General features: G+C 38.4%; 96 protein-coding genes, 2 pseudogenes, 1 riboswitch and 1 other annotated feature. Of the genes and pseudogenes, 52 read left to right on the forward strand and 46 right to left on the reverse strand.

The features are described 5' to 3' along the window. The 8 genes from HMPREF2686_RS10720 to rplL form a co-directional block, all read left to right on the forward strand. Nucleotides 1–2,595: LPXTG cell wall anchor domain-containing protein (locus HMPREF2686_RS10720; RefSeq protein ID WP_261673680.1), on the forward strand; the 2,595-nt coding region annotated here is incomplete at its 5' end. A 146-nt stretch (nucleotides 2,596–2,741) separates the two neighbouring features. After that, nucleotides 2,742–3,251, forward strand: coding sequence for a dihydrofolate reductase (locus HMPREF2686_RS07185; protein ID WP_049507821.1), 510 nt, complete (start codon nucleotides 2,742–2,744; stop codon nucleotides 3,249–3,251). Nucleotides 3,252–3,459: 208 nt separating this feature from the next. After that, on the forward strand, nucleotides 3,460–4,692 hold the full coding sequence (gene clpX, locus HMPREF2686_RS07190) for an ATP-dependent Clp protease ATP-binding subunit ClpX (protein WP_045759487.1): 1,233 nt from the start codon (nucleotides 3,460–3,462) through the stop codon (nucleotides 4,690–4,692). An 11-nt stretch (nucleotides 4,693–4,703) separates the two neighbouring features. Next, entirely contained in the window at nucleotides 4,704–5,306 is a 603-nt protein-coding gene (gene yihA, locus HMPREF2686_RS07195) for a ribosome biogenesis GTP-binding protein YihA/YsxC (RefSeq protein ID WP_003007440.1), read from the forward strand. A 149-nt stretch (nucleotides 5,307–5,455) separates the two neighbouring features. Continuing rightward, nucleotides 5,456–6,160 carry a glucosaminidase domain-containing protein gene (locus HMPREF2686_RS07200; RefSeq protein WP_070449961.1) on the forward strand — a complete coding sequence of 235 codons (705 nt, stop codon included), beginning with the start codon at nucleotides 5,456–5,458 and terminating at the stop codon, nucleotides 6,158–6,160. Nucleotides 6,161–6,319: 159 nt separating this feature from the next. Next, nucleotides 6,320–7,117 (forward strand): formate/nitrite transporter family protein, encoded by a 798-nt coding sequence (locus HMPREF2686_RS07205; RefSeq protein WP_049507819.1) that lies wholly within the window; start codon nucleotides 6,320–6,322, stop codon nucleotides 7,115–7,117. 61 nt (nucleotides 7,118–7,178) lie between these two features. Next, nucleotides 7,179–7,313: a sequence feature (ribosomal protein L10 leader region), on the forward strand. Between the two features lie 38 nt (nucleotides 7,314–7,351). Next, nucleotides 7,352–7,852 carry a 50S ribosomal protein L10 gene (rplJ, locus tag HMPREF2686_RS07210; RefSeq protein ID WP_003001722.1) on the forward strand — a complete coding sequence of 167 codons (501 nt, stop codon included), beginning with the start codon at nucleotides 7,352–7,354 and terminating at the stop codon, nucleotides 7,850–7,852. Nucleotides 7,853–7,927: 75 nt separating this feature from the next. Then, nucleotides 7,928–8,296 (forward strand): 50S ribosomal protein L7/L12, encoded by a 369-nt coding sequence (gene rplL, locus HMPREF2686_RS07215; RefSeq protein WP_003001622.1) that lies wholly within the window; start codon nucleotides 7,928–7,930, stop codon nucleotides 8,294–8,296. 204 nt (nucleotides 8,297–8,500) lie between these two features. Here the strand turns inward: rplL and HMPREF2686_RS07220 are convergent, their stop codons facing one another. Both HMPREF2686_RS07220 and HMPREF2686_RS07225 read right to left on the reverse strand, forming a co-directional pair. Next, entirely contained in the window at nucleotides 8,501–8,800 is a 300-nt protein-coding gene (locus HMPREF2686_RS07220) for a tryptophanyl-tRNA synthetase (RefSeq protein WP_070449964.1), read from the reverse strand. Nucleotides 8,801–8,940: 140 nt separating this feature from the next. Next, nucleotides 8,941–9,906, reverse strand: a complete 966-nt coding sequence (locus tag HMPREF2686_RS07225; protein ID WP_049496913.1) for a phage integrase N-terminal SAM-like domain-containing protein — start codon at nucleotides 9,904–9,906, stop codon at nucleotides 8,941–8,943. 788 nt (nucleotides 9,907–10,694) lie between these two features. On the opposite strand from HMPREF2686_RS07225, the gene HMPREF2686_RS07230 reads away from it, so the two are divergent. Beyond that, complete coding sequence (locus HMPREF2686_RS07230; protein ID WP_070449966.1) at nucleotides 10,695–11,114, forward strand: hypothetical protein; 420 nt, start codon at nucleotides 10,695–10,697, stop codon at nucleotides 11,112–11,114. A 69-nt stretch (nucleotides 11,115–11,183) separates the two neighbouring features. Here the strand turns inward: HMPREF2686_RS07230 and HMPREF2686_RS07235 are convergent, their stop codons facing one another. Next, a complete protein-coding gene (locus tag HMPREF2686_RS07235; RefSeq protein ID WP_013903620.1) occupies nucleotides 11,184–11,510 on the reverse strand; it encodes a helix-turn-helix domain-containing protein in 327 nt (108 codons plus the stop codon). A gap of 160 nt (nucleotides 11,511–11,670) precedes the next feature. Between HMPREF2686_RS07235 and HMPREF2686_RS07240 the strand changes: the two genes are divergently transcribed. Beyond that, nucleotides 11,671–15,510: an SEC10/PgrA surface exclusion domain-containing protein gene (locus HMPREF2686_RS07240; protein ID WP_070449969.1), complete on the forward strand. Its 3,840-nt coding sequence runs from the start codon at nucleotides 11,671–11,673 to the stop codon at nucleotides 15,508–15,510. A 141-nt stretch (nucleotides 15,511–15,651) separates the two neighbouring features. After that, the gene (locus HMPREF2686_RS07245) at nucleotides 15,652–16,023 is read left to right on the forward strand and encodes a hypothetical protein (RefSeq protein WP_003004846.1); all 372 of its coding nucleotides are present in this window, start codon (nucleotides 15,652–15,654) and stop codon (nucleotides 16,021–16,023) included. A gap of 426 nt (nucleotides 16,024–16,449) precedes the next feature. Here HMPREF2686_RS07245 and HMPREF2686_RS07250 read toward each other — a convergent pair whose 3' ends face one another. The 4 genes and pseudogenes from HMPREF2686_RS07250 to HMPREF2686_RS10220 form a co-directional block, all read right to left on the reverse strand. Continuing rightward, a complete protein-coding gene (locus HMPREF2686_RS07250) occupies nucleotides 16,450–16,680 on the reverse strand; it encodes a hypothetical protein (protein WP_049499762.1) in 231 nt (76 codons plus the stop codon). Nucleotides 16,681–17,497: 817 nt separating this feature from the next. Further along, a complete protein-coding gene (locus HMPREF2686_RS07255) occupies nucleotides 17,498–18,133 on the reverse strand; it encodes an ABC transporter ATP-binding protein (RefSeq protein ID WP_003003180.1) in 636 nt (211 codons plus the stop codon). Nucleotides 18,134–18,135: 2 nt separating this feature from the next. Then, a complete protein-coding gene (locus HMPREF2686_RS07260) occupies nucleotides 18,136–20,145 on the reverse strand; it encodes a DUF1430 domain-containing protein (protein ID WP_070449972.1) in 2,010 nt (669 codons plus the stop codon). 47 nt (nucleotides 20,146–20,192) lie between these two features. Next, nucleotides 20,193–20,360, reverse strand: a pseudogene (locus HMPREF2686_RS10220) (lactococcin 972 family bacteriocin); the annotation flags it as partial. Between the two features lie 170 nt (nucleotides 20,361–20,530). Between HMPREF2686_RS10220 and HMPREF2686_RS07265 the strand changes: the two are divergent. The 39 genes and pseudogenes from HMPREF2686_RS07265 to HMPREF2686_RS07455 all read left to right on the forward strand — a co-directional run bounded on the left by HMPREF2686_RS07265 (nucleotide 20,531) and on the right by HMPREF2686_RS07455 (nucleotide 64,190). Beyond that, the gene (locus HMPREF2686_RS07265) at nucleotides 20,531–21,379 is read left to right on the forward strand and encodes a helix-turn-helix domain-containing protein (RefSeq protein WP_049498804.1); all 849 of its coding nucleotides are present in this window, start codon (nucleotides 20,531–20,533) and stop codon (nucleotides 21,377–21,379) included. A 499-nt stretch (nucleotides 21,380–21,878) separates the two neighbouring features. Next, nucleotides 21,879–23,012 (forward strand): hypothetical protein, encoded by a 1,134-nt coding sequence (locus tag HMPREF2686_RS07270; protein ID WP_049485547.1) that lies wholly within the window; start codon nucleotides 21,879–21,881, stop codon nucleotides 23,010–23,012. 14 nt (nucleotides 23,013–23,026) lie between these two features. Next, a complete protein-coding gene (locus HMPREF2686_RS07275) occupies nucleotides 23,027–23,917 on the forward strand; it encodes a C39 family peptidase (RefSeq protein WP_049498805.1) in 891 nt (296 codons plus the stop codon). A gap of 36 nt (nucleotides 23,918–23,953) precedes the next feature. After that, nucleotides 23,954–25,084 carry a hypothetical protein gene (locus HMPREF2686_RS07280; RefSeq protein WP_049498806.1) on the forward strand — a complete coding sequence of 377 codons (1,131 nt, stop codon included), beginning with the start codon at nucleotides 23,954–23,956 and terminating at the stop codon, nucleotides 25,082–25,084. A 187-nt stretch (nucleotides 25,085–25,271) separates the two neighbouring features. Next, nucleotides 25,272–25,541, forward strand: a complete 270-nt coding sequence (locus tag HMPREF2686_RS07285) for a hypothetical protein (RefSeq protein ID WP_070449975.1) — start codon at nucleotides 25,272–25,274, stop codon at nucleotides 25,539–25,541. Nucleotides 25,542–26,140: 599 nt separating this feature from the next. Beyond that, the gene (locus tag HMPREF2686_RS07290) at nucleotides 26,141–27,064 is read left to right on the forward strand and encodes a hypothetical protein (protein WP_049473200.1); all 924 of its coding nucleotides are present in this window, start codon (nucleotides 26,141–26,143) and stop codon (nucleotides 27,062–27,064) included. 285 nt (nucleotides 27,065–27,349) lie between these two features. Then, the gene (locus HMPREF2686_RS07295; protein WP_070449977.1) at nucleotides 27,350–29,281 is read left to right on the forward strand and encodes a DnaB-like helicase C-terminal domain-containing protein; all 1,932 of its coding nucleotides are present in this window, start codon (nucleotides 27,350–27,352) and stop codon (nucleotides 29,279–29,281) included. Between the two features lie 96 nt (nucleotides 29,282–29,377). Continuing rightward, nucleotides 29,378–29,626 (forward strand): DUF3173 family protein, encoded by a 249-nt coding sequence (locus HMPREF2686_RS07300; RefSeq protein WP_013903600.1) that lies wholly within the window; start codon nucleotides 29,378–29,380, stop codon nucleotides 29,624–29,626. After that, a complete protein-coding gene (locus HMPREF2686_RS07305) occupies nucleotides 29,619–30,830 on the forward strand; it encodes a tyrosine-type recombinase/integrase (RefSeq protein WP_070449979.1) in 1,212 nt (403 codons plus the stop codon). Before HMPREF2686_RS07300 ends, HMPREF2686_RS07305 begins: the two co-directional genes overlap by 8 nt. A gap of 214 nt (nucleotides 30,831–31,044) precedes the next feature. Then, nucleotides 31,045–31,488 carry an LptM family lipoprotein gene (locus HMPREF2686_RS07310; protein WP_049507818.1) on the forward strand — a complete coding sequence of 148 codons (444 nt, stop codon included), beginning with the start codon at nucleotides 31,045–31,047 and terminating at the stop codon, nucleotides 31,486–31,488. Between the two features lie 149 nt (nucleotides 31,489–31,637). After that, entirely contained in the window at nucleotides 31,638–32,090 is a 453-nt protein-coding gene (locus HMPREF2686_RS07315) for a hypothetical protein (RefSeq protein WP_049507816.1), read from the forward strand. Between the two features lie 108 nt (nucleotides 32,091–32,198). Next, entirely contained in the window at nucleotides 32,199–32,648 is a 450-nt protein-coding gene (locus HMPREF2686_RS07320) for a hypothetical protein (RefSeq protein ID WP_070449982.1), read from the forward strand. A gap of 177 nt (nucleotides 32,649–32,825) precedes the next feature. After that, the gene (locus HMPREF2686_RS07325) at nucleotides 32,826–34,562 is read left to right on the forward strand and encodes an ABC transporter ATP-binding protein (RefSeq protein WP_070449985.1); all 1,737 of its coding nucleotides are present in this window, start codon (nucleotides 32,826–32,828) and stop codon (nucleotides 34,560–34,562) included. A 13-nt stretch (nucleotides 34,563–34,575) separates the two neighbouring features. Continuing rightward, on the forward strand, nucleotides 34,576–36,354 hold the full coding sequence (locus tag HMPREF2686_RS07330; RefSeq protein WP_070449988.1) for an ABC transporter ATP-binding protein: 1,779 nt from the start codon (nucleotides 34,576–34,578) through the stop codon (nucleotides 36,352–36,354). A 190-nt stretch (nucleotides 36,355–36,544) separates the two neighbouring features. After that, complete coding sequence (locus HMPREF2686_RS07335; RefSeq protein WP_070449991.1) at nucleotides 36,545–38,572, forward strand: right-handed parallel beta-helix repeat-containing protein; 2,028 nt, start codon at nucleotides 36,545–36,547, stop codon at nucleotides 38,570–38,572. Nucleotides 38,573–38,685: 113 nt separating this feature from the next. Further along, nucleotides 38,686–39,195: a GNAT family N-acetyltransferase gene (locus tag HMPREF2686_RS07340; protein ID WP_070449994.1), complete on the forward strand. Its 510-nt coding sequence runs from the start codon at nucleotides 38,686–38,688 to the stop codon at nucleotides 39,193–39,195. A gap of 129 nt (nucleotides 39,196–39,324) precedes the next feature. Beyond that, entirely contained in the window at nucleotides 39,325–40,899 is a 1,575-nt protein-coding gene (cls, locus tag HMPREF2686_RS07345; RefSeq protein ID WP_070449997.1) for a cardiolipin synthase, read from the forward strand. Between the two features lie 15 nt (nucleotides 40,900–40,914). Continuing rightward, nucleotides 40,915–41,573, forward strand: a pseudogene (locus HMPREF2686_RS10225) (DNA alkylation repair protein). 270 nt (nucleotides 41,574–41,843) lie between these two features. Beyond that, entirely contained in the window at nucleotides 41,844–42,920 is a 1,077-nt protein-coding gene (locus HMPREF2686_RS07355; RefSeq protein ID WP_003001372.1) for an aspartate-semialdehyde dehydrogenase, read from the forward strand. A 139-nt stretch (nucleotides 42,921–43,059) separates the two neighbouring features. After that, nucleotides 43,060–43,995: a 4-hydroxy-tetrahydrodipicolinate synthase gene (gene dapA / locus HMPREF2686_RS07360; RefSeq protein ID WP_049507804.1), complete on the forward strand. Its 936-nt coding sequence runs from the start codon at nucleotides 43,060–43,062 to the stop codon at nucleotides 43,993–43,995. 71 nt (nucleotides 43,996–44,066) lie between these two features. After that, a complete protein-coding gene (locus tag HMPREF2686_RS07365) occupies nucleotides 44,067–44,405 on the forward strand; it encodes an ATP cone domain-containing protein (protein WP_006597242.1) in 339 nt (112 codons plus the stop codon). 113 nt (nucleotides 44,406–44,518) lie between these two features. Continuing rightward, nucleotides 44,519–45,370 (forward strand): ribosome biogenesis GTPase YlqF, encoded by an 852-nt coding sequence (ylqF, locus tag HMPREF2686_RS07370; RefSeq protein ID WP_021153236.1) that lies wholly within the window; start codon nucleotides 44,519–44,521, stop codon nucleotides 45,368–45,370. After that, the gene (locus HMPREF2686_RS07375) at nucleotides 45,357–46,124 is read left to right on the forward strand and encodes a ribonuclease HII (protein WP_024055646.1); all 768 of its coding nucleotides are present in this window, start codon (nucleotides 45,357–45,359) and stop codon (nucleotides 46,122–46,124) included. The genes ylqF and HMPREF2686_RS07375 overlap by 14 nt, the downstream gene beginning before the upstream one ends. A gap of 3 nt (nucleotides 46,125–46,127) precedes the next feature. Next, nucleotides 46,128–47,057 carry an ROK family protein gene (locus HMPREF2686_RS07380; RefSeq protein WP_024055645.1) on the forward strand — a complete coding sequence of 310 codons (930 nt, stop codon included), beginning with the start codon at nucleotides 46,128–46,130 and terminating at the stop codon, nucleotides 47,055–47,057. A 60-nt stretch (nucleotides 47,058–47,117) separates the two neighbouring features. Continuing rightward, nucleotides 47,118–47,966, forward strand: coding sequence for a DNA-processing protein DprA (dprA, locus tag HMPREF2686_RS07385; protein WP_070450001.1), 849 nt, complete (start codon nucleotides 47,118–47,120; stop codon nucleotides 47,964–47,966). Between the two features lie 86 nt (nucleotides 47,967–48,052). Further along, the gene (gene topA / locus HMPREF2686_RS07390) at nucleotides 48,053–50,140 is read left to right on the forward strand and encodes a type I DNA topoisomerase (RefSeq protein WP_049507798.1); all 2,088 of its coding nucleotides are present in this window, start codon (nucleotides 48,053–48,055) and stop codon (nucleotides 50,138–50,140) included. Between the two features lie 106 nt (nucleotides 50,141–50,246). Continuing rightward, nucleotides 50,247–50,924 carry a SatD family protein gene (locus tag HMPREF2686_RS07395; RefSeq protein ID WP_070450004.1) on the forward strand — a complete coding sequence of 226 codons (678 nt, stop codon included), beginning with the start codon at nucleotides 50,247–50,249 and terminating at the stop codon, nucleotides 50,922–50,924. Next, nucleotides 50,908–51,612 carry a DUF3307 domain-containing protein gene (locus HMPREF2686_RS07400; protein WP_049507795.1) on the forward strand — a complete coding sequence of 235 codons (705 nt, stop codon included), beginning with the start codon at nucleotides 50,908–50,910 and terminating at the stop codon, nucleotides 51,610–51,612. Before HMPREF2686_RS07395 ends, HMPREF2686_RS07400 begins: the two co-directional genes overlap by 17 nt. Before the next feature lie 133 nt (nucleotides 51,613–51,745). Next, complete coding sequence (locus HMPREF2686_RS07405; protein WP_049507794.1) at nucleotides 51,746–52,702, forward strand: hypothetical protein; 957 nt, start codon at nucleotides 51,746–51,748, stop codon at nucleotides 52,700–52,702. A gap of 142 nt (nucleotides 52,703–52,844) precedes the next feature. Continuing rightward, on the forward strand, nucleotides 52,845–54,179 hold the full coding sequence (gene trmFO / locus HMPREF2686_RS07410; protein WP_070450007.1) for a methylenetetrahydrofolate--tRNA-(uracil(54)-C(5))-methyltransferase (FADH(2)-oxidizing) TrmFO: 1,335 nt from the start codon (nucleotides 52,845–52,847) through the stop codon (nucleotides 54,177–54,179). 93 nt (nucleotides 54,180–54,272) lie between these two features. Continuing rightward, nucleotides 54,273–55,100, forward strand: coding sequence for an alpha/beta hydrolase (locus HMPREF2686_RS07415; RefSeq protein ID WP_070450010.1), 828 nt, complete (start codon nucleotides 54,273–54,275; stop codon nucleotides 55,098–55,100). A 37-nt stretch (nucleotides 55,101–55,137) separates the two neighbouring features. Then, entirely contained in the window at nucleotides 55,138–55,878 is a 741-nt protein-coding gene (locus HMPREF2686_RS07420) for an esterase family protein (RefSeq protein WP_031573207.1), read from the forward strand. 21 nt (nucleotides 55,879–55,899) lie between these two features. After that, the gene (locus tag HMPREF2686_RS07425) at nucleotides 55,900–57,066 is read left to right on the forward strand and encodes an ATP-grasp domain-containing protein (protein ID WP_049522995.1); all 1,167 of its coding nucleotides are present in this window, start codon (nucleotides 55,900–55,902) and stop codon (nucleotides 57,064–57,066) included. A 218-nt stretch (nucleotides 57,067–57,284) separates the two neighbouring features. Next, the gene (locus HMPREF2686_RS07430) at nucleotides 57,285–58,253 is read left to right on the forward strand and encodes a thiamine pyrophosphate-dependent dehydrogenase E1 component subunit alpha (RefSeq protein ID WP_049475000.1); all 969 of its coding nucleotides are present in this window, start codon (nucleotides 57,285–57,287) and stop codon (nucleotides 58,251–58,253) included. A 16-nt stretch (nucleotides 58,254–58,269) separates the two neighbouring features. Next, entirely contained in the window at nucleotides 58,270–59,262 is a 993-nt protein-coding gene (locus tag HMPREF2686_RS07435; RefSeq protein WP_049474953.1) for an alpha-ketoacid dehydrogenase subunit beta, read from the forward strand. A 327-nt stretch (nucleotides 59,263–59,589) separates the two neighbouring features. Then, nucleotides 59,590–60,633 carry a dihydrolipoamide acetyltransferase gene (locus HMPREF2686_RS07440; RefSeq protein WP_049474952.1) on the forward strand — a complete coding sequence of 348 codons (1,044 nt, stop codon included), beginning with the start codon at nucleotides 59,590–59,592 and terminating at the stop codon, nucleotides 60,631–60,633. 41 nt (nucleotides 60,634–60,674) lie between these two features. After that, nucleotides 60,675–62,381 carry a dihydrolipoyl dehydrogenase gene (gene lpdA, locus HMPREF2686_RS07445; RefSeq protein WP_049474951.1) on the forward strand — a complete coding sequence of 569 codons (1,707 nt, stop codon included), beginning with the start codon at nucleotides 60,675–60,677 and terminating at the stop codon, nucleotides 62,379–62,381. Nucleotides 62,382–62,449: 68 nt separating this feature from the next. After that, on the forward strand, nucleotides 62,450–63,439 hold the full coding sequence (locus HMPREF2686_RS07450) for a lipoate--protein ligase (RefSeq protein ID WP_014713327.1): 990 nt from the start codon (nucleotides 62,450–62,452) through the stop codon (nucleotides 63,437–63,439). A gap of 109 nt (nucleotides 63,440–63,548) precedes the next feature. Beyond that, nucleotides 63,549–64,190: a hypothetical protein gene (locus HMPREF2686_RS07455; protein WP_049474950.1), complete on the forward strand. Its 642-nt coding sequence runs from the start codon at nucleotides 63,549–63,551 to the stop codon at nucleotides 64,188–64,190. 82 nt (nucleotides 64,191–64,272) lie between these two features. Here HMPREF2686_RS07455 and xerS read toward each other — a convergent pair whose 3' ends face one another. The 21 genes from xerS to HMPREF2686_RS07560 form a co-directional block, all read right to left on the reverse strand. Continuing rightward, nucleotides 64,273–65,343 carry a tyrosine recombinase XerS gene (gene xerS / locus HMPREF2686_RS07460; protein WP_049474949.1) on the reverse strand — a complete coding sequence of 357 codons (1,071 nt, stop codon included), beginning with the start codon at nucleotides 65,341–65,343 and terminating at the stop codon, nucleotides 64,273–64,275. Nucleotides 65,344–65,692: 349 nt separating this feature from the next. Continuing rightward, on the reverse strand, nucleotides 65,693–68,173 hold the full coding sequence (locus tag HMPREF2686_RS07465; protein ID WP_070450014.1) for a zinc-ribbon domain-containing protein: 2,481 nt from the start codon (nucleotides 68,171–68,173) through the stop codon (nucleotides 65,693–65,695). Nucleotides 68,174–68,182: 9 nt separating this feature from the next. Continuing rightward, nucleotides 68,183–68,917: a hypothetical protein gene (locus HMPREF2686_RS07470; RefSeq protein WP_070450017.1), complete on the reverse strand. Its 735-nt coding sequence runs from the start codon at nucleotides 68,915–68,917 to the stop codon at nucleotides 68,183–68,185. Beyond that, nucleotides 68,892–70,571 carry a hypothetical protein gene (locus tag HMPREF2686_RS07475; RefSeq protein ID WP_070450020.1) on the reverse strand — a complete coding sequence of 560 codons (1,680 nt, stop codon included), beginning with the start codon at nucleotides 70,569–70,571 and terminating at the stop codon, nucleotides 68,892–68,894. Before HMPREF2686_RS07475 ends, HMPREF2686_RS07470 begins: the two co-directional genes overlap by 26 nt. Beyond that, nucleotides 70,568–72,427: a hypothetical protein gene (locus HMPREF2686_RS07480; protein WP_070450024.1), complete on the reverse strand. Its 1,860-nt coding sequence runs from the start codon at nucleotides 72,425–72,427 to the stop codon at nucleotides 70,568–70,570. Before HMPREF2686_RS07480 ends, HMPREF2686_RS07475 begins: the two co-directional genes overlap by 4 nt. A gap of 12 nt (nucleotides 72,428–72,439) precedes the next feature. After that, the gene (locus tag HMPREF2686_RS07485) at nucleotides 72,440–73,699 is read right to left on the reverse strand and encodes a site-specific integrase (protein ID WP_070450028.1); all 1,260 of its coding nucleotides are present in this window, start codon (nucleotides 73,697–73,699) and stop codon (nucleotides 72,440–72,442) included. Nucleotides 73,700–74,423: 724 nt separating this feature from the next. After that, complete coding sequence (locus HMPREF2686_RS07490; RefSeq protein ID WP_070450220.1) at nucleotides 74,424–75,584, reverse strand: HNH endonuclease family protein; 1,161 nt, start codon at nucleotides 75,582–75,584, stop codon at nucleotides 74,424–74,426. Nucleotides 75,585–75,598: 14 nt separating this feature from the next. Beyond that, nucleotides 75,599–76,336 (reverse strand): hypothetical protein, encoded by a 738-nt coding sequence (locus HMPREF2686_RS07495; RefSeq protein ID WP_070450031.1) that lies wholly within the window; start codon nucleotides 76,334–76,336, stop codon nucleotides 75,599–75,601. Nucleotide 76,337: 1 nt separating this feature from the next. After that, nucleotides 76,338–77,423: an adenine-specific methyltransferase EcoRI family protein gene (locus HMPREF2686_RS07500; RefSeq protein WP_070450034.1), complete on the reverse strand. Its 1,086-nt coding sequence runs from the start codon at nucleotides 77,421–77,423 to the stop codon at nucleotides 76,338–76,340. A gap of 302 nt (nucleotides 77,424–77,725) precedes the next feature. Beyond that, complete coding sequence (locus tag HMPREF2686_RS07505) at nucleotides 77,726–79,498, reverse strand: DUF4365 domain-containing protein (RefSeq protein ID WP_070450037.1); 1,773 nt, start codon at nucleotides 79,496–79,498, stop codon at nucleotides 77,726–77,728. A 431-nt stretch (nucleotides 79,499–79,929) separates the two neighbouring features. Continuing rightward, nucleotides 79,930–80,913 carry an acetylxylan esterase gene (locus HMPREF2686_RS07510; protein ID WP_070450040.1) on the reverse strand — a complete coding sequence of 328 codons (984 nt, stop codon included), beginning with the start codon at nucleotides 80,911–80,913 and terminating at the stop codon, nucleotides 79,930–79,932. Nucleotides 80,914–81,018: 105 nt separating this feature from the next. After that, nucleotides 81,019–81,786, reverse strand: a complete 768-nt coding sequence (locus HMPREF2686_RS07515) for an alpha/beta hydrolase (protein WP_070450043.1) — start codon at nucleotides 81,784–81,786, stop codon at nucleotides 81,019–81,021. Nucleotides 81,787–81,852: 66 nt separating this feature from the next. Then, complete coding sequence (ffh, locus tag HMPREF2686_RS07520) at nucleotides 81,853–83,424, reverse strand: signal recognition particle protein (RefSeq protein ID WP_070450046.1); 1,572 nt, start codon at nucleotides 83,422–83,424, stop codon at nucleotides 81,853–81,855. Nucleotides 83,425–83,441: 17 nt separating this feature from the next. Then, complete coding sequence (locus tag HMPREF2686_RS10725; RefSeq protein WP_037606554.1) at nucleotides 83,442–83,657, reverse strand: hypothetical protein; 216 nt, start codon at nucleotides 83,655–83,657, stop codon at nucleotides 83,442–83,444. A gap of 2 nt (nucleotides 83,658–83,659) precedes the next feature. After that, complete coding sequence (locus tag HMPREF2686_RS07530; RefSeq protein ID WP_003001435.1) at nucleotides 83,660–83,992, reverse strand: putative DNA-binding protein; 333 nt, start codon at nucleotides 83,990–83,992, stop codon at nucleotides 83,660–83,662. An 80-nt stretch (nucleotides 83,993–84,072) separates the two neighbouring features. Continuing rightward, the gene (locus HMPREF2686_RS07535) at nucleotides 84,073–85,017 is read right to left on the reverse strand and encodes a 3-oxoacyl-[acyl-carrier-protein] synthase III C-terminal domain-containing protein (RefSeq protein ID WP_070450048.1); all 945 of its coding nucleotides are present in this window, start codon (nucleotides 85,015–85,017) and stop codon (nucleotides 84,073–84,075) included. Nucleotides 85,018–85,029: 12 nt separating this feature from the next. Continuing rightward, on the reverse strand, nucleotides 85,030–86,295 hold the full coding sequence (locus HMPREF2686_RS07540; protein ID WP_070450051.1) for a F390 synthetase-related protein: 1,266 nt from the start codon (nucleotides 86,293–86,295) through the stop codon (nucleotides 85,030–85,032). Next, nucleotides 86,261–87,088, reverse strand: a complete 828-nt coding sequence (locus HMPREF2686_RS07545; RefSeq protein WP_070450054.1) for an MBL fold metallo-hydrolase — start codon at nucleotides 87,086–87,088, stop codon at nucleotides 86,261–86,263. The genes HMPREF2686_RS07540 and HMPREF2686_RS07545 overlap by 35 nt, the downstream gene beginning before the upstream one ends. Then, nucleotides 87,063–88,040: an NAD-dependent epimerase/dehydratase family protein gene (locus tag HMPREF2686_RS07550; RefSeq protein WP_070450056.1), complete on the reverse strand. Its 978-nt coding sequence runs from the start codon at nucleotides 88,038–88,040 to the stop codon at nucleotides 87,063–87,065. Before HMPREF2686_RS07550 ends, HMPREF2686_RS07545 begins: the two co-directional genes overlap by 26 nt. After that, nucleotides 88,037–89,314, reverse strand: a complete 1,278-nt coding sequence (locus tag HMPREF2686_RS07555; RefSeq protein WP_070450059.1) for a glycosyltransferase — start codon at nucleotides 89,312–89,314, stop codon at nucleotides 88,037–88,039. The genes HMPREF2686_RS07550 and HMPREF2686_RS07555 overlap by 4 nt, the downstream gene beginning before the upstream one ends. Before the next feature lie 240 nt (nucleotides 89,315–89,554). Further along, on the reverse strand, nucleotides 89,555–90,253 hold the full coding sequence (locus tag HMPREF2686_RS07560; protein WP_003016564.1) for a GntR family transcriptional regulator: 699 nt from the start codon (nucleotides 90,251–90,253) through the stop codon (nucleotides 89,555–89,557). Nucleotides 90,254–90,381: 128 nt separating this feature from the next. On the opposite strand from HMPREF2686_RS07560, the gene guaA reads away from it, so the two are divergent. Continuing rightward, complete coding sequence (gene guaA, locus HMPREF2686_RS07565; protein ID WP_070450062.1) at nucleotides 90,382–91,947, forward strand: glutamine-hydrolyzing GMP synthase; 1,566 nt, start codon at nucleotides 90,382–90,384, stop codon at nucleotides 91,945–91,947. Nucleotides 91,948–92,172: 225 nt separating this feature from the next. Here the strand turns inward: guaA and HMPREF2686_RS07570 are convergent, their stop codons facing one another. The 9 genes from HMPREF2686_RS07570 to HMPREF2686_RS07610 all read right to left on the reverse strand — a co-directional run bounded on the left by HMPREF2686_RS07570 (nucleotide 92,173) and on the right by HMPREF2686_RS07610 (nucleotide 99,909). Continuing rightward, on the reverse strand, nucleotides 92,173–93,183 hold the full coding sequence (locus HMPREF2686_RS07570; protein WP_049507771.1) for a DUF1002 domain-containing protein: 1,011 nt from the start codon (nucleotides 93,181–93,183) through the stop codon (nucleotides 92,173–92,175). A gap of 237 nt (nucleotides 93,184–93,420) precedes the next feature. Beyond that, nucleotides 93,421–94,023 (reverse strand): lysozyme family protein, encoded by a 603-nt coding sequence (locus HMPREF2686_RS07575; RefSeq protein WP_023918108.1) that lies wholly within the window; start codon nucleotides 94,021–94,023, stop codon nucleotides 93,421–93,423. Next, complete coding sequence (locus HMPREF2686_RS07580) at nucleotides 94,023–94,997, reverse strand: nucleoid-associated protein (RefSeq protein ID WP_070450065.1); 975 nt, start codon at nucleotides 94,995–94,997, stop codon at nucleotides 94,023–94,025. Before HMPREF2686_RS07580 ends, HMPREF2686_RS07575 begins: the two co-directional genes overlap by 1 nt. An 8-nt stretch (nucleotides 94,998–95,005) precedes the next feature. Then, nucleotides 95,006–96,262: a serine hydroxymethyltransferase gene (gene glyA, locus HMPREF2686_RS07585; protein ID WP_013903560.1), complete on the reverse strand. Its 1,257-nt coding sequence runs from the start codon at nucleotides 96,260–96,262 to the stop codon at nucleotides 95,006–95,008. Between the two features lie 38 nt (nucleotides 96,263–96,300). Beyond that, a complete protein-coding gene (locus HMPREF2686_RS07590; RefSeq protein ID WP_070450068.1) occupies nucleotides 96,301–96,912 on the reverse strand; it encodes an L-threonylcarbamoyladenylate synthase in 612 nt (203 codons plus the stop codon). After that, entirely contained in the window at nucleotides 96,899–97,735 is an 837-nt protein-coding gene (gene prmC, locus HMPREF2686_RS07595) for a peptide chain release factor N(5)-glutamine methyltransferase (protein WP_070450071.1), read from the reverse strand. The genes HMPREF2686_RS07590 and prmC overlap by 14 nt, the downstream gene beginning before the upstream one ends. Further along, on the reverse strand, nucleotides 97,735–98,814 hold the full coding sequence (gene prfA, locus HMPREF2686_RS07600; RefSeq protein ID WP_070450074.1) for a peptide chain release factor 1: 1,080 nt from the start codon (nucleotides 98,812–98,814) through the stop codon (nucleotides 97,735–97,737). The genes prmC and prfA overlap by 1 nt, the downstream gene beginning before the upstream one ends. Before the next feature lie 9 nt (nucleotides 98,815–98,823). Next, nucleotides 98,824–99,303, reverse strand: coding sequence for a GNAT family N-acetyltransferase (locus tag HMPREF2686_RS07605; protein ID WP_070450077.1), 480 nt, complete (start codon nucleotides 99,301–99,303; stop codon nucleotides 98,824–98,826). Between the two features lie 21 nt (nucleotides 99,304–99,324). Further along, a complete protein-coding gene (locus tag HMPREF2686_RS07610; protein ID WP_003001444.1) occupies nucleotides 99,325–99,909 on the reverse strand; it encodes a thymidine kinase in 585 nt (194 codons plus the stop codon). 114 nt (nucleotides 99,910–100,023) lie between these two features. Between HMPREF2686_RS07610 and HMPREF2686_RS07615 the strand changes: the two genes are divergently transcribed. Then, the gene (locus HMPREF2686_RS07615; protein ID WP_001117401.1) at nucleotides 100,024–100,206 is read left to right on the forward strand and encodes a 4-oxalocrotonate tautomerase; all 183 of its coding nucleotides are present in this window, start codon (nucleotides 100,024–100,026) and stop codon (nucleotides 100,204–100,206) included. Nucleotides 100,207–100,264: 58 nt separating this feature from the next. On the opposite strand, the gene ilvD is transcribed toward HMPREF2686_RS07615, so the two are convergent. The 9 genes from ilvD to HMPREF2686_RS07660 form a co-directional block, all read right to left on the reverse strand. Further along, the gene (ilvD, locus tag HMPREF2686_RS07620; protein ID WP_014713305.1) at nucleotides 100,265–101,983 is read right to left on the reverse strand and encodes a dihydroxy-acid dehydratase; all 1,719 of its coding nucleotides are present in this window, start codon (nucleotides 101,981–101,983) and stop codon (nucleotides 100,265–100,267) included. A 126-nt stretch (nucleotides 101,984–102,109) separates the two neighbouring features. Beyond that, complete coding sequence (locus HMPREF2686_RS07625; protein WP_070450081.1) at nucleotides 102,110–103,453, reverse strand: MATE family efflux transporter; 1,344 nt, start codon at nucleotides 103,451–103,453, stop codon at nucleotides 102,110–102,112. Nucleotides 103,454–103,563: 110 nt separating this feature from the next. Next, nucleotides 103,564–104,826 carry a nucleobase:cation symporter-2 family protein gene (locus HMPREF2686_RS07630; RefSeq protein WP_070450084.1) on the reverse strand — a complete coding sequence of 421 codons (1,263 nt, stop codon included), beginning with the start codon at nucleotides 104,824–104,826 and terminating at the stop codon, nucleotides 103,564–103,566. Continuing rightward, nucleotides 104,826–105,407, reverse strand: coding sequence for a xanthine phosphoribosyltransferase (locus HMPREF2686_RS07635; protein ID WP_003001484.1), 582 nt, complete (start codon nucleotides 105,405–105,407; stop codon nucleotides 104,826–104,828). The genes HMPREF2686_RS07630 and HMPREF2686_RS07635 overlap by 1 nt, the downstream gene beginning before the upstream one ends. Before the next feature lie 91 nt (nucleotides 105,408–105,498). Next, nucleotides 105,499–105,594: riboswitch (purine riboswitch) on the reverse strand. Continuing rightward, the gene (guaC, locus tag HMPREF2686_RS07640) at nucleotides 105,584–106,567 is read right to left on the reverse strand and encodes a GMP reductase (RefSeq protein WP_045759434.1); all 984 of its coding nucleotides are present in this window, start codon (nucleotides 106,565–106,567) and stop codon (nucleotides 105,584–105,586) included. It overlaps the preceding riboswitch by 11 nt. Before the next feature lie 182 nt (nucleotides 106,568–106,749). Next, nucleotides 106,750–107,475 carry an alpha/beta fold hydrolase gene (locus HMPREF2686_RS07645; protein ID WP_070450087.1) on the reverse strand — a complete coding sequence of 242 codons (726 nt, stop codon included), beginning with the start codon at nucleotides 107,473–107,475 and terminating at the stop codon, nucleotides 106,750–106,752. A gap of 42 nt (nucleotides 107,476–107,517) precedes the next feature. After that, a complete protein-coding gene (locus HMPREF2686_RS07650; RefSeq protein WP_023918094.1) occupies nucleotides 107,518–108,114 on the reverse strand; it encodes a hypothetical protein in 597 nt (198 codons plus the stop codon). 150 nt (nucleotides 108,115–108,264) lie between these two features. Next, on the reverse strand, nucleotides 108,265–108,801 hold the full coding sequence (locus tag HMPREF2686_RS07655; protein WP_023918092.1) for a hypothetical protein: 537 nt from the start codon (nucleotides 108,799–108,801) through the stop codon (nucleotides 108,265–108,267). 314 nt (nucleotides 108,802–109,115) lie between these two features. Continuing rightward, nucleotides 109,116–109,733 (reverse strand): SAP domain-containing protein, encoded by a 618-nt coding sequence (locus tag HMPREF2686_RS07660; RefSeq protein ID WP_070450088.1) that lies wholly within the window; start codon nucleotides 109,731–109,733, stop codon nucleotides 109,116–109,118. Nucleotides 109,734–110,128 lie beyond the last annotated feature (395 nt).

Below are 110,128 nucleotides of genomic sequence, written 5' to 3' on the forward strand. Positions count from 1 at the left end.
GGTACTTACACAGTAGCAGCAGACGGTACAGTGACCTTCGTACCAGAAAAATCATTCGTTGGAACTGCTCCAGCTGTAACAGTGGTTCGTGAAGATAAGAACGGAACAAAAGCTTCTGCGACGTATACACCAACCGTAACACCAGTTACACCAACTGCAGAAGATACAACATCTACTGACAAACAAGGTCAAACGCAAACAGGTACACCAACCTTCACACCAGGTAATCCAAATGTTCCAATGGATGATGATACACCTGCAACATTTGAAGATGGCTCAACAACCAAGACTATTCCTGGTGAAGGAACTTACACTGTTGCTCCAGACGGAACCGTAACATTTGTTCCAGAAAAATCATTCACTGGAGAAGGTACAGGCGTAACGGTTAAACGTGTCGATAAGAACGGTACTCCAGTTACTGCTAAGTACACACCAACTGTGACTCCAGTAACCCCAACAGCAACTCCAGCTGAATCAGAAGCACCTCAAGGTGTGGTTCAAACTGGAACTGTGACCTTCACCGAAGGTGACCCAGTTGCACCAATTGACAAAGATACCATTACTCTTCTTGATGAAAATGGTCAACCAGCAGAATCTGTAGTTGCTAAATCACCAGAAGGTAAAGAAATTGGTACTTTCACAGTTGATAAAGAAACTGGTGTTGTGACCTTCACACCAAAGGATAAATCATACTCAGGTGATGTGGTGCCAGTTAAGGTTCAAGCTAAAGATACAAACGGAACTGTCGCTGAGACAACTTACACACCGAAGATCACTCCAGTTGTACCAACTGCTGATCCTGCAACATCTACAGACATCCAAGGCCAAACACAAACAGGCACACCAAGCTTCACACCTGGTAACCCTGCAATCCCAATGGATGATAATGTACCAGCAACCTTTGAAGATGGCTCAACAACTAAGGTTATTCCAGGAGAAGGAACTTACACTGTAGCTCCAAACGGAACTGTAACCTTTGTACCAGAAAAATCATTCACAGGAACAGGTACAGGCGTGACTGTTAAACGTGTTGATAAGAACGGTACTCCAGTTACTGCAACCTACACACCAACAGTTACACCAGTAACTCCAACAGCTAAGCCAACAACATCTACTGATATCCAAGGTGCAACACAAACTGGTAAACCTGAATTCACTGAAGGTGACAGTCGTGTACCAATGAACGATGATGTTCCAGCAACATTTGACGATGGTTCAACTACGAAGACAGTAGATGGCGTTGGTACTTATACTGTAGCCCCAGACGGAACAGTGACATTTGTACCAGAGAAATCATTTGTTGGAACTGCACCAGCAGTGACAGTGGTTCGTGAAGATAAGAACGGAACAAAAGCTTCTGCGACTTATACACCAACTGTAACGCCTGTTACACCAACTGCAACTCCAGCAGTATCTACTGACATCCAAGGTGCAACACAAACTGGTAAACCTGTATTTACTGAAGGTGACAGCCGTGTACCAATGAACGATGATGTTCCAGCAACATTTGACGATGGTTCAACTACGAAGACAGTTAAAGGTGTTGGTACTTACACAGTTGCTCCAGACGGAACCGTAACCTTCGTACCAGAAAAATCATTCACAGGAACCGGTACAGGCGTAACAGTGAAACGTGTTGATAAGAACGGTACACCAATTACCGCAACTTACACACCAACTGTAACACCAGTTACACCAACTGCAGAACCAGCTACTTCAATTGGTAAGAAGGGTGCCACTCAAACAGGCAAACCAACCTTCACAGAAGGCGATAGCCGTGTACCAATGAATGACGGAGTTCCAGCAACCTTTGAAGATGGTTCAACTACGAAGACAATTCCAGGTGTTGGTACATACACAGTAGCAGCAGATGGAACTGTAACCTTCACTCCAGAACCAGAATTCACTGGAACTGCACCAGCAGTAACAGTAGTTCGTGAAGATGTAAATGGAACCAAAGCTTCTGCAACTTACACACCAACTGTCCTTCCAATCACTAAGTTTGTTGATAAAGATGGTAAGGAAATCCCAGGATATCCTACAGTTGATGGAGAAGAACCAAAAGCTGAAATTCCAGGTTACCGCTTTGTGGAAACGAAGAAATTGCCTAATGGTGATACTGAACACGTCTATGAAAAAGTTACGACTTCGTATGTAGACGAAAATGGGGACCCAATCCCAGGTAACCCAACAGAAGATGGGGAACAACCGAAGAAAGATATCCCAGGTTATGACTTCGTGAAGACTGTTGTAGATAAAGATGGAAACACTCAACATATCTACAAGAAGACTGTGACACCAACTCCAATGCCGGATCCAACTCCGACACCAGAGCCACAGCCACAGCCTACTCCACAACCACAACCGCAACCAACACCACAACCACAACCTAATCCACAACCAAAACCAGAAGAACCAACGATTCCTGTCGTTCCAGAAACGAAAGAAGAAGTGAAGTATATTGATCCACAAAATCCTACTGCACAACTTCCAAACACAGGAACAAAAGAATCTTCTACTGCTGGTCTTGCAATCTTTAGCGCTTTAGCAGGTCTCTCATTATTCGGATTTGCAAAACGCAAAAAAGAAGACTAAGCTAACTTGTGGCTAAGAAAAACCGCGAAATTCTCGCGGTTTTTTCTGTTTGTATTTAAAAAAATATCCTCCAAACTAGATAGTTGAAATCAGTCTTTTATAAGAAAATTTGATAAAATAGAAGTATCAGTGTAAAGGATGAGAGAATGAAAAAGATAATTGGTATCTGGGCTCAAACTGAAAATGGCATTATTGGGAAGGACCAAGTCATGCCTTGGCATTTGCCAGCTGAGCTTCAGCATTTCAAAGAAACGACCATGGGGCAAGCGATTCTTATGGGAAGAGTGACCTTTGATGGTATGAAAAAACGGGTTCTACCAGGTCGGACTAGCATTATCTTAACGCAAGATCAGGCTTATGATTCTGAAAATGATGCTGTACTCGTCATGCATAGCAAAGAAGAAGTCTTAGAGTGGTATCAGAACCAAGAGAAGAATCTTTACATTATTGGAGGCAGTCAGATTTTAAGGCTTTTCTCTGATCAGTTAGAAGAGTTGATCCAGACCATGATTCATGCAACGCTTGATGGCGATACATTGGCACCAAAATTTGATGAGAAACGTTATGAAAAGGTCCGTCAAGTTCCCCATCTGAAAGATGAGAAAAATCCATATGATTTTACGGTCAACTATTATAAGAGAAAGGATTTAGACTAATGGAGCGAAGTGTCTTTGGTTTTTTTACAGCTGTCCTATGTGTCATCTGTTTGATTTGCGCCTTACAAACCTTTCGTAAAAAACGGTTTGGCCTCGCTATTTTATTCTTACTAAATGCTTTTACCAATCTTGTGAATTCCATTCACGCCTTTTACATGACCTTATTTTAAACTAAATAGAAACAGAAAATGACAGAAAGAGGAAATACATGCCAACGAATCAAAACAATGATATGATGGTTTATTGCTCATTTTGCGGAAAGAGTCAAGATGAAGTCCAAAAAATCATTGCAGGAAACAATGCGTTTATCTGTAATGAATGTGTAGAGTTAGCTCAAGAAATCATCCGGGAGGAGCTTGCTGAAGAAGTCCTTGCTGACCTTAGTGAAGTTCCAAAACCAATCGAATTGCTCAATATCTTGAACCACTATGTCATCGGTCAAGATCGTGCTAAACGTGCCCTTGCTGTAGCGGTATACAACCACTACAAACGCATTAACTTCCACGATACGCGCGAAGACGAGACAGATGTTGAATTGCAAAAATCAAACATCCTCATGATTGGACCTACTGGTTCAGGTAAGACTTTCTTGGCCCAAACCTTAGCACGTAGCTTGAATGTCCCATTTGCTATTGCTGATGCAACAGCCTTGACAGAAGCCGGTTATGTGGGTGAAGATGTTGAAAATATTCTCTTAAAACTTCTTCAAGCAGCTGATTTCAACATCGAGCGTGCAGAACGAGGCATCATCTACGTCGATGAAATTGATAAGATCGCTAAGAAAAGTGAAAATGTCTCTATCACACGTGACGTCTCTGGTGAAGGAGTGCAACAAGCTCTCTTGAAGATCATCGAAGGGACCGTCGCTAGTGTTCCACCACAAGGGGGACGCAAACACCCTCAACAAGAGATGATCCAAGTGGATACCAAGAATATTCTCTTCATCGTAGGAGGAGCTTTTGACGGGATCGAAGAAATTGTCAAACAACGTCTCGGTGAAAAAGTCATCGGTTTCGGTAAGAACAATAAAGCCATCGATGAATCCAGCTCTTACATGCAAGAAATTGTAGCAGAAGATATTCAAAAATTTGGAATTATCCCAGAATTGATTGGACGTCTTCCAGTCTTTGCGGCTCTTGAGCAATTGACTGTTGACGACCTTGTCCGTATTCTAAAAGAGCCACGCAATGCCTTGGTAAAACAATACCAAACCTTGCTCTCTTATGATAATGTTGAATTGGAATTTGACGATGAAGCCCTTCAAGAGATTGCGAATAAAGCTATTGAAAGAAAGACTGGAGCTCGTGGTCTTCGTTCGATTATCGAAGAAACTATGATGGATGTCATGTTTGAAATTCCAAGTCAAGAAGATGTAAAACTTGTCCGAATCACAAAAGAAGCTGTTGACGGAACAGAAAAACCAGTTCTTGAAACAGCCTAGAAAGATAAAATATGGAAATTAACACACATAATGCGGATATCCTCTTAAGCGCTGCAAATAAGAGTCATTATCCTCAAGATGAGATTCCAGAAGTTGCACTTGCCGGTCGATCAAATGTCGGCAAGTCTTCTTTTATTAATACTCTCTTAAATCGAAAGAACCTGGCCAGAACATCTGGTAAACCAGGAAAAACCCAATTGCTAAATTTCTTCAATATCGATGATAAACTCCGTTTGGTAGATGTACCTGGTTATGGCTATGCACGTGTCTCTAAAAAAGAGCGCGAGAAGTGGGGACGGATGATTGAAGAATACCTCACCAGTCGTGAGAACTTAAAAGCAGTCGTTAGCCTAGTCGATTTTCGTCATGAACCTTCTGCTGATGATGTTCAGATGTATGAATTCTTAAAATATTATGAGATCCCTGTGATCTTAGTAGCGACCAAGGCAGATAAGATTCCACGTGGAAAATGGAATAAACATGAATCCATCATTAAGAAAAAACTAGATTTTGATCCATCAGACACTTTCATTGTCTTTTCTTCGGTAACCAAGGAAGGACTAGAGAAGTCATGGGATGCTATTTTGGAAAATGCGTTTTACGAAATAAATTGAAATGACATGAAAATGTCATTTTTGTTTTGGATTTATCTCGCAATTGTAATAGAAGTGTAATATAAGTGGCTTTGTTTTCTTCTATTTATATGGTATAATCTCTATAAAGATAAAAGATGATAAAAAATTAATTGGAGATAAATTGTATTATGAAAAAGAAAATACGGAATAAAACGAAATTATTTGGTTTGTTCGTTTCTGTATTAGCAGTGGGGACATTTGCTGCTGCTATGAGCGAGCACGTAACATCAGTTGGTGCTAATGATGGAACTTACCAAGCATACTCAAACCCAACTGAAGCTTTCATCTCACAAATTGGTGAGTCAGCTCGTCAGCTTGGTCAAGAGAATGATCTTTATGCTTCAGTTATGATTGCACAAGCGATCTTGGAAAGTGGATCAGGGCAGTCTGGTTTGTCTTCCTATCCACACTACAACCTTTTTGGGATTAAAGGAAGTTATGCTGGGCAATCTGCAGTGATGCAAACTTGGGAAGATGATGGTGCTGGAAATGCGTATACGATTAATGATGCTTTCCGTTCATACCCATCTTACTATGAATCATTGCAAGACTATGTAGCAGTTTTGAAACAAGGACATTTTGCAGGTGCTTGGAAGAGTAACACATCAAGTTATCAAGACGCAACAGCAGCTTTGACAGGTGTTTATGCGACAGATACTAGCTACTACGCAAAGCTCAATCATATCATTGAAACCTATAATTTGACTCAATATGATTCACCAAATGTTCAGGGTGGTATCACTGGTTCGGTATACAATCCATATCGTCAACAGTTCACTTCACAAGAAATCTTGAATTTGGATATCGCTTGGGCGAACCGTTTAAACTATTAAAAAAGAAAAGCAGGCAAATGCCTGTTTTTTTATTATTTCTCAGTATATGATTTAAAACGTATATATTATAAATTCAAGAATTCTTCCTGAAAACCTTTTCAAACTTTTCTCTCTATGATATAATGATTTTATTCACAAACATTATATAAGGAGAATATTATGTCTGAATCTAATTTCATTCAAAAAGTAGGAGCGGCGTGTAATAAGAAAGAGGATCTCTATCAGAAATCTAAAACGCGCTATGCAGTCCGTTCTATTTTTGCTGGAGGATTTCTTACTTTAAGTACGGCGGTCGGAGCAGTTGCCGCAGACTTATTAAATACCTTTGTACCTGGATCTGGTCGTTTTCTATTTCCATTCATCTTTGCCTGGGGCTTGGTTTATCTCCTATTCTTAAATGCGGAATTAACCACCTCAAATATGATGTATTTGACGGCGGGTACCTATCTAAAGAAAATTCATTGGAAGAAAGCGCTGGAAATTCTTCTTTATTGTACCTTCTTTAATTTAATTGGTGCTTTAATCGTCGCTTTTCTTTTCAATCAAACAACTGCCTTTGCACATATCGATCCAAAAGGTTTCCTAGCCACGGTAGCAGAAAATAAACTCCAACGAGGCAATCAAGTGGTTTTCTTTGAAGGAGTTATTGCCAATATCTTCGTAAATATTGCTATTCTTTCTTATCTATATTTCAAAGATGAAACAGCCAAGGTTCTCTTAGCCCTCTCAGCTATCTATATGTTTGTCTTTATGACCAATGAACACTTGGCTGCAAACTTTGCTTCCTTCTCATTATTAAGCTTTAATCCAGTTTCTAGCCAATTGCCGCATTTTGAATTTTTAAATATTTTACGTCACTATGGTGTCACCTTCTTTGCCAACTGGGTAGGAGGAGGAGTCCTAATGGGACTGGCCTATGCTTGGTTGAATAATATCAAGAGTCTCTACAACGATTAAAAAATATAAAAAAAGTTTGCAAAAGTACTTGCATTCTTTTTTTATATATGATAAACTAATCTACGGTTTGAAAAAACTGCCTAAGACAGTAGGGGAGCTCGACTCATAAAAATCCTACCGAGGACAAAACGTATCAATTAAAAGAAGCGTATTGTACTTTCGTGTCTAGGTTTGGGCGCGTTTTTCTTTTGGAAAAATTCCCCAAGCAAAATAATTACGGAGGTGAACACACTAATGAGTGAAGCAATTATTGCTAAAAAAGCGGAACTTGTTGACGTGGTAGCTGAAAAAATGAAAGCTGCTGCATCAATCGTCGTTGTAGATTCTCGCGGTTTGACAGTTGAGCAAGATACAGTTCTCCGTCGCAACCTTCGCGGAAGCGAAGTTGAGTTTAAAGTTATCAAAAACTCAATCTTGCGTCGTGCAGCTGAAAAAGCTGGTCTTGAAGATCTTGCATCTGTATTCGTTGGACCTTCTGCAGTAGCATTTTCTAACGAAGATGTTATCGCACCTGCGAAAATCTTGAACGATTTTGCAAAAGACGCTGAAGCACTTGAAATCAAAGGTGGTGCAATCGAAGGCGCTGTCGCATCTAAAGAAGAGATTCTTGCACTTGCAACTCTTCCAAACCGCGAAGGACTTCTTTCTATGCTCCTTTCTGTACTTCAAGCGCCAGTGCGCAACGTTGCTCTTGCAGTCAAAGCGGTTGCAGACAACAAAGAAGACGCAGCTTAATCTTAAGCTACGCAGCGTAGCCTAGCTACAAAAAATAAAAATATAAAATTTAAAACTTATTTGGAGGAAATAACAATGGCATTGAACATTGAAAACATTATTGCTGAAATTAAAGAAGCTTCAATCCTTGAATTGAACGACCTTGTAAAAGCTATCGAAGAAGAATTTGGTGTAACTGCAGCTGCTCCTGTAGCTGTTGCTGCAGCTGGTGCTGCTGACGCAGGTGCTGCTAAAGATTCATTCGATATCGAATTGACATCTGCAGGCGACAAGAAAGTCGGCGTTATCAAAGTTGTACGTGAAATCACTGGTCTTGGTCTTAAAGAAGCTAAAGAACTTGTTGATGGTGCACCTGGTGTCATCAAAGAAGGTGTTGCTGCAGCTGAAGCTGAAGAAATCAAAGGTAAATTGGAAGAAGCTGGAGCTTCAGTTACTCTTAAATAATAGAGTAACGCAAATTGAATGCGAAAGCCTAGTATATTAAGGTTAAGAATTGCTTAAGGTGATTTAAATCTTAAATAGGGGAGTTATTCCCCACCAAATCCCCGCCAAGTTAGATCTTGGCGGGGATTTTTTTCTACAACAAAATAGACACTATAATTCTTTTGTTAGTTTTATGATATGCAGAAATTATAGTGCTATTTTAACCTAAATCCAATCATTGCCTTCAACTGGTGCATATGCCCACCAGACCCAAGCTAAACCAAGATCGGTAGCTTGAATCATATTATTTTGCTTAGTAATTAAATTATGATGAAGTGCAAAATCAATGTATTCATCTAACTGATTTCTTTTATCAGCATAGCCTTCTTCAATTAATTTTGAGATTGATTCAGGTGAACTAACGTATTCTAAAAAGCTAGTGAAGTAGGTATCTGTTATTAATTTTTCACGAATTTCAAAATTTGAACCTTTGAATTCTCTTTGTAACTGATCTTTAATTGACATCTTTTTCTCCTTTAAATTTATACTATGTCTGTAAAATGTGTTAAAACTATTAGCCATACAATTTAAGTATGCCATAAAAACGTCGAAAAACTGTTTTTTTCCGTTTTTTTTCTTCATTTTTTAGTCGAAAATGAAATACTTTAAAGAATATAGTTGGTCACTGTAACGGATAGACGCCAGTGGGAAAGATGGAAGACCGAGACAGCCATCAAGGCTAAACGATTATATTTTGTAGGCAGGGCTGAATTTAAGGCTTTTTTATAGTTTGATCCACGAATTTTATAAGGTTCATCTCTTAGTTCATTAATGAAGTTTTTCTTTTGTTTCTCAAATTTCTTTAATGATTTATCCCTTAAATTTTGGTGACCAACCTCCCAACGTTCTATTAAAAAATTTTTTAAATTCACCTTGAAATTTGGATTATCTTGTAGTTTCTTCAAGTAGAAGTAATAACACTCTCTTGCATGTTGAGCTCGCATCCCATGTAGATTGATTAGATTATTCATTTCCACATCTGTAAAGATATAATCATCCTCTTGTTTATTTTTAAAAGTATCGAGGACTACTGGAACATCTTGAGGAAGAATAAGTTGAGGTTGAAATTTTCCTCCCTTCCCACGCTGAACTAAAACATAGTAATTTCCATTATTATCTTTTCGAATATCCTTTCCTTTTAATTTTTTTAATTCGGATCTACGAATCCCAACTGCCCTCTGAAAATTAACCAGCCGAGAGAAGCGAGAGTCTGTTTCTTGATGTTTACCTTGTGAGTTTTTTGATTTTACACGACCTCGGATAATTTTGTCGCTGGAACGCTTGTCTTTTCTAACTCTATTCATGTTGATATCAACTGCTTTACAAACAGGTGCTAGATAAGTATGAATGGTAGCAACAGAGTATTGTTTTGGATCATCATTTAGATCTAGTTGGTATAGTTGAATTACTTCTTCAGTAATATCTGATTTTTTCTTAATATTGTGTTCTTTAGCCCACTTTGTGAAGCGAGTAATTGCTCTTTTATAACTTGTTCTCGTTCGATTGTTTGTGATATTTTTTGAAGCTGCGATAAATAAATCGTGCTTGAGGGAATTTCTTTTTCTTGGCATTATACATTCCTTTCTATTTAAAATAATTACATAGTATTGTTAAACTGCCTCCCACCCTTTTTTTAAAAGCTGGGTATGCTTTTGATTCTTCCCATCGAGGCTAACTCTTGAAGTTTAATGTTTGCGATAGATTTTCAGTACTCACCGTGATCTATGTTTGGAAGGATCATAAAGATGTCATTGCTTGTTCGAGCTTATAAAACTTTTCTATTTTACTTTTTTTATTACATTATTTTTTTTACTTTGTTAAACTAGTTATTTTTTTAGTTTTTACTTTCATTTTTACCTTTTTTATTTTACTTTAAACACGTTTTTCTTTACTTTTTTATCTACTAAATGGTTATTCTTTACTTCATGTTATTCAGTAGAGAATAACCATTTAGATTTTCTTTCTTTTTTTCTTAGTTTTTTCCTTTGCAATGACTAGCATATGAGAAATAAGTACGTTAACCGTGCCCAGTAACAAACTTTCTCACCATATGACTAATGGCTCTACTTGCTCAATTTAATTTACAATAATAGTATGCCATATTTTGATAAAAATAAAGATAGAAGAAAAACATCGTTATTTTAGGAAAGGAAATGTTGTTTTTATTTTTACAGAAAAATGGCATACTAATAGTATAGATAAAAAAAGGCAGTGGTGAACTGTCTTTTTTTGTTCCTTAAAAAAGGGGGTAACAGATGCTCAAGAACAATCGTTTAATAATAATATTAAAGAGAGTAAGGCCACCGTGAAAATTCACGAATGAAAAATCTTTTTTTAATAATAATCGGAGGAAAACAAAATGAAAACGTATAAAAACCATGTGATTAATTTAACTCAACAATATATTTCAGAATTAATTAATCACAATGAAGAAGTTAATATTAGAATGTTTTATTCAACATTTGATGAGGATCAGTATATTTCAATCTTGAATGACCAAGATCAAGAAGTGTCATTCAATTTTGTAAATGATAGCATTGAAATTGAATTAATTGATCCGTTGTGTGAGAAAATTTTGATTACATTTGATACTGTAGAACAAACAGCTAAAATCCATCTTGTAATTAATTTTCTCTTAGATTTGTTTTTTAAATTTAATTGGCATGAATCAGTCGCAGCGTTATCAGTTGCAGATTTCTGGGAATTGATCAAGAATTACGAGGAAGACGAGCTCGATATGACGTTTGGTTACCCAAGAATCGCAGGCCGCAATAGCTAATAACCAAATTTTTACGCACAAAAAGAGTGGGAAAGGAATCGTTTTTATACTTATCCTTTTCCACTCTTTTTATTTTGTCTCGTTAATAATTGTGTTAATAGCTGAAATGACTTTATTTTGTTTGTACTCTGGTAAAGATTTGATAGTGTCGATAAGCTGTGCTAAGTCAGTACTTTCTTCTTTAAGTGTTAAATCAAAAAAAGTTTGTAGATCAACATTCAACGCATCTATAATTTTCTCCAGAGTACTAATTTTTATATTGGGCTCTAAATTTTCTAACTTATACGCGTAATTGGTACCAAGATCTGCTTTTTCTTCTAATTGTTCCTGAGTCATTCCTGACTGGGTCCGCAGAATCCGTATTCGTTTGCTTATATACTTTTGTAATTCTGACATTGCTCACCTCTTAAGACTATTTTACAGCCTTATAAGGTTAGGTTCTAGTTCTTAAAAGGTTGGTTACAACTTTACAAAGTTGCTAAAATATAGTATAATTCGGTTGTTTATAATTATATAGTGATAATTTGCTCAATACTCTATCATAAAGGTGGGAATTATGAAAAAGAAAACGATCAAAGCAACTGTATCTGCTGTATCAATAGCTACAGCTTTTGCGGGAATTTCCGTTGTACAAGCGGATGAAGTAACTGCAACTCAGCCAAATGAGTCAACATTAAGTACTGGATCGACAACTCCTTCGTCTACAAATATAAAACAAGTAGACGGAGTATTTGTACATAATGGAGTTGCAACTGTAACGAAAGCGCCAACTTCTGAAGTTGTAGAAGAAGCAAGAACGATCAAGGAAGAAACGGATCAATCGGTTTCAAATCAAGAAAGTGCATTAGAAGACGCTAAGACTTCGGAAGCAGTCGCTGGATCAAAAGTTTCCAAAGAAAGTGTTAACTTAAAGAATGCTGAAGCAAATAAAGAATCAGCTACGCCTGAAAAAATTGAAAAAACCAAGAATGAAATATCAGAAGTAAAAGCTGATATTGAGAAAAAGGAAACTTCACAAAAAGATGCAACTGATAAAGTTCTAGAAGCTGAGAAAGAACGTAATCAGCAATCAGATATTATTAAAAAAGATCAAGATAAAATTTCAGAGCAAGAAAAGAAAGTTTCGACAGCTGAGGAAGCAGTAGCAACTGCACAAAAAAATCTTGATGGTACTGGAGCATCGGAAATCATTGCTGAAAGAGACAAAGCAAAAAGTGATGTAGCTGAAAAAGAATCAGCAGAAGCAGCAGCGAAAAAGGCTTTGGACAATGCTATTAGCGAAGACAAAAATAAAGCTGAAGAACTCAGTAAAGCTTCTGCTGATGAAAAAACGCAACTTAGTGCCAGTCAAGTTTCTGCTAAACAATTAGTAGATGCTAGAAAGGTTGCAGAAGAAGCAGCAAGTGCATTAGTGAAGGCTCAAAAAGAGAAAGAAACTGCTCAGAAAGTTTTAGACGGCACTGGCGTTGAAGAAATAGTAGCAGAACGTGATGCGGCTAAGAAAAATTTAGATGCTAAAGAAGCAACTGAAAATATAGCAAAACAGGAACTTGATCGTGCCAAAGAAGCAGATGCTAAAAAAGCTACCGCACTAAAAAATGCAAAATCAATTGAAGCAGATCAAATAAAGAAAAGTCAAGAAACTGCAGCAAACTTGTCATCTGCTGAGGAAAAACTAAAACAAGCACAAGAGAATTTAAAGAAAGCTCAAGAAAATAAGGTTTCAGCTCAAAGTAATCTTGATGCTTCTGAATCACAACTTGCCCAAACAATCGTAAATCGTGATAGCAAAGCAAATGATTTAGCAAATAAAAAAAATAGTAAGATTAGTGCAGAAGCAGAGCTCAAAACAGCTAAAGAAAATGATGCTAAGAAAGCTTCGGATATTTCCACTTTAACTACTAAGAAAAAACAAGAAGAGGCAAAAGTAAATGAAACTTCAAATGAGCTAGCGAGTGCAACATCAGCAGCTCAGGAAGCAAAAGAGAATAAAGAGAAGGCTGATCAAGCGGTTGAAACGCTCAATAAACAAATATCAGCAATTAAAAATCTCACTATTCCTCAATTGCCTCAAGATGTCATTGATGCTTACAAGACTTATCTTGCCGATGACACAGATGCAAATAAAAATGCATTGAACGATGTTATCCAAAAATGGTTCGCAGGTAGTAAGTATGATTTTGGTACTCCTGTTACTGAGTATTCTCCAGAACATCAAAATGTTTTCATTAAAGATTGGTCTAATAAAGATATTGTCTTGCCTATCGACGACTCAGAAGTTGATTTAGACAACCTCACCGATAAACAAATTGAAGCTCTGAGCCAATATTATGCTCTTCTTTCAAATAATCTTCAAGACCAAGTTTGGGGTAGCCATCATTATATCGTCACTGAAGAATCAGTTCAGGGTGTCAAAAACATTGCAAAAGCCTATGCTGAAGAAAATAAACCATATAGTACAAGTCATAGTGATACTGCTCTAGCGAAAGATGGATTAGATTCCATTGCATGGGCTGGCGAAAATTTGAATTTTAACAACACCTTGCTTGGATACGGAGCATACTACTCAGAAGCGAAAGAAACTCGTAGAACTACAATGTCTCAATTGTATCGTGAAGTATATGATTCAGTGATTAGCTTCATCACAAATGATGTTCATGCTTACTTTGGTCACATGAAGCTCATGATTGGGGAAAAAGCTCCTACAAAAACTCGTGCTGTAGGCGCTGCAAACAGCTTTACCGCTAGTGGTGTTGGCCGTATGCACTTTATTGAATTTAAAGGTCAGGATGCTCATCTTGAATATGTTAAAGATGAACAAACTGGAGAATATCATTTAGTAAGCGTTGATGACTACTATGATAAAGGAATTGCTAAACCTTTAGCTACTCCATTTGATACTTCAAAAATGGAAGATGAATTAACAGCTGCTAAAGCTAAACAGACTGCAGCAAATACAGCAAATAATTCTGCACAGAATCGTTTGGAAAAAGCTAAATCAGAAAATGATTCAAGTACAAAAGCTCTCAAAGAAACGACAGCAAAATTAGATGCTCTGAAAGCTACTCCTGATCAAACACCTGCAGCTACTACTAAATTGGAAATCGCTACACAAAATTATAATGAAGCACAAACCCAATTTAATAAGGCTCAAGATGCACTCGATCAATTAAATGCTGATATTCAAAGCAAGCGTCAAGCTTTAGCAAATGCAAAAGATGATTTAGACCAGGCCACAACAGCAGAAGTAAAAGCTAAATCTGATCTTGAAAAAGCAAAAGTAGAAATTCAAAATGCAAATCAAAATCTGAAACAAACTCAAAAACTAGTAGCAGAATTGATGTCAGTTCCTGATCAAACTCCAGGTGCACAGAAGAAATACGACAATGCGAAACAACTAAAAGAAGAAGCTGAAACAAGATATATCAAAGCTCAAACAGCTCTGGATAACTTAAATGCAGACCTTCAAGTTAAGCAAAAAGCATTAGAAACTGCAAAAGAGGAGCTTGAAAAAGCAATAGCAGCAGACAAGACTGCAAGAAACAATTTAGATGAAGCAACAAAAATTCATGAAAAACATTTGGCAGCCTTAAATGCTACACGTCAAATGATTGCAAGATTAAACTCAATCTCTGATAAGACACCTCTTGCACAAAAGAATTTAGATGAAGCTTCTAAACAATTGTTTGTTGCAAAGACTCGTTATGCAAAAGCACAATCAGCGGTTGAAAATCTAAATGCAGATATTCAAACAAAACAAAAAGTTTTAGCAGATGCGCGTGCAGATTTGGATAAAGAATTTAAAGTACTTTCAGATCTTAAAGCTGAAAAAGCTACGGATGAAGCAGAACTCAGAAACCGTCAGAATAAAGTTGAAGAGTTAAAAGTTAAAGAAAGTCAAATTAAGTATGAAATTTCTAAATTAAAGACTCACTTAGTTGCTTTAGAAACACTTTTAGATCATCTTGAAAATGCTGATGCATATTTGATGAAAGCAAAAGGAGCATATGACAATGCAGTTGAAGAGCACCGTTTAGCACTTGAGAATGTAGCAAGAGAGGAAGCTAAACTTAAAACACTTCTACAAGATCAATTGGATGCAACTGCGCAATATGAAGCAGTTAGGGAAGCCTATTTAAATACTCGTACAAGACAAAGCGAAGTCTTTAACGATAAAGTAGATCACAAGATGATTTCTCTGAATCCTGCGTTAGAAAAGAGTATACCAGAAAGTACTTCTAATGAACGAGTATATAGCTATGCTGGAAATCAAGCTAAATATGCTGCAAATAGAGCCTTGCCTAATACAAGTTCAATTGAGAATTGGTTAGTGTTTGCAATGGGAATTGTTCTTTGTAGTTTTGGTATTTCAGTATCACGGAAACATCGTGATTAATAAAAGCTGGTAAGTATTTCTTATTGTAGTAATGAATAAAAGTTTATCATTCAAAATTTGATTTTTTACTAATGATTTTAGTGAAACTAGGTATATGAAAATAATAATAAATATCTTTAGATATTTATAGGAGGAAAAATAATGAAAAAAATTATTGCTTTAGTTGTTTTAGTACTTGCGGTTGCCGGTGGAGTATTCTTTTTCTTGAATCAAAATTCAGGACCAGAGAAGCAAATTATTGGTACTTGGTATGATAGTAAACACGATTCAACTATCGTTTTCAATAGCGATAAAACACTAGAAGTAACAAATAATAAAGACGAATCTAGAGATGGAACTTGGAAAATCGCTGGGAAATACGTCAAATTAAAGGTTTCTAGTGCAGCGAGTGCTAAAGCTGAATTACCTGGAAAAGATGAAAAAGAAGTAAAATATTTAAAGATTCAATTTAATTCAATTGAAACTGTTAACAGTGATTTTCGTGTAGCAGACGGAACTTTTGAAAAACAGTAATATAATTTAAGTATCTATCTTAAATATAGTTAGAAGATAAATAATAAAAGGATTTAGAATTAAGGTTATTGTTAACATGATTCTAAGTCTTTTTTATTGTTTTTAATAAGCTTAATGGATCGAAAAATAGCAATAGTGTTAAAAGGGTAAATGTAGTAGTAAACAAAATCTTTCACTATTAAGTTTGTAAGCCATACTTGAATTTTGAAATTTTTAGTGGAAAAATAATAATAATAAGACAATTTCCTTCGTTTGACAAATGGAACTCAAACTATTTTTCATCAAATACCTTGATATATTTAACAAATAGTAGAAAAGGACTCAGTCCTGTGTAATACAGAACTAAATCCTTTGGATAGTCTATTTGTCTAACTTTTTTGGGGTAAGTACAATCTGAGTGCTAGGGTTTTATTATGTTATATTTTATTAATGATGATGATCTTTTTCAGGATTGCTCATAATATGTGTAAATATTTCTTTATATTTATATTTCAGATATTTTTCGTGTAGAATGAACAAAGCTACGTAAACAATCATAAAAACAATAGATAAATACAGCATATCAAATGTACTATGTCCAAAATAAGTTGCGGACTCATAAGATCCAATAGCTCCTAAGACCAACCAAGGAATATACTTGTAATACTTAGTTACCATAACACAGTCCCTCCTTTAATTAAACTAATGAGAATATCTAAAACTAAAAGTCATACCTGTACTTGTAGGATTATAATGATCTAAGGTCATCAAAGTGCTAAATTCTCAAACAAACTTCTACGGCCAATAAACGTGGAAGTTAATTTGTCAAAACAATGCTATTAAAAAATATAAGGGAAAACTTTTTTGTTAAATAAGGTTATCGTTACTATTAACCAAATATAGTTTTTAGCCAATCAACTATAAGTGGTCTAAGTAATGGGATTAAGAATAGGCCTACAATGATACCTAAAATAAATATTAGAAACATTTTTTTGAAGTTTCTTTTGTTCATCTATGGACACATCCTTTCAATGAATGGAATCCTCCCATCGCCAAATATCTAACAAATTGAAGAGTGGGAGCGATGATACACAGAATAAATAGTGATTTTTTTCACGTTTTCTACATCTTTCTTTAATATATATGATATACTAAACATATATCGAAATGTAAAAATGTCACATATATACACATAATTAGAGGTGGAACTGTTATGCGTTGGGATTACGGTACGATCTATAAAAAAATACGGAAATCAAAACATATTAGTCAAGAGGAAGTTTGCGCTGTAGTTTTACTAAATCTCTACGACTATAGATTAAAAATGTATACACTTCTATACAAATAGTAGAAAAGGACTCAGTCCTGTGCAATACAGAACTAAATCCTTTGGATAAATTATTAATCTAACTATTTGGGTGCACTTAACTTTCGGGATGTTTTGTTAGGAAATGAATATGTAACGTAATGAAAATCTGTGCTATTACCCTATTCTTCATTGACTAATTTTTAGGCTTACCACTTGATCAGCTTGTTTCCAAATGGTTGGATTATGTGTTGCAATAATGATCAGACGTTCCTTATTTTTTAATGTTAGGAGTAAGTCCATAATCTCCTGTGAGGTTTCAGGATCAAGAGCGGCAGTTAATTCATCTGCCAAAATTAGAGGAGGATCTTTTAAAATGATCTTTGCCAAGGCTACACGTTGTGCTTCTCCTCCAGAAAGCTCATATACTTTTTGATCTAGTTGAATATAAGATAGTCCTACTCTATCTAATACTTCTTCTTTAGTCTCTCTCTTTTTTTGTTTGTCTAATTTATGACCAATTAATCCCAAATCTAAATTTTCTGAAACAGTTTTATTATCGATTAGTCCAAAATTCTGGAAGAGATAACCGAGTTCATTTCTGAAATAGTTTGTTGGTTTAATCTTTCGTAAATCTTTTCCTTTATATTGAATACTTCCCTGATCATAAGGTTCTAGCTTGGCTACCATATTTAGTAAGGTTGTTTTGCCACAACCACTATTTCCGATAAGAGCATAGACTTTACCTGCATCAAAATTTAAGTTCAAATCACTAAATACCGTCCGGTCCCCAAAGGTTTTTGTTAGTTGATGGATTTTAATCATTTCTATGCTCCTTTCAATATAATACTAGCCATCCTATCTTCCTTACGAGAACGATGCATTAGTATTAAAATAGAATTCAAACCAAAGACGCAAGAGGTTAGAAAGACTACCCAAAGTTTATTTGTTAGCAAAAGACCAATAGCCCCTCCCAAAATGAAGATAACTATTTGCCAGATAAAAAATTTCTGGTGTAACTCAAAAAAATTTAATCCTGATATTTTCTTAATAAGAATAGTTTTACGAAATTCTTCAAAGTAGAGGATTGTCATTGTATTAAAGAGTAGAATTGAGGTAGCAATACCTAGAAAACCACCAGCAATGATTGTCAATATTTCAACTTGAATGTTGTGACTCATACCACGATAAACATAATAGGCAAGATCATACTGACTGATATATTTCTTTATTCCACCTTGTTCAACTAGTTTTTTAGTGGCATCCAAACCTTTAAAATACAGATAATCAGATGGATAAGTGAAGAAATCATTTCGATTTTTTCCAAAAGAGCTTGGTTTAAGGACAATAAGTATAGGATCACTTAGAAATTGTTGATATGAGATTGGTGTAGAATTATATACGAAACGCTTCTTATTGTTTGAAATATAGAAAACACGAGCTTTCATAGCCTGTTGAATTTTATTTCCCTTATCGTTTCGAATCGCTAGGAAATCTTCATAAATTTGACGCAATTTATCTTCTTGATCTTTTAATTTTTCAGGCAATAGTAGTCCAAATTCTCCTTCTCCAAGGCTATTAATGCTCTTCTTATCTTCTTCATTTAATTCTACATTCTGAACATCTAGATAATTAGGAGTCACATATAAGCTATTAGCATACGGATTGTAGTCATTTATCGACATTTTTCCCATTAAGGGATGTGAAGACAGACCTTTTAGATCGAATGATGCAAGTGGATGCTGAACAAGCATTCCTCCATTCTGAATGCCAGTTTCTATGAAGCTTTTCCATTGTTCTTCCAACATTTTTCTACTATCCTGATTTCTAGCCTCTGCCCCAAACTCCCTATTTGTTGAAAGCAATACCCAATCTTTTTGATTTGACCATGCTGTATCTCCAGCCTGATGCAATTGCCAAATAGTTGAATAGATACTTGTTCTATGAATGGTAAGTACTATTAAAAGAAAAGCAACCAATTGCCCCAAGTAAAGAATACCCATAATCTGTTTCAAAGGTAACTTTCCTTTGAGTAAAGAAACCAAATGTACCGCTTTAATACTTAAAACATAAAGAAAGCTAAAGAGTATAGAAAGGAACAAAAGTAACAAATTATAAGTTATGCTAGCTGAAAAAATAACTGGAATAGAAAATGGTGTGATATGGAATAGACTTACACCACAGATTCCAAGAAAAACCCCTGTAATTATCCCTAAAAGTAAATCTCCACAATCACTAATCATTGAGTTTCCAAAAATCTGAGTTAGGTGCAATCCAGAAATATATCGAATCCCAACTGTTCGCATTTCCTTGGTTTTTTGAATAATCATTAAGGCTATAAAAGTTAGTAGAAAAATGACCAAAACGAGTAATTGACTACCATTTCCCATATACGTAAATAAGCTAAGAAAAATATTTGGATATGAAACAAATGTTTGTGTGAAACCCAATGATTGAAGTTCATGATTTAATCTATCTAGAGTGAGATTTCCAGATAAAATATAATAATTGGACAATAAGCCACTATTGTAAAAATCTTCTTCACTAGCTTTAACAAGGCCGTTTGGGATATGGCCAGATCCAAATATTGCATAGGAAAAATGAACCTTACCTTTATCGTCTATTGTTTCAATTTGTTCACCAATCACACTGTCTGTTTCATTTGCTAATTGATCTAAACTGTATTTTACCTGATCTTTTGATACCTCTTTGTTCTGGGAAAAAATACTAATAGCTGGAAAACTATTGTGAATAACCACATATGAGGTTGAAAAACAAATCCAAAGTAGAAAACTTGTTATAAAGATATTTGAAAGGATGACAAATAAGCGCTTCATACTTTACTCACTTTCTAAAATTTTCATGAATAGTAATATAATCTTTTCTATGAGCTATGAATTTTTTTAAATCCGTAGTTAAAATATACTGTTTCACCAAAATTTCTATTTATAAAAGCTCTTGAGGTCTGATGAGAAGGAGCGTAAGCATATGATGATTTACTATCTCTTGCACGAGTTACGCTTGACCAGTGATATTTGTAATCATGGTAATAATTTGAAAATGCACCCCAGTTATTTGGATTGTGAAAGCATTAATACAAAAAATAAATAGTGATTTTCTTTTGCATATCTGAACCTCCTTCTTCTATATATATGATATACTAAATACATAACGAAGTGTAAAAATGTAACATTTATACACATAATTAGAGGTGAAGTTGTTATGCGTTGGGATTACGGTACGATCTATAAAAAAATACGGAAATCAAAACATATTAGTCAAGAGGAAGTTTGCCAGGATTACACTTCAAGAGCGCACTTGTCGCGTATTGAATCGAACCAAGTAGTGCCTAGTTTTGAGTTGATGGAGCATCTTCTAAAGCAAGTTGGCCTAGATTTCGAAGAATTTCGATATATATGTCATTCTTACCACCATTCCGATAGAGAAGAAATTATCTTATTGGCAGAAGATAACAATGCCTACCAATCAAATGATAAATTATTGGAACTGAAGAATAAGAGTGTAGCTTATTTAAGAAAACATCCTAATGATATTCCTGTGTCAAATATACTAAAGAGAGTAGAGGTCATTCTTTGTTTACGAGAATCTGGTCCAAATGAAAAGGTAAGAATAATGGCAACGGAAGCTTGGAACGAAATTAAAAATCAGGATGTCTGGTATCATAGTGACCTCAAATTAATTGTCGTTATTTTATTTACACTTCCACTAGAAACAGTGATTTCTATCTGTGATGAAGTGATAGATAGGCTCAATGATTACTCTGATTATACAGAGATTCTTCCCACCAAATATAAATTACTCTCAAATTTAGCCAGTATTTTTCTGTGGAATGGTTTGATGGAGAAATGTACGAGGATCAGTTATCTATTGTTAGATACGGCAAAAAAAAGTAAGCGATATGATTTTCTAGGAAATGCCAAAGTGACACTTGGAATTTGTTTAAGTGATAAAAAGCTAGTTGATGAAGGATTGCAACTACTCGAATTAACGGATGAACAAACACTATTGGAAGCATGTCAGTCAGATGTGAATCGTTTTTTCAAGGAATGAGTTTCTAAATGGATTTAGTCATAAAACGGTTTGAAGATATAATCGACATATTGTTGTATCCATGCTCAATGGTTATTGGGTAAGGGATGGCAACCTACACATTATCCCGTTAGATCAGCTAGTTAAGCAATATTTGAAAAAATGATCATTTAATTTAACAAATAATAATTTTGAATTGCACCTCAAATGTTAGAGTTCATCTAATATTTGAGGTGATTTTAATATGAAATACAATTATTTTCAATTATCAAATAAAGAGATTTCCGTTCAGAAGACTTTGATAGCATAGTTTGAACCAATAAATACTGAGGAAAATATTTTGAGTTCATTTATCTAAGTATAAAATGTGTATATAAGAGACAATTTGACATTTGCTTTTTTATTTTGTGTATTATTATTCTAGAAAGAAAAAAAGATTTCAATTTTAAAATCGTTCGTTATCTTTTTATTGTAGATAAATAGGTAATGAAGTAATGCTTAAGTCAGGAGGTATAGGCTGATGAAGAAAAAAGATCTTGTCAAACAAAAATTTTTAACTTTTATCATCCTTGGTATTATCATTCTCTTATCAGCCTGCACTCTTGTAGGACCACAAAAAAAATCTCCTTCCGGTAGTACCAATGTGTCTAGGAAAATAGGATTCGAGGAAAGAAAGGCAGAAGATTTATTAAAAAATTCTATTTCTATCCCTTATCCAGATGCGAAAATCTTTACACCTACCGCGCTGTCAAATGATGGGATTGCTTATGGCGAGGCTGTTGACCAAGGACACGAAGATCAGAATTATCTTGCCAGTATGAATTTACATACCAAGGAATTTCAAAAGATAAAAGATGTTGAAAGGACATCCAATCTGACTCATGTAGCTGTTAGCTATGTAGATCATGATATTGTTGTTTTTGAAGAGTATGATCAACTCAATCAGACAGGGATCTACTATCTTTGGAAGATAAAAGACAAATCTTTAACGACACTGATCGATAGGAGACCTATTGGAACGGTTCCAGTTACTCAAGTAGCTCGATCCAACCAGAAACTCTTTATAAATTATGAAGTAGGCGATAGCCTATATCAAATTGAAGAATTTGACCTTGAAACAGGGACTCATCAGACGATTGAATCAGAAAATAGCGGTTTTCCGACTGTCTTTAAAGATCACTTGTATTATGTACAAATTGATAACACAGCTTTAACTACAAAAATTGTAGCCTACTCCTTAAATGATGGGCAGAAAAAAGTTATAGATCAAACAAAGGATGATCAACGCTATTATGTCGATTTATTGACGAACGGGCACAATCTCCTTTACTTGGTTGCAAATAATAAAGATGCTTCGTTTACCTTCGAAAATAAAAACCATAAAAAGATATTTTCTACTTCACAGGCAGAAACCTCCATATATCGCAATATTTATCTCACATATATGGGAGAAAGAAGAAATGAGGAGCGTGTTAAATCTCAATATTATTTGTGGGATTTGAGGCATCGGATTCATTATTTATATGATCATGGCCCCATTTTACTATCGGATAAAGGGATTCTATGGATTCAATTCAAAAAGAAAGATAGTGAGATTCCAAAAGGTGAAATCTATCGAAATGAAAACTCCGTAATGCGCTATCAAGAATGGTAGAAAGGAGAAAAATCATGAGAAAAGTTCATTTATTCCTTGTACTTCTGACTTTGCTTGGTTTATCTGGCTGTACAGAGACACCAAAAGAAAGCCAAACAAGTCCTTCCAGCTCTCGTAAGGTTACATCCTCCTCATCAACAACAGTTAGTGTAAAAACAAAGGAGCGTACAGAACCTAATCCTCCAATGCCAGCAGAGGTAGCAGAGCGATTAAAAATTAAGGAAGGCAATACGGAAGCCGGTGGTCAGGAAACATTGCCATCTTCAAAACAGGAACAAGCTTCATTGAAAGAGAATACGCAACCTTCTCAGTCGGTCAAAAAAGAAACATCGTCAAAAGAGAATCAAGGAATCCGAAAACTATTGCCTATTTCTTTAAAACTTCAAGAAGAATGGTATTTCTGTGCTCCTGCGACAGTCCATATGATGCTGGCTAGTCGAGGAGTTAGCGTCTCTCAACATCAATTAGCTAAGGAAATGGGGACTTATAATCCCTATGGGACGCATAATCGAGATGCCATTCGCGTCTTGAATCAGAATCTATTTGGCTATCCAGAACCAAGTGGAAACCAAGCAGGTTATCGACTGGTTACTGTAACAGATGCTCGTCCAGGTTCTGAAGATATCCGGCTCTTTAAAGAACGTGTTCGCAAAGATATTGATGATGGGTATCCTCTCTATTACACCTTCAATGTAGCACAAATCTATCCTGGAAAAAGTGGGGAACATAATGTGATTGGAGTAGGCTATGAATTGACAGCAGATGGTAAGGACATCTCAGCAATCTATTATCTAGACCCCGATACACATGTACAGGATCCAAACTATGGAGGCTTGAAGAAACTGACACCAGAGGAGTTATTAGCAGCCATGGTCACATGCGGTGAGAAAAATTATGCTTGGTGAGAAAGTGAGTCGTGAAATGGATAGGAGGGATAACCTATGAAACGCTCTTATCTTTTTGGGATTTTATTTCTATTCTTCCTTTTGCTTTCTTGTTCTAAGGTCCAAACACCAATGTTTCAAGTTGATCCAGAATCGAATCTTTACTTGGTCACCTCAAAAAGTATTCAATCATATACTAAGAAAGAGAATAAGCTTGAGTTACATCGAGTAGAAAAAATTGATGTAGCAACGTATGTTAATCTCTGGTTTTCGTGTTTAAACAGTGGTGATAAGATGATCGTAACGGAAGGTGATGATTTTGCACCAATAGATCATCAAAATATCATTTCAATTGATTTTTCTAAAGGTGAGATGAGGAAAAATCATACTAAGAATTATGCAATGATGGGATCAGGTATCTCTTCTAATTACTTTTATACTGCTCAAACAGATGCAAACTCAGGAATATTAACAGTCTTTTCTCTTAATGGAAAGCAAGTTTTTCAGAAAAAATTTAACCAAATGACAGCAATTTCGAGTCAGATTGTTGCAAATAATTCTAACGTATATGCTGAGATTGCTTATCAAGATCCAAAACGAAATCGTCCAGAAGGCGTGTTGGATTCAGACTTAATAGTTCTAAATGAAAAAGAGCATTGGAAAGAAAAAGATAGAATTCGATTAACTTCAGATGGTAAAAAGGTTGAAATGTTAGAAGGCTTGGCAATTGTCAAAGATAGGGCATTCGTAAGTATCTCTGCAATTCGTGATACAGATACTTTTGAGAAGGTGGCAGGAAACCAATTGTTGTCAATCGATTTGCACACTGGAGAAAGGAAATTATTTACCTTACCCAATCCTTATCCTAATATGCTTTATCCAAGTCCAGATAATCATTACCTTGTCGTCAAGCACGAGGTAGAAGGAAAGAATATTTTATCTGTTCTTGATTTACAAAATGAAACTATAAAAGCCATTGTGTTGGATGACGATTCAGGTGAAACACCAAAAGAAATAAATTCTCTTACAATTTCAAATGAAAATATGTTGTATCTAACTACTGGTCGACATTTATTACAATATAGTCTCAAGGATGCTAAGTTGATTGAGAAACAGAAATTAAAATTGGGAAAAGATGATTTTCCAATCGGATTAAGAATCGTAGAAAAAGACTTAGGGTCAAATTAATAATAAAGGCTCATTGTCAACTGTAGTGGCTTGATAAAAAGTTACAATCTGGAGAGGACTAAATTAGTTCTCTCCTTCATATAAGAAGTAAGTTAGCATACGTTAGTCAGGATCCCTATGTATTTGAAGGGACACTGAGAGATAATTTAACTTTGGGAAATTCAAGAATGTAGATGATAGAGTAGAGATGTTTGCTCAATTAAAAGAAGAATTTATTGATATCATAATTATTGTTGCATTGTCAGAAGATGAATTAGAAAAAGTTCAGAAAGCTATTTTTAACGATAAGTTAGACAACTTACTTAAAAATATGTTTCAGAAGAAAAAGGAAAGTAGAAAGTACGCGAGAGATTTTATTGAAAAACATGTGGAATCTGTCATAAAAGATAGAGAAAGAATTACTGAGAAAGAAATATTGGAGGCGGTTGAGATAAGTAAAAATGTGTTTGTAGTATAATTAAATTCTGTTTAGCTACCAAAATGTGTTTGGTATCATTTTGGTAGCTAAACAGACAAAATGTTTTATTTTTTCACCGTGAACATAAATAGAATGTTAATTTATCAGCTTTCTTTTTCAGGTAAAATCAAATCTTGGAATTAGAAGAAAAATAGGCTTTGGATTGAAATAAATCATAAATAACTATACAAATTGTCTCTCCGTATAGGAATGATTTAGTGTTCTTCAGTTGAAACTATAATCCTAGGTATGAAATTAAAAAATTTTTTTAATTTGGTCATTAAAAATTTTTTCAAAAAAATTTTAATCCTATATGGAAGATCTTATAATGTGTATTATCATCCTTAAAATATCGCTATTTAGGCTATTTTAAAGGGCACTTTGTAAAGTGTCCTTTTTAAATTTTAGAAAAAATGGAGCAATTTTTGGTAGAAAAGGGTGACTTTTTTTGATTTTTCTTTTTTTTAGTTTTATCAAAAAATGGCAGACTATTAGTATGGAAAGAAAAATTTATTGAGTGCAAGAGAGTTGTAGCATCAGCTACAACTCTTTTTTTTGCTCTCAAACTCTTTTCAAATAAATATAAAAGAGGTTATATAATGCCTATAGATAAAAAAGAGAAAATCGAGAAGATTTTAAATGCGCCGACTTTGAATTTGCTAACTTCTGTTAATTTGAAAACAGTTGACAAAGTAAGGGATCCGATCACTAATCGAACTTCTATTCATTTAGGGACTGGTACGATTCATATTGAAAACTTTGATGCTAACAAAGATTATTTCAAACTCCGAGTTTTGAAGATGTTGGATTTATTGATTTTTCTTGTCGGGAAGAAGAACCAATATAAACTAAGTGAAGAAGAGGCTGTTAATTGCGTGGTTGAATTTTCAATTAAACAGTATGCAGAACTGTTGGGGAAATCTAACCCAGCAAGCATTTCAACGAAGAAGAATGTACGTCGTATCATTGAAGAAGCATTAAGCTTGCTAAACGATCTTTCTATTAGTACTGCAGAAAAGAGAAAATCGGAAATTAAAGAATTCAAAGATATGAAACTGATTGAGGAATTCAAATGCAAAAAAGAAGTTTATACAGTTCAATTGACTGAAAAATTCGTTAGATATTTAATTACTTCTTATGTTACTAATTTCCCCATCAGACTTTTTAAAATTGATGAGCGTAGTAAAAATGTTTATTCTCTTGCAAAGAAACTAATCTACCATCAAAGTAACCATAATAATCGAAGAAAAAAGACTAATGAAGTCATATCAGTTGAAGTTCTATTGAATGTATGTCCTGAAATTCCTGCAATCGAAGAAGTTAGATTGAAAAAAGGTGGTTGGAATTCAAGAATTGAGGAGAGCCTTGATAATTCACTTACTAAACTAGTCAATGATAAAATCCTGATAAGTTGGGAATACTGTGATTCTAATAACAATCCTTTATCGGATAAACAGTTAGAAATGGAATCATTTTTTGAATTTAAAAATTTTAGAATTCGTTTTAAAGTTTTAGGGATTTAAATTTACTGATTTATCGATTTACTTCGATTAAATCAGGATTTATGGGGTATGTTGAATTAGAATTTGGGGTATGTTGAATTAGAATTTGGGGTATGTTGATTTTGTAAAAAAATTTTTCACCCTTGGTATAACTGATATTTTAGCATCTCTGATTTTCAATACTAATAATATTAATAAGCAGCATATGCCTTCAATTTTCGTATTGAAGGCAATGCTATAATTTTGCCTGTAAGAAAAAAAGTCCGGATTTTATTTTTTTACTGGAAACTACAAGAGGAGAAAAAAATGTTTGAAGAAGAAAAATCTTATTTGAAAGCATACATTGAACAAATCTCTGAATCAAGTCGTAAAGGTGGTAAAGGAGCATATATTTGCCCCCTCTGCCACAGTGGTGAAGGAAGAAACAGAACTGGTGCTTTTCATATTTACGCTGAAACCCAATGGAAGTGTTTCTCTTGCGATAGAGGTGGAGATATCTTTGATCTTATCGGCTATGTAGAAGGAATTGATAAATTTAAGGATCAATTGAAGCGTGTCAGAGAGTTGTTTAATCTATCAACTGAATGTGATGAATTCAAGGACCAGAGGACTGAATGTTTGAATTCCAATGTTATCTTTCCTTTAAAGGAAGAAGAGAAAAAAGATAATTATTTAAGCTTTTATAATGAGGCCACAAAGCATCTCTGTGAAACTGACTATTTTCTTAAACGAGGGTTGAGTTTTTCAACAGTCCACCGATTTAAAGTTGGCTACGTAAAAAAATGGAAACATCCTCATGTGACTAATCCTAATGTTCCTGAAACACCTCGGTTAATTATTCCTTTAAGTGAAAGTTGTTATTTTGCTCGTGATACAAGAGAAATTGTACCAGAATATCAATTGAACTATACTAAACAGAAAGTGGGAGGAAGCGATCTTTTTAATAAAAGTGAACTCTTCAAAAATTCAACGGATCCAATTTTTATTGTAGAAGGCGAAATAGATGCCATGAGCATCGTTGAAGTTGGTGGAAAGGCAGTAGGACTTGGGAGCATTGGAAATATAAATAAATTAATTAATCTTATTTCTGATCTAAAAGTTTATCGTACATTCATTCTCTCATTGGACCAAGATGAAAAGGGGAGAGAGGCTGAACTAAAATTAGCAGAGCAATTTAGAAGTAAGAAGATAAAATTTATTTCTTACAAATTAACTATTGATGATGTAAAAGATCCTAACGAAATGTTAGTGAAAAATAAAGGAGTATTTAACAAAATGGTGGAAAATGCAATCAATCAAACAAAAAGTGAAAAAGAACGGTATCTTGAATATTCAACAGCTAATCATCTTTCGAAGTTTTTTAATGGCATTACGAATGGTTCTAATAATACATGTATTAAAACAAATTTTGAAGGTCTAGATGATCTGTTAGAAGGTGGTCTTTACGAAGGCTTGTATTGTGTTGGTGCAATTTCCTCCCTTGGAAAGACAACATTTGTAACTCAGATTGCTGATCAAATTGCAGCACAGGGAACAGATGTTTTGATTTTTAGTATTGAAATGTCTAGGTGGGAAATAATTAGTAAAAGTATTAGTCGTCACACTGTTATCGAATCTATTGCCTCTAATAGTGATATCAGGAATGCAAAAACAGCACGAGGAATTACTGAGGGGAGTAGATATGCAGGTTACAGCACCCCAGAGATTGATTTGATTAAAAAAGCTAGAGAAAATTACGCTCAATACTGCAAAAATATTTACATTGTAGAAGGTACTGGACTTATTGGTGTGGGACTAATTCGGGAAACTGTTGAAAAGCATATCAAATATACTGGAAAAGTACCCGTGGTTATTATTGATTACTTACAAATTCTATATCCGGTGGATGTACGATTAACTGAAAAACAAAATACAGATAGATCGGTAATAGAATTGAAAAGGATCAGCCGAGACTTTAAAACACCAGTGATCGCTATCTCTTCTTTTAATAGAGAAAACTACAAATCTATTGTAAGTATGCAGTCTTTCAAGGAAAGTGGAGCCATCGAATACTCTAGTGATGTTTTAATTGGACTTCAACTTAAAGGTACTGGACGAGAACACTTTGATGTTAATGAAGCTAAATCGAGAAATCCACGAGAGATTGAGTTAGTGGTTTTAAAAAATCGTAATGGAAGAACTGGCATTAAGATGGAATTTGACTATTATGCGATGTACAATTATTTTAAAGAAAAGTAGTTTAAGGCTTTTGGTTAATGATCTAATTTGTTGAACTATTATAAGCCTTATCAAAAGATGGAAATCTCTGTAATTAAGAATTAGAAGGAAGAGATAATGCAAACAATAAATCATACAGAATTAATGAAATTAGGTTTTCCTGAACATACGGCACGGGATATTATAAGACAAGCAAAGTTAATTGCTGTTCGACAATTTGAAGAATCTAGAGCTTTATCGAATAATGTGGTAGAATTAAGTAAATCACCATTTGATAATTCTCGTCTTAATTTAGCTCCTACGTATATTGTAGAAGAATTACTCGGCTTTAAGTTGCTTTCTGAAAGAAAGGAACAAAATGAGTAAAAAATATAAATGCGTAAGTCGAAATAAGAAAGGAAAAATTTACTATGAAGTTGAATTCAGTGTAGATCCTTCTACGGGTGACCGAAAGAGGTTTAGGGTTAAATCTTATAAAGATCAATTTGGAATTGATTTTAAAACAGAAAAGCAAGCCTTTGACGAAGTCTGTAGGATAAGAACTGAATACAATGCTAAAATAGCTAGTGCCAGTGCAAATAGGCCACAATTAGATATTCCATTTTCAAAATTTATGGAAGATGTTTATTTGCCTTATTATAAGAAAACTGTTCAGTCCGTAACCTATCAAACTGCTTATCCTCAGTATAAGACTTTTATTGAGGTTTTTGCTGACAAGAAATTGTCTGAAATCAATGTTCGGGAATGCGAAGATTTTAGATTATCTTTAATGGAAGACTACTCTCCAAACTACGCAAAAGGACTTTGGTGTAAACTGAAGAAGTGCTTAAATTATGCAGAACGCTTGGAATACATCGAGAATAATCCTTGTCGCAAGTTAGACAATCCTAAAGGAGAAAAACCGAAAACTGAATTTTGGACTGTAGAGGAACTTGATAAGGTATTAAAAACTTTTGATCAGACAGTTTATGAAGAGAGGCAGTTTTATACGGCTATCTGGCTTTATTTTATGACGGGGATGCGAGTCTCTGAGGGTCTTAGTTTAAAGTGGTCAGACATAGATCTTAAAAATAAGGTTATTCATATTCAATCTACCCTCGAATATCAAGGGAATGGGAAATACGTTCGAAAAGAGCAGACAAAAACTAGGGCAGGAATGCGTTTCTTAGAAATAGATGACGAAACTGTTAAAGTGTTGCAAAATTGGAGAACTGTACAAGTGTATAATAGAGAAGATAATTTCGTATTAGCACGGTTTAACTCTCCAATGAACAAATCTACCTTAAGTCGAATGTTAAAAAGGCATGCACTAGTGGCTAAGGTTCCGGTTATTACTGGGAAAGGTCTACGTCATAGTCATGATTCATTTATGATAAACGTTCTAAAAAAAGATGTTTTGTATGTCTCGGCTCGTTCAGGAAGAACGGACAAGGCTACAACACTAAACACCTATTCTCATTTCTATGATAGACAAGTTGTTACTGGTGGTGCTGAGATAACAGAGGCATTAGGAGAGCTGGGATTAACTGCAAATCCCGCCACAATCCCGCCAAGTAAAGAAACCAAGTAAAAAATAGCTGTGTGAGAACAACTAAAGCAACGACGCTTCAGTTACTCTTAAATAATAGAGTTTCCAATCAAAATGAAAACCGAGGTTTAGGCCTCGGTTTTTTTGTGCATTCTTTCTTTTATGATTTTTACAAGCCATGTATTATCTAATCTTTCATTGAGATACGAAAAAATTATTGCTATAATAGGGATATTCGTTGAAACAAGGAGATGGTATGAAAAATTTTAAACAGATTTTTTTGGCTTTAGTTGCAGTTTTTGCAGCAGTCCTCTTAGTAGCCTGTGGTCTAAAAAGTGATAATGGGACTTATGTATTCGAACCCTCAACAGAAGAAGTGAGGCAGATGCTACCAAGTCAACTTGCTTATATCATTACAGATGATTATAAATTTAGGGTTTCGATTATCATTAAGGACAAAGAAGGCGTTATGAAGGTTCAAATAAAATCAAATGTTCAAAATACCAATCAATCCTATGATTTTAAGGTTGACCAAAAACACAAAATATTTGTAATGAAGAATGATGACAGTGGGACAAAGATGTCGTATAAAATTTCTAATCATATGCTAACCTTTATGGATGTGAAAGAATCAAACTCGAGTGGTTCTGATATTTTTATAAACTTTATAAAAATGGCTAAGTTTAAAAAAGTTAAATAATTTAGCGAAGGTAGGTACGGATCCTGCCTATTTAATCGCTACATATTAGTTGATAAATATATTACAAGAGTATTACATTTGGAATATTTCATTGCCGTGTGTCTGAATTGTTGATATAATAGGGTGAATCTAACTAAAAAGGAGAAGTTATGAAAAACTTTAAACGTATTCTTTTAGCTTTCGTTGCAGTTTTTGCAGCAGTCCTCTTGGTGGCATGTGGTGCCAAAAGTGATAACGGGACTTATGTCTACAAACCATCAAAAACTGAAGTGAAGGAAATCCTTGAAGAACAAGGTGCTCCAAGTTCAAGTGTAGATGCATTGATCGACAATGTTAAATTGGAAGTTTCAGTGACCATTAAAGATAAAACAGGTAGCCTTAAAATTAAAGGTGAAATGATGGGACAAAAAACAGACCAATCATTTGATATGAAAGTTGACCAACAAAAGAAAACTCTTCAATCAAAAACAGGTGAAGGTGAAAAGGTTAAATACAAAGTTTCTGGCGATGTATTCACTTTTGATTTATCTGGAGAGAAAAGTTCTGATCACGCAGCCGCTTTGGAAATGTTTAAAAACGCTAAATTCAAGCGTACAAAATAATACAAGAGAAGGGCAGAGGTTATCTGCTCTTTTTCTTCTTTATAATATCTTGAATCAGAATTAGAATAATGGTAAAATCTGATTATAAAGTACATTAGGAGATTGATTATGAAAATATTTAAACGTATTCTTTTAGCTTTCGTTACAGTTTTTGCAGCAGTCCTCTTGGTGGCATGTGGTGCCAAAAGTGATAACGGGACTTATGTCTACAAACCAACAAAAACTGAACTCAAGAAGATTCTTGAAGAGCAGGGCTTATCAGGTAGTCAATTAGAGTCTATTGGAGACGTTATTAATTTTGAAGTTTCTATTAAGATCAAAGATTCTAAAGGAACCCTCAGCATCGCGGGTGAAGTCGCTGGTCAAAAGAATGAGCGATCTTATGATGTTAAAATCAATCAAAAAGAGAAAACAATCTCGTCAAATGATGGTAGAGGAGAAAAGATTACATATAAGGTCGATGGTGACTATTTGACATTTGATCTTTCTAAGTTAAGTAATAGCAACCAAGGGGATCTTATGATTCTTAAAAATGCTAAACTCAAACGCACGAAATAATGCAAGTGAAGAGCGGGGAAACCTGCTCTTTTGCTTTACTTTTATGACTAGTTTGGTATAATGAATGAGACTACAGATGGGACTGGGGCAGGAATGATTTTCTTTGAAAATGATTTCGTCTCGCTCCCTCTTTTCTGTGTGATCAAGGTTATTATTTATGGAAAAGGAGAATCATCTATGCTTTATATTTGGTCTTACTTGAAAAAGTATCCCAAGTGGCTAGCCCTGAATCTATTTTCAGCGGTCCTGTTTGTTATTGTCAATTTGGGCTTGCCAACGATTCTAGCTCGCATGATTGATGAAGGAATTAACCCGCGTGATGTGGATCGGCTGTATTTCTGGGGCTGGGTCATGTTTGCGATCATTTTGCTCGGGATTGTGGGACGGATTATCTTGTCTTACGCGGTTGGCCAGCTAACGACCACCATGGTTCGCGATATGCGCAATGACCTCTATGCTAAGTTACAGGAGTACTCGCATCACGAGTATGAGCAAATCGGGGTATCGTCATTGGTCACTCGCTTGACTTCTGATGCCTTTGTTTTGATGCAGTTTGCGGATTCTATGTTGAAGATGGGGGTCATCACACCCTTGATGATGGTTTCTAGTGTTCTCTTGATTCTGACGACCAGTCCTTCTTTAGCGTGGATTGTAGCGGTATCTGTACCATTTCTTGCTGTCGTCGTCTGGTATGTAGCAGTTAAGACACGTCCACTTTCCGAGAAGCAACAAAAGACACTCGACCATCTCAATCAATTTGCGCGTGAAAATTTGACAGGACTTCGTGTGATTCGTGCCTTTGCCCGTGAGGAATTCCAAGAGGATAAATTTGCGGCTGAAAATGAAGTCTACGCGGAAAACTCGAATAAATTGTTCAAACTTACTGGTTTGACAGAACCCCTATTTGTGCAGATCATCATTGCTATGATTGTGGCGATTGTCTGGTTTGCTTTGGATCCTCTTCATGACGGTAGTTTGAAAATTGGGGACTTGGTTGCCTTTATTGAGTATAGCTTCCACGCGCTTTTATCTTTCCTCTTTTTAGCCAATCTATTTACCATGTATCCTCGGACTGCGGTTTCTAGCCGTCGGCTCAAGGAAATCATGGACATGCCCATTTCGATTGATCCAAATGAGAATGGTGTAACAGAGACAGCATCTCGTGGCTATTTGGAATTTGACAATGTCACCTTTGCTTATCCAGGTGAGACGGAGAGTCCAGTTCTCCATAATATTTCCTTTCAAGCCAAACCTGGCGAAACCATTGCCTTTATCGGCTCGACCGGTTCTGGGAAATCTTCACTTGTGCAGTTGATTCCTCGATTCTATGATGTCACTTTAGGAAAAATTTTGGTGGATGGTGTAGATGTCCGTGACTACAATCTGAAAGCCCTTCGCCAAAAGATTGGTTTTATTCCGCAAAAGGCCTTGCTCTTTACAGGAACCATTGCTGAGAACCTTCGTTATGGGAAAGAAGATGCCTCTGTACAAGAGCTAGAACAAGCGGCTGAAATTTCCCAAGCCAAGGAATTTATCGACAGTCGTGAGGAGCGCTTTGATACGCATTTGGCAGAAGGTGGTAGCAACCTTTCAGGTGGTCAAAAACAACGCTTGTCCATCGCTCGTGCCGTTGTCAAAGATCCAGATGTCTTTATTTTTGATGATTCCTTCTCTGCCTTAGACTACAAGACGGATGCCACTTTGCGCAAGCGTCTCAAAGAAGTTACAGGAGATGCGACCGTTTTGATCGTAGCGCAACGCGTGGGAACCATTATGGATGCGGATCAAATTATTGTCTTGGACCAAGGGGAGATCGTCGGTCGAGGAACCCACGATGAATTGATGGAAAGCAATGAGATCTATCGTGAAATTGCCAATTCGCAGCTCGATAGTCCATCATTGACAGAAGAATAGAAAGGAGAAGCAGATGAAACAAGAACAAAACAGTTTTAGTAGACTATGGACCTATTTGAGAGCCTATCGCTTGGAAGTTTGCTTGTCCATTTTCTTAAAAATTCTAAGTGTCGTCATGAGTGTTGTCGAACCCTTTGTTTTGGGGCTTGCCATTACTGAGTTGACAAAAAATCTCATGGATATGGCAAAAGGCCTTGCGGGAGCTGGTCTTAACACCTCCTATATCGCGATCATTATGACGCTCTATCTATTCCGTGGGGTTCTCTATGAGTTGGGATCTTATTATTCCAACTATTTCATGACCAATGCTGTTCAAAAGACCGTTCAGGACATGCGAAATGATTTGTCTCATAAAATCAACCACATTCCCGTTTCTTATTTTGACCGGCATCAGTTTGGAGATTTACTAGGACGTTTTACTAGCGATGTCGAAACCGTCTCGAACGCCTTGCAACAGTCCTTTTTACAAATCGTTAATGCCATCTTTACCTTGCTCTTTGTTATCAGCATGGTCTTATACTTAAACATCCAGCTGGGGCTAGTAGTCATCTTGTCCATTCCGATCACTTATTTCAGTGCTCGATTTATCATGAAAAAATCTCAGCCTTACTTTAAAGAGCAGGCAGATGTTTTGGGAGCCATGAACGGCTTTGTGCAAGAAAATTTAACAGGCTTTAATGTCCTTAAGCTGTACGTTCGGGAAAAATCTTCCCAGGAAGAGTTTCATGATATTACCCATCACCTTCAAAAGGTAGGTTTCAAGGCTAATTTCATTTCTGGCTTAATGATGCCGATTTTAAATGGGATTTCAGATTTGACTTATCTCGTTATCGCTTTGTTTGGTGGCTTGCAAGTGTTAGCAGGTCGTTTGACTGTCGGGAATATGCAGGCCTTCGTTCAATATGTTTGGCAGATCAACCAACCGATTCAAAACTTGACCCAATTGGCAGGACAGCTACAAAGTGCTAAGTCGTCTCTAGATCGGATTTTCCAAGTCATGGATGAACCAGATGAAGTAGCAGATGTGACAGAAACCCTCTCTGGAGATTTGACAGGGCAAGTCAGCTTTAAAAACGTGGATTTCCAATATGTAGCGGACAAACCCTTGATTCGTGATTTCAACCTAGAAGTCAAGCCAGGTGAAATGGTGGCCATTGTCGGACCAACCGGAGCAGGGAAAACAACCCTGATTAATTTGCTCATGCGCTTTTACGATGTGACTGCAGGATCGATTACAGTCGATGGTCATGATATTCGCCATCTGTCTCGCCAAGATTACCGCAAACAATTCGGAATGGTGCTTCAGGATGCTTGGTTATATGAAGGAACCATCAAAGAAAACCTTCGCTTTGGCAATCTCGAGGCAACGGATGAAGAAATTGTTGAAGCCGCAAAGGCAGCCAATGTCGATCACTTTATCCGGACACTCCCTGGTGGTTACAATATGGAAATGAACCAGGAGTCTAGCAATATTTCTCTTGGGCAAAAGCAACTTCTAACTATTGCGCGTGCGCTCCTTGCTGATCCTAAGATTTTGATTTTGGATGAAGCGACGTCTTCTGTCGATACGCGTTTAGAGCTCTTGATTCAAAAAGCCATGAAGAATTTGATGAAAGGGCGGACTAGCTTTGTTATTGCTCACCGCTTGTCTACCATTCAAGAAGCAGATAAAATCCTTGTCCTCAAAGATGGCCAAATCATCGAGCAAGGAAATCACCAATCCTTATTAGCAGATAAAGGATTCTACTATGAGCTCTACAATAGCCAATTTTCAAATAAAAAAGCGGAATAAGCTCGTGTCATCAAAAGAGGTTTGAGAAAGCATTCTCAGCCTCTTTTTTCTTACTCACTTTTATTACTACATAAAAAGGTTAACATATCTGCAACAAATTGATACAGAATATTCACACAATTCACCTTGTTTGTCATGATATTTTTTATTAGGATAGAATCATTGTAAAAAATAAAAGGAGAAATGTGTGATGAATCATTTAAACAAAGATATCGTTTTTGGCATTCGCAAGTCTAAACTTGGAGTCTTTTCTGTCGTGATTGCGATCATGGGGGCTTGTTTTTTGACTGGAAAATCTGTGGCAGCTGATCAAGCTGGAGAGCAGGAACAAGTTCAAATACAAGGGCAAGAAGCGATAACCTCTGATCCTGCAAGCTCTCAAGTAGATACCAGCCAATATGGAGCATCTATGCCTTACACCCGTTATGAGGCAGACAAAGGAAACCTCCTTGGAAAGGCAGAGGTAGAGCAGTCTCAAGACAGTCACTCAACAGCTATTGAAGCTTCTGATCAGACTTATGTTGCTTTAAAAGAAAAGGGAGATGGTGTTTCTTTTAAGGTCAATGAGCCAGCCAATGCCTTAACTGTACGCTACACGGTACCAGATGGCGCAAGTGGACAACTCGATGTACAGGTGAATGGTCACAGTGTTCAACAATTGGACCTTTCATCTACGTCTAACTGGCAGTACTTGAATGACAAAGGTGTACACGATAGTGCCCAGGCGGATACACGCGCTCGGTTCCAATTTGATGAAGTACACAGCCTCCTTCCAGGACTTCAGCTTCAAAAAGGAGATGTGGTTTCACTGGTGAAAAACAGGTCAGATGACGTCCATTATGGTCTTGACTTTGTGGAATTCGAGCAAGCTCCAGACCCGATTGCTCAAGGGGATAATGCTATCAATATTGTTTCTAAAGGAGCTACGCCAAACGACGATACTGATGACAGCCAGGCTCTCTATGATGCGATTTATGAAGCTAAACAAACCGGAAAGAATGTCTATATCCCAGCTGGGCGATTTAATCTCAATCGAAAAGTCGGTATCGATGCTTCTGATATGAAGATTTCAGGGGCTGGTATCTGGCATACCCAACTGCATTTTACTAGTGACCAAGCTGGTGGTGGTGGATTTGACTTCCTTCACCAAGACAACCATGTTGAATTTAGCGATGTCTATCTGTCCTCCAACCTTCGTTCACGCTATGGTGAAAATGCTCAGTACAAGGCCATTTCTGGAACGCCAGGGAAGAATTCTCATATTCACGATATTTGGGCCGAACATTTTGAAGTCGGCATGTGGATTGGCGATTATGCTGGAAAAAATGATATGAAGTACACAGATGGTCTAGTGGTAGAAAATGTCCGTTTGCGCAATAACCTGGCTGACGGGGTCAACTTTGCCCAAGGGACTAAGAATTCGATTGTCCGCAATTCGAGTATTCGTGGAAATGGAGATGACGGACTTGCCAGCTGGTCAAGTATTGCGGATGGGACAGAATCGGCAGTAGCAGAAAATAATAAATTCTTGCACAATACGATTGAACTCGGTTGGCGAGCTGGTGGTGTTGGGATCTTTGGTGGAAAAGGCCATGAGATTGCCTACAATCGGATTAAAGAGAATATCGGTGATGCTGGAATTCGCTTGACGACTGTCTTTAAGGGCCATAACTTTGATTTGAATGAAGAAGGGATTCGGGTTCACCACAATCTCTTGGAGCGCACAGGAACGAAGAGCGATATCTACAACAAGGATCGTGGATCGATTGATGTTGAAACGCGCTATGGAGATATTAAAAATGTCACAATTGAGGACAATGTATTTGTAGCGCCATTTGATACAGGTGTGACCGATCACCTCAATCCAAATGGAGGTATCCTAAACCATGTCGAAGTCAGAAACAATCAAACCATGAGTCAACTCTCTCATTCAGCACAAGCAGGACTATCTGCTCCTGCTTCAAAACCAGTTGGACAAGCCTTGAAGGTGAAAGAAAAACCCCTTCAAGCAGGCGCAGTGAAAGCTTCCCTTCAACCATCGAAAGTTCAACCGTCTAAAAAACAAACCGGCCTGAATCTAAAACAAGCAAAGACAGTCACTGAAACAGTCAAACCGAACTATGTGCTAAAATCAACAAATTCCAAGCAAAAGAGCTTTTTGAAAGCTCCGAGCGCTTTATTCCTTTACCGGATGATGGGGTTACGTCAAACGGTTTAAGAAGGATGGAAATCCTGGATACAATTCCAGGATTATTTTGCTTGCTGCTAGTCCTTCATTGACAGTGAGGAGGCATATCGGTATACTAGGTATAATCTAATTAGGAGGCCACCATGATGATTCGACCCGTTCTGCTCAGCGATGCAGCAGCTATCCGAGCGATTTACCAACCTTATGTAACAGAGACAGCCATTACCTTTGAGGTTGATGTACCGACTGTCCAGGAATTTGAAAGTCGCATCATAAAAACGCTGACCCAATTTCCTTATTTGGTCGCAGAAGTGGATGGGAAAGTTGTGGGGTATGCCTATGCTTCGACCTATTATGCACGCGCTGCCTATGATTGGACCACTGAATTGTCTATTTATGTAGCAAAAGAAGCGCGTGGACAAGGGATCGGATCGGCCCTTTATACTGCCTTAGAAGAGGAGTTGCAAGCACGAGGCTACTTACGCTTTCTGGCTTGTATCGCAGTTCCGAACGAAGCGAGCATTTCCATGCATGAAAAGCGAGGGTATGTCCAAGTGGCTCATTTCCCAAAGATTGGCTATAAGTTTAACAAATGGCATGATATCGTCTGGATGCAAAAGACGATCGAAGGGCCGGTGAGAAAAATACAGTAGAAATCACGACATTTGTAAATCGCAATAGTTAATTATCCCTGACTTTTTCATAGGCTAAAATGATACTAATAAAATTACTGAAAGAGACCGGAAAGTTGTGATGGTCTCCCCTACATGAAAGGAGCCTTTATGACTGAAGAACAAAGTGCTAGGCTGTTACCTCAAAAGCCCTCCAGATGGGCCAAAATTCTACTTAACCGAAAGGTTCCCATTCTTCTGTTCTTCTTACTGGAATTGGCCTTTCTTGTCTTTTCATATCTCAGTCTACAAGAGCATTTCCCATCCATTATCTTATGGGAACACTTGTTGAGTGTCTTTACCTTCTTTTACTTGCTCAATCGTTCCATGGATTCTCGTTCCAAACTGTCCTGGGTGATTATCATTGCCCTCTTTCCAATTTTTGGGACAGCTCTGCTTTACTTTTCGTTAGCTGATTTGGGTGTGAGACGCTTGAAGAAGCGGCTTGAGGATGCTACAGTGCAGGCATCTGACTATCTAAGCACCGATCCAGAAGTTGCTGATTATTTATCCCAAAGTGATCGCCAATTACAGAAATTAGCTAATTTTTTGGAGCATAGTCCAGCACAGTTTCCTATCTACAGAGACACAGAGGTTACCTATTTTCCACTTGGAGATGACATGCTACCAGCCTTGTTGGAGGATTTGAAAAAGGCCGAGCGCTATATCTTCATGGAATATTTCATTATTGATGAAGGGATCATGTGGGGCGAGATTTTAGCCATTTTGGAGGAGAAGGCCAAGGCAGGTCTGGATGTTCGTGTCATGTTTGATGGGATGAATGAGATGACTACCTTGTCCTACGATTATATCGAGCGATTGCACAAGGTTGGCATTAAAGCTCAGGCCTTCTCACCAGTCAAGCCTATTCTATCAACCTATTACAATTACCGAGACCATCGAAAGATTACAGTGATTGATGGTCAAGTTGCTTACACTGGTGGCGTTAATATCGCTGATGAGTATGTCAATAAACTAGAACGCTTTGGTCATTGGAAGGATACGGCCCTTCGATTAGATGGTTCAGCAGTTCAAACGCTAAAAGCTCTCTTTTTGACCATGTGGACAGTGACCGGAATAGAAGACAAAGCGGATATGGAGCGCTATCTACAAGAAAAACCTCAACAAAGAAAGAGCCAGGGCTTGGTTCTTCCTTATGGCAATTCACCGTTGACCTACCACAAGGTTGCAGAAAATGTTTATTTACATCTTCTGAATACATCTACTAATTATGTCTATATCATGACGCCGTATCTGATCTTGGATGATGAATTGGTTCGAGCCATGACATTTGCGGCCAGACGAGGTGTGGATGTTCGTATCATTATGCCAGGGATTCCAGATAAACAGTATGCCTTTGATATTGCGACGACCTATTTTAAAGCCCTCTTGGATGCTGGCGTCCGTATTTTCCGTTATACCCCAGGCTTTGTCCATGCTAAGGTTTATGTTTCTGATAGCCAACAAGCGGTGGTAGGAACCATTAATACAGACTACCGAAGTCTCTATCAAAATTTTGAAGATGGGGTTTATCTCTACAAAAATCTGGAAGTGCTTAAGATTGAAGAAGATTTTGAGAAAACCCAGGCTCTCTCAGAGGAAGTTACTCTGGATAGCTTGTCTAAAATGCCTATAACTCATCGTCTGGGTGGCTATCTCTTTTCTTTGATTGGACCTTTGATGTAAAAAAGGAGGCATCATATGGATACAAAAATTCTTTTGAAATTGTTAGAAGACCAAGTTGATCCAGCGAAAGTCCCAGCAATGGAAGCTTATATGAAAAATAAATTCAGCTTTCTTGGCGTTCAAAAACCAATTCTCAAAAAGATTGAAAGAGATTTTTTAAGCTTTTCATAAAGAATCCAATTGATTGGGCTTTTGTGGAAGAGTGTTGGCAGCAACCCTACCGTGAGTTCCAATATATTGCTATGGATTATCTGGATAAAAAGAAGAAGGAGCTTATACCTGAAGATTTTCCAAAGCTAAAGGAATTGGCTCAAACCAAATCATGGTGGGACAGTATAGATCAATTGGACCTTATCATCGGAGAGATTACTTTTCACTATCCAGAAACCAAGCAGGTTATGCTGGATTGGAGTAAGGATCAGGACTTTTGGTTGAGGCGGATTGCCATTGATCACCAGCTTATGAGGAAAGAAAAAACAGATACGGATTTGTTAGAAAAAGTGATCCTCAATAATCTAGGTCAAAGCGAGTTCTTTATAAATAAGGCAATCGGCTGGAGTTTACGCAATTATTCCAAGGTTAATCCGGATTGGGTAGGGGCCTTTATCGACCGCTATCGAGAGCAGTTATCTCCTTTGAGTATTCGAGAAGGAAGCAAGTACCTACCTTCTTGACAGTTTGTGGATGTTCATGGTAAACTAGAATTATGCGATGAGTCGATTGGCTCTTAGGAGCCTTTTGCGCTGAGGAGGTCTACATTCAATTGTAACGCAGGAGCGGACCTTGAACAGTTGTGTGAACCTGCTGTTCTCACCGAAAGGTGCCTCGAATCCTGGTCTTCGGATCAGGATTTTTTTGTGCCTTCAGGACTTTTCATTTATGTCAAAAAATTGTATAATAGTACAAATACTCAATTTTTAGAAAATTTTGAAAGAGGATTTACTATGGGATACACAGTTGCTGTTGTCGGTGCTACAGGTGCCGTTGGTGCTCAAATGATCAAAATGTTGGAAGAATCAACTCTTCCAATCGATAAGATTCGTTACCTTGCGTCTGCACGTTCTGCAGGAAAGGTCTTGCAATTCAAAGGTCAAGATGTGACGATTGAAGAAACAACAGAAGATGCTTTTGAAGGGGTTGACATTGCTCTCTTCTCAGCTGGTGGATCAACTTCTGCAAAATATGCACCTTATGCTGTTAAAGCAGGGGCAGTTGTTGTAGATAACACTTCTTACTTCCGTCAAAATCCTGATGTACCTTTGGTAGTGCCTGAAGTGAACGCCCACGCTCTTGATGCTCACAACGGAATCATCTCTTGTCCAAACTGTTCAACGATTCAAATGATGGTTGCTCTTGAGCCTGTTCGTCAAAAATGGGGCTTAGATCGTATCATCGTTTCAACTTATCAAGCTGTTTCAGGTGCAGGTATGGGAGCTATTCTTGAAACCCAACGTGAGTTGAAGGAAGTTTTGAATGATGGTGTCAACCCACGTGATGTACAAGCGGAAATCTTGCCATGCGGTGGTGATAAAAAACATTACCCAATTGCTTTCAACGCTCTTCCACAAATCGATGTCTTCACAGAAAATGACTATACTTACGAAGAAATGAAGATGACGAATGAAACCAAGAAAATCATGGAAGATGATAGCATTGCCGTTTCAGCAACTTGTGTGCGGATTCCAGTCTTGTCAGCTCACTCAGAGTCAGTCTACATTGAAACAAAAGAAGTGGCACCAATTGACGAAGTGAAAGCTGCTATTGCTGCCTTCCCAGGTGCAGTCCTTGAAGACGATGTTGCTCACCAAATCTACCCACAAGCCGTTAATGCGGTCGGTTCACGCGATACTTTCGTTGGACGGATTCGTAAAGACTTGGATGCTGAAAAAGGGATCCACATGTGGGTTGTTTCAGATAACCTCCTTAAAGGAGCTGCTTGGAACTCAGTCCAAATCGCAGAAACTCTTCATGAACGTGGACTCGTACGTCCAACAGCTGAATTGAAATTTGAGTTGAAGTAGGCAACGGAACAGAAATCAGTAACTCGAAGAGTTTGATTTCTTCCGTAGCTAACTAACAAATCAACTTGTTTTATGAACAGATCATGAGGCAAAGGCAAGCAAGCCCCAGCCTCTTTCTTATATAGAGAAAGGTTTTTCTATGTCTTATCAAGATTTAAAAGATTGTAAAATCATCACTGCATTTATCACCCCCTTCCATGAAGATGGGAGCATTAATTTTGACGCTCTTCCTGCCTTGATCGAGCACCTCTTGGCTCATCATACAGATGGGATACTCTTAGCTGGAACGACTGCAGAAAGTCCAACTCTGACCCACGATGAGGAATTGCAACTCTTTGAGGCCGTTCAAAAGATTGTCAATGGTCGAGTGCCTTTGATCGCTGGTGTCGGAACCAATGAAACCCGCGACTCAATTGAGTTCGTTAAAGAAGTGGATGCTTTTGGTGGCTTTGCAGCAGGATTGGCTATCGTTCCTTACTATAACAAACCATCCCAAGAAGGTATGTATCAACACTTTAAAGCCATTGCGGATGCATCCAATCTTCCGATTATTATCTACAATATTCCAGGGCGTGTGGTAGTGGAAATGACCCCTGAAACCATGCTTCGTTTGGCAGAACATCCAAACATTATCGGGGTTAAAGAGTGTACAACTCTTGCCAATATGGCCTACTTGATTGAACACAAGCCCGAAGAATTTCTCGTCTATACAGGGGAAGATGGAGATGCTTTCCATGCTATGAACCTTGGAGCTGATGGGGTGATCTCAGTAGCCTCTCATACAAATGGAGATGAGATGTATGAGATGTTCCAAGCCATTGAGCACAACGATATAAAAAAAGCTGCAGCCATCCAACGTCAATTTATCCCTAAAGTTAATGCTCTCTTTTCTTATCCGAGTCCAGCTCCTGTCAAAGCTGTTTTAAACTATATGGGCTTTGAAGCGGGGCCAACTCGTTTACCATTAGTGCCAGCTCCTGCTGAGGAAGCGAAGCGCATTATCAAGGTTGTAGTGGATGGGGATTACCACGCGACCAAAGAAATCATTACGGGAGTTCTTCGTCCGGATTATTGATGTCTTAGATTCTTGACAAATCCCCTATTTATTAAGATAATAGAAGTATATTGATGATCAAGGAGAATAAGATGGAAGTCATTAAACGTAGTGGTGAAGTTGTAGAATTTGACCCAGATAAAATCTATCAAGCTGTTTTGAAGGCAGCACAAACAGTTTATGTCTTGACGGATGATCTTCGCCAAAACTTGGCGCAAGTGACCAAGAAAGTTGTGATGGATTTGGAAGAAGCTAAAGTGGAACGTGCGACGATCAGCATGATCCAGTCAATGGTTGAGCACCGTTTACTTGGTGCTGGTTATATTACCATTGCTGAACACTATATTTCTTATCGCTTGCAACGTGATTTGGAACGGAGCGGCTATGGTGATCATATCGCCGTGCATTTGCATTTTGAGCAAATTCGCTAGAATATAAAATAGAAGTTACTTAGGTAGCTTCTTTTTTAGTATTTTTCTTAATCACAGTGATTTCAGAAAACATGGTATAATAGAAGAGATTGAACTGGAAAGGAATGGAGAACATGGCAACTATACAATGGTTTCCTGGACACATGTCCAAAGCTAGAAGACAAGTACAAGAAAATTTAAAATTTGTGGATTTTGTGACGGTTCTGGTAGATGCTCGTTTGCCCCTATCAAGCCAAAATCCTATGTTAACGAAAATTGTTGGTGATAAGCCTAAATTAATGATTTTGAACAAGGTAGACTTGGCAGATCCTGTGGCAACAAAAGAATGGCAGGACTATTTTGAGTCTCAAGGCATCAAAACCTTGGCTATCAACTCCAAAGAGCAATCTACGGTTAAGAAGGTCACAGATGCTGCTAAGAGCTTGATGGCCGATAAAATTGCTCGTCAGAAGGAACGGGGGATTCAAATTGAAACCCTTCGGACCATGATTATTGGGATTCCAAATGCTGGGAAATCAACTCTTATGAACCGCTTAGCGGGGAAAAAGATTGCTGTTGTTGGAAATAAACCAGGGGTGACCAAGGGGCAACAATGGTTGAAAACCAATAAAGACCTTGAAATCTTGGATACTCCAGGGATTCTCTGGCCCAAGTTTGAAGATGAAGAAGTGGCCTTAAAGCTTGCTTTAACAGGCGCCATCAAGGACCAGTTGCTTCCAATGGATGAAGTGACCATTTTTGGCCTTAACTATTTTAAAGAGCACTACCCAACTGTTTTGCAGGAACGTTTTAAACAAATGGATCTGGAACAAGAAGCTCCTGAAATCATTATGGAAATGACCCAGAAATTAGGATTTCGTGAGGATTACGACCGTTTTTACCAACTCTTTGTTAAAGATGTTCGCGATGGAAAATTGGGACGGTATACGCTGGATCGTGTAGGTGAAATAGATGCCAACAATTAAAGAAGTTAAAGAGCGTTTGGCAATGATTGACGAGCTAGATCATCCCTTCTTTGAAGAGTTGATCCTTGATGGTCGAGCAGGCGTTCAAGCGGCTATCAGCAAACGAAAACGCGAACTCCAAAAACAAGTGGACGAAGATTTGCGTTTGGAAAAAATGCTAGCCTATGAAAAAGAACTTTATACTCAAGAGATTCAGCTCATTGCAGGAGTGGATGAAGTGGGACGTGGTCCATTAGCGGGACCAGTTGTTGCAGCTGCCGTGATCTTGCCGAAAGCTTGTAAAATTCCAGGACTCAACGATAGTAAAAAGATTCCAAAATCAAAACACAAGGAAATCTATGAGGCTGTGCTCCAAAACGCCATTGCGATCGGAATCGGCATCAAGGATAATCAAGTGATTGACCAGGTTAATATCTATGAAGCTACGAAGCTAGCCATGATGGAGGCCATTGGTCAGCTAGAGCCTCAACCCCAGCATCTTTTGATTGATGCCATGAGGTTGGATCTTCCTATTCCCCAAACTAGTATCATCAAAGGGGATGCTAACTCCTTATCCATTGCTGCAGCATCCATCGTAGCCAAGGTGACTCGGGATCAGATGATGGAAGAGTTTGATAAAGAATATCCGGGTTATGATTTTGCGAAGAACGCTGGCTATGGGACGGCTAAGCATCTGGCTGGCCTCGTCCAACTGGGAGTGACTCCTATCCATCGGCGTTCATTTGAACCCGTCAAATCAATGTGTGAGGATTAGGATATGCTATTTACCGTCGATATCGGAGGAACCTTTATAAAGTATGGTCTGATGGATGCGGACTATCAATTGGTTCATACAGACAAAATTTCAACACCATCTACGATTGAAGAGTTTTGGCAAGGATTAGAAGAAATCATTACACCCGTAAGGGAAGAAATCGAGGGGATCGCCATTTCATGCCCTGGTGAGATCCAAAAGAGCCTTGGCTTTGTCTTTCGAGGTGGTCTCATTCCATATTTACGAGGCATTCCTCTAGCAAGTAGACTCGAACAAACATTTCAAGTTCCCGTCACTGTTCTCAATGATGGAGAAGCCGCAGGTTTAGCGGAAGCAAGGCTTGGCAATCTAAAAGATTGTTCTTGCGGTGCGACCTTGGTCTTAGGGACAGGAGTCGGCCTTGCTCTTCTTTCTAACGGTGACCTGTTGAGAGGATGGCAACTGACAGAATACATTCGGTCTATTGATAAGGCAGAAAGAACACCAGAAAATCGCCGCTTTCATCGCGGACTCTTTTTGCAAGGCATTTCCAATCTTTTGGAAAACACAGGTTCAGCTGTTCAATTTGTTGAGAAAGCTAGTCACATCTTGAACTTAGAAAAGGCAGATGGTATAGCTGTTTTCAAAGCTCTTGATCAAGAGGGCAACGAGGAGCTGACATCCTTGTTTCAGGAGTATTGTCATGATATTGCTATTCTGATTTTTAATCTTCAATCTTTGCTCTTGCTTGAAAAGGTGACGATTGGAGGGGGCATTAGTGGTCAACCACTACTGATCGATGAGATCAGTCGACAATACCATGACCTGCTCTCTCAAAAAGGGTATAAACAATTTGAGGCCTTGCCCATTCAAGCGGCTCGCTTCCACAATGAAAGCAACTTGATTGGTGCTGCATCTTACTTTTATTCTTCGACACATCAAAAAAAGTTCTAGAAATAGAGCTTTTTTCTTTTCTTTTTCGAATAAATAAGTGAGAGGAAGTAGAAGGTGACCATGGAGAAATTTGAAATCTTTAAATTAAAAGAAGCCGGTTTATCAAATGAGCAAGTCTTGAGAGTTTTGGTCTACTGTAGAAAAGACCAAGCCTTACCAAGCTTAGAAGAGATAGCAAAAATCGCTCGCTGTCGCAGTATCCTTCATTTTGTAGACAAATACCGGCAACTGGATGAAGAGCATTTACACAAGGAGTTTGAACGGTTCCCATCTCTATCCATTTTTGATCCTGAATACCCTGAGGAATTGCTACAGATCTACAATCCTCCTGTACTCCTTTTTTACCAAGGGGATTTGCAACTGTTAAGCAAACCGAAGATTGCAGTTGTTGGAGCTCGCGAGACCACGCGAGAAGGGGTTCGTTCTGTAGAGAAAATTATTAAGGAACTTGGGAATGAACTGGTCATTGTTAGTGGACTTGCAAAGGGGATTGATGCGACGGCGCATTATGCCAGCATTCGCAATGGTGGCAAGACCATCGGAGTGATTGGAACAGGACTGGATGTCTCTTATCCTAAGAGCAATCAAAGACTGCAGGCACATATGGGGGAACACCATCTGATCTTGAGCGAGTACGGTCCAGGGCAGGCACCACTTAAATTTCATTTTCCTGAGCGAAACCGCATCATTGCAGGCATCTGTCAGGCTGTGATTGTGGCAGAAGCTCGACTCCGTTCAGGGAGTTTGATTACTTGTGAGCGTGCTATGGAAGAAGGCCGAGACGTTTTTGCTATTCCAGGAAACATTTTAGATGGAAAATCTGCAGGCTGCCATCACCTGATTCAAGAAGGTGCAAAGCTTGTCACATCAGGACAGGATATTCTTGATGAATTGAAATACGAATTGTGATTTTCCTATAGGAGAAGTTCCTAGTTGACATCTTTCTTAAAATGTATTAAACTCAATGAGATTTATACAATACAGAGGGATAAAACGTGGTAACAAAAACAAAAAGGAAAAGTAGTACAACCAAGAAAAATTTGGTGATTGTGGAGTCTCCTGCTAAGGCCAAAACAATCGAAAAATACCTTGGTCGTAATTACAAAGTCATGGCTAGTGTTGGTCATATTCGGGACCTGAAAAAATCAACCATGTCGATCGACTTCGACAATAACTATGAACCGGAGTATATCAATATTCGCGGGAAAGGTCCCTTGATCAATGATTTGAAAAAAGAAGCTAAAAAAGCTAAGCAAGTCTTTCTCGCAAGTGACCCGGACCGTGAGGGAGAAGCTATTTCTTGGCATTTAGCACATATTTTGAACTTGGATGCCAAAGAAAAGAACCGTGTGGTCTTTAACGAAATCACCAAGGATGCAGTAAAAAATGCCTTTAAAGAACCGCGCCAAATCAATATGGACTTGGTCGATGCCCAACAAGCACGTCGGGTCTTGGACCGGATTGTAGGGTATTCTATCTCGCCTATTCTTTGGAAAAAGGTTAAAAAAGGACTTTCTGCAGGGCGGGTGCAATCAGTTGCCCTCAAATTAATCATTGATCGTGAAAATGAAATTAATGATTTCAAGCCGGAAGAATACTGGACCATTGATGGTGTCTTCAAAAAAGGGACCAAGCAATTCCAAGCCAGCTTCTATGGGATTGATGGCAAGAAGATGAAGCTCAACACCAATGAAGAGGTGAAAGCTGTTCTTGAACGCTTAGATGGCAAAGATTTTACCGTTGAAAAGGTGGAAAAGAAAGAACGTCGTCGGAATGCGCCACTTCCCTACACCACCTCTTCCATGCAGATGGATGCTGCCAATAAGATCAACTTCCGTACGCGTAAGACCATGATGGTCGCCCAGCAGTTGTATGAAGGAATTAATATTGGCTCTGGTGTTCAAGGTTTGATTACCTATATGCGTACCGATTCTACACGGATCAGTCCAGTTGCGCAAAATGAGGCAGCGAACTTTATCGTGGATCGCTTCGGTGAGAAATATTCCAAGCATGGAAGCCGCGTGAAAAATGCTTCTGGTGCCCAAGATGCCCACGAAGCGATTCGTCCATCCAGCGTCTTCAATACTCCTGAGAGCATTGCCAAGTACCTCGACAAGGACCAGCTCAAGCTCTACACCTTGATTTGGAACCGCTTTGTAGCTAGTCAAATGACTGCAGCTGTCTTTGATACCATGAATGTCCGTTTAGGTCAAAATGGGGTTCAGTATACGGCAAATGGAAGCCAGGTGAAATTTGATGGTTATTTGGCTATTTATAACGACTCAGATAAGAACAAGATGTTGCCGGATATGGTAGAAGGCGATATCGTTAAGCAAGTCAATAGCAAGCCTGAGCAACACTTTACTCAACCACCAGCTCGTTATTCTGAAGCAACCTTGATTAAGACCTTAGAAGAAAATGGGGTTGGTCGTCCTTCAACCTATGCTCCGACGATTGAGACCATTCAAAAACGCTATTATGTGAAGCTGGTAGCCAAACGCTTTGAACCAACAGAGTTAGGGGAAATCGTTAATAAACTGATCGTTGAATTCTTCCCAGATATTGTCAACGTGACCTTCACAGCAGAGATGGAAGGTAAACTCGATGATGTCGAACTTGGAAAAGAAGAGTGGCAAAAAGTCATCGATGCTTTCTACAAACCATTTTCTAAAGAGGTCGCAAAGGCTGAAGAAGAGATGGAAAAAATCCAAATTAAAGACGAACCAGCTGGTTTTGATTGTGAAGTCTGTGGTAGCCCGATGGTGATTAAATTAGGACGTTTTGGAAAGTTCTATGCTTGTAGCAATTTCCCAGATTGTCGTCATACCCAGGCCATTGTCAAAGAAATCGGCGTGGAGTGTCCTGAGTGTCATCAGGGACAAATCATCGAACGCAAAACCAAGCGGAACCGTATCTTCTATGGATGCAATCGCTACCCAGAGTGTGAATTTACCTCTTGGGATAAGCCGATCGGTCGGGATTGTCCAAAATGTGGCCACTACTTAGTTGAGAAAAAAGTTCGTGGTGGCGGCAAACAAGTCGTATGTAGCAATGGCGACTACGAAGAAGAAAAAGTGAAATAAGCTTTCAAACGATTCAATGTCTATTATAACGGAAATTTTTATAAATGTCTGTTATAATAGACATTTTTTATTTTTTTCGTTATAATAGACATAAGGAGGTGGGCTTATGTATCTTGCTTTGATTGCAGATGTGATTGATTCCAAAATCGTACAAGAACGTTTTGACCTGCAAAAACAGTTAGAAAAAACGCTTCAAAAGATCAATGAGCTTTTTAAAGACTGCCTAGCATCGGCTTTTACCTTAACTTTGGGCGATGAGTTTCAGGCGCTTTTAAAAGTGGATGCTCCGATTTTTCAAATCATTGATACCCTGCGTTCAGAACTAAAACCGACTCAACTTCGTTTCGGTATTGGCCTTGGGGAGATTGTAACAGCTATTGATCCCTTGCAAAGTGTTGGAGCAGACGGTCCAGCTTATTGGAATGCACGCGCAGCCATCAATTTTGTTCATCAGAAAAATGACTATGGCAATACCCAGATTTATTTTTCAAGCGGGAAGGAAAACCAAGACTATTTTGTGAACGCCCTCATCGCTTCCGGAGAGGCCATACGTTCGGGCTGGAGAGAGAGTCAGGAAGAGATCCTGCTCAATCTGCTAAAGAGATCTGTCTATAGTGAAACCTTTAGCCAGCAGGATTTGGCCCAATCACTAGCTATCAACCCAAGTGCCCTCTCTAAACGGTTGAAGAGTAGCAGTGTCCGTGTTTATTTACGTGGGAGAGCAGCTGCCCTGGCCAGTATACAAAGCACAGTGAAAGGAGAGGAAGATGAGCGGATTGTCTAGTATCGTAGTGAATCCATACTTGATTCTCTTGTTGATTTGTCATTTGTTATCAGATTATTATTTTCAAAGCCAAAAGATGGCGGATCGCAAGGATCAGGATAAGAAGGTGCTAGGGCTTCACATTTTATATGTAGCTCTGCCTCTGATTGTGGTTTCCCTCTGTCATCTGGACTTGTGGTGGATTTGCTTGGTCATTTTACTAACTCATGCTGGAATAGATTTCTTAAAACCGATCGTGCAGAAGCAATTGAAATTACCAAAAGCATGGACTTTTGCCTTGGATCAAGTCTTGCATATCGCCATCATTAGCTGTCTAGTCCTTATGGGAGCGAAGAATGGCACGACCTATCTACCCTTGGACATTTTAAATCTAATCTTTTATGTCCTCCTAGTTGGGAAACCAAGCAATATTGCTTTTAAAATTCTGTTTACTAAATATCAACCCACCAGCAAGAAGAAAATGGATACGATCACTGGGGCTGGTTCTATGATTGGTTTTTTAGAGCGTTTGGTGATTGGGGCCTGTCTCGTCTATGGGCAATTTGCTTCGATCGGCCTAGTATTTACGGCCAAATCTATCGCCCGCTACAATAAAATTTCGGAGGATCCAGCCTTTGCGGAGTATTACTTGATTGGATCCTTATTCAGTATCCTCTCTGCCCTCTTAGCAGCTTGGTTGTGTCTATGAATCTGGAAGGATGCTATGTCAAAAAAATATAGATAATTTTATAAGATCACCAATCAACTGGAAATTGATCCCTTTAAGATTCTAACTGTAACGAAAATAAGGATTTTGTTTAAATTGCATGCTAGGAGGAGAAATGAAAAGAAAAGCGATTAAGAAAGTAATTAGTGTACTCTTACCTATGCTGACATTATTAATATTGTCATCATGTAACAACGGAGTAGATAATGATTTAGCGAATACGGCTATATCAAATATTCGTTCCGTAGTAGAAGCTGCAGGGCTAAAAGCGGAAGGATACTCGACAGCTGATACGTTCGGCTATCAGGGATCTCCAATTTACATTGAAGGAACTGAAAAATTTGTTGATGTCTATGTAGATTTTGAAAAAGATTATGTTGAGAAAACTCCAGTCCTCAGATATAATCCGAAACTTAAAGAAGTCGAGAAGAAAATTTTCCTAGGTTTTTCGAAGAAAAAAGTCTATCGCCTAGAAATGGAGTATGTTTCTGGTGATGACAATTATGATAGGCTAGACGAAGCATACAATAAGCTAGTTCAAAGTGGTAGCTTGATTTCGACATTTTTAAGCGATGATGCGATTAGGAAACTTTATATTAAAAAATCTGTTGAATTGGACTCATTTGACTCCTATTATTCTTTGGTGCCAAAAAAAGAATATAGTGGCAACCCGGAAACTTATCTTGAGGAGCAAGAAAAAAGAGAGTCTATTTTAAAAACAGATGTCAAAGAACTCACTCCGTTAATTGAGGACCTAGACCCAAGTAGAGTCAACAATCTTGATGAAGAAACGCTTGTTCGTGATCGAGATCTACTCTTAAAAAGAGTTGCTGATAATCGTTCGACCTTTAGAATTGATATAGACATTGATATAAAAGAAGTACGAAAACAAAACCTACAAGTAACTAATGAAGATATTGAAAATTGGACGGATTCTGATTTTCAATACTTACTTGCTCAAATACTTCAAGTTGATAAACTATCTAGGAATACAGAAGTGGGTTTTAGCATTAGTTACGAAGACAAAAATCAGCTGAATGCTTATAGATCATTCAACTTCAAGAAACAATGATTTTCGAAGACAGTCAGGGCTTTTCCTGTTTGTCTTTTTATTTGGCTTTTTGGTATAATGGAGCAAGTAGAAAATTAGAAAGATTTGTGGGTGTCAAAACAGTCCAGCAGGGTGTTTTGATACCCAAAGAGGTATTAGTGTCATGTCTCAATCTTATATCAATGTGATCGGTGCGGGTCTTGCTGGCTCGGAAGCAGCTTACCAGATTGCCCAACAGGGTATTCCGGTCAAGCTTTACGAAATGCGTGGGGTCAAATCCACTCCGCAACATAAAACAGACAACTTTGCTGAGTTAGTGTGTTCCAACTCTCTTCGTGGGGATTCTCTCACCAATGCTGTCGGGCTCCTCAAAGAAGAAATGCGCCGTCTGGGTTCTGTCATCCTTGAAGCAGCGGAAGCGACTCGCGTGCCGGCTGGTGGAGCGCTGGCAGTGGACCGGGAAGGGTTTGCTAGCCGGGTGACGGAGAAGGTGTCCCAACATCCGCTCATTGAAGTGATTCGCGATGAAATTACGGAATTGCCGACAGATGCCATCACAGTGGTCGCAACAGGCCCTCTAACCAGTGATGCCTTGGCAGAAAAGATCCATGCTCTCAATGGTGGCGACGGTTTCTATTTCTATGATGCAGCAGCTCCGATTATCGATGTCAATACCGTTGATATGAACAAGGTCTATCTCAAGTCACGCTATGACAAGGGAGAAGCAGCTTATCTCAACTGCCCCATGACCAAACAAGAATTTATGGATTTCCACGAGGCCTTGGTCAATGCAGAAGAAGCCCCGCTCAACTCTTTTGAAAAAGAAAAGTATTTTGAAGGTTGTATGCCCATTGAAATCATGGCCAAACGAGGCATCAAAACCATGCTCTATGGCCCTATGAAGCCAGTTGGGCTCGAGTATCCAGATGATTACAAAGGGCCACGTGATGGGGAGTTTAAGACACCTTACGCAGTCGTTCAGTTGCGCCAAGACAATGCGGCTGCCAGCCTCTACAATATTGTTGGTTTCCAAACTCACCTTAAATGGGGCGAACAAAAACGGGTCTTCCAAATGATTCCAGGTTTGGAACATGCGGAGTTTGTCAGATACGGCGTCATGCACCGCAATTCCTACATGGATTCTCCAAATCTGCTGGAACAAACCTACCGCTCGAAGAAACAACCAAATCTCTTCTTTGCAGGTCAAATGACAGGTGTAGAAGGCTATGTTGAGTCAGCGGCCTCAGGTTTGGTAGCTGGAATCAATGCCGCTCGCCTTTTCAAAGGAGAAGAAGCAGCGATTTTCCCTGAAACGACAGCTATCGGAAGCCTGGCTCACTATATCACCCATGCAGATAGCAAGCATTTCCAACCCATGAATGTCAACTTCGGGATTATCAAAGAGCTAGAAGGACCACGCATTCGGGATAAAAAGGAACGTTATGAGAAAATTGCCGAACGTTCTTTACAAGATTTGGCTCAGTTTATGGAAAAATAACCCAAGAAAGGAAAAAGTTTGGAGAAAATCCAGACTTTTTCTTCTAAAAATGGTATAATGAATAAAATTTAGAATATAGAGAGTTTTCTGACAATGAACAAATCCTATTTTTATTTAGATATGAAGACACACGAGTTGAAAGTGCCTTATACCGGAAAACTCCGTCGTGTGCGAGTCTTATTACCTAAGAATTATGAAACGGATATAGATAGACGTTACCCTGTGGTTTATTTCCACGATGGGCAAAACGTTTTGTACAGCAAGGAAGCTTATGCGGGTCATTCCTGGAAGGTGATTCCAGCCATTAAGCGGAATCCCGATATTAGTCGCATGATTGTTGTTGCGATCGATAATGATGGTTTCCAACGCATGAATGAATACTCTGCCTGGAAGTACAAGGAATCCAATATTCCTGGCATGCAATTTGGTGGCAAGGGAGTTGAGTACGGCGAATTTGTCATGGAGGTGGTGAAACCTTTTATCGACCAAGAATACCGGACTCTTGCTGATCGAGAACATACGGCCATGATTGGATCTTCCTTGGGTGGGAATATTACCCAATTCTTGGGCTTAGAGTACCAAGATCAAATTGGTTGTTTAGGGGTCTTTTCATCTGCTAACTGGCTACACCAAGATGCCTTCAATCATTATATCGAACGCAAAAAATTATATGCAGATCAACGGATCTACATCTATGTAGGGACTGAAGAGGCGGATGATACAGATAAAACGCTGATGGCGGGAAATATCAAGCAAGCCTATATTGATTCATCCCTTCGTTATTATCACGACGTTATCCAACAAGGAGTTGCTTTAGAAAATATTGCCATTCGGATTCAATCTGGGGCTATCCACCATGAAGAAGCCTGGGCAGAGCATTTACCGGAATGTCTTCGTTTCTTAGCAGAGAAGTGGGACTAGAAGATTTTAAATTTTTATAATAAAGAAAGAGGAACCTATGAATATTGAACATCTAAGCCACTGGAGTGGCCAACTTAACCGCGAAATGTATCTAAACCGTTATGGGCATGCAGGTATTCCTGTTGTGGTCTTTGCTTCATCAGGTGGAAGCCATAACGAATACTATGACTTTGGTATGATTGATGCTTGTGCTCGGTTTATCGAAGAAGGACGGGTTCAATTCTTTACCCTTTCTAGTGTGGATAGTGATAGCTGGCTTTGTAATTGGAAGAATCCTCACGATCGTGCCGAAATGCACCGAGCGTATGAACGTTATGTGATTGAAGAAGCCATTCCTTTTATCAAACACAAAACAGGCTGGTTTGATCCGATGATGACAACTGGTTGCTCAATGGGAGCTTACCACGCGCTTAATTTCTTCTTGCAACATCCAGATGTCTTCAACAAAGTGATTGCCTTGAGTGGTGTCTATGACGCTCGTTTCTTTGTTGGTGATTTTGGAGGCGATGAAGCCATTTACCAAAATTCTCCATCTGATTATATTTGGAACCAAAATGATGGCTGGTTTATCGATCGTTACCGTCAGGCCGAAATCGTTATTTGTACTGGTTTAGGAGCTTGGGAACAAGATGGACTTCCATCTTTCTATAAACTGAAAGAAGCCTTTGATCACAAAAATATTCCTGCATGGTTCGCTGAATGGGGCCATGATGTAGCCCACGATTGGGAATGGTGGCGCAAGCAAATGCCCTATTTCCTAGGACAAATGTATCTATAAGTCAAAAGGGAGGAGACCTCTATGAATTATCTTGTTATTTCACCTTATTATCCACAAAATTTCCAACAATTCACCATTGAACTAGCTAACAAGGGAATCACCGTCTTGGGGATTGGTCAAGAGCCGTACGAACAGTTAGATGAGCCTTTGCGCAATAGTTTGACAGAGTATTTCCGTGTAGAAAATATGGAAGACTTAGATGAAGTGAAGCGTGCAGCAGCCTTCCTCTTCTATAAACACGGCCCAATCGATCGCATCGAGTCCCATAACGAGTACTGGTTGGAATTAGATGCGGCGCTTCGGGAGCAATTCAATGTCTTCGGAGCTAAGCCAAAAGATCTGAAGAAAACTAAGTTCAAATCCGAAATGAAGAAACTCTTCAAGAAGGCTGGAGTCCCAGTCGTTCCGGGTGCCGTGGTTAAAACAGAAAAAGATATCGACAAGGCTGTGAAGAAGATCGGGTTGCCATTGATTGCCAAACCTGACAATGGAGTAGGTGCAGCAGCGACCTTTAAACTTGAAACACCAGAAGATGTAGATCATTTCAAGGCAAAATGGGATGGACATACGGAGTACTTCTTTGAGAAATTCGTCACTTCTAGCGAGATTTGTACCTTTGATGGTCTGGTTGATCGCGATGGTAACATTGTCTTCTCAACGACTTTTGACTATGCCTATACGCCATTAGATTTGATGCTCTACAAGATGGATAACTCTTATTATGTCCTTAAAGAGATGGATCCAAAATTGCGTCAATACGGGGAAGCGATTGTCAAAGCCTTTGGAATGAAAGAGCGTTTCTTCCATATCGAGTTCTTCCGCGACGGGGATGACTATATTGCAATCGAGTACAATAATCGTCCAGCAGGTGGCTTTACGATCGATGTCTACAATTATGCTCACTCCATTGATTTGTACCGTGGTTATGCTGCCATCGTAGCAGGAGAACCTTTCCCAGCTTCTGAGTTTGAGCCACTTTATTGCTTGGCGACTTCTCGCCGTGCCAATGCAACTTATGTCCTTTCAGAGGAAGAAGTTTTGGCCAAATACCGTGATCAATTCCGTGTGAAGAAAGACATGCCTGCTGCCTTTGCAGAACTTCAGGGAGATTACCTCTATATGCTTACAACACCTAGTCGTGAAGAGTTAGAACAAATGATTCACGACTTTGGCCAACGCCAATCATAAGATGCCGACCGGTAGGATAGGATCCTATCGGTTTTTTATATGTATAGTAAAACTATGAGAAATAAGTTTGTGAAATATTGAATTTATATTAAAAAAAGCCTATAAAACCTTCTTCCAAGGAATAAAGTTTGTGAAATCATTTGAGCATTATTTTTGACAGTGCTTTCATTTTTGGCTAGAATAAAAGAGTATGAATAAATGTTAAGAAAGGCGAAATGATGGCAACATTAGATAAAAGTCTCTTATTGGATATGTTCCGTAAGATGGAAGAAATCCGTCGCATGGACTTAAAAATTGCTCAATTAGTAAAAAAAGGAAAAGTGCCCGGTATGACGCACTTTTCTGTTGGTGAGGAAGCTGCAAACGTTGGGGCTATGTTAGCTCTAAATGAAGATGACCTCATCACCTCAAATCACCGTGGTCACGGACAAGCTATTGCTAAAGGTATTGACCTTAACGGTATGATGGCTGAGATCCTTGGTAAATATACGGGAACTTGTAAAGGTAAGGGTGGATCTATGCATATCGCCGACCTAGATGCGGGTAACCTTGGTGCTAACGGTATCGTAGGTGGTGGTATGGGAATCGCAGTAGGTGCTGCCCTTACTCAACAAATGAAAAAGACTGGTAAGATTGTCGTCTGCTTCTTTGGGGACGGAGCAACCAACGAAGGTGTCTTCCACGAAGCGGTCAATATGGCTTCGATTTGGAATCTGCCAGTTATTTTCTACTGTATCAATAACGGTTACGGAATCTCTGCTGATATCAAGAAAATGACCAATATCCAGCATATCCACGAGCGTAGTGCTGCTTACGGCATTCCTGGAATGTTTATTCCTGATGGGAACAACGTTATTGATGTCTATGAAGGATTTAAGAAGGCAGTCGATCACGTCCGCTCTGGTAAAGGCCCTGTCTTGATCGAGAGTGTCACCTATCGTTGGCTTGGTCACTCATCTTCAGACCCTGGTAAATACCGGACCCGTGAAGAAGTCGAAGAGTGGAAGAAGAAAGATCCAATCGAAAACCTTCGCAAGTATCTCCTTGAAAATGAGATTGCGAGCGCAGAAGAATTGGATCAGATCCAAGAAGAAGTAAAAGAAGCAGTGGAAGCTTCAGTGAAATTTGCGGAAGAAAGCCCATTCCCTCCACTCGAATCAGCTTTCGAAGATATTTACGCAGACTAAGGGGGAGTAGAGAATTATGGAAACTAAATTAATGTCTTTCCGCGATACCATTATCCTTGCTATGTCTGAGGAAATGCGTCGCGATGAAAATGTATTGTTGATGGGGGAAGATGTCGGAGTTTTCGGTGGAGACTTCGGAACATCAGTAGGAATGCTTGAGGAATTCGGTCCAGAACGTGTCCGTGACTGTCCAATTTCTGAGGCTGCGATTTCAGGTGCGGCAGCAGGGGCAGCCATGACTGGACTTCGCCCAATCGTTGATATGACCTTCATGGATTTCTCAGTAATTGCCATGGATGCTATCGTCAACCAAGCTGCGAAGACGCGCTACATGTTTGGTGGAAAAGGGCAAGTACCGATGACCGTTCGCTGTGCTGCCGGTAACGGAGTTGGATCTGCAGCTCAACACTCCCAATCTTTGGAATCATGGTTCACCCATATTCCTGGTTTGAAGGTTGTTGCTCCAGGAACTCCAGCGGATATGAAAGGACTTCTCAAGTCTTCTATCCGTGATAACAACCCTGTTATCATTCTTGAATACAAATCAGAATTTAACCAAAAAGGGGAAGTACCAGTAGATCCAGACTATACTATCCCACTTGGTGTCGGAGAAATCAAACGCGAAGGAACTGATGTAACAGTAGTAACATACGGTAAAATGCTTCGTCGTGTCATCCAAGCAGCTGAAGAATTGGCTGAAGAAGGCATCTCAGTAGAAGTAGTAGACCCACGTACTTTGGTTCCACTTGATAAAGAGATCATTATTAACTCTGTCAAGAAGACAGGAAAAGTAGTCCTTGTTAATGATGCCCACAAAACAAGTGGCTATATCGGTGAAATTTCAGCTATCATTTCTGAATCAGAAGCATTTGATTACTTGGATGCACCGATCCGCCGTTGTGCGGGGGAAGATGTGCCAATGCCTTACGCACAAAATCTTGAGAATGCAATGATCCCAACAGTTGAAAGCATCAAAGAAGCCATTCGTAAAACGTATAATAAAGAATAAGACATAATATAAGTTATGTAAATTAATTGATAAGACGAGAAGCTTTGTATCTAATAGATGCAAAGTTCTCTACGTCCTTAGTATCTTAGATTAGAGCACGGGCTAAAAGCTCGGAAAAAAGATAAATCTCCTTGACTTCATCGAAGTCTGTGTTGATTTCCTATTTTTCGGTCGCTTTTAAACGCCCTTAGTATCATGTAATTGAATTCGGACGGAGGTCTGTGAAAAAAAGATAGATTTCCTTGTGTTCATCGAACACATCGTCAATCTCCTATTTTTTCATTGCCCTCTTCGTCCTTAATATCTTAGTATAGAATAGGAGAGGTCATGGCTGATGATAAGCTAAGAGCGACTCCTGCAGCTAGAAAATTAGCGGATGATTTAGGAATTAATCTCTACGATATTTCTGGCTCAGGCGCAAACGGTCGTGTCCACAAAGAAGACGTGGAAACATTTAAAGACACTAATGTGGTTCGCATTTCACCACTTGCAAAACGAATTGCCCTTGAACATAACATTGCATGGCAGGAAATCAAAGGAACTGGTCATCGTGGCAAGATTATGAAGAAGGATGTTTTAGCTTTCCTTCCGGAAAATATTGAAAACGATACGATTAAGTCACCTTCTCAGATTGAAAAAGTGGAAGAAGTTCCAGATAACGTAACTCCTTATGGGGAAATCGAGCGGATTCAAATGACACCAATGCGTAAGGTTATTGCTCAACGTATGGTTGAGTCATACTTGACTGCACCAACCTTCACGCTTAACTATGATGTCGATATGTCTGAAATGCTCGCCCTTCGTAAGAAAGTCCTTGATCCAATCATGGAAGCAACTGGCAAGAAAGTCACTGTAACAGATTTGCTTTCTCTAGCAGTGGTTAAGACCTTGATGAAGCACCCATACATCAATGCGTCATTGACAGAAGATGGCAAAACCATCATTACTCACAATTATGTCAACTTAGCGATGGCAGTTGGGATGGACAATGGCTTGATGACTCCAGTTGTCTACAATGCTGAAAAGATGACCTTGTCAGAGTTGGTGGTAGCCTTCAAGGACGTTATCGGACGTACATTGGATGGTAAGCTTGCTCCAAGTGAATTGCAAAATTCAACCTTTACCATCAGTAACTTGGGGATGTTTGGCGTTCAATCATTTGGACCGATTATCAACCAACCAAACTCTGCCATCCTTGGAGTTAGTGCAACGGTTGAAAAACCAGTTGTTGTAAATGGTGAAATTGTCATTCGTCCAATCATGAGCTTGGGCTTGACCATTGACCACCGCGTTGTCGATGGAATGGCTGGTGCCAAATTCATGAAAGACTTGAAAGCCTTGATTGAAGACCCGATTTCAATGTTGGTCTAATCAACGAGAGAGAATAGAAACAAGAAAAAGAGGGAAATAAAATGGCCTTAGAAGTAATTATGCCAAAAGCCGGCGTAGATATGACCGAAGGACAAATCGTTCAGTGGAATAAAAAAGTCGGCGAATTTGTAAAAGAAGGAGAAGTTCTCCTTGAAATCATGACAGACAAAGTCAGCATGGAGTTGGAAGCGGAAGAAGACGGCTACTTGATCGCTATCCTGAAAGGGGACGGAGAAACTGTTCCTGTAACAGAAGTAATCGGTTATCTTGGTGAAGAGGGGGAAAACATCCCAACAGCTGGAGCAGCAGCACCAGAAGCGAGTCCAGCACCAGCTGCAGTAAGTGCTTCAAACGATGACAATAAGAGTGATGACGCTTACGATATCGTAGTGATTGGTGGGGGTCCTGCTGGTTACGTATCTGCTATTAAAGCAGCTCAACTAGGTGGTAAGGTTGCTCTCGTTGAGAAATCTGAACTTGGTGGAACTTGCTTGAACCGCGGATGTATCCCAACTAAGACTTACCTCCACAACGCTGAAATCATTGAAAATATTGGTCATGCGGCAAACCGTGGTATTATCATTGAAAATCCAAGTTTCTCAGTAGATATGGATAAGGTTCTTGAAACCAAGAACAAGGTCGTAAATACCCTCGTCGGTGGTGTTGCAGGGCTTCTTCGTAGCTACGGAGTGGATGTTCATAAAGGAATCGGTACCATTACGAAAGATAAGAATGTCTTGGTTAATGGTTCTGAATTGCTTGAAACGAAGAAAATCATCCTTGCTGGTGGTTCCAAAGTCAGCAAGATTAACGTTCCAGGTATGGAATCAACCCTTGTCATGACCAGTGATGATATCCTTGAAATGAACGAAGTTCCAGAAAGCCTCGTGATTATCGGTGGCGGGGTTGTCGGGATCGAACTTGGTCAAGCCTTCATGACCTTTGGTTCAAAAGTAACAGTCATCGAAATGATGGACCGTATCGTTCCAGCTATGGATGCGGAAGTATCTAAGAACCTTCGCTTGATCCTTGAACGCAAGGGTATGACCATCTTGACGGATACGAAATTGCAAGAAATCATTGAAGAAGATGGCAAACTCCGTATCAAGGTTGAAGGCAAAGATGATATCATCGCCAGCAAAGCCCTTCTTTCAATCGGCCGTGTTCCAGACCTTGAAGGTATCGGTGAAGTCGAGTTTGAATTGGATCGTGGACGGATCAAGGTCAATGAATACATGGAAACGTCTGTTCCAGGTATCTATGCGCCAGGTGATATCAACGGTACCAAGATGTTGGCTCATGCTGCCTTCCGTATGGGTGAAGTAGCGGCTGAAAATGCTCTTAAGGGAAATCATGCTGTTGCCAAATTGAACTTGACTCCTGCAGCCATCTACACCCTTCCAGAAGTTGCGGCTGTTGGTTTGACAGAAGAACAAGCTCGTGAAAAATACGATGTTCAAATCGGTAAATTCAACTTTGCGGCGAATGGTCGTGCCATTGCATCAGATGCGGCTCAAGGCTTTGTTAAAGTTATTGCAGACAAGAAATACGGTGAAGTTCTTGGGGTTCATATCATTGGTCCAGCAGCAGCTGAATTGATCAACGAAGCTTCAACCATCATTGAGATGGAAATCACTGTGGAAGAAATGCTTAAGACCATCCACGGACACCCAACCTTCTCAGAAGTGATGTACGAAGCCTTTGCGGATGTACTTGGCTTAGCTGTTCATTCACCTAAGAAGAAATAGTATTTGAAATGATAGAATGGCTGGACAGCAAATGCTGGACCAGTCTCTATCGTATATAAAGGAATCTTATGAAATACATTATTAATTATTCAAATGATACTGCTTTTAATATTGCTTTGGAAGAATATGCTTTTAAGCATCTGTTAGATGAGGATCAAATCTTCCTTCTCTGGATTAACAAACCATCCATTATCGTCGGTCGCCACCAAAATACTATCGAAGAAATCAACCGCGACTACGTTCGGGAGCATGGGATTGAAGTGGTTCGCCGGATCAGTGGTGGTGGGGCTGTTTATCACGATTTGAACAACCTCAACTACACCATCATTTCAAAAGAAGATGAAAACAAAGCCTTTGACTTCAAGAGTTTTTCTACTCCTGTGATAAACACCTTGGCTCAACTTGGGGTTAAGGCTGAATTCACGGGTCGTAACGACTTAGAGATTGACGGCAAGAAATTCTGTGGAAATGCCCAAGCGTACATTAATGGTCGGATCATGCACCATGGTTGCCTTCTTTTTGACGTTGATTTGTCAGTCCTTGCCAATGCTCTCAAGGTATCTAAAGACAAGTTTGAGTCTAAAGGGGTTAAATCTGTTCGTGCACGTGTGACCAATATCATTGATGAATTGCCAGAAAAAATCACGGTTGAAGAGTTCCGTGACCTACTTTTGGACTACATGAAGAAAGAATACCCTGAGATGACAGAATATGTCTTCTCGGATGAAGAATTGGCGGAGATTAACCGTATCAAGGAAACCAAGTTCGGTACCTGGGATTGGAACTATGGGAAGTCCCCTGAATACAATGTCCGTCGTGGTACTAAATTCCCTAGCGGTAAAGTTGAAATCTTTGCGAATGTTATTGAATCCAAAATCCAAGACATCAAGATTTATGGAGACTTCTTTGGTATCGAAGACGTAGCAGCAGTAGAAGATGTCCTTCGTGGTGTCAAATACGAACGCGAAGACGTTCTTAAAGCCCTTCAAACCATTAACTTAGGTCGTTACTTCGCAGGAATCACTGCAGAAGAAATTGCTGAAGCAGTGGTGGAATAAAGTTAAAGATATCCATTTAACATGGATATCTTTTATCTTAAACTTGATATTCGAAAACTATGAGTGTACGATATAGAGGAAATCTGAACAAAAAAGGGGATCATATTCGATGATGAAAATTCCAGTTGAAAATCTTGGTCTATTTGAACAGTTAGATCGTATAGTCGTGGCTTTTTTTAGAAAGCAACAATCTTCAAGTCCTTACGATTTAAATGTCAGTATTACACAAGAACACCTTGACCAGAAAAAGCAGGAGTTAGAACCATTAGGTTATCAAGCTGTCCAACTACCATTAGGAATGGTTTTAGATAACGTCATCCAGCAACCTTATTATAAAAACTTAATCATTGGTGGTCTTGCTCCTGAGGAAATAATCGTTAGCAAAGAAGAATTAATGCCTTTGAAAGATATCGTGGATAGCTTTTGTATTATGTACGCTGCAGCGAATAATAGATTGGAAAATAGTAAAGCTTATGAATTAATGAAAGATAAGACGGTTTATTTTATTGATAAACTATTTACAGATTTTCCGAAGGCCGGTGATGAAATTGCTTATTTAGGAATTGATCGAATAGCGAGTGACGGAACACCATATGAAGCAGTTAAATGCTTTTTAACAGAAGAGAGTGCAGAGAAGTACAATGGTGAAAAAAGACCGGTCACTCCTGCAAACCTGGCTTATCTAAAATCATTTTGGGGAAAACCAGTCATTATTGAGCCACACCGTAATTATTGGATCGAATTTTTATAGAAAGTATAAAAGAGCGTAAGATTCTATAAGAAATCTACGCTCTTTTTAACTCTAAAAACTACATAATTTAAGTTATGTAGTTTTATAAACTATCCAAGGCATTTTTTTGCTCATCATTAACGATATGCGTATATAAGTCTGTAACTTGGGTGCTAGCATGTCCCAGCTGGTGGCTGACCAAAACCTGTGATTTGGTTGCATCATAGAGACGAGTTGCTAATGTATGGCGTAATTTATGGGGTGTCACGCGGACTTTGAAGTCTTCTGAATACTTGGCCACCATCTTTTCAACACTAGAAGCATCAATTCGGTTTGGAACACCTCGATACAAGGTCAGAAAGAGGGCAGTATCAGTCTTTTCTGTCTTGTAACGTTTGTCTCGAATAGCAAGATACTGCTCCAGATAAGGCTTAGCAAAGGCAGCAACATTAACCGAGTCACGTTTTCCACCTTTTCGTGTGACATCAATGACCATCATCTTAAGATTGAGATCACGAAGGTCTAGGTTAACGGCTTCAGAGAGACGGACACCAGAGGCAAGAAGGAGTGCGATAATGGCTAAATCTCGCTCTTTATTCTTATTAAAAGAGGATAAGGCGCGATTTGAGAGTGTTTGAGGGTACTCCTGGTCGATATAGTTAAGAAAACCTTCTGTTTCATCTCCTAAAAAGAGTTTTTGTTTGATATTTTCAGCTCGGGCAGCCAAGGTTTCTTTCTTTTTCTTGGTAGCAACCTTCTTCATGACGTTGCGGTAGAAATAAGGTTCTCCTTGCTCATTTTCAACTTCCTCGGTCAAATACTTATAAAGACTAGATAATGCAGAAAGGGTACGGTTAATAGTTGTTTGGGAAACACCGTTTTTCGTCGTATTGGCATTGAGCAGAGGACGTTCACGTAGGTAAAGAATAAAGGATTCCATATCCTTCTTGGTCATGTGCTCCAGAACGTCTAAGGGGATCTCGGCCATGGTATCAGCATTCGATATACCAGACTCTAAAACCCAGCTGAAAAATCGATCGTATTCCTTTAAGTATTCGTACAAGGTCGTAAAACTGTAGGGAACGGCCAATTTTGATTGATAATATTCCAATACATACCAGGGCATGACTTGTTTGAGTTTATCAATCCGTTCTAATAAGATCTCGCGTTTCATGTTTTTCTCCAAATCTTTCTATACTAGTAGTATAGCATAGCCAGATATATTTTTCAAGAAAATTATAGTTTTTCGGAAAGATATCATAGGGTTTATATAGGACTGTTTTGTATCTCTTTCTATAATAATTATAACCAAAAAAATTTTTTAAGCCAATTATACTCAATTATGTACTTTATTTAAGTGAACACTGGAAATTTTTAAAGCTGCTCATCATCTGTAAAATGTACTTTATTTGAGTGAAAACTAAAAATTTTTCAAATGTACATTTTGGCAATAAAAAACACTCCAATATCAATTTAATGATCTTTAGAGTTGTTTTTATCTTGTTTGATTTTAATATTTTCTATTACATCTTTAATCTAACAAAATGCTCCTGTTTTCTTCTCAAACCTTTGCAAATTGGGCAGCTTATGAATGAGCGCTTTTCATACTTAATTTTTTCATTAATTTTAAGTTTATACCGATGATTTGAGTTTTCTTTACATATCCACCATACAGTTTGACTACATTTTTCATTGATTTCAGTTGGATCTGCTAAAAGAATATTATTAAGATAGTCCCATTCGTTCATTAAATGTTTATGAGTTGTCTCTAGGTCGTTAAATCCTTTTAATACCTCATTGTTTTGACAATATGGACAAGATTCTTTCATCAGAATCTTTTTCTTAACAGTTTGTTGATATTCTCCTTTACAAACTGAGCATTTCCACCATGCTTTATAACCTGAATTACTCATTAGAGAACTAAAGTCCATATCATTTGAAGTTGACCATTCATTAATCAACCAAGGGTGTGTGGTTGCTAGATCGTTAAGCCCCTTTAACACCTTATGATTTGTGCAATAAGGGCATGGTTTTTTTATTATGACCTTACTTTGTACTTCTTGTTGATATTCTCCTTTACATACTGGACATTTCCACCATGCTCTATAATTTGAATTGCACATAACTGAGCATGATTCCCTATCATTTAAAGCTGACCATTCCTTAATCACCAATGGGTGTGTAGTCGCAAGATCGTTATATCCAACTGCTAATTCTCTCTTAGAACAATAAGGACAACAATTATCGTTTTCCTTTCTTTCAGAGATTCTTGCTTTAAAATTCCTATGGCATCTTCTGCACACCCATTCAACTGTATCACTTGAATTACAAAAGATTTTATTGATATCACCATTAAGATTTTCTAGCCATTCAGATCTCAAAAATGATTTTTGCCCTCCCAATGATTCACTAGGTTTTGGAATTTTTTCAGTACAGTAAGGACAAACTCTAATAAGTTCCTTACCTTGAATTATTGAGAATTTATCTATTATAACCTCTAGTTTTTCTTCAAATTCTAAATTACAACAACTACAAATCCATAAGAATTTATTATTTTTTGCTCCAGATATTGTCATTTGGGTTGGATCTTGTGAGTTGTTTTTACTCCAAAAATCAGAAAACTCAGGATAATCATCAAATAATGTATTAAACCCCTTTAGAGGTAGTTCATCATTACAGTATGGACACGTATTTTTTACCTCTCTCCTAATTGGGATAGAACAGAGATAATCCTGCTTACAAGAAGAACAATGCCACCAATATTTCTTCGTTTCGATGTGACTTAATGCCAAATGTACAGGTATACCGTTTTTAGAACTCCATTCCTCGCGTAATTTCGGTGAATCGTGTAGGATATCATTATTAAAAACTAATGTATCCCAATCACAATTATTGGGACACGTTTCAAAGTTACTATTTTCTATGTTAGTTCTAGAAATCATTTCAATAGGACTACATTGAAAATGAATTCCACAACAAGGGCAACTCCAATTAATAGCCTCAGTGGACTTAGACCAGTAATCAGAAAGTTTTGTGGAGTTTCCTTCATCCCAAAATTTTTCGAGATAGGAATGTGTTTCCTGCAAGGTATTAAAACCTTTTAACATTTGTTTGTTACTACAATATGGGCAACCTTCTTGGTGTCTTTTAACTACTGAACAGTCATATTTGCCACTGCATTTTGAACATTTCCAAGTTGCTACTATATTTGATAAACTATCAATCATATTCTTTTTAATATGCTTTGAAACTAATTCATCTACTAGATTGCTGTCTGTATAACCCAAGGGGGAATTTTTTGCCTGTATTGGCGTATCAAATGTTGCTTTACATTCTGTACAGTAATATCCATCTCTCTTAATTCTAGAAATTAACCTATCGAGGGACATCTTGAATGAGTGTCCGCATTTATCACATCTCCATTTTTTAGGAAGTGTTACATTTTCATCAAGTCGTAGTTTTTCAAATTCAACTTTATTTTCACCCCCTGCAAGATAAATCCTTCCGAGGTTTGGATATGCTTTAGTATAAGGGACAAAATGATTGTATTTATTACAATCTGTATGGACGATTGTATTTTTACTTTTTTTCATTAACCTAGAAGAGTCTGCGACATCTATCCAACTAGTGAAACATGTTGGACATTTAAAGTGAAACAACCTCTTTGAAGAAAAAGATAAATTCAAAATTTCTTCTCGGATAGTTTCAAAATTTTCGTGATGAAAATTGATGTATTTGATAAAATTAGGAAATCTTTTATAAATTGAATTCCTCTCTTTCACAAGGACATCACCTAGATCACACACAGGGCATATTCTTGACATATTTTTGAATTGCTTATAAGCTTTTGAAACACTTGCCCGCCATTCATAAGAACAAGATGGACATTTCCAATTGATAATATTCTTACTGGTAACAGTTAAAGTTTCAATGTTTAGTTTACTGTTTTTGTTGTAATCCCAATAATTTATTAAATCGGGAAGTTCAGTGATTAGTTCAGTCATAGAATTCTCCTAGTAATTCGTTTTACTATCGAGTAAGTTTTTAATATTCAATATCTTACTTTTAGAAGGTTTGTTCTCATTTTGTTCTGTTGTTTTGTTTTTGATAAATGAAATTTCAGAATCTGCAGTAATTACCTGTTCTTTTAAGTATTGTTCAGTAACTGTCTGATGGTCAAATTCCAATAATCCCTCTTCTTTTAGTAATTCATTAGCTATTTCAGGATATAAACTTGTTTTAAGAAGATTTCTTAATTTTTTATTTTCCTCTGCCAACTCTTTATTCTTTCTCGCTTGCTCATTAAATGCGTATTTGCCTTCTTTTAGCTGCGCTATTTCACTTTTTAATTCCTCCATTCTCTTTTTAAGACTTTCAACTTCATCCTTATAGGCTATTGCAGCATCAACAATTCTTTTATAATGGCCATTAAGCTCAACCAATGCTGATCTGATTGCTTTTGGGGTTCTATTGGTCATTAAGAAACGTTCCACATCTAGAGTTTTATACGTTATTACTGTTTGATAAGTATCGTCCTCAAAAAGTTCCAATTTATCATTAAGGGCTTGTCTAAATTCTTTATTTCTTCTAATTGTTGTATCTGCAACCTGCGGAAATCCGTTGTTTCTTAGGTAACTCCCAAATTGTGGGATTTTGAATGTTTTAGGATCATTTGAACATTGTTCTTGTAAATATTGCTCAAATAACAACACCAATTCTTCATCATCGATGTACTTCTTTCTCGCCATTTGGAAACTCCTGTAACACTAGTTGTTTTTCAGTTAGGTATTCTTGATAAGAATGAGTAATAGTTTTAAGTTTTAAAAGTGCCTCACCAATATCTTCCATATTTCCCTTACCTGCTCGTACTCGTTTAATAGCTTCATCTACAATCAAAGCCTCTTCGTTAATTGATTTCTTAAAGGTTTTATCCATAGAAAAATAATCTTTCCCATCTTTTCTATAAAAGGGACAGCTAGTGCAAGCGCCTAATTCTGCATGAGAACTGATAACTTTTAGACAATCTGAATAATCGCCTTTAGCAAAGCGTAGTGAATAACATCTGCCTTTATTATCTAGAGAAACGTAGTCTTTGTTAACAGTGTATTTGTTCTGAGTTTTGCTGATAGCATAAGATGTTTGGGAGTTCGTTAATTTGCGATAAAGCTGATAGCTTCTACATTCAATAAACTGACTTAGATTTGAAAAATAATGTGAGGATGTTGTGACACTATCATGTCCAGCTAAAAGCATTGCTGTTACAGGGCTGGCCCCTTCTGCTATCAGATTGATCATTGCAATGTGTCTCGTATCTCCAATATGAATGAAATTAATCTCATGGTCGTCTAATTTCTCTGGAAAATTGATATGATGGACAAAATACCCATACTGTTGAGATACAATCTCATTAAAGAAATATTTTAAAATTGTATTTAAGTTACGATATGTTAAAAAACGATTTTTAGCACCAGTAACACGTTTCCATTTTCGATAATGGGAGTCTGTCACAAATAGAGTATCCAGTTGAGTAGATGACAAATCTTTTGTTAGATCTAAGTAATTTAAAATCTCACTAGCAAGCTTAAATGGTACTTCGTAAGTGGTTAAATAATAATCATCCGAAATTTTATGTGATACACTCTTATCTTTCCCTTTTAAATTATTACGTCTAAGAGTTAAGTAATATTTTCCGTCTTTTTCAGTGAGGCAATTTCTCTGAGTGAGCAAAAATTCCCTTGCCCTCAGTGGTACTACTGCTGTTATTTGCCACCATAAGTAAAGAGGGTAATAAAACAGTCTCTCTTCATCTGATAAAGACTTAGCCCAGTAATCGCTTAAAATATCATTAAAAAGAAAATAGGACTGAAATTGGGCTAACTTTCGTTGTTTTTTTGTGTTCAGTTGATAACTGGCATTCAAAAGTTCATCCATCTGCTCTATCAATTGACTTAATTCCTTATTTTCTAAACATGGTAGTGTAGAAAGAAAATCAATACACGTTGCTGGATTATTAATCTTAATATTTTCCATATTGAAATCTATGTCCCAGCTTACTTCTTTGATCAAGCGTTTTATGTCTCTTAAAAATATTTGGAGTGAAATCAAAACATGATGCTCCATAGATAACACTATAAAACTTTTTAGATAAACAATAAATTCATCATATGATAATAGAAATGCTGGTTCATAAAACCTTTTATAGCGGAATTTATTCAAGTTAAAAAAGAAGCTAACATTAGAATACTCATCAGTTGTTGCCCATTTATCTTCTTCAAATTTTTCTGTTAGAATTATTCCTTTTTCAACATAATCTTTAAAACATTCTTTTGCAGTTTCGATCATAGCTTCATCAAACAAGATAACTTCATTTACCTTGCGGAAAAGTTTAGACTGACTATTCAATTGACTAACTCCTTGATAATATCTTCATAATCTGATAAAACATCTTCACCATATTGTTCTGATAAAGCTTGCAGCATTTCAGTAAGACATGGCTTAATCTGTTTTTCTAAAATTGCTCTAACTTTACCTCTCTCAAGGTCATTTTTTAGTTTAGAGTATTGCTTGTTAAGTCGATTAAACTCACCAATTAACAAAAGTAAAGTAGATTTTGTTTGTAATTCAAACTGACAGCCAACACAGTGTTGACGGTCATCATAGGGACATAGTTTCCCTAACGCAGATAAGAGACACATACTTTCTCCTTGTTTTGAAAAAGCTTCACCGTTGCCAATTCGATGACATACAGTTAATAATTGGTCGGCTCCAACATTATTTTCAATTAATGTTTTTAATGCTTGTTGGGAACGTAAATCTGCACGAATACTCAACTCTAGTGTCTTTTCAATTTCTGCTGGCGTTAAATCTAAACTCTTAATCATCTGGGTTTGTTGGTTTGGACTTAATTCTTTATATTTCCCTCTAGTTACAATGGTCAAAAGCATAGATGGAATCATGGATAATACACCTCGTTCAAATAATTCTTTTGCTACCATCTCAGGTTTTAATTGCCCAAGTTGGGCATCTTTTAGATAAGTCGTTGTAGTTTGCGCAAATTCATTAAAATCACCTTTATGACTACGTGCTAATGCAGCTAAAAAATATCCCTTTATGTTTAGTTCTGATTTTTCTTCCAGAATATCATCTGCTAACATCGCTACCGATTGGAGATAAGATTTATTTGCGGAGCGGCTACTAAAGTTGCGTTCTAAAAAGAGATTCCCGATTTCATCTCCCATGTAATTTGAGATTTGTTCATAGGTGCTGATTCTACGGATCAATGCACTTGAAGTTTTTGAACTGTATGGTGAACTAATTTGATAATGCGCTTCACAGATAGCTAACAACGTTCCAATCAATACTTGACAGCTTTCAGGAACTTGAAATTTTAATTGAGTAACGTTTGAAGCTCTACTGGTTTTATTAGGAGTGATATTTAAATAAGTTAATCTTGTGGTAATACTTAATAGTGTTCTTCTAGCCTCACTGCTACTCCAACTCCCACTAGCTACTGCTTCTAGCACTTCTTTAGGTTTCCTATTCAATTTAGGATGACCCAATCTCATTAAATCAGTGGTTCTAAGAGCGCAAATAAAATGCAAAGCAAGATATAGCCATGCATCCGCATAGTTTTTCGAATCTGCTGCTTTGGAATACATATTGTTTCTTGTTATGTATTCTTCATTGAATAGATAATACATCAATTGCAGATACTCATCTAATTCATACGCCCCATTTGTACTCTCAATCGTGTAACGTTTTGTCATTTCAAAACTTACTCTGTAACGAGTGACCCCTTTATCAAGCAACCATTTAATAAACTGAATGAGATTATCACCTAGATATTTTGTGAGAACTTCTGTCGCTACTTCTACTAGTTTCTCCACTTCAGCATTGCTATATAGGAATAAATCTTTTGTTAAGTAATATGCTAGAAAATCAAGTAGATAAAAACGATTTGTTTTTGTTAGTTTTTGTTCTTTAGAAAACTGGATAAACAAGTCGCTTGTAGAAGGGAACTTTTTAGCAAAGATTGCTCCCATGCTCTCAACTCCTGGTGGTGTCATAAAATAGTCTTTAATGTGATTTTTAAGAACCTTTGCGTCTTCATCTGTGGTAGTATAATTTTCAAGATTTATTGAAACCCCAAACCAATCATTGTCTAGTAAAAATCCACTGACTTTCTCACGGTTCTTTAGTGTATCGACACCTAGCTCAATTAGAATTTTTTCAAGGTAACTTTTTAAATCTACTACCAACAGCTTCTCCTTCTAATGTTCTCCAAATAATTTTTCTGCTTGCCAATTCATATAATCAAAAACGCCATTGTTAACTTGACCATATTGTTTTGCAATTTCACCTTTATTTTGCAGGTAAACCCAAGCACTCTCAGGCGATTTATCACCTCTCGCAGACATGAGTTCGCTAATCTCAGAAACCCCAGATAAGACTAACTGTGTCGTGTACCAGTGTCTGAAAATATGTGGGGAAATATTATGTTCCTGTAAAAGTTGACCGAAGAAAACAACCTCTGCATCGTCAGCATTGAGATAAAGAGGAATCATCTCTTCACGAATGATTTTACGGAATCGTTGGTAGTACACGTCATAGGTTAACGCCTTGCCTTGTTTATTCAGATTGAGTGGCCCATAGTCCTTCTCATACTTCTTACCTTCCAGATAACTCATATAGTCATTGTAGGTGTCTAAAAAGACCTCTAAGAAGATATAAGGTACTGCTTGAAGTCTTTCCTTTTTAATCCGTCCAGTCGGCTTTAAATTGCTTCTTAAAGGTATTTCTTTTCGTAAGTCAATTTCAATCTTAAATACTTGACCATCACTTTGGTGGAATAAAATACCTGGTCCTAGAGGACTATCTTCACGTCTTACGTTACATACTTCTGATGGTCTTAAGCCTACAAAGGCTCCCAAAGCCACAACCATAAGTAAATCCTTGTGATATTGAGCAATGTGAGAAAACAACATCTCAAAAGCGCTATTTGGCATATCGCGAAAAATAGCTTTCTCAGTGTTGCTATCATCTACGTAGATTTCAAAATTTGGTTCTTTACGCTTTACAACTCGCCCTCTACTATTCGTAAAAGTTGTCGTATAATACAATTCTTCTGCTTTTAACTTTGCCTTTTCCTTTCGCTCATTTAAATAAAGAGTTAAGAAGTCAAGAACTGCATTTACGCATTTTTCAACAGTACTTTTCTTTCTTTTTCTGCTATCTCCTGGTAACTGAGATAATCCATAAAGCGTAAAAAACTCTCTGACCATTTCAAGTGTAAGTTGATCTACACTTTTAAGTCCAAGAGTACCAAATATGAAATTCAGAAACTTAACAACATAAGAAAAGCGTTTATTTCCATCATCTGAAATCGACTTGATTCTTGAAGTAGATTTAACATACTGATGAAAATTAGTAAATTGTAGATTGCCGTCATCGTGCTTTAGAACAATAAATTGCTTTGTCACGATGTTGTTATCACCTAAAACCAGTGAATGTTTATATACAACAAATCTCATGTTATCTCCTTGTTTAATATGACTGAAGGTTCTGACTGGGTTTTAGGATGTCAATACACAAAAAAACGATCAAATCAGTACCATTTTCCTTTGTGCTCTATACTGCATAAAGGAAATATCGATGAGTACTTTCATTGATCGTTATTATTATTTAAATTAATTCAAGAATAAAAGTAACTTCATCTAAGTAATAAGAGCAATTAATTAGCCCAGCAACAACGATAACCACAGCAACCCCTTCTAAACAATGAAAGGAATATCCGCCGTGGCTATCTATTTACTTTTTTTCTTTTACTTTTGTAAGTTACTTTTGTTATTTTTACTTTTTTGTATTATATCATATTTTGATTGAATTGTCATCTGAGATAGTGATTTTAAAGTTGTCGTCTATTCCTCAGAATTACTTGAAGAACAAGAAAAATTCGACAACAAAATTGTTGATCTTTTCAGTTATAAAACCTATGAAGGTCTTTCTGCAGGAACGGACTACTCCTAATTTGGAGATGAAGAATATACTCTTACTTATTCAACCGAAAATAATCAAACATTATCAAAACAAATCGCATAAAGAATCAACTAAATAGTTACACAGTATTTGTAACATAAATTGTACCTAGGATATTATAAAAGACAGTGGATTTAGTTCTACTGTCTTTGTATATAAAAATTCCTGTTATAAAAAAGATTGTATTCTTTTTTGATTATTGATATATAATTCTAAAAGTTATCTGTTTCCCTTTGCTCGATTGTGAGTTATACAAAGCATTTCACAATTCTCTAAAGAAGTTGCTCCTCCTTTACTCCATGCTGCAACGTGATCAGCTTCCATTTCTTTAAGTGTCCATATTTTATTTTTATTCAGGTTATTGCTAAGAGAGCATAATGGACAATTTGAACTATTTTCTTTCTTAGCTTTTTCAGTTTGAATTTTATAAACTATTTTCTTTGTAGCTTCATCAAAGATACGAATATCCAATAATTTCGTTTCAACAGAACCACCTAGAATATATTCAAATATCCCTTTTCTATTTTTTACATATGGGTCCGAGTACAGTTCTTTTACCTTATCAGATATTTCCTGGGGATTATATGCTGTATTTTTATATTTTTCGTATAAGCGTCCCCATTCTAGACCACGCATTTCTTTTTCAACATCAATAAATACTGTTGAAACCCAATCAATTACAGTATTAAAATATGTCTTTAATTCATCAATATTATCATCATTTCGATGAGTACTCATATAATCACTGATATTTCCTTTACTCACCCAATCTAAAGCTTTAGAGAGAAAATCTTGTCTATTTGCAACACCATTAATATATGCACTCCACTTTTGGATATTTATATTACGACTATTACTAAACTCCTCTTTAGCAAGAGTAACAAATTTACCAGAATAAACTGCATTTAATAATTCTTGTTCATTTAAAGGTATTCCTGCAATATTTATAGTTTTAAACCATTCTTTAATTTCTTTTTCGGTTCCTTCACAAATATAAATAAGAAGTTTTGTATTTAAAATTTTTTCTTGTTGCTCTTTTGGTAAAGAGTCAATATAAAGAGGTCGTCCATTCTCCATAATAGCAAACTTCTTTGTTAAAAATCGACCAATACTAGTAATACGTTGTTGTCCATCCAAAACTTCAAATCTATCTTCTTCAGTTTGATTAAAATAGATTAATCCCAGTGGATATCCTTTCAAAATCGATTCGATTACAGCAACATCTCTTTTACCATCGGCATAAATGTAGTTTCGTTGATACTCAGGCTGAATGGTTAATTTACCTGATAAACCAAACAAGCCTTTTCCCTCTAATTCATTATATACAAATCCATCACAAAGAGACTGAATAGTAATGTCAGTGTTCAAACTAGTTTTCATATGCATGGTACCTCTTAAGGAAGTTCTATATTTGGAGTATATCCTAAGTCAATCATATACTGATTAAAACCGTCCATATCTAAAGCATTTTTCAAATCTATAACTCTATATTTAGTCTTTGTTTCTGTTATATCATCTTCTGCAACTAAATTATCTTCATATGCGATTTGATCATTTCTCATCATTTCTTTAGTAGAACCTCCAATCAAGTAAAGTACTATATCAGAATTTGGATCTAAAATATTTGCTTTTGAGGTTTGAAATAATACACATCCAAAGAAATCTTTATCTATTTCTGACGGTTTGTATAGATTTGAATACTTACAAATATTTCTAAAATTGTAACGTTCATTACACAATGCAAATTTTACGCCATTTCTTGGAAACGATGATCTAATTTCAATGGTTTTGCCATTATTTAACATTAAATCAATTTGAGCCGAAGTATCAGTCATTTCTGTAAAACTTACAGTATTTTCCCCGAATACCAAATTGATATAGTGATACCAAGCTGATTCAGACAATACTCCCCCCATAGCATCACGAATCAAATTTTCTTTATCTCTTTGATTAGTAGAATCATTAGCTTTATGTGGATTGACTTGTTTAGCTAAATCCCAAGCTTTATTTTTAAAGTTTTCCAACATTGTTTCATTATTGTTAAGTACAGCCTTAATAACTAAATATTCCCTATTAATATTATTTGTATTTTTAGGATCTTGACAAATAATTTTTTCAAAATAAAAAGCCATTTTAATTCCTCACTTTTATAAGAATGCGTGAATAAATACGTTTATTATTTAAATACCCTCGGTCCAACTTGCCAACCCACGATTCCTTAATTAAATCATTTAATTTACCATCTTTTATATCTGTATCAATTCCTACAATTTCAAATTGTTCAGGATTGTACTTATCTAGAAAGCTAATTGGCACTCCCATAACTCCTTTAAAATCACTTGGAATTGCATTCGTATATGGTACTTCAATAGCTTCATAATTATCATATTCAACATAAGCATTTTTTCCCTCTAACTTTTTGTTAAATTTCAAATTATCAGCCATTGTCATTAACTGTAAAGCTTCATGACGTCTACCATGATCTAAATTTGTTACCCATATGGACGATACATTTTTTAAATTCACGCCATTAATTACTTTATCTACATCATTTTCATCAACTGTTTCAAACCACATCCCACCAGACCACTCTGTTCTACCAGACCATAATCTATTTTCTTTAATCAAAGGGAATACTTCTTTATAGGTAATACAATTTTTATTAGCGATAATAATAAATTTTTTTTCAGCTTCTACTATCCATGAGATAAATTCACGAAACAATGAAAAAGGAGGGTTAGTGACAATAATATCTGCCTCATCTCGCAAGGATTTAATCTCATCACTTCTAAAATCTCCATCCCCAGCTAAATATGACCATTCGAGATCGTCTAAATCAATAACTCCGTCATTATTATTATCTTTTGTTAAAGTAAAAATTTTACCTTGTTGAATAGATTTTTCTTTATCATAGATTGGGCTGTTTTCTTCAAACAATGATATTTGATATGTTTCAACTGATTTACTCTTTGGAGCAAAACTAGTACTAATTAATTTTTTTAGACCTAAACTTGTAAAATTTTGTGCAAAATATCGAGTGAAATTACTCCACTCAGGATCATCGCAAGGTAATAAAACCGTTTTATCCTTAAACACATCTGGATCAAATTCAAGATAAGCTTGAATTTCTTTTTCAATATCATAATATTGAGTATAAAACTCATCGTTTTTAGCTGATTTAGCTTTTGACAACTTTGTATTTTTTGATAATTCTGACATACATCCTCCTTGTTTATATTTAATTCTGTAATCCTACGAAATACTATTTAATACTGAATAGTATTAAATATAATGAATTATTCCACATTACCATTATAGGAATACTTAATACACATTTTTTCACGTAACTGTTTTGTAATCCCTAAATGTTTAGGACACCAAGTTATTTCTTCACAAATACTTTTCTATTTTATTTATTATATCATTTTTCTTAAAATATCACTAAAATCTATTGTGTTTATACCAGCACATACTAACATAAGAAAGCTTTAGTGCATTCTATTCAAATTATTTTTTGTAGTTTATTTTAGTTCGAACGCTTTATATAAATTATAAATAGGGTAATCCTGATATCTTTCTTGAGTTTCTTTATCTAACCTAGTCCAAAATAAATCAGCTTGTGGTTGTGGTTTTGATTTTAATAATACTGATGCGCCAAAACAAATTTCATCATTATCTTTATTATTCAATAAAATCTTAGTAAGCTTCTCTATTTCTGTATCATCTAATTCGCGATTTCTATATTTAATTTGAAGATCATTTATGATGCTTATGCAATTTTCTTTTATATGGTTTATGTTCCAGTCAGAAAGACTTTGAGCCCAAGTAAGCAGCTGTTCTCTTTTGGAAACTTCTTCTGTCATATCGGCTGCAGCAACTATTTTTATTATGGTATCGTCAGCACTCACGTTTTCTACACTATAATCAACTAATCTTTGATATGAGGCAATAACCGAATCAAAATTACAGTTATCAATTGTCAACCAATCTTCGGGTCTAAAAACCTCAAATAAAGAAATATCCTCATTCTCGCCTCTCCTGCACCAAGGAGTTTCAGTGAAAATATTTATCATAGTTCCATTATTATCTGCATGAAATGCATATAGAGTGCTAATATGTATGTTAGCAATCTTCAGATTAAGCAATTTCGATTCCTCGTAATTTAACGCTACCTTATTTTTTAGTACAAGGCCTGAATTAAGGATATTTAAATTTCTTTGAGTTTTTTCGTTAAAGAGGGATAAGTCAAGTTCTTTTTTTATACCCATTTTCTTCATGAAATTTGATATTTTCAACAATTCTTTTATATGACTATCTAAATTAAGCGAATGAATATCCGATAAAGACCGTTCATCTAGTTCCATACTAGTTCCATTGAGTTTGAAAAATCCTATATTACCTAGTTCTTTAAGTGCCTGAGTACACTTTATAGCATCTGACAGCATATTAGGTCTTGAATAATTAAATTTAGGTTGAGCTTTCCCTTTGTTAAAGGATATTTTAAAACCTTCCCCAAAATGAAGCTGTACCCCTCCGTCAGGAAAATAATGTCTCTCTACATCTTCAAAAATATAATTTCCTATCTCAATAATTAAATCTGTTGCTTCGAAAGTTTCAACAATCTCTATTGAGTTTTCAAGTGGAATTTCGATGTCAGTTTCAGGATCCCTAAGATAAAGAAAGAGGTCGTGTTCCTTCTGGTAATTAAATATTCCTTCATGCCCCTGACCATAAAAGTAAAGCTTGATCTCTTTATTATTGGGTATGTTTTCAATTGACATCCCATCGATATTTATAAAACTATGCTGTTTCTGACTATTAGTAACAAAATCAACTAACATCGGATAAATTTTTTGTTCATCTAGTTTATGAATCTGTACCGAAAGCGTTTTATTAATTGTAGACTTATTTTTTAATTTACTTCTTTTAATTATCTTCTTTATAGAAAAAGGTGGTAGTGACTTATAAAAAATATCTTTTAAATTACCGTTCTCATCTAACCAAACTACGAATAAAACTACACCACCGTTTTTTGAATACAATTCCAAATCACGCATATCTACTGGGAAAGATTTCATTGAATTGTTCTTACGTTTAGTTGCTTTAATTTGGACAGGTACTCTCCCAAATATTTCACTCTTTTTCTCACTAGCATTTTTAAGAACATGAATTTCTCCATCCCACGCTGGAGTTTTATCATTGTTATCGAAATAAGTCTGAAGCAGCTTATTTCTGTTAATAAATGTTTCTAGAAATGAAACGCCTAACGTTTCAATTTGTCTATTATTTGCCAAATTATCACCTCATAACATAACACTATGTATCATTAATTATACCATCAACAAAATAAAAATCTATATCTTGTGTTAAGTAGGAACATAAATAAGTTTCAAAAAAATGTACAATTGAACCACCACTTCTTCTGCTGTTACTTGAGTAAAAAATGTACAAATCAATTTCTTAGATTTGATTATATGATGAACTATAAAACATACAAAATGTCACTCCAGAATAATGTACAAAACAAAAATAAAGTACACTTTTTAAAGAATGTACTTTATGCTTCTAATTCAGTTGTATCAATGGTTTAGCTCTAATTTAGTCAATTGTACATAAACTTTTAGTTTTTATAGGACTGTTTTGTATCCCTTTCTATACTAGATCCCTTTTAAACACAATAAAATCAGCAAACCTCATGGATTTACTGATTGTTTTCTTCTATAATTTATTTTTCTACATATCGAAATGGAATCTTGCTACCACAGAGCCAATTAAAGACTCGATCATTGACTTGAACATTCATAGCTTCATGCGCATATTCTGGCATAATTAAATGCTCTTTTGGACATTCTAAGCGATTATAAATGGCAAACTGCGTTTCAGGATAACAAACATCATCATCTAGTCCTGTAATCATGTGAACTTGTCCTTTGATCCGATGAGCAAAATTTTTCACATCAATATAGGCTAAAGTCTGCATCAAACGATCTTCCGTTTCATGAAAAGGATCATGGAACTTGAAATAACGGAAAAGCTCGTCATAGGCCTCGCTGGTGTTCCCGATCTCTAATACACGTCTGAAATCTGATAAGAATGGATAAATGGCTACCGTTCGTTGTATACGAGGATTCAATCCAGCAGCAACCAGGGCCAAGGCACCACCTTGTGAGGCTCCGTAACTAGCAAGTTTGCTGTCGTCTACTTGAGGAAGGCTGGCTACAATTTCAATTAACTGGTAAAGATCTAAGTAGACATCCTTATAAAAGAGTTCATCCTGACCTTCTACGGCTCCACGGATAATCTGTCCTTTTACGGTATTTCCAAGTGGTGAACGATCTCCGTCTGTTGAAAAACCTGACTGACCTCTTACGTCCATAGATACAACACCATAGCCGGCTACTGTATAAGCTAACATATCAGCCCAATCCCAACATCGTCCCATATAGCCATGAAAATGGAAAATCACTGGAACCTTTTGATCCGTTTTTGGGAGGATCATTCTTGAATAAACAAGTCCATCTCGTGTTCCTTCAAAGGTTAATTCATAACAAGCAACATTTGGAATGTTGAAATTCCGTTTTTCAAGCTTGTATTCGGGCAGTTCAGTCATCTTTGCTAGGGCTTGATCCCAAAAAGCATCAAAATCTGCGGGAACCTCATCCCGTCCCTTGTAATCTTTCATTGTTTCTAATAATTTGGGATCTTTCATAAAATCCTCCTTAGGCATGTGTAATCGCTACCAAAAATGTACCATATTTACTTAAGGATTGCAAGAGACAAATAAAAATTACATAACCGAAATTATGTAATTTACTTATAGATTCAAAAATAGACTTAATTGTTTCACTAGATCTGGATTGGTGGGTAAAGCTGAATGATGAGCCTTGCGACCATTTAAATTCACTTCTGTATAGGTTTGATTGTCAAAAATAGATTTTGCTGCTTGTGCACTAGAGAGAGGAACGATGCCATCTGATTTTCCAGCAAAGCTACCAACAAAATTAAGAACTTCTACTTCTTTTTCTAAGCGGTGCTTCCATTTTTGAAAATCGTCAAACATTTCTTGATTGAATTTGTAAGGACTTCCAATAATAGCCAACTTGCTGACGGTTACCTTCTTTTTCTCTAAAAAGCCACTTTCCAATAAACCAGTCAAAACTAGTCCACCATTGGAGTGCCCAACTGCCTTGAACTCTGTAAAATAATAGTGATCAAGAAGATAGGTTAAAGCGATCTTAAGGGATTCGATTTGCTGCTTGATATTGCTGTAGCCGTCTCGATTGTTCTCGAAGCCGATCACAATCATCGGATTCGGCTCTTTCGTATTCAGTCTTCCCTCCATCTCTATAGAATCATCTTTGTTGACTTTAATTTTTAAAAGACTTTGCTTTTTTCTAGAAAATCGATGGAGCATGCGGATGGTTCCGTTGAATCGCTGGATACTGGCTGAACTCCCAGGTACAAAGATAATCGGTCTGATGGGTGGTTTCTTTGACCCTTTAGGAAATTCAAAGGGCTTTCTGTGCGAAGAAAACAATCTTGTAAAGAAACGAATGACTTGTTGAATTAGTTTTTTTAACATCTTTCCTCTAGTAGTAGTTTCTAAAAGAACCCAGAACAGTGTGTTCCAGGCCCTTATTAGAAACGATTATTTCCGTTTTTTCTTATTTTTGCGCATTTGTTTGGCCATCTTGTTCATCGCCCGTTTCATCATGAATTCACCGGCTTTTCCTTTGAGACCACCACCAAACATTTGGCTCATATCAGGCATTCCAGCGCCTCCACCAAGAGCTGACAAGTCAGGCATCCCTCCTTGTCCCATCATCCCTTCAAGAGCAGACATATCAGGCATTCCACCAGGCATATTCTTCGGCATATTATTTGGATTGAGCCCCATTTGTTTCATCATCTTGTTCATATCGCCAGAGAGGACGCCTTGCATCATCTGTTTGGCTTGGTTAAAGTCCTTGATGAATTTGTTGACTTCAACAAAGCTATTTCCTGATCCAGCAGCAATCCGACGACGACGGCTTGGATTCAAGAGATCTGGATTTTCCCGTTCAGCCGGGGTCATGGATGATACGATCGCGCGCTTGCGAGCAATTTCTCGTTCATCGACCTTGAGGTTCTTCATGGCAGGATTATTAGCCATACCTGGAAGCATCTTGAGCAGGTCTTCCATTGGTCCCATATTTTGAACTTGGTCTAATTGATCAATGAAATCGTTGAAATCGAAGGTATTTTCCCGCATCTTCTCAGCGAGTTCAAGGGAGCGTTTCTCATCGTATTCTTGAGAAGCCTTCTCAATCAGTGTCAGCATATCCCCCATACCGAGGATCCGACCAGACATACGGTCTGGGTGGAAGGTTTCGATATCAGTGATTTTTTCACCAGTACCAGTGAACTTGATTGGTTTCCCAGTAATCTGACGGACAGAAAGGGCCGCACCACCACGAGTATCCCCATCAATCTTGGTCAAGATGACCCCAGTCACTTCGAGTTGTTCGTTAAACTCACGCGCCACATTGGCTGCCTCTTGACCGATCATGGCATCGACAACCAAGAGGATTTCGTTTGGCTCGGCAAGGGCTTTGACGTCGCGCAACTCGCCCATGAGTTTTTCGTCGATTTGCAGACGACCAGCCGTATCGATCAAGACATAGTCATTGTGGTTGGCTCTCGCTTGTTCCAAACCTTGACGAACGATCTCTACTGCAGGGACTTCTGTACCAAGTGAGAAGACAGGGACATTGATCTGCTGACCAAGCGTCTTCAACTGGTCAATGGCTGCTGGACGATAGATATCGGCCGCAATCATCAAAGGACGTGCGTTCTCTTCCTTGACCAATTTGTTAGCCAATTTCCCCGCAAAGGTTGTTTTACCAGCCCCTTGAAGACCGACCATCATGATAATGGTTGGAATCTTTGGAGATTTAATAATTTCTGCTGTTTCTGAGCCCAAAATCGCTGTCAATTCTTCATCAACAATCTTCACGATTTGTTGGGCAGGGTTCAAGGTTTCGATGACTTCATGACCTACAGCCCGTTCGCGGACTCGTTTGATGAAGTCTTTTACAACAGGAAGGGCAACGTCGGCCTCTAAGAGGGCTAGACGAATCTCTTTGGTTGCCTCTTGGACATCCGGTTCAGAGATTTTCCCTTTCTTACGAAGATTTTTAAAGACGTTTTGTAAACGTTCGGTTAAACTTTCAAATGCCATTATTTTCTCCTATTTTTTCAATTCAGTGGAAATCGTCCGAAATGTTGCAAACATTCTAGTTCTTCGGGTGTGACTTCTTTCATGATTTCATTTGGATATCCCCAACAGCTAAAACCTATTTGCATAGCTTTGGAGATATCATTGGGCGAGATAATCTGTAGTCGAGTAGGAAATACTTCCTCTGCGACTAATAGTTTGCAAGGTATTCCTTGATAAATGACGAGACTGCCCATAATCACTCCCGATTGTCAATGCTTGATAAAATTTCAACCTGCTCTTGTAGAAAAGTATCTTCCGGATAGCGTTCTAAAATCTGATCAAAAATCTGGCTGCGTACAATGTAATCGGAATACATATGGAGTTTCATTTCGTAATCTTCCAAAATCTTTTCTGTACGTTTAATATTGTCATAGACCGCTTGACGGCTCACTCCAAACTCTTCTGCAATCTCAGCCAAGCTGTAGTCATCTGCGTAGTAGAGCTCGATGTAGTTCATCTGCTTGTCCGTCAAGAGCGCTGCATAAAACTCAAAGAGCGCATTCATTCGGTTGGTTTTCTCAATTTCCATACCTTTCATTATATCAAAAAAGCCCGCTAAAGACTAGCGGGACTTAATGCTTTTTGAGCTTGAAATAAGAGGATTCATCATTAAAGTTTCAGTGCCAACATATTGACTGTCATCCCTGCTGCAGTCCCCATCAAGAAGATGGTATCTCCTTCCTTCACATAGCCATGATCCAGTGCATAGGCTAGGCCGAAAGGCACGGCTACCGAAACCATATTTCCATAATCACTGACAATATTGAGGTACTTGTCTTTGCCAACGCCCAATTTGTCCATGACGAGTGGTAAGGCACGACTTGCTTGGTGAGGAATAATATAGTCTACAGCATCTTTAGAAATGCCTGATTTCTCTTGGAATTCTTGGAACATTTCTGGAATAACACGGGCAGAAAGCAAAAGAATCTTCTTCCCTTTCATATCAAACATGAAATCAGTCTTGGTTGCTTCAGAGTACAATTTCGGATGATACGCTGTCAAACCACCACGAATTTCGGTGTCATGGGCTCCCTCAGACCAGGTACGTTGCATACTGGCAATGATTCCTTTATCTTCCTTTGTTGCTTCAAAAATAAAGGCTGCAGCTCCATCGCTAAACAGTTCAAAACTTTCTTTTTGTTTAGGATTCAGCCCTAGGCTTCCTACTTCACTTGATACAATCAGAACCCGTTGGTATTCACCACCTTCAATCAGATAAGAAATGGTGCTTAAAGCAGATACAAAACTGGTACAAGTGGTGTTGATATCCATAGCAGGAATCGTCAGTCCCTTGGCCACGCGCTCATGGATAAGAGCTGCTGTACAAGGAATGGGCTGAACGCCAACCGCACTAGCCGAAACCAGGCAGTCGATGTCTGCCATTTCAAGCCCCGCATGGTTTAAAGCCGCTTCAATCGCACGCGCTGCAAGATCAATCTGTGTTTCTTCTCCTTCTTTCACGCGGTAACGAGTCTGGTCTTTGAAAGTTACGGTATGAGCTGGAAGCGCTGTTCCATAGCCCTTAATTTGCAAATGTCTTTTTACAGTAGTCATAGGATTCTCCTTTTATTGAAGTCGTTGAACACGTTTTAATTTACGTGTTGGGTCCCATTGGTAATCGATAAATTGAATACTTGGAAGAATGAATTGTTTTTGCTGAGCTAAGAGTTCAAATTGAGCAAAGATCGCTTGCTCCATAGACTCTGTCCGGTGACTCAAGGCAATGGTAATGGATCCATCTGCCAACTGAGTTACTTGATAGTCCTGAATATTTTCGACAAAGAGAATGCACCGTCGAATAAAATCCGGATAGATCATCTGGCTACTGCCATCTTCTTTATTGAAATAGAAGATATCGTCCGATCGTCCTTCGATCTTTGCGATTCGAGTAAAGACGGAGCCACAAGGGCAAGGAGACTTTTCTTCCACCAAAATATCATTGAGGCGGTAGCGATAGATAGGTTGACTGGTTCGTTTGAAATCCGTAATAATCGGATAAAAGCGGCTATCATCAAGATACTCTTTTTCGACAGACAAAATATCTTCGTTGAGATGTAGATTGCCTTCTGAACAGGTACAAGCTAAAAATCCCTCTGTCGCTTGATAGACCTGATCAACCTTGTCTAGTTGAAAAGCTTTGGCGATGGTCTGTGCATCTCGATCTTCTAGGATCTCTGCGACAGAAACAACCTTGACAGGGTGAATCGCAAGTTGCTGATTGCTGACATAGTTGGCTAACTCAATCAAGGTTGAAGCTGGTGCGACCACAATGGTTGGTTGATAGTCTTTGAGACGCTCTAAATGCTCCTTGCTATCCTTGAAAATATCAAAATATTCCAAGCGAATAAGGCCTGAATTAATGGTTTGATAAAGTTCATTGTCCGCTCGTAAGAAAAAGGCAATGCGATGACCAAACAGTTTTCCTTTCGGTAGCATCTTGGCTAAGATCGCTGCAGCCCACATGCTTCTTTCTTTTTCTGTGGTGACAAAAACTCCTCGGTGGCCTGAAGTCCCAGAAGACAAGCCTACTGCTACTTCTCCATTCATCTCAGTAAAATCTCGCGTCTGTTCTCCGCGAATCGCCATGTCTAAAGCCTGATCTCGATCCACCCCTAGGGTATTGAGTTCATTGAAATGTGTCATCATAAACGATTTATCCATCGTTCCAAAGGATTCGGGAGAATGGGTTTGAAAATAGGGAGATTGAGAAGTGATAAATGCATGGTAGCGTGCCAATTGCTTATCTTGGTATCGCTTCAAGGCCTCTTTTGAACGGAATCGGTGGCACCATCTGGTTTCAATAAAGGTTTTCAGAAAGACTGTTTTTTTCATTTAAAATCCTTTCAATCCGATCTTGCGGGTCGTGGCTGACAACAACTTGAATGCCATCTTGCAAGAGTGTTTCCAGCAAATCAGCTCCTTTAAGATAAGCCTTCTTATCATCCTGAACCAAGGAAGGAATCAGTCGCATTTGCCATGTGTAAGGCAAGAGGTCTACTCCCCAAGAAAGATCTGCTCCAATAAAGAGCTTGAGTTCATCCAGATAAAGACAGCCTTGCCCTCTCGCATGCCCATCGATGGACGAAACAAGAATGCTCCCATCCCCAAAAAGATCCGCAGTCGGGCGGTAAGGGAAAGCAGGATGCCTTTGATTTGCTTTGAGACAAGTCACCCGATCCTTGAAATCAGCTGGCAAAAACTCTTTAAAAATTAGATCTTTAAATTTCGGTTTTTGGTACACCTCATAGACTTCCTGACTGACAAAGAAATGAGCATTTGGAAAAAGGGCTGCTCCACCGAGATGATCAGGGTGCAAATGAGAAAGAATCACATAGGAAATGGATGCCGGATCAATCCCACGCTCTTGCAATAAATAATCGATCTGGTCTTCTTTTTTCATCTGCATTGGTGTGGCTAGACGGTACCAGAAATACCGTGCTTTTTTCTTAATCTCGTAGTGATAGCCGGTATCGTACAAAATATAGCCTTTTTCACGATGATGAATCAAAAAGACACCTGCTGGAAATTGCATTTTTTCATTCGGAATCCCTTTAAATAAGAGACCAGAATGACTGCTGCAATAGCCTGCTGGAAAATAATCAATGTGCTTGATCATGTTGGACATAGTTGTCAATCCCTTCTTCAATGGTCATTTTTGGATAGTAGCCAAGTTCGGTTTGGGCCTTTTGAATATCGAGAGTTTGGCTATATCGAAGGAGATAATAGGTATAGCGAGTCAAGGGGGGTTCAGCTTTCAGATGAAAGAATCGATACACCCCTTCAAGGCTATAAGCCACATCTGCTACTAGACCTGCTGGAATTTTCCGATAGCGAATCGGCTCTCCCAATCCCTTTAGTGTGGTTTCGATCAAATACTTAAAGGTCTTTGGTTCCCCATTTGTAATATTATATACTTGTCCGTGAGCTTCTTTTGCTTCCAGAGCCAAGCGAATGGCTAGGGCGACATTTTCCACACAGGTCATATCCATGAGCTGCTCTCCCCCTCGAATCAAAGGAATTCCAATTTTTCGACTGAGGCGTAAGACACGAGGCAAAATGCTGGTATCCCCCACACCAAATAATCCTCTAGGACGCAAGATGATACTTGGCACATCCGGATAGTCAGAAAAAAGTTTTTCAGACGCCAATTTACTTCGGATGTAATTGTTGAGGTGATTTTCTTTGGGAGCATCACTTTCCTTGATGTTTAATTGATCTTTTCCAGCTGCGTAAATACTAGGAGAAGATACGTAAACCAAGCGTTTTACCGCATATTCACGGCACAATTCAAGGACATTTTTAGTGCCGACTACATTCGCCTGATAGAAGGCCTTCCAAGGTCCCCAGGCAGTGGATAAAGCTCCAGCGTGAACCACAGCATCAACAGACTGAAAGGCTTGTTTTAATTCCTCAATAGAGCTCAAATCCCCTTTCACAAATTGGACGCGCTCATTTTCCAGGGCCTTCCCAATTTTTTCATTTCGGCCAAAGGCTACAATGGAATAATCGTGAGCCAACAACTCATCGATCACGTATTTTCCAAGGAAGCCAGTCGCACCTGTTACAAGAATTTTCATAGTTTCCCATCCGTTCCACGTCTTAATAATCGTTGAATCTCAAACTCCAAAGTATCCAACGGCTTGTAGGTTTTTGAAAGTTTGTTTAGTCTTTCTAACTTTTCCCAAGATTCTTTTTTTAATAGGGCATTAAAACCTGCTTGAATCTCTTCGGTGCGATTACGATGTGCTTGAAAAGCAATTCCTGCTTCTACTCCTCGAATCGCATAGTCAAATTGGTCATAATCATGTGGCAAGATCAAGGCTGGTTTTTTAAATTCGATACACTGATAAAAGATTCCAGCTCCTCCATGGTGAATGACATAGTCCATCTGCGGAATATATTCTTTGTAGGGCAGATATGAGACAACCGTCACATTTGGTGCTACTTCTTCTTCAGAAAAGTCTTTTGCCCCATCTCCTAAGGTGACGAAAAAGTGACATTCTGGATGATCTTTGGCCAAATGCTTGGTTTGTTCTAGCAAGTTCTCTTTTGCCCAAGGCAACTGGGTTCCACATGTCACGAGTACCTTCGTCTTGTTCTCGTAAGGACTGAGATCTAAAGGATAATCTTCAGCTTTTTCAAGAGAAGTTCCCAAAGGGCCAAGCCAGGCATATTGATGAGGGAAGTGTGTTTTTAACTCTAGCTCCATCATACCAATTCCAAAGATGGCATAAGGAGAGTAGATGGTCTCTACTCCATTTTGATTGTACAACTTGAAATTGTAACGTTTTAAGCGTTTGCGTAAGAGGAAAGCCCCACAGTATTTTCCAATGCGCGTGAGTTTACGGCATAGTGCTTGTATCTTCTCTTCTTTCTTTGTTCGTGCGATTCCCATACCTCCAAAGAAACAAGGAGGACCATAAGGAGTTTCGATTACAAATTGGGTTGCCATGGTGGTGATCCAAGGAATTTCTAACTCTTCTGCCACAAAGCCTGCTGATAGAGTGATAAAATCAGCAATGACAATATCTGGACGATTGACGCGCCATTCCTCTAGCAATTGATCCGATACATGATTAATCAAATCTAAACTCCTAGACAATTGCCGATAAGCTGAAAAGAGATTGTGTTTCTTATCGTTATTAGCCGCACGTTCAAATTCTTCTACCTTGTCCTCTAGAATGGGAACGACAGTGAAGCCAAGGCTTTCTGCGACGGCTTTTTTCTGAGGACCCGTGAAAACTCGGATTTCCATAGTTGGATCATCTAATAAGGGTTTAACGAGATTTAAAGTTGGGTACAGATGCCCACTCAAGGGAACAGCTACCACATCAATTTTTATTTTTTTCATTTTTTCCTGCCTTATATCTCTTATTTAAGCTTTAAAACCTGCTTCTATCTATTAATTCGTAAAAAAAATCAAAAATTGAAGAAAAAATAAAATTTTTTTAAATTTTTTTAAATCTTTTATTTTTGACCGTACTATCACTATTTAGAAAGAATGACTTCAACCTAAAAAAAGCTCCCAAATGCCAAAGAGAGTGAGCCTCTCACACATCTGAAGAGTTTTTTATTACTGTGAATTGCGAGCTTAGTTGTTTTCCAAATAAAATTCGAACCGCTCGCCGACATACTGACTTTTTACATACTCAAAGGCCGTCCCATCTTCAAAATAGGAAACCTGTGTCAGACCTAAAATAGCCTGTCCTTTTGAAATCTGTAAGTAGTCCGCAATCTTATCCTTGGCCAATCGCGCATAGATGGTCTGGTGGGACTTTCCAATCTTATAACCATGGCGCTCCAAGGTTTGGAAGAAATGGCTGGTTACCTCTTCGCGATTGAAATTCTTAATAAATTTCTCTGGAATAGAGGCCACTTCATAAACGACAGGGATCCCATCAGCATACCGGACCCGCTCCATCCGAATGATGGTCTCAGTCTTATCGATGCCCAATTTGTCCACTTCTTGGAGGCTAGGAATGGTTTTACGGTATGATATCACTTGGCTAGAAGGTTCCTTGCCTTGCGATTTCATAATTTCTGTAAAACTGGTTGTGCCTCGCATTTTTTCTTGGACGCGCGTGCTGGTGATAAAGGTGCCACTTCCTACTCGTCTTTCAAGCACTCCTTCTTCAACCAGAAGGGTAATAGCCTGCCTCAGCGTCATCCGACTCACCTGAAATTTCTCAGCCAGATCGCGTTCGCTGGGAAGACGCTCCCCGATTTTCCATATTTTTTGATCAATCTCAGACTTAATCTGATCATGAATTTGAATGTAAGCTGGAATCATAACCTTGCTCTTTCTATGTATTACCTCTATTGTAGCGTAAAATTCCTAATTCTTCAATCAGAGATTGGTAAAGACATGGCTTTTGTGTTAGAATAGAGGAAAGTAAATTTCTTTAAGAAGGGGATAAGATGACAAACCTATCAACTGATTTGCATGATGTTGAAAAAATCATCGTGCTTGACTACGGTAGCCAATACAATCAGCTTATTTCACGTCGGATTCGTGAAATTGGAGTCTTCTCAGAGTTGAAGAGCCACAAGATTTCTGCTGATGAAGTTCGTGCAATCAATCCAGTTGGGATCGTTCTTTCAGGTGGACCAAACTCTGTATACGAGGAAGGTTCTTTTGATATCGATCCTGAAATTTTTGAACTCGGTATTCCAATCCTTGGAATCTGTTACGGGATGCAATTGTTAACCCATAAATTGGGTGGGAAGGTCGTTCCTGCAGGTGATGCTGGTAACCGCGAATATGGTCAATCTGAACTGACTTTGACAGAATCTTCTGCTCTTTTTGCCGGCACACCAGACAAACAATTGGTCTTGATGAGCCACGGGGATGCTGTTACAGAAATTCCGGCTGACTTTATCCGCACTGGTACTTCTGCTGACTGTCCATTTGCATCGATTGAAAATCCAGACAAGAAAATCTACGGAATCCAATTCCACCCTGAGGTTCGTCACTCTGTTCACGGTTATGACATCTTGCGTAACTTTGCCTTGAACATCTGTGGGGCTAAAGGTGACTGGACCATGGACAACTTCATTGACATGCAGATCAAAAAAATCCGTGAAACCGTCGGAGACAAACGTGTCCTTCTTGGTCTTTCAGGTGGTGTTGACTCTTCCGTTGTTGGGGTTCTCCTTCAAAAAGCTATCGACGATCAATTGATCTGTATCTTTGTAGACCACGGTCTTCTTCGTAAAGGCGAAGCTGATCAAGTGATGGATATGCTTGGTGGTAAGTTTGGTTTGAACATCGTTAAAGCAGATGCTTCAAAACGTTTCCTTGATAAGTTAGCTGGTGTATCTGATCCTGAGAAAAAACGGAAGATCATCGGTAACGAGTTTGTTTATGTCTTTGATGACGAAGCAAGTAAGCTCAAAGATGTGAAATTCTTGGCACAAGGAACTCTCTACACTGACGTGATCGAGTCTGGTACGGATACTGCTCAAACCATCAAGTCTCACCACAACGTTGGTGGACTTCCAGAAGATATGCAGTTTGAACTGATCGAGCCACTGAACACTCTTTATAAAGATGAAGTTCGTGCGCTTGGTACTGAGCTTGGTATGCCAGACCACATCGTATGGCGCCAACCATTTCCTGGCCCAGGTCTTGCCATCCGTGTTATGGGAGAAATCACTGAAGAAAAACTCGAAACCGTTCGTGAATCAGACGCTATCCTCCGTGAAGAAATCGCCAAAGCTGGTCTTGACCGTGATATCTGGCAATACTTCACTGTCAACACAGGCGTTCGTTCCGTGGGTGTTATGGGTGACGGCCGTACCTACGACTACACAATCGCCATCCGTGCTATCACTTCTATCGATGGAATGACAGCTGACTTTGCGAAGATTCCATGGGAAGTCCTCCAAAAAATCTCAGTTCGTATCGTAAACGAAGTTGACCACGTTAACCGCATCGTCTACGATATCACAAGTAAACCACCTGCAACTGTAGAGTGGGAATAAAAAAAGGTCCAGTGGACCTTTTTTTCACGAGCTTAAAATTAGTCAAGCGAGTTTAAAAGTCTGGGGGGACCTTGATTCACAAGCCAATAATTAGCAAAGCGAGTTAAAGGTCCACTGGACCTTTTTTTATGACCTTAACATAAAAATTTCTATTTAAGTATAAAAATAGGAAACCACACACAAAAAGCACTCTGACATCTTATCAGGAGTGCTTTTCTGCTATTTTTAGCCAACTAAACCACTAAAGAATTTGACAATGGCATTCCAGATGGCTCCGAAGAAGCCGGCAATGGCATTCCACGCATTTGTAAAGAAGTTACCACTATCTTTTAAAATGGCATTGGTATCAAAATTCAGATTGATATTGTTAAAGGTATCGCCTGCCTTGTCTACGATACTATCTTTCAGATCCGACAAGGTTTTGGTAAAGCTTTTGCTGCTGATGACGCTACTCTTTGAGAGGTTGACTGCGAAATTCACGATCAAATTGATCTGGTTACCTGTCACAGTTGTATCCAGCTTATAATTTTTCAGGGTTTCTTCGACGATCTTTCGAATATCATCTTTGCTTAAATCCTGATTGTTCTGTTTGGCATTGGCTACTGCCGTTTTTATGTCGGTCAATGCTACGTTTAACTTATCCGCATCGAAGTTTTTCTTACCAGCGTTTTCTTCATTGATCCCGGATAAAGTCTTTAACTCTTCTTGGGCCAGATCTTTGCTTTCTTGAGAAACTTTGGCACCATTTTTCTCAAGCGAGTAATAGATCCCAGCCAAGGCACTTTCTCCGGTCACTTGGATAGGGGAAGCTACTGTAATTTGAGCATGCTCCAATCCAAGTGTAACGGCTGCATTACGATACATATCTGCAGTGACCTTGGTGATATTTTGAGGTGTCACGATATTCACTTCTAGTGGCTTATTTTTGCCTAATTTTTGAATTTTAACAGAGGAATAAAGTTCCAAACTATCATCGTTCGCAACGTTCATAATCGAAGAATAAACCTCTGGTGTCATGGTCTTCCACTCTTCTTTATCTTTTGAACTATCGTAGTTCAAGAGACTCAAGGTTTGTTCGATTTGACTTTGGTCCAGCGAATAACCCAAAACATAGTCTGGTTTGACATAGGTTTCGTCGATGACTTTCTGCACATTGCTATCTGCAGAAACCCGAGGGACACCTGTAAACAAAGCCAAAGTCGTTGTTACAAACAATGCAATCTTCTTTAATTTCATCTTTTTCTTCTTTCTAATTCAAATTACCTCTGGGCATCTCTTATTACCTTTCTCACCTCACTAGAGATGAAAAAAGAAGTAAATAAAAAGTTTACCCACTTCGATTTTCATTATACAGTTGATTTCTTAAAACTAGCTTACAGTTTTTTTAAGAATGCATGACATTTTTATTATCCCCCAAAATTGGAGGTAGTACTGATCAACTTAAAAAGAGCCAATTGGCTCTTTGGAAAATGATTAAAACCATGAAAATAACTTCATAATCGTCATATTGGTTTCTACTAAACGGGAATAATAAATATTGCCCCCATTAATGTAGAGTTCCATCCCGTTTAAAAGAGAGATTGGGTGGAGGTAAAGATAAGTTTCACCGGTTACATTGCCAAGACTTGGCGCTACTACATCCCGTGAATAAGCGCGGGCCAACTCTAGGGAATTTGTTCCACCGTGTTTTGCGACGTAATCGATGTAGTCTTTCCCAAAATTATAGGCTTGAACCGCAGTCCAGCTATCAACGCCTTTTTTCTTGGCTTCTTTTAACTCATCTGAAAGAGTTTGAATTCCTTGGCGAATACTGGCCTTATTATCACTAATAGTATTGGTCTCACCACTTGCACTCTCACTCGCCTGCATGACATCGTCTTCTCTGCCTTTGGTCTCCGTATAGATCATAGCCAGAATGAGGTTTTCATTGGCCGTGGTGTCCTCCTCAGCAAGGACTTCTCTAACCAGGGAGCGGTACTGCATGACTTGTTTGACATCATGGTGGATCTGAACACCCTTGTAGATTCCAAATATTAGTAAGATGAATAAGAAGATCTTCACTATACGTTTAATCATTATTTACTCTGTATATCCTCAATATTTTTGATCAGAATAGAATAGGTCCCGTTCTCGTTTAGAATAAATTCAACAGATTCTGCATCTTCATAGACATTATTCGGAACGATCAGTTCAATTCCATTTGACAATGACAATTTCTGATTTTCGAACTTCTTCAACTGGCGACTTGCATCAATCTCTTCAAAGGTGACAGGTTCTGGTACAGCTTCTTTGACTTGGTCAATAAAACTGAGGCGAGCTGTCAGATTGTCGTCGAAGAGATCATCCGCTAATTTCTCAGGAGAGAGTTTATTTTCTTCCTCAATATGGTTAAAAATAGCTGATTTAACCTTTGATTGAAATTGAAAATCATCTGTGTTAAAGCTTTCCGCAATCTTCTGGGCTGTTTTTTCCAGTGCCTTGATCGATTTTTTTGGAGAGATCTTGGGTTGCGCCTGCAACAGATTCTCAGAAAAATAATTCAAGAACGTCCCATTGTACTTGATCCGTTTTTCAATCAAGTGGTATTTGCGGCTTTGAAGATTGATGACCAAAGCTTCATCTGCACCAGTCCCAAAACCAGGTAGATTATTTTGCGTCAACTTAATCGGATTGTCCACTTCACCGCCAAGATGCGTCAAGGTTTCCCGTAAGGCGATCCGAAGAAAGGCAAAATGGTCCACCCCTTCTTTTGAGAATTGAATGAACACCAAATCATTGGTCTTTTGATTCTCAGAGACGACAAATTCTTCCTTCCAACGATTCGCTACTGCGACTGAAGTTTCTAATAGGTCATCTGAAATCAACTCAAGAAAAGGATTGTCCTCTTCGAAAATACCAGTCCTGGCTTCATCAGAATAAACCCTTTCAATCTTCTTACGCAAGTATTCCTCGATTTTAGGCGTGATATTGAGAAATTTATCTGCCAGATAGAGATCGGTATCGTCTGGGCTAAATTGATGAATGATGGCTTTTTTTACGTAAATATCCATAAGATGGTTTAGTCCTCGTAAAGTGGAAAGGCGTCTGTCAAGGCTTTGACTTGGCTACGCACTTCGTCTAATACTTCTTGCTTGTCCGCATTTTTCAGCGCTTTGATCATGAGTTCAGCAACGGTGCGACTTTCTTTTTCACCAAAACCACGAGCGGTGATAGCTGCTGCACCAATCCGAATCCCACTGGTCTTAAATGGAGACAAGGTTTCATAAGGAATAGAGTTCTTGTTGAGGGTAATATTGACTTCATCCAACAAGTTTTGCGCCACTTTTCCGTTTTCAACGACTTTAGTGACGTCAACAAGGAAAAGGTGGTTCTCTGTTCCGCCTGAGATGACGCGGAAATCAGGATCTTGCAAGAAGACATCAGCCATGGCCTGACTGTTCTTAATCACGTTAGCTGCATACTCTTTAAAGGCAGGATCCAGCGCTTCTTTGAATGCGACAGCTTTGGCTGCAATGACATGCTCCAACGGTCCTCCTTGAATACCAGGGAAAATAGCAGAGTTAATTTTCTTAGCTAATTCCTCGTCATTGGTCAAGATTAGGCCTCCACGAGGTCCACGAAGGGTCTTGTGAGTGGTCGTTGTCGTGATATGTGCATAAGGAACTGGACTTGGATGGAGACCTGCTGCTACGAGACCAGCAATATGGGCCATATCAACCATGAGCTTAGCTCCTACTGCATCTGCAATCTCACGGAATTTTGAGAAATCAATGATATGAGAGTAGGCTGAGGCACCAGCGACGATGAGTTTTGGCTTCACTTCTTGGGCTTGTTTTAAGATGGCGTCAAAATCCAAGAGCTCTGTTTCAGGATCTACACTATAGGACACAAAGTTATAGGTTTGACCAGAAAAGCTCACAGAAGCTCCGTGCGTCAAATGCCCACCGGCAGCTAGATCCATCCCCATGACAGTATCACCAGGCTCAATCAAGGCCATATAGGCAGCACAGTTTGCCTGACTTCCTGAATGCGGTTGAACGTTGGCAAATTTAGCACCAAAGATTTCTTTGGCCCGTTCGATCGCGAGACTTTCGACCACATCGACCACATCTGTCCCGCCATAGTAACGACGACCAGGGTAGCCTTCGGCATATTTATTGGTTAGAATAGACCCTTGAGCAGCCATCACTGCTTTAGAGACGACATTTTCAGAAGCAATCAACTCAATATTGTTTTGTTGACGCTCTTCTTCTTTAGCGATCGCATTCCATAGGTCTGCATCATAGGCTTTGTAATCTTCTTTATCAAAAATCATGGGTCTACTCCTTTATAAAAAATTATTTATGTACATTATCACTGAGGAAGTTCATCTTCCTCAAAAGAAAGCTCTGGCACTTGTGCAAGCAAGTCAGCTTTCGTTATAGAACCTTGCCGCAAAATCCTGGCCTTGGAACCAGAGATATCCAAAATAGTTGAATCTTGTCCAGTCAGAAATTCATCATCCTCTATTCCAGGAACCACTTGATCAAACTCGCTTACAATGGCCTTATACTTTGTTCCACTTGCATGACCTGAAAGATTGGCCGAAGGACCAACCAAAGGCCCGAATTTATGAATTAATTCCAATGTTTTTGGGTGAGCCGGAATACGGAAACCAACAGTATCCAATCCGGAATGAATCCAGTCTGGCACCTTGTCATTCGCTTGAAGAATAATAGTCAAAGGCCCTGGCAAAAATGAATCAATCAGTTTTGCTAAATAGCCAGGTTGATTTTTCGAATAAATTCGAATTGTTTTTTCATTGGCTACATTTAAATTCAGAGCCTTGTCTCTCGGTCTACGTTTTATTTCGTAAATATAATCAACTGCCTCTTGATTCAAAGCTTTGGCAAAAATACCATAGACTGTTTCAGTTGGCAGAATAACCGCACGTCCTGCTTCTAATTCTTTCTCAATGTGATCCATTGTCTACTACTACCATTCTATCTTGTCCAAATTGGTCTTTCAGAACGCGAACGCGTTTGTCGGGAAATGTCTCTTGAAAGAGCTCTTTTACCTTGCTTCCTTGCTTATAACCAATTTCTAGATAAATTTTACCATCTGCTGTTAAAACACTTGGTGCTTGCTGGGCAATCTTTTCGTAGATGGCATATCCATCACGATCCGCAAAAAGAGCTAAGTGGGGTTCAGAGGCTAAAACATTGGCTCCGACTTCTTCTACATCATCATGAGAGATATAGGGAGGGTTGGACACAATCAGGTCATAAGGACCTTCTAGTTCGTCCAGTACATCTGACGACTTGAATTCAAGGACAGCTTCTAACTGCTTGGCATTTTCTTGAGCCAGGGCTAAGGCCTCCTCTGAGACATCACTAGCTTGAACCTGCCAGGTAGGTCTAGCGAGGGCTAGGCTAATGGCAATGGCCCCACTTCCTGTCCCAATATCCAGAACTCGTAAGGTCTCCCCATCATTTTCTTCCAGAATAAGAGCAACCAATTCTTCTGTTTCAGGTCGTGGGATCAGCACGCGCTCATCCACTGTAAAAACATGGCCACAAAATTCGGCGCTCCCAATAATATACTGGGCAGGGACGTGATGTTTCAACTGCTCAAAGATGGATTCAAGCAAGGCCTGGTCCTCTGATTCTACTTCTTTTTGCAAGGCAAGGACAAAGTCTGTAAAGGTCCAGTTTTTTAAAGCACGATACGCGAAGGAGAGGCTTTCTGCTTCCTCTCCAACGGCTATTAATGCTTCTTCATACTGGGCTAATAATGGTCCCAACAACATTAGTTATTCAACTCTTCTAATTTTTGTGTTTGATCATACAAGACCAAAGCATCGACCACTTCGTCCAGTTTACCAGATAAGATGGTGTCCAGTTTTTGAAGGGTCAAGCCAATCCGGTGATCAGTCACACGGTTTTGAGGGAAGTTGTAAGTCCGGATCCGCTCTGAACGGTCACCAGTCCCGATAGTAGACTTCCGCTCAGCGTCTTGCTCGTCTTGGGCAATCTGAGAAAAGTGGTCAGCCACACGCGCACGGATGATCTTCATGGCTTTTTCACGGTTCTTCTGTTGCGTCCGTTCTTCTTGCATCTCTACCTTGATATTGGTCGGCAAGTGGACGATACGAACGGCTGTTGCGACCTTGTTGACGTTCTGTCCACCCGCACCAGATGCGTGGTAGATGTCGATCCGAAGGTCTTTTGGATCGATGTCGTACTCGACTTCTTCGATTTCTGGCATGACCAGAACTGTAGCAGTCGAAGTATGGACACGACCTTGGCTTTCGGTCACAGGAACGCGTTGTACCCGGTGGGCACCAGATTCATACTTGAGTTTTGAATAAACCGATTGACCAGAAACCATGGCTACGACTTCTTTGATCCCACCAACGCCATTGTAGGAAGCTTCCATGACTTCAAAGCGCCAGCCTTGGCTTTCCGCGTATTTTTGGTACATTTGTAAGAGGTCGCCAGCAAATAACTGGGCTTCGTCTCCTCCAGCTGCTCCACGGATTTCCAAGATAATGTTCTTGTCATCGTTTGGATCTTTTGGAAGAAGTAAGATCTTCAGTTTTTCTTCGTACTCTTCTTTTTCAGCCTTAGCATCTTTTAGCTCTTGCTTGGCCATTTCTTCCAAATCTGCATCGCCACCTGCTTCCTTGATCATTTCTTCAGCATCGACAATATTTTGAAGGACTTGTTTGTACTCTCGGTAAGCTGTCACCGTATCACGAGTAGAAGCTTCTTCTTTTGAAAGATCCATAAATCGTTTGGTATCGGAGACCACATCTGGGTCACTCAACAATTCTCCTAACTCTTCGTATCGGTCTTCTACAGCTTGTAGTTGATCATAGATATTCATGTTTGCTCCTTAATTCTTGGTTGTTAGATCATAGATTGCTACAATCTCGTCTTCTATGACTTCGCCAGTTTCTTTAAATCCATAATGGAGATAGCAAGATCTCGCTTGATTATTTTCCGGTTCATAAGATAGCCAAAGACTTGTTGCTTTTCCAGCTGGCTCTGTTCGAACAAAGTCAATGACTGCATCCATAGTCGGTTTAAAATAGCCTAAACCTTGAAATCGTTTATCGATCATAAAGCGAAATAACAAGTAATTTCCCTTGCTGATCTCAATTTTCTGGTCATAGGCAATCATAACAAAACCAACTAATACTTCCTTATCATAAACTGCTAAGGGAGCTATAAAATCACCATTTTTATCATATACATAGGCTTCAGCTAAACTAATGGAATTGGATGCAATAAAATTCCTTTGATTTGGATGAACTTCTAGATTTAAAACGTCAAAATAATTCTCTATTGTAATATCTTTTAAACAAATAGACATTATTATCCTCTCTAAAACGTTCTAGACGCTTTCGGTTGGTATGTCTGGATTAAAATAATGCTTGCGGCAAACCGAGATATAGGTCTCGTGTCCACCGATCTGGATCTGCTCTCCATCATAGACAGGTTTACCCGCTTGGGTACGCAAGACCATGGTCGCCTTGCGGGAACAGTATTGGCAGATGGTTTTGATCTCCTCGATCTTGTCGGCTAACAAGAGGAGGTGTTTGGAACCTTCAAAGAGTTCATTTCGGAAATCATTTTTGAGGCCAAAAGCCATGACCGGCACATCCAGTTCATCCACGACTCTTGCCAAGTCATAGACATGGTGGCGTTTCAAAAATTGAGCTTCATCGATTAAGACACAGTAAGGTTTGATTGCTTGGTTTTTAATAAAGCCAAAGATATCCGTATCGTCTTCAATTGCAACAGCTTCTCGTTTCATACCGATCCGGCTAGAAACTACTCCAACTCCATCTCTGGTGTCGATTGCCGAGGTCATGATGACGACGCTCTTGCCTTGCTCTTCATAATTATGGGCCACCTTCAAGATCTCAATGGTTTTCCCCGAGTTCATGGTCCCATATTTATAATATAATTGTGCCATTTTCCTTTTGTTCTCTCTAAAATGTGTTTCATTATCATTTTACCATAATTTTGCTAAGCTTTGTATCCCAAAATGTGATAAAATAGTCCTATAAAAAATTTAGGAGGTGGCCATATGCCATTTGTACGAATTGACCTATTTGAAGGACGCACCTTGGAACAAAAGAAAGCCTTGGCCAAGGAAGTAACCGAAGCTGTTGTCCGCAATACTGGTGCTCCTCAGTCAGCTGTTCACGTCATCATTAACGATATGCCTGAAGGAACCTACTTCCCTCAAGGTGAAATGCGCACCAAATAATGGTTCCACTAAAAAACCTTTCTTGCTTGTGATATCACATAGCAGGAAAGGTTTTTTCTTATTTTTCTTGGGCTTGACGTTCTGCTTTCCGTTCTTCGAATTCTTCGTCACTCATCAAGGTTCCGCCGACATTAGCTGATTTAGCAAAGGCTGTATAGCGACGCAACCAACCGCTGGAAATTTTTGATTTGAAAGGTTTCAAATGTTTGCGACGTTCTGCAAGAGTTGCATCATCGACAAGTAGATCAAGGGTACGATTTGGTAGGTCAATCACGATTTCATCCCCATCTTCAATTAAGGCGATATTCCCACCTTCTGCTGCTTCTGGAGAAACGTGACCAATAGCAATCCCACGAGTAGCTCCTGAGAAACGACCATCCGTAATCAGTGCCACATCCTTACCAAGACCGCGTCCAACAATCTTAGAGGTTGGCGCTAGCATCTCTGGCATACCAGGACCACCCTGAGGACCCTCGTAACGAATAACAACGACATGGCCCTTCTTGACTGTTCCATTGTCAATCAACTCAAGGGCTTGATCTTGTGAATCGCAACAAATAGCTTTACCACGGAAAGTAGTCACAGATGGATCGACCCCACCGACCTTGATAACAGCTCCATCCTGAGCAATATTTCCGTAAAGGATCGACAAACCACCTACAGGTGAAATCGGATGCTCGATCGGATGGATAATTTCTTCATTTTTGATTTCAGCACCAGCAACGTTTTCTTTCAAGGTTTTACCAGTAACTGTGATACGATCACCCTTAATGGCACCTTTTTTGATCAACTGATTGATAATGGCTGGTACACCACCAGCTTCATGTACATCATGCATAGTGTAAACACTTGAAGGGGCAATTTTAGAAAGATAAGGTGTCTTCTTGGCAATTTCGTTGATATCTTTGAGATCATAGTCAATCCCTGCCTCACGCGCAATTGCGAGCGTATGAAGCACAGTATTGGTTGAACCACCCATGGCCATATCGAGCGCAAAGGCATCGTCGATGGCTTCTTTGGTCACAATATCCCGTGGACGGATATCCTTTTTAATATTCTCTACCAATTGTTTGGCCGCTTGGCGAACCAATTCACGACGTTCATCCGAAACCGCTAGGATGGTACCATTTCCAGGAAGAGCAAGGCCTAATACTTCCATCAAACAGTTCATGGAATTGGCAGTAAACATACCAGAGCAAGAGCCACAGGTTGGGCAGGCATTTTTTTCCAAGAAATCCAGCTCATCCATGCTCATATCACCAGCTTGATAAGTACCTACAGCTTCAAACAAACTTGAGAGCGTCGCTTGATGCCCCGTCATGTCAACGCCACCCTTCATGGGTCCACCAGAACAAAATACGGCAGGCACATTGGTCCGCATGGCAGCTAAAATCATTCCTGGTGTAATCTTATCACAGTTGGGAATATAGAAAACACCATCAAACCAGTGGGCATTGATGACTGTTTCAGCAGCATCTGCGATCAACTCGCGAGATGGCAAACTATAACGCATCCCGATATGGCCCATCGCAATCCCATCATCGACACCGATGGTATTAAATTCAAAAGGAATCCCACCAGCCTCGCGGATAGCTTCCTTAGCAACATCCGCTAATTCACGCAGGTGAACATGGCCTGGAACGATATCAATATAGGAGTTACAAATGGCAATAAAGGGCTTTTGCATATCCTTTGCTGATTTTACTTGCCCTGTTGCATAGAGGAGACCACGTGCTGGTGCTCGGTCGATCCCCATTTTGATCATATCACTTCTCATCTTGTTCTCCTTCTAGTTCTTCATTTCTACCTCCTAATCTTACCACTTTGACATCAATTGTCAAGAACTTTCAGAAAATTTATAATATTTACGGTACATAAAAAGCCTGGTCTCCCAGACTTTATTTTAGTTTGTTTGCTTTTTTTCGATCTGCCAGAGCCGCAGTTGGTAGCAAATTCCACTCACGACAAGGCTAGAAATGAGGCCGATCCAATAGGCATAGGGACCAAGGTTGGTCACATGGTCAAGAAAAATCCCCAGTGGGATAGAGATACACCAATAACTAAAGACTCCTAATAAGAAAGGAACCGTTGTATCCTTATAGCCCCGCAAAATCCCTTGTAGGGGTGCTGCGAAGGTATCGGCTACTTGGAAAAAGAGACTATAGGTCATGAAAATAGCTGTTTGCTGCACAAAGACTGGATCCTTGCCATATAGCCCTGCTAGTTGGAAGCGGAATGTATAGAGAAAGACGAGGGTGACAATGGCAAACCCAAAGGCTGTCAGTCGTCCCAAACGACAATATTGTTTGACCACTTCTGGTCTTCCTGCTCCCAGTTCGTAAGAGACGATAATCGCCATGGTACTGGAGATACTAACCGGGAAAGCATACATCAGGGTTGAAAAATTCATGGCTGATTGGTGGCTCGCAATGGTCAGTGATGGGAATTTTGCCATTAATAGACCAACGAGCGAGAAGATGATGACTTCTGCAAAAACAATTCCACCGATTGGAAGCCCAAGGCGCAATACTTCTTTCATCCCTTGAAAATCATAAGGTTGCGGCTTCCACAATTGGAAAGGTGCTACCTTGGGATGCTTGCACAAGATCAAAACCGCAATCACCAGCAAGACCCAGTAGGCCAGAGAGGTTCCAAGACCTGCTCCTGCTCCTCCCATCTCAGGAAAACCAAATGCCCCATAGATCAGGATATAGTTAAAACAAGCATTGAGAGGAAAAAGCAAGAGCATCAAGTACATGGATAGACGCGTCATTCCCAAGGTATCGAGGAAGGTCCGCACGATACTAAAGAGCAATAAGGGTAAGATTCCCAGAGAAAGGAAATATAAATAGCGAATGGCTATTTGGGCAACAACATTTTCTAAGCCGATCTGCTTGAGAATCATGGGTGCAATCCCCCAAACAAAGCCTATTAAGAGAATAGCCATACCAAATGACATATAGAGGAATTGGTAAAAATCGCCAGCAATCCGTTCTTTATTTCCCTTTCCTAAATGATGCCCAACAATCGGTGTCAGCGCAGAGACAATCCCTGTCAGGAAAGTAAAAAATGGATTCCACAAACTGGTAGCTGTAGAAACACCAGCCAAATCAAGGGTCCGGTACTGACCAGTCATGGCTGTATCGACAAAGCTGGCTGAATAATTGGCCAATTGGTAGATTAAAATCGGAAAAAATAGACTCAAAAACAAGCGCAAGCGCTCTTTAAAGTGATAGGTTACATACATGATTCTAACTCTCTTCTCATCAAACTAGATTTTCTCCTCTTCCACTCTACTATATGTTTCTTTAAAAGTCAAAAAAACCGAAGATCCAAGGACCTCCGGTTCATCTGTAATTAGTGTTTATTGCGGTTTAAAACAGCATTGAGAACGATCGCCAAGACACTGGCAACGACAATTCCGTTCGCAAAGAACATTTGGAATCCTGTTGGAAGGCCATTGAAGAGGGTGCTGTTGTTCAAACCAACCCCTGCAGCAATCGATACCGCTGCAATTAGGAAATTGTGCTCATTGTGTTCAAAATCAACACGCGCAAGAATCTGCATCCCTTGAATCGATACAAAACCGAACATAACCAGCATCGCTCCCCCAAGAACTGGGCTTGGGATGATTTGTGCTAAAGCTCCAAACTTAGGAAGGAGACCAAGAAGAACAAGGAAACCAGCGGCATAGTAGATTGGCAAGCGAGTCTTGATACCAGACAATTTCACCAAGCCAACGTTTTGTGAGAATCCGGTGTAAGGGAAGGTGTTGAAGATACCACCGAGGAGAACGGCCAACCCTTCAGCACGGTAACCATTGCGAAGGCGCGTGCTATTAATTGGATCTTTGGTAATATCAGAAAGTGCAAGATAGACACCTGTTGATTCCACCATAGAAACTGTCGCGATGATACACATCATGACGATTGAGGTGATTTCAAACTTAGGAGCTCCAAAGAAGAAAGGTGTTGGAACGTGAACAACTGGAGCTTGAGCCACAGGTGTGAAGTCTACCAAGCCCATAGAAGCCGCAATAGCAGTACCTACGATCAAACCAATCAAAATTGAAATGGATTTAATAAACCCAGTCGTATAGATATTAACAACTAAAATGATGAGAATGGTCACCACAGCCAAAATCAAGCTTTGAACGGTTGGTTTTGGCGCATTATTTCCCATATTTCCAATCGCTACTGGAATCAAAGTCAAACCAATGGTTGTAATAACAGATCCCGTTACAATAGATGGGAAGAGATTGGCAATCTTAGAGAAGAAACCAGAGACAAGGATGACATAAATCCCTGAGACAATCAAGGCACCAAACATGGCACCACTACCATGGCTAGCCCCGATCATGCTGAGAGGTGCCACAGACTGGAAGGCAACCCCAAGGACTACCGGAAGGCCGATCCCAAAGTATTTATTGAGCTGCACTTGAAGGAAAGTTGCTACCCCACACATGAAGATATCTGTAGAGATGAGGTAGGTTAGTTGATGAGCGTTATAGCCCAAAGCTCCTGCGATCATGATCGGCACCAAAATAGATCCCGAATACATGGCCAAAAGATGTTGCAAGCCTAGAATGGCCGCCTGTGAATGGCTTTCTTCTTTTTGCATTAGATGTCTGCCTCCTTAAATACAACCTGACCATTTTCAAAACGGTCCAAACGTGCGAGGGATACAACTGGATATCCCAACTCTTCTAACAATCCTCGTCCATCTTGGAAGGATTTTTCAATCACAATCCCAATCGCTTCGACTTGAGCCCCGGCTTGTTCGATGATTTGAATCAATCCTTTGGCTGCTTGACCATTTGCGAGGAAATCGTCAATGATCAAAACCTTATCTGATGGATCCAAGAATTTACCAGCAATCGAAACGGTGCTGGTGACTTGCTTGGTAAAGGAATAAACCTCAGCCGTCAAGATGCCTTCATTCATCGTGATGTTTTTCGCCTTCTTAGCAAAGATCATGGGAACATCCAAGGCTTCAGCTACATAAAGGGCAGGTGCAATCCCAGATGCTTCAATGGTCACGACTTTGGTCACACCAGCATCTTTGAACCGGTCCGCAAAAGTCTGACCAATTTCTTTCATCAATTTGAAATCCACTTGGTGGGTCAAAAAGGAGTCCACCTTGAGGATATTCTCACCTAAAACATTGCCATCTTTTAAGATGCGCTCTTCAAGTAATTTCATACTTCCTCCTACTTTTTTAAAAAATCCTCTACTTCATTCACAAAATACAAAAAGGCCTGCTAAGCAAGCCTTGAAATCTCTCTAGAAAGAGAAATAATCCCGACTTACTTATTGTTAGGTGTTCCGGCACCTTGTAGAAACATCACGCCTATTCGTGAAATAAATAAGTAATTCAATTAGTGTGCATCGCCATTCCAGATAGAATTCTTAACGATCACATAGTCAACATGTTTCAAATCTGCTAATTTTCGGCCTCCTGCATAAGAGATCGAACTTTGCAAATCTTGTTCCATTTCTGTCAAGGTATCTTGCAAATGACCCTTGGCAGGCAATAAAATCTTCTTACCTTCGACGTTTTTATAAGCACCTTTTTGGTACTCTGAAGCAGATCCATAGTACTCTTTGAAAGACTCTCCATCAATCTCTACTGTTTTACCAGGACTTTCGATATGTCCTGCAAAGAGAGAACCGATCATGACCATAGACGCCCCGAAACGAATCGATTTGGCAATATCACCGTGGGTCCGAATACCACCGTCCGCAATGATTGGCTTGCGCGCTGCTTTTGAGCACCAGCGAAGAGCAGCCAATTGCCAACCACCTGTACCAAATCCAGTCTTCACTTTGGTGATACAAACCTTACCAGGGCCGATGCCGACCTTAGTCGCATCAGCTCCCGCATTTTCCAATTCACGAACAGCTTCAGGAGTTCCAACATTTCCAGCAATGACAAAGGTATCTGGCAATTCTTTCTTGATGTGTTGAATCATCCGAATGACACTATCCGCATGACCGTGTGCGATATCAATAGTGATGTACTCAGGCGCATCTGCCTTTAATTGACTCACAAAGTCGTATTCGTATTCCTTAACACCAACCGAAATGGAAGCGATCAAACCTTGATCATGCATGCGTTTGACAAAAGGAATCCGACCCTCTTCATCAAAACGGTGCATGATGTAGAAGTAACCACCACGCGCCAACTGCTCTGCTACATTCTCATCCAAGATTGTCTGCATATTGGCAGGAACGACTGGAAGCTTGAAGGTATGGTTTCCAAATTGGACGGTTGTATCTGCTTCTGACCGGCTATTGATAATACATTTGTTGGGAATCAACTGAATATCTTCATAGTCGAAAATAGGAAATTCATTTAACATAGATTGAAAAATCTCTTTTCTAAAAACTGACCTACCTATGCGCAAGCGCATCGCTACGTCTCTTGACGTTTCCTTGATAGATTATACCAAAGATACGGACCTAATGCAATGGGAATGATTTTATAGGAAATAACGTTCGGAAATTACAAGATAAAAACCTGTTTCAAAAAAGAAAACAGGTTTTATTTATGAACATTTTGGAGCCAATTGTTCACTTCTCTAGCTACAATTTCTGGCGCCTCTGTATACAGTTCGTGCCCCAAAGCATCTAGCAAAACTTGCTTGATCTGGGGATCTAGCTGCTTCAGAGCGTCTTTTCTCCATTCAGGCTCTTCTTGGTAGCAAGGTCCAATAAAAAGGACAGGCAGGTCCGCCAGTGGAATCTGGTAAGTCTTCATCTGACGCCGTAGACGCAATAAGGCCATGACTTTTTCTAGATCCAGATTTAATTCATATCGTTCACTCGCTGGATTCCAACGATAGCTAGCCTCTACCGCTTTTTGCGCTATAGGAGTAGGATCTGCTCCATCACCAAGTTCTGATAACACAGCTTCTTCTAAAGTTGCAAAGACTTGCTGCTGCATGAAGGACGACGTGCCTTCTAGCTCTTCTTCAAGAGGCAGGATCTTTTCCATATCCAGATACCCCCCATCCAGGAGAATCAAAGCCTGAATCTGAGGAAACTCACTAGCCAGATAACGAGCCAAATCTCCACCTAAGGAATGCCCCAATAAACAGATCTCTTCCGCCTGGCCAATCTGACCTTGAAACCAAGCACAAAGATCGTTTTCTGTCTGAATCATTTCCCTATAGGGATCTAGAAAGGTCACAGGAAAGCCTAGCTCATCAATAAGTGGAGCCAGATGGTAGCTATTGCTACCGAGGCCACCAATAAAATAATACTGCATGTGTTTTGTCCTTTCTTTTTCATTCTATTTCATTGGTTAGCGCTACTCTCTCGCGTCTCCTTTATGGAGTTCCGTATTATAAACAATTTCTGCACCAGGGCTTCCTTTATCATCCTTTACGACTCCTATTAACTGACCATCTTCTACTAATAATTCAATATTTTCATCTGTACTACTTGCCTCTGTGAGTATAGCTCTCTTAGGCAAATGCTCCTCATTTGAAACGTCTACAGGTTTGCCATTTGAGTCCAGTAACTCAATGACTTCATTGCCACCTCCATCAAAATCAAGAACAATGTCTGAAATCAATCCATAACTTAATGGAATAAATTTCTTTATTTTATCTCCCAGAGTAGCTTTATTTCCATACTTGTCATAGATCGTCGGACGCACATAGGCATTTGAGAATGTTGACCCTTCTTCAGTAACGTATATTGGGGAGAACTCAATCTTCTCAATCCCAGTATAGTGTTCTTTGATGTAGGTTCCGATTTGTTCTTCTAGCAAAAGAAAACCATGCTTATAGAGCTTTGTTGTTTTCGGTCCAAGATTCGGCTTCGTTAGTTTATTGTAGACAAAGTAACTACCGGATAGGATGAAAATTAAAATAGCAATGATCTTTACCCACTTTCTGCTCATCAGTCGCTCCTCCTTCTATCTACTTCAGTATAGCATATTTGGTTGGCTTTCCATCGCTATTCCTAACGAAACGGAATATAAAGATTTGAAATGTGGCGAAATTTTAAAGCATTTCACAGTCTCATGAAATACTTTTAAACTGTATTATTTTTATATGAATAGAAGACTAGTTCCTTCAGTTTTCTTGGTCTCTTCAATCCAATATTGCTCCTCTTTGGGGATCAAATGATCAAAACGTCCTGAAAAAAACTTCCATCCGTTTGGCACATATCTTTCGTAGTTTTTCATCCCCAGATGGTTTGAATAAAATTCTTCTTTATCAAAATCGATGAAAAGATCCGGAAGCAAGGCTTTTCCTTCCAGAATAATCTCTGAATTCAAGTTCTCCTCTTCCATTGAACGTTTGATCATTGAGATCAATTCTTCAACCGTCACCTTCAGCCAATCATCTTTATACATTTCTAAGTAGCTCTCAAGATTGCTTTTTGTAATCACATGAAGATTCTGCTGAATCTCAGGTAAATAGGAGAAATCAACATCCAGACCTGCTTCCTGGTATGCCTGAATATATTTATCGATATCCATTGTCCACATTTCGTTTGAACAAATATACCAGTTAAACTGATGATTTGCAATAACCCCAACAATATTTATTTCTGGTTTCTCTATCAATTGGTCTTTATTCACTAGTTTTTTCTCCCCTTCTCCTATCTACTTGTTCCGAACTGACAATAGGACTTACTTACCAAACATTATATATCTATGATACCGAATTATATTTTGACAAGCAAGTTAATGACCGAGTCGCTAACAAAAAAGCCAGCTAAAAGGGTTTAGCTGACTGATGTCATATCTAATAAATCTTTCTCTGCTAGATCATCTAGCAGAGAAAGCAAGTATCCCACATTCTCTTATATTCTATAAAACAAAAAAGCACTCTGCAAAAACAGAGTGCTATCGTCTTTAATACTTTATATTCCGTTCGACAAACTTGAAGTTGTTTACTTACAGTACTCCTCTATTTTGTAGCTATATTCTTTTAGAAGTCCCCGTGAATAAATTTTTTTATTTTTTGAATCTCTAACTTCTTTCCAAAGGATAGCCGCAACTTTTAACTTGTTGGAGTAATGATTGCTAAATTCATCTGCACAAAAGTCTTTTAGAAATTGATTCCATTGGCAAGCTGAATTATCATACTTGGCGTAGTCTGACTCTCCATAGTATATTTTAATCATATCTTGGATTGTAAAATTTATGTTGTTGTCCCGTTTTACTTTTCGCCAAGCAGTAGCCATATCAGCATTAAACTTAAACGGATTAACACCTGTTACAGCTGAAAAATAATCACGAAATTTCTGATTAAAGGAAAACCCACATTCAAGTAATGATGTATTTAGGGTTATTATTTCAGTTTGATTTTTGTTTCTTTTCCTCAAAACTTTTTCTACTCTATTTCCCCTAAAATATTGTTCTATAATATGATTTAATTCTTTTTTTGTACATCTGTATTCTAATCCAAGGTACTTACAAATTTGTGAAAGCTCTTCTCGATACCAGTAGTATCTGTTAAATTCTTCAAATGATTTTATATCTCTAAAATCAGGTCTATGTTCTTCCAAATGCTCACCTCTACAACTCCAAATTTATCTCATTATACCATAGATAATAAAAGTCATATCAATTTATACCCATGCCACATAAAGCTATAACAGAAAATATTACAATCTTGTAATTACTGTATTTCTATTAAGCTTAACTTTCTTATAAAATAGATAAGAAAAAAATGATATAGTCCATCACTAGTAACAAGAAATACTAGGAGTTGAAAAATATAAAAACATTGAAATGGAAAGCATAGCAATAAACAAAACAGTCAGTAAAACGATGGTTTTGTTGTGTTGTTTCACTTGCTTTCTAATTTCCTCTTTTGACTTTATCCGCAGACGCCCTTTGTATTTTGATTTAGTCATGGAACTTCTAATAAGTTCGCTGACGTCCGTACTCACTTAAGGAA

The sequence above is a fragment of the Streptococcus sp. HMSC057G03 genome, from assembly GCF_001808745.1.
Taxonomy (GTDB): Bacteria; Bacillota; Bacilli; order Lactobacillales; family Streptococcaceae; genus Streptococcus; species Streptococcus parasanguinis_Z.

Excerpts from the sequence above, each read along its gene's own strand:
- HMPREF2686_RS07185 (WP_049507821.1), top strand. The coding sequence starts at position 2,742 with ATGAAAAAGATAATTGGTATCTGGGCTCAAACTGAAAATGGCATTATT.
- clpX (WP_045759487.1), top strand. The coding sequence starts at position 3,460 with ATGCCAACGAATCAAAACAATGATATGATGGTTTATTGCTCATTTTGC.
- yihA (WP_003007440.1), top strand. The coding sequence starts at position 4,704 with ATGGAAATTAACACACATAATGCGGATATCCTCTTAAGCGCTGCAAAT.
- HMPREF2686_RS07200 (WP_070449961.1), top strand. The coding sequence starts at position 5,456 with ATGAAAAAGAAAATACGGAATAAAACGAAATTATTTGGTTTGTTCGTT.
- HMPREF2686_RS07205 (WP_049507819.1), top strand. The coding sequence starts at position 6,320 with ATGTCTGAATCTAATTTCATTCAAAAAGTAGGAGCGGCGTGTAATAAG.
- rplJ (WP_003001722.1), top strand. The coding sequence starts at position 7,352 with ATGAGTGAAGCAATTATTGCTAAAAAAGCGGAACTTGTTGACGTGGTA.
- rplL (WP_003001622.1), top strand. The coding sequence starts at position 7,928 with ATGGCATTGAACATTGAAAACATTATTGCTGAAATTAAAGAAGCTTCA.
- HMPREF2686_RS07220 (WP_070449964.1), bottom strand. The coding sequence starts at position 8,800 with ATGTCAATTAAAGATCAGTTACAAAGAGAATTCAAAGGTTCAAATTTT.
- HMPREF2686_RS07225 (WP_049496913.1), bottom strand. The coding sequence starts at position 9,906 with ATGCCAAGAAAAAGAAATTCCCTCAAGCACGATTTATTTATCGCAGCT.
- HMPREF2686_RS07230 (WP_070449966.1), top strand. The coding sequence starts at position 10,695 with ATGAAAACGTATAAAAACCATGTGATTAATTTAACTCAACAATATATT.
- HMPREF2686_RS07235 (WP_013903620.1), bottom strand. The coding sequence starts at position 11,510 with ATGTCAGAATTACAAAAGTATATAAGCAAACGAATACGGATTCTGCGG.
- HMPREF2686_RS07240 (WP_070449969.1), top strand. The coding sequence starts at position 11,671 with ATGAAAAAGAAAACGATCAAAGCAACTGTATCTGCTGTATCAATAGCT.
- HMPREF2686_RS07245 (WP_003004846.1), top strand. The coding sequence starts at position 15,652 with ATGAAAAAAATTATTGCTTTAGTTGTTTTAGTACTTGCGGTTGCCGGT.
- HMPREF2686_RS07250 (WP_049499762.1), bottom strand. The coding sequence starts at position 16,680 with ATGGTAACTAAGTATTACAAGTATATTCCTTGGTTGGTCTTAGGAGCT.
- HMPREF2686_RS07255 (WP_003003180.1), bottom strand. The coding sequence starts at position 18,133 with ATGATTAAAATCCATCAACTAACAAAAACCTTTGGGGACCGGACGGTA.
- HMPREF2686_RS07260 (WP_070449972.1), bottom strand. The coding sequence starts at position 20,145 with ATGAAGCGCTTATTTGTCATCCTTTCAAATATCTTTATAACAAGTTTT.
- HMPREF2686_RS07265 (WP_049498804.1), top strand. The coding sequence starts at position 20,531 with ATGCGTTGGGATTACGGTACGATCTATAAAAAAATACGGAAATCAAAA.
- HMPREF2686_RS07270 (WP_049485547.1), top strand. The coding sequence starts at position 21,879 with ATGAAGAAAAAAGATCTTGTCAAACAAAAATTTTTAACTTTTATCATC.
- HMPREF2686_RS07275 (WP_049498805.1), top strand. The coding sequence starts at position 23,027 with ATGAGAAAAGTTCATTTATTCCTTGTACTTCTGACTTTGCTTGGTTTA.
- HMPREF2686_RS07280 (WP_049498806.1), top strand. The coding sequence starts at position 23,954 with ATGAAACGCTCTTATCTTTTTGGGATTTTATTTCTATTCTTCCTTTTG.
- HMPREF2686_RS07285 (WP_070449975.1), top strand. The coding sequence starts at position 25,272 with ATGTTTGCTCAATTAAAAGAAGAATTTATTGATATCATAATTATTGTT.
- HMPREF2686_RS07290 (WP_049473200.1), top strand. The coding sequence starts at position 26,141 with ATGCCTATAGATAAAAAAGAGAAAATCGAGAAGATTTTAAATGCGCCG.
- HMPREF2686_RS07295 (WP_070449977.1), top strand. The coding sequence starts at position 27,350 with ATGTTTGAAGAAGAAAAATCTTATTTGAAAGCATACATTGAACAAATC.
- HMPREF2686_RS07300 (WP_013903600.1), top strand. The coding sequence starts at position 29,378 with ATGCAAACAATAAATCATACAGAATTAATGAAATTAGGTTTTCCTGAA.
- HMPREF2686_RS07305 (WP_070449979.1), top strand. The coding sequence starts at position 29,619 with ATGAGTAAAAAATATAAATGCGTAAGTCGAAATAAGAAAGGAAAAATT.
- HMPREF2686_RS07310 (WP_049507818.1), top strand. The coding sequence starts at position 31,045 with ATGAAAAATTTTAAACAGATTTTTTTGGCTTTAGTTGCAGTTTTTGCA.
- HMPREF2686_RS07315 (WP_049507816.1), top strand. The coding sequence starts at position 31,638 with ATGAAAAACTTTAAACGTATTCTTTTAGCTTTCGTTGCAGTTTTTGCA.
- HMPREF2686_RS07320 (WP_070449982.1), top strand. The coding sequence starts at position 32,199 with ATGAAAATATTTAAACGTATTCTTTTAGCTTTCGTTACAGTTTTTGCA.
- HMPREF2686_RS07325 (WP_070449985.1), top strand. The coding sequence starts at position 32,826 with ATGCTTTATATTTGGTCTTACTTGAAAAAGTATCCCAAGTGGCTAGCC.
- HMPREF2686_RS07330 (WP_070449988.1), top strand. The coding sequence starts at position 34,576 with ATGAAACAAGAACAAAACAGTTTTAGTAGACTATGGACCTATTTGAGA.
- HMPREF2686_RS07335 (WP_070449991.1), top strand. The coding sequence starts at position 36,545 with ATGAATCATTTAAACAAAGATATCGTTTTTGGCATTCGCAAGTCTAAA.
- HMPREF2686_RS07340 (WP_070449994.1), top strand. The coding sequence starts at position 38,686 with ATGATGATTCGACCCGTTCTGCTCAGCGATGCAGCAGCTATCCGAGCG.
- cls (WP_070449997.1), top strand. The coding sequence starts at position 39,325 with ATGACTGAAGAACAAAGTGCTAGGCTGTTACCTCAAAAGCCCTCCAGA.
- HMPREF2686_RS07355 (WP_003001372.1), top strand. The coding sequence starts at position 41,844 with ATGGGATACACAGTTGCTGTTGTCGGTGCTACAGGTGCCGTTGGTGCT.
- dapA (WP_049507804.1), top strand. The coding sequence starts at position 43,060 with ATGTCTTATCAAGATTTAAAAGATTGTAAAATCATCACTGCATTTATC.
- HMPREF2686_RS07365 (WP_006597242.1), top strand. The coding sequence starts at position 44,067 with ATGGAAGTCATTAAACGTAGTGGTGAAGTTGTAGAATTTGACCCAGAT.
- ylqF (WP_021153236.1), top strand. The coding sequence starts at position 44,519 with ATGGCAACTATACAATGGTTTCCTGGACACATGTCCAAAGCTAGAAGA.
- HMPREF2686_RS07375 (WP_024055646.1), top strand. The coding sequence starts at position 45,357 with ATGCCAACAATTAAAGAAGTTAAAGAGCGTTTGGCAATGATTGACGAG.
- HMPREF2686_RS07380 (WP_024055645.1), top strand. The coding sequence starts at position 46,128 with ATGCTATTTACCGTCGATATCGGAGGAACCTTTATAAAGTATGGTCTG.
- dprA (WP_070450001.1), top strand. The coding sequence starts at position 47,118 with ATGGAGAAATTTGAAATCTTTAAATTAAAAGAAGCCGGTTTATCAAAT.
- HMPREF2686_RS07395 (WP_070450004.1), top strand. The coding sequence starts at position 50,247 with ATGTATCTTGCTTTGATTGCAGATGTGATTGATTCCAAAATCGTACAA.
- HMPREF2686_RS07400 (WP_049507795.1), top strand. The coding sequence starts at position 50,908 with ATGAGCGGATTGTCTAGTATCGTAGTGAATCCATACTTGATTCTCTTG.
- HMPREF2686_RS07405 (WP_049507794.1), top strand. The coding sequence starts at position 51,746 with ATGAAAAGAAAAGCGATTAAGAAAGTAATTAGTGTACTCTTACCTATG.
- trmFO (WP_070450007.1), top strand. The coding sequence starts at position 52,845 with ATGTCTCAATCTTATATCAATGTGATCGGTGCGGGTCTTGCTGGCTCG.
- HMPREF2686_RS07415 (WP_070450010.1), top strand. The coding sequence starts at position 54,273 with ATGAACAAATCCTATTTTTATTTAGATATGAAGACACACGAGTTGAAA.
- HMPREF2686_RS07420 (WP_031573207.1), top strand. The coding sequence starts at position 55,138 with ATGAATATTGAACATCTAAGCCACTGGAGTGGCCAACTTAACCGCGAA.
- HMPREF2686_RS07425 (WP_049522995.1), top strand. The coding sequence starts at position 55,900 with ATGAATTATCTTGTTATTTCACCTTATTATCCACAAAATTTCCAACAA.
- HMPREF2686_RS07430 (WP_049475000.1), top strand. The coding sequence starts at position 57,285 with ATGGCAACATTAGATAAAAGTCTCTTATTGGATATGTTCCGTAAGATG.
- HMPREF2686_RS07435 (WP_049474953.1), top strand. The coding sequence starts at position 58,270 with ATGGAAACTAAATTAATGTCTTTCCGCGATACCATTATCCTTGCTATG.
- HMPREF2686_RS07440 (WP_049474952.1), top strand. The coding sequence starts at position 59,590 with ATGGCTGATGATAAGCTAAGAGCGACTCCTGCAGCTAGAAAATTAGCG.
- lpdA (WP_049474951.1), top strand. The coding sequence starts at position 60,675 with ATGGCCTTAGAAGTAATTATGCCAAAAGCCGGCGTAGATATGACCGAA.
- HMPREF2686_RS07450 (WP_014713327.1), top strand. The coding sequence starts at position 62,450 with ATGAAATACATTATTAATTATTCAAATGATACTGCTTTTAATATTGCT.
- HMPREF2686_RS07455 (WP_049474950.1), top strand. The coding sequence starts at position 63,549 with ATGATGAAAATTCCAGTTGAAAATCTTGGTCTATTTGAACAGTTAGAT.
- xerS (WP_049474949.1), bottom strand. The coding sequence starts at position 65,343 with ATGAAACGCGAGATCTTATTAGAACGGATTGATAAACTCAAACAAGTC.
- HMPREF2686_RS07465 (WP_070450014.1), bottom strand. The coding sequence starts at position 68,173 with ATGACTGAACTAATCACTGAACTTCCCGATTTAATAAATTATTGGGAT.
- HMPREF2686_RS07470 (WP_070450017.1), bottom strand. The coding sequence starts at position 68,917 with ATGGCGAGAAAGAAGTACATCGATGATGAAGAATTGGTGTTGTTATTT.
- HMPREF2686_RS07485 (WP_070450028.1), bottom strand. The coding sequence starts at position 73,699 with ATGAGATTTGTTGTATATAAACATTCACTGGTTTTAGGTGATAACAAC.
- HMPREF2686_RS07490 (WP_070450220.1), bottom strand. The coding sequence starts at position 75,584 with ATGAAAACTAGTTTGAACACTGACATTACTATTCAGTCTCTTTGTGAT.
- HMPREF2686_RS07495 (WP_070450031.1), bottom strand. The coding sequence starts at position 76,336 with ATGGCTTTTTATTTTGAAAAAATTATTTGTCAAGATCCTAAAAATACA.
- HMPREF2686_RS07500 (WP_070450034.1), bottom strand. The coding sequence starts at position 77,423 with ATGTCAGAATTATCAAAAAATACAAAGTTGTCAAAAGCTAAATCAGCT.
- HMPREF2686_RS07510 (WP_070450040.1), bottom strand. The coding sequence starts at position 80,913 with ATGAAAGATCCCAAATTATTAGAAACAATGAAAGATTACAAGGGACGG.
- HMPREF2686_RS07515 (WP_070450043.1), bottom strand. The coding sequence starts at position 81,786 with ATGTTAAAAAAACTAATTCAACAAGTCATTCGTTTCTTTACAAGATTG.
- ffh (WP_070450046.1), bottom strand. The coding sequence starts at position 83,424 with ATGGCATTTGAAAGTTTAACCGAACGTTTACAAAACGTCTTTAAAAAT.
- HMPREF2686_RS10725 (WP_037606554.1), bottom strand. The coding sequence starts at position 83,657 with ATGGGCAGTCTCGTCATTTATCAAGGAATACCTTGCAAACTATTAGTC.
- HMPREF2686_RS07530 (WP_003001435.1), bottom strand. The coding sequence starts at position 83,992 with ATGGAAATTGAGAAAACCAACCGAATGAATGCGCTCTTTGAGTTTTAT.
- HMPREF2686_RS07535 (WP_070450048.1), bottom strand. The coding sequence starts at position 85,017 with ATGACTACTGTAAAAAGACATTTGCAAATTAAGGGCTATGGAACAGCG.
- HMPREF2686_RS07540 (WP_070450051.1), bottom strand. The coding sequence starts at position 86,295 with ATGAAAAAAACAGTCTTTCTGAAAACCTTTATTGAAACCAGATGGTGC.
- HMPREF2686_RS07545 (WP_070450054.1), bottom strand. The coding sequence starts at position 87,088 with ATGTCCAACATGATCAAGCACATTGATTATTTTCCAGCAGGCTATTGC.
- HMPREF2686_RS07550 (WP_070450056.1), bottom strand. The coding sequence starts at position 88,040 with ATGAAAATTCTTGTAACAGGTGCGACTGGCTTCCTTGGAAAATACGTG.
- HMPREF2686_RS07555 (WP_070450059.1), bottom strand. The coding sequence starts at position 89,314 with ATGAAAAAAATAAAAATTGATGTGGTAGCTGTTCCCTTGAGTGGGCAT.
- HMPREF2686_RS07560 (WP_003016564.1), bottom strand. The coding sequence starts at position 90,253 with ATGATTCCAGCTTACATTCAAATTCATGATCAGATTAAGTCTGAGATT.
- guaA (WP_070450062.1), top strand. The coding sequence starts at position 90,382 with ATGACAAACCTATCAACTGATTTGCATGATGTTGAAAAAATCATCGTG.
- HMPREF2686_RS07570 (WP_049507771.1), bottom strand. The coding sequence starts at position 93,183 with ATGAAATTAAAGAAGATTGCATTGTTTGTAACAACGACTTTGGCTTTG.
- HMPREF2686_RS07575 (WP_023918108.1), bottom strand. The coding sequence starts at position 94,023 with ATGATTAAACGTATAGTGAAGATCTTCTTATTCATCTTACTAATATTT.
- HMPREF2686_RS07580 (WP_070450065.1), bottom strand. The coding sequence starts at position 94,997 with ATGGATATTTACGTAAAAAAAGCCATCATTCATCAATTTAGCCCAGAC.
- glyA (WP_013903560.1), bottom strand. The coding sequence starts at position 96,262 with ATGATTTTTGATAAAGAAGATTACAAAGCCTATGATGCAGACCTATGG.
- HMPREF2686_RS07590 (WP_070450068.1), bottom strand. The coding sequence starts at position 96,912 with ATGGATCACATTGAGAAAGAATTAGAAGCAGGACGTGCGGTTATTCTG.
- prmC (WP_070450071.1), bottom strand. The coding sequence starts at position 97,735 with ATGTTGTTGGGACCATTATTAGCCCAGTATGAAGAAGCATTAATAGCC.
- prfA (WP_070450074.1), bottom strand. The coding sequence starts at position 98,814 with ATGAATATCTATGATCAACTACAAGCTGTAGAAGACCGATACGAAGAG.
- HMPREF2686_RS07605 (WP_070450077.1), bottom strand. The coding sequence starts at position 99,303 with ATGTCTATTTGTTTAAAAGATATTACAATAGAGAATTATTTTGACGTT.
- HMPREF2686_RS07610 (WP_003001444.1), bottom strand. The coding sequence starts at position 99,909 with ATGGCACAATTATATTATAAATATGGGACCATGAACTCGGGGAAAACC.
- HMPREF2686_RS07615 (WP_001117401.1), top strand. The coding sequence starts at position 100,024 with ATGCCATTTGTACGAATTGACCTATTTGAAGGACGCACCTTGGAACAA.
- ilvD (WP_014713305.1), bottom strand. The coding sequence starts at position 101,983 with ATGAGAAGTGATATGATCAAAATGGGGATCGACCGAGCACCAGCACGT.
- HMPREF2686_RS07625 (WP_070450081.1), bottom strand. The coding sequence starts at position 103,453 with ATGTATGTAACCTATCACTTTAAAGAGCGCTTGCGCTTGTTTTTGAGT.
- HMPREF2686_RS07630 (WP_070450084.1), bottom strand. The coding sequence starts at position 104,826 with ATGCAAAAAGAAGAAAGCCATTCACAGGCGGCCATTCTAGGCTTGCAA.
- HMPREF2686_RS07635 (WP_003001484.1), bottom strand. The coding sequence starts at position 105,407 with ATGAAATTACTTGAAGAGCGCATCTTAAAAGATGGCAATGTTTTAGGT.
- guaC (WP_045759434.1), bottom strand. The coding sequence starts at position 106,567 with ATGTTAAATGAATTTCCTATTTTCGACTATGAAGATATTCAGTTGATT.
- HMPREF2686_RS07645 (WP_070450087.1), bottom strand. The coding sequence starts at position 107,475 with ATGCAGTATTATTTTATTGGTGGCCTCGGTAGCAATAGCTACCATCTG.
- HMPREF2686_RS07650 (WP_023918094.1), bottom strand. The coding sequence starts at position 108,114 with ATGAGCAGAAAGTGGGTAAAGATCATTGCTATTTTAATTTTCATCCTA.